The sequence below is a fragment of the Actinoplanes sp. NPDC019969 genome (assembly GCF_055562375.1).
Genome location: NZ_JBVHFK010000004.1, coordinates 452,124 through 567,466, shown reverse-complemented (window position 1 = coordinate 567,466; position 115,343 = coordinate 452,124). Strand labels below are relative to the sequence as shown.

General features: G+C 71.6%; 94 protein-coding genes and 2 pseudogenes (2 of these 96 cut by a window edge). 59 read left to right on the top strand and 37 right to left on the bottom strand.

The genetic code is table 11. From position 1 onward, the window contains the following. Together ACZ3II_RS15970 and ACZ3II_RS15965 are read right to left on the bottom strand one after the other, a co-directional pair. Window positions 1-362 carry the start of a phytoene desaturase family protein gene (locus ACZ3II_RS15970; protein ID WP_465518384.1) on the bottom strand. 1,192 nt of this gene lie to the left of the window's left edge, so 362 of the gene's 1,554 nt are visible here — the first part of the coding sequence; it begins with the start codon at window positions 360-362; its stop codon lies beyond the left edge, outside the window. Window positions 363-373: 11 nt separating this feature from the next. After that, complete coding sequence (locus tag ACZ3II_RS15965; protein ID WP_465518415.1) at window positions 374-1,177, bottom strand: YhjD/YihY/BrkB family envelope integrity protein; 804 nt, start codon at window positions 1,175-1,177, stop codon at window positions 374-376. Between the two features lie 117 nt (window positions 1,178-1,294). Here ACZ3II_RS15965 and dxr point away from each other — a divergent pair, with 117 nt between their 5' ends. From dxr to ispG, 3 genes are read left to right on the top strand one after another with little or no spacing between them, the layout of a single operon-like run. Next, a complete protein-coding gene (dxr, locus tag ACZ3II_RS15960) occupies window positions 1,295-2,488 on the top strand; it encodes a 1-deoxy-D-xylulose-5-phosphate reductoisomerase (protein WP_465518383.1) in 1,194 nt (397 codons plus the stop codon). Then, window positions 2,488-3,747 carry a M50 family metallopeptidase gene (locus tag ACZ3II_RS15955; protein WP_465518382.1) on the top strand — a complete coding sequence of 420 codons (1,260 nt, stop codon included), beginning with the start codon at window positions 2,488-2,490 and terminating at the stop codon, window positions 3,745-3,747. The genes dxr and ACZ3II_RS15955 overlap by 1 nt, the downstream gene beginning before the upstream one ends. 7 nt (window positions 3,748-3,754) lie before the next feature. Beyond that, window positions 3,755-4,927 carry a flavodoxin-dependent (E)-4-hydroxy-3-methylbut-2-enyl-diphosphate synthase gene (gene ispG / locus ACZ3II_RS15950; RefSeq protein WP_465518381.1) on the top strand — a complete coding sequence of 391 codons (1,173 nt, stop codon included), beginning with the start codon at window positions 3,755-3,757 and terminating at the stop codon, window positions 4,925-4,927. Here ispG and ACZ3II_RS15945 read toward each other — a convergent pair. Next, window positions 4,924-5,763, bottom strand: a complete 840-nt coding sequence (locus ACZ3II_RS15945) for a GNAT family N-acetyltransferase (protein ID WP_465518380.1) — start codon at window positions 5,761-5,763, stop codon at window positions 4,924-4,926. The genes ispG and ACZ3II_RS15945 overlap by 4 nt on opposite strands. A gap of 132 nt (window positions 5,764-5,895) precedes the next feature. Between ACZ3II_RS15945 and ACZ3II_RS15940 the strand changes: the two genes are divergently transcribed. Further along, entirely contained in the window at window positions 5,896-6,489 is a 594-nt protein-coding gene (locus ACZ3II_RS15940; protein ID WP_465518379.1) for a PadR family transcriptional regulator, read from the top strand. Between the two features lie 101 nt (window positions 6,490-6,590). Then, window positions 6,591-8,552, top strand: coding sequence for a hybrid sensor histidine kinase/response regulator (locus ACZ3II_RS15935; RefSeq protein WP_465518378.1), 1,962 nt, complete (start codon window positions 6,591-6,593; stop codon window positions 8,550-8,552). Window positions 8,553-8,680: 128 nt separating this feature from the next. Here ACZ3II_RS15935 and ACZ3II_RS15930 read toward each other — a convergent pair whose 3' ends face one another. The 7 genes from ACZ3II_RS15930 to ACZ3II_RS15900 all read right to left on the bottom strand — a co-directional run bounded on the left by ACZ3II_RS15930 (window position 8,681) and on the right by ACZ3II_RS15900 (window position 15,027). After that, window positions 8,681-9,082, bottom strand: coding sequence for a hypothetical protein (locus tag ACZ3II_RS15930; RefSeq protein ID WP_465518377.1), 402 nt, complete (start codon window positions 9,080-9,082; stop codon window positions 8,681-8,683). A 208-nt stretch (window positions 9,083-9,290) separates the two neighbouring features. After that, entirely contained in the window at window positions 9,291-10,271 is a 981-nt protein-coding gene (locus ACZ3II_RS15925) for an LLM class F420-dependent oxidoreductase (RefSeq protein WP_465518376.1), read from the bottom strand. A gap of 531 nt (window positions 10,272-10,802) precedes the next feature. After that, entirely contained in the window at window positions 10,803-11,870 is a 1,068-nt protein-coding gene (locus ACZ3II_RS15920; protein WP_465518375.1) for an ABC transporter permease, read from the bottom strand. Further along, on the bottom strand, window positions 11,867-12,760 hold the full coding sequence (locus ACZ3II_RS15915; protein ID WP_465518374.1) for an ABC transporter ATP-binding protein: 894 nt from the start codon (window positions 12,758-12,760) through the stop codon (window positions 11,867-11,869). The genes ACZ3II_RS15920 and ACZ3II_RS15915 overlap by 4 nt, the downstream gene beginning before the upstream one ends. A gap of 67 nt (window positions 12,761-12,827) precedes the next feature. Further along, entirely contained in the window at window positions 12,828-13,472 is a 645-nt protein-coding gene (locus ACZ3II_RS15910) for a response regulator (RefSeq protein WP_465518373.1), read from the bottom strand. Further along, window positions 13,469-14,683: a sensor histidine kinase gene (locus ACZ3II_RS15905; protein ID WP_465518372.1), complete on the bottom strand. Its 1,215-nt coding sequence runs from the start codon at window positions 14,681-14,683 to the stop codon at window positions 13,469-13,471. The genes ACZ3II_RS15910 and ACZ3II_RS15905 overlap by 4 nt, the downstream gene beginning before the upstream one ends. A 17-nt stretch (window positions 14,684-14,700) precedes the next feature. Further along, window positions 14,701-15,027 carry a MerR family transcriptional regulator gene (locus tag ACZ3II_RS15900; protein ID WP_465518371.1) on the bottom strand — a complete coding sequence of 109 codons (327 nt, stop codon included), beginning with the start codon at window positions 15,025-15,027 and terminating at the stop codon, window positions 14,701-14,703. A 554-nt stretch (window positions 15,028-15,581) separates the two neighbouring features. Here ACZ3II_RS15900 and ACZ3II_RS15895 point away from each other — a divergent pair. The 7 genes from ACZ3II_RS15895 (at window position 15,582) to ACZ3II_RS15865 (ending at window position 25,802) form a co-directional block, all read left to right on the top strand. Further along, window positions 15,582-17,078 carry an amino acid permease gene (locus ACZ3II_RS15895; RefSeq protein ID WP_465518370.1) on the top strand — a complete coding sequence of 499 codons (1,497 nt, stop codon included), beginning with the start codon at window positions 15,582-15,584 and terminating at the stop codon, window positions 17,076-17,078. 13 nt (window positions 17,079-17,091) lie between these two features. Then, window positions 17,092-18,438 (top strand): glutamine synthetase family protein, encoded by a 1,347-nt coding sequence (locus tag ACZ3II_RS15890; protein ID WP_465518369.1) that lies wholly within the window; start codon window positions 17,092-17,094, stop codon window positions 18,436-18,438. An 18-nt stretch (window positions 18,439-18,456) separates the two neighbouring features. After that, the gene (locus tag ACZ3II_RS15885) at window positions 18,457-19,818 is read left to right on the top strand and encodes an aldehyde dehydrogenase family protein (RefSeq protein WP_465518368.1); all 1,362 of its coding nucleotides are present in this window, start codon (window positions 18,457-18,459) and stop codon (window positions 19,816-19,818) included. Next, complete coding sequence (locus ACZ3II_RS15880; protein ID WP_465518367.1) at window positions 19,819-20,583, top strand: 3-oxoacyl-ACP reductase; 765 nt, start codon at window positions 19,819-19,821, stop codon at window positions 20,581-20,583. 170 nt (window positions 20,584-20,753) lie between these two features. Continuing rightward, complete coding sequence (locus ACZ3II_RS15875) at window positions 20,754-21,449, top strand: gamma-glutamyl-gamma-aminobutyrate hydrolase family protein (protein WP_465518366.1); 696 nt, start codon at window positions 20,754-20,756, stop codon at window positions 21,447-21,449. Between the two features lie 3 nt (window positions 21,450-21,452). Next, window positions 21,453-22,190 (top strand): gamma-glutamyl-gamma-aminobutyrate hydrolase family protein, encoded by a 738-nt coding sequence (locus tag ACZ3II_RS15870; protein ID WP_465518365.1) that lies wholly within the window; start codon window positions 21,453-21,455, stop codon window positions 22,188-22,190. Window positions 22,191-22,259: 69 nt separating this feature from the next. Next, the gene (locus ACZ3II_RS15865; RefSeq protein WP_465518364.1) at window positions 22,260-25,802 is read left to right on the top strand and encodes a SpoIIE family protein phosphatase; all 3,543 of its coding nucleotides are present in this window, start codon (window positions 22,260-22,262) and stop codon (window positions 25,800-25,802) included. On the opposite strand, the gene ACZ3II_RS15860 is transcribed toward ACZ3II_RS15865, so the two are convergent. Continuing rightward, window positions 25,789-26,103 carry an STAS domain-containing protein gene (locus ACZ3II_RS15860; RefSeq protein ID WP_465518363.1) on the bottom strand — a complete coding sequence of 105 codons (315 nt, stop codon included), beginning with the start codon at window positions 26,101-26,103 and terminating at the stop codon, window positions 25,789-25,791. The genes ACZ3II_RS15865 and ACZ3II_RS15860 overlap by 14 nt on opposite strands. Before the next feature lie 79 nt (window positions 26,104-26,182). Here ACZ3II_RS15860 and map point away from each other — a divergent pair, with 79 nt between their 5' ends. Further along, window positions 26,183-27,040: a type I methionyl aminopeptidase gene (gene map, locus ACZ3II_RS15855; protein ID WP_465518362.1), complete on the top strand. Its 858-nt coding sequence runs from the start codon at window positions 26,183-26,185 to the stop codon at window positions 27,038-27,040. A 3-nt stretch (window positions 27,041-27,043) separates the two neighbouring features. On the opposite strand, the gene ACZ3II_RS15850 is transcribed toward map, so the two are convergent. From ACZ3II_RS15850 to ACZ3II_RS15840, 3 genes are read right to left on the bottom strand one after another with little or no spacing between them, the layout of a single operon-like run. After that, complete coding sequence (locus ACZ3II_RS15850; RefSeq protein ID WP_465518361.1) at window positions 27,044-27,751, bottom strand: nucleotidyltransferase domain-containing protein; 708 nt, start codon at window positions 27,749-27,751, stop codon at window positions 27,044-27,046. 40 nt (window positions 27,752-27,791) lie between these two features. Next, window positions 27,792-28,220 carry a ferritin-like domain-containing protein gene (locus tag ACZ3II_RS15845; RefSeq protein WP_465518360.1) on the bottom strand — a complete coding sequence of 143 codons (429 nt, stop codon included), beginning with the start codon at window positions 28,218-28,220 and terminating at the stop codon, window positions 27,792-27,794. A gap of 17 nt (window positions 28,221-28,237) precedes the next feature. Then, window positions 28,238-28,708, bottom strand: a complete 471-nt coding sequence (locus ACZ3II_RS15840) for a hypothetical protein (protein ID WP_465518359.1) — start codon at window positions 28,706-28,708, stop codon at window positions 28,238-28,240. A gap of 121 nt (window positions 28,709-28,829) precedes the next feature. Here ACZ3II_RS15840 and rimP point away from each other — a divergent pair, with 121 nt between their 5' ends. The 11 genes and pseudogenes from rimP to truB all read left to right on the top strand — a co-directional run bounded on the left by rimP (window position 28,830) and on the right by truB (window position 40,266). Continuing rightward, window positions 28,830-29,456, top strand: coding sequence for a ribosome maturation factor RimP (rimP, locus tag ACZ3II_RS15835; protein WP_465518358.1), 627 nt, complete (start codon window positions 28,830-28,832; stop codon window positions 29,454-29,456). Continuing rightward, on the top strand, window positions 29,453-30,472 hold the full coding sequence (gene nusA / locus ACZ3II_RS15830; protein ID WP_465518357.1) for a transcription termination factor NusA: 1,020 nt from the start codon (window positions 29,453-29,455) through the stop codon (window positions 30,470-30,472). The genes rimP and nusA overlap by 4 nt, the downstream gene beginning before the upstream one ends. After that, window positions 30,450-30,836: a YlxR family protein gene (locus tag ACZ3II_RS15825; protein ID WP_465518414.1), complete on the top strand. Its 387-nt coding sequence runs from the start codon at window positions 30,450-30,452 to the stop codon at window positions 30,834-30,836. Before nusA ends, ACZ3II_RS15825 begins: the two co-directional genes overlap by 23 nt. A gap of 106 nt (window positions 30,837-30,942) precedes the next feature. Further along, window positions 30,943-31,093 (top strand): annotated as a pseudogene (locus ACZ3II_RS15820) (translation initiation factor IF-2 N-terminal domain-containing protein); the annotation flags it as partial. An 89-nt stretch (window positions 31,094-31,182) separates the two neighbouring features. Further along, window positions 31,183-34,035 (top strand): annotated as a pseudogene (gene infB, locus ACZ3II_RS15815) (translation initiation factor IF-2); the annotation flags it as partial. Between the two features lie 154 nt (window positions 34,036-34,189). Continuing rightward, on the top strand, window positions 34,190-35,209 hold the full coding sequence (locus ACZ3II_RS15810; protein ID WP_465518356.1) for a TRM11 family SAM-dependent methyltransferase: 1,020 nt from the start codon (window positions 34,190-34,192) through the stop codon (window positions 35,207-35,209). A gap of 33 nt (window positions 35,210-35,242) precedes the next feature. Beyond that, the gene (locus tag ACZ3II_RS15805; RefSeq protein WP_465518355.1) at window positions 35,243-35,536 is read left to right on the top strand and encodes a DUF503 domain-containing protein; all 294 of its coding nucleotides are present in this window, start codon (window positions 35,243-35,245) and stop codon (window positions 35,534-35,536) included. A 73-nt stretch (window positions 35,537-35,609) separates the two neighbouring features. Continuing rightward, window positions 35,610-36,074, top strand: coding sequence for a 30S ribosome-binding factor RbfA (rbfA, locus tag ACZ3II_RS15800; RefSeq protein WP_465518354.1), 465 nt, complete (start codon window positions 35,610-35,612; stop codon window positions 36,072-36,074). Beyond that, a complete protein-coding gene (locus ACZ3II_RS15795; RefSeq protein WP_465518353.1) occupies window positions 36,071-37,078 on the top strand; it encodes a DHH family phosphoesterase in 1,008 nt (335 codons plus the stop codon). Before rbfA ends, ACZ3II_RS15795 begins: the two co-directional genes overlap by 4 nt. Before the next feature lie 507 nt (window positions 37,079-37,585). Further along, window positions 37,586-38,902, top strand: coding sequence for an MATE family efflux transporter (locus tag ACZ3II_RS15790; protein ID WP_465518352.1), 1,317 nt, complete (start codon window positions 37,586-37,588; stop codon window positions 38,900-38,902). A gap of 482 nt (window positions 38,903-39,384) precedes the next feature. Continuing rightward, entirely contained in the window at window positions 39,385-40,266 is an 882-nt protein-coding gene (gene truB, locus ACZ3II_RS15785; RefSeq protein ID WP_465518351.1) for a tRNA pseudouridine(55) synthase TruB, read from the top strand. Window positions 40,267-40,963: 697 nt separating this feature from the next. On the opposite strand, the gene ACZ3II_RS15780 is transcribed toward truB, so the two are convergent. Both ACZ3II_RS15780 and ACZ3II_RS15775 read right to left on the bottom strand, forming a co-directional pair. Further along, window positions 40,964-41,365 carry a response regulator gene (locus tag ACZ3II_RS15780; RefSeq protein ID WP_465518350.1) on the bottom strand — a complete coding sequence of 134 codons (402 nt, stop codon included), beginning with the start codon at window positions 41,363-41,365 and terminating at the stop codon, window positions 40,964-40,966. After that, on the bottom strand, window positions 41,362-44,235 hold the full coding sequence (locus tag ACZ3II_RS15775) for a hybrid sensor histidine kinase/response regulator (RefSeq protein WP_465518349.1): 2,874 nt from the start codon (window positions 44,233-44,235) through the stop codon (window positions 41,362-41,364). Before ACZ3II_RS15775 ends, ACZ3II_RS15780 begins: the two co-directional genes overlap by 4 nt. A 77-nt stretch (window positions 44,236-44,312) precedes the next feature. On the opposite strand from ACZ3II_RS15775, the gene ACZ3II_RS15770 reads away from it, so the two are divergent. The 5 genes from ACZ3II_RS15770 (at window position 44,313) to dapB (ending at window position 50,304) form a co-directional block, all read left to right on the top strand. Further along, window positions 44,313-45,245, top strand: a complete 933-nt coding sequence (locus ACZ3II_RS15770) for a bifunctional riboflavin kinase/FAD synthetase (protein ID WP_465518348.1) — start codon at window positions 44,313-44,315, stop codon at window positions 45,243-45,245. 114 nt (window positions 45,246-45,359) lie between these two features. Next, on the top strand, window positions 45,360-45,629 hold the full coding sequence (rpsO, locus tag ACZ3II_RS15765; RefSeq protein WP_465518347.1) for a 30S ribosomal protein S15: 270 nt from the start codon (window positions 45,360-45,362) through the stop codon (window positions 45,627-45,629). A 195-nt stretch (window positions 45,630-45,824) separates the two neighbouring features. Then, window positions 45,825-48,152 carry a polyribonucleotide nucleotidyltransferase gene (locus tag ACZ3II_RS15760; RefSeq protein WP_465518346.1) on the top strand — a complete coding sequence of 776 codons (2,328 nt, stop codon included), beginning with the start codon at window positions 45,825-45,827 and terminating at the stop codon, window positions 48,150-48,152. Next, entirely contained in the window at window positions 48,153-49,481 is a 1,329-nt protein-coding gene (locus ACZ3II_RS15755; RefSeq protein ID WP_465518345.1) for a M16 family metallopeptidase, read from the top strand. A 64-nt stretch (window positions 49,482-49,545) separates the two neighbouring features. Then, window positions 49,546-50,304, top strand: coding sequence for a 4-hydroxy-tetrahydrodipicolinate reductase (gene dapB / locus ACZ3II_RS15750; protein ID WP_465518344.1), 759 nt, complete (start codon window positions 49,546-49,548; stop codon window positions 50,302-50,304). A 61-nt stretch (window positions 50,305-50,365) separates the two neighbouring features. Here dapB and ACZ3II_RS15745 read toward each other — a convergent pair whose 3' ends face one another. Continuing rightward, window positions 50,366-50,926 (bottom strand): GNAT family N-acetyltransferase, encoded by a 561-nt coding sequence (locus ACZ3II_RS15745; protein WP_465518343.1) that lies wholly within the window; start codon window positions 50,924-50,926, stop codon window positions 50,366-50,368. Window positions 50,927-50,968: 42 nt separating this feature from the next. Between ACZ3II_RS15745 and ACZ3II_RS15740 the strand changes: the two genes are divergently transcribed. The 5 genes from ACZ3II_RS15740 (at window position 50,969) to ACZ3II_RS15720 (ending at window position 57,013) form a co-directional block, all read left to right on the top strand. Then, window positions 50,969-52,195, top strand: a complete 1,227-nt coding sequence (locus tag ACZ3II_RS15740) for a winged helix-turn-helix domain-containing protein (protein WP_465518342.1) — start codon at window positions 50,969-50,971, stop codon at window positions 52,193-52,195. A gap of 5 nt (window positions 52,196-52,200) precedes the next feature. Continuing rightward, on the top strand, window positions 52,201-52,740 hold the full coding sequence (locus ACZ3II_RS15735) for a DUF2752 domain-containing protein (RefSeq protein ID WP_465518341.1): 540 nt from the start codon (window positions 52,201-52,203) through the stop codon (window positions 52,738-52,740). 26 nt (window positions 52,741-52,766) lie between these two features. Continuing rightward, window positions 52,767-53,660 carry a 4-hydroxy-tetrahydrodipicolinate synthase gene (gene dapA, locus ACZ3II_RS15730; RefSeq protein WP_465518340.1) on the top strand — a complete coding sequence of 298 codons (894 nt, stop codon included), beginning with the start codon at window positions 52,767-52,769 and terminating at the stop codon, window positions 53,658-53,660. 13 nt (window positions 53,661-53,673) lie between these two features. Further along, window positions 53,674-55,362 (top strand): ribonuclease J, encoded by a 1,689-nt coding sequence (locus ACZ3II_RS15725; RefSeq protein WP_465518339.1) that lies wholly within the window; start codon window positions 53,674-53,676, stop codon window positions 55,360-55,362. Between the two features lie 88 nt (window positions 55,363-55,450). Beyond that, the gene (locus tag ACZ3II_RS15720) at window positions 55,451-57,013 is read left to right on the top strand and encodes a S1 family peptidase (protein WP_465518338.1); all 1,563 of its coding nucleotides are present in this window, start codon (window positions 55,451-55,453) and stop codon (window positions 57,011-57,013) included. A gap of 24 nt (window positions 57,014-57,037) precedes the next feature. On the opposite strand, the gene ACZ3II_RS15715 is transcribed toward ACZ3II_RS15720, so the two are convergent. Further along, on the bottom strand, window positions 57,038-57,463 hold the full coding sequence (locus tag ACZ3II_RS15715) for a YbjN domain-containing protein (protein WP_465518337.1): 426 nt from the start codon (window positions 57,461-57,463) through the stop codon (window positions 57,038-57,040). Window positions 57,464-57,549: 86 nt separating this feature from the next. On the opposite strand from ACZ3II_RS15715, the gene ACZ3II_RS15710 reads away from it, so the two are divergent. After that, a complete protein-coding gene (locus ACZ3II_RS15710) occupies window positions 57,550-60,075 on the top strand; it encodes an FtsK/SpoIIIE family DNA translocase (protein ID WP_465518336.1) in 2,526 nt (841 codons plus the stop codon). Between the two features lie 5 nt (window positions 60,076-60,080). Here ACZ3II_RS15710 and ACZ3II_RS15705 read toward each other — a convergent pair whose 3' ends face one another. From ACZ3II_RS15705 to ACZ3II_RS15695, 3 genes are read right to left on the bottom strand one after another with little or no spacing between them, the layout of a single operon-like run. Next, a complete protein-coding gene (locus tag ACZ3II_RS15705) occupies window positions 60,081-60,533 on the bottom strand; it encodes a DUF3291 domain-containing protein (protein ID WP_465518335.1) in 453 nt (150 codons plus the stop codon). 31 nt (window positions 60,534-60,564) lie between these two features. After that, window positions 60,565-61,212 (bottom strand): helix-turn-helix transcriptional regulator, encoded by a 648-nt coding sequence (locus ACZ3II_RS15700; protein ID WP_465518334.1) that lies wholly within the window; start codon window positions 61,210-61,212, stop codon window positions 60,565-60,567. After that, window positions 61,209-62,444 (bottom strand): glycosyltransferase 87 family protein, encoded by a 1,236-nt coding sequence (locus tag ACZ3II_RS15695; RefSeq protein WP_465518333.1) that lies wholly within the window; start codon window positions 62,442-62,444, stop codon window positions 61,209-61,211. The genes ACZ3II_RS15700 and ACZ3II_RS15695 overlap by 4 nt, the downstream gene beginning before the upstream one ends. 141 nt (window positions 62,445-62,585) lie before the next feature. Between ACZ3II_RS15695 and rimO the strand changes: the two genes are divergently transcribed. The 6 genes from rimO to pspM all read left to right on the top strand — a co-directional run bounded on the left by rimO (window position 62,586) and on the right by pspM (window position 67,607). Further along, complete coding sequence (rimO, locus tag ACZ3II_RS15690) at window positions 62,586-64,049, top strand: 30S ribosomal protein S12 methylthiotransferase RimO (RefSeq protein WP_465518332.1); 1,464 nt, start codon at window positions 62,586-62,588, stop codon at window positions 64,047-64,049. Continuing rightward, the gene (gene pgsA / locus ACZ3II_RS15685; RefSeq protein WP_465518331.1) at window positions 64,046-64,633 is read left to right on the top strand and encodes a CDP-diacylglycerol--glycerol-3-phosphate 3-phosphatidyltransferase; all 588 of its coding nucleotides are present in this window, start codon (window positions 64,046-64,048) and stop codon (window positions 64,631-64,633) included. Before rimO ends, pgsA begins: the two co-directional genes overlap by 4 nt. A gap of 44 nt (window positions 64,634-64,677) precedes the next feature. Further along, a complete protein-coding gene (locus ACZ3II_RS15680; RefSeq protein WP_465518330.1) occupies window positions 64,678-65,169 on the top strand; it encodes a CinA family protein in 492 nt (163 codons plus the stop codon). A 159-nt stretch (window positions 65,170-65,328) separates the two neighbouring features. Further along, a complete protein-coding gene (locus tag ACZ3II_RS15675; RefSeq protein WP_465518329.1) occupies window positions 65,329-65,709 on the top strand; it encodes a helix-turn-helix domain-containing protein in 381 nt (126 codons plus the stop codon). A 225-nt stretch (window positions 65,710-65,934) separates the two neighbouring features. After that, window positions 65,935-66,795 (top strand): PspA/IM30 family protein, encoded by an 861-nt coding sequence (locus tag ACZ3II_RS15670; RefSeq protein WP_465518328.1) that lies wholly within the window; start codon window positions 65,935-65,937, stop codon window positions 66,793-66,795. Continuing rightward, window positions 66,792-67,607 carry a phage shock envelope stress response protein PspM gene (pspM, locus tag ACZ3II_RS15665; protein ID WP_465518413.1) on the top strand — a complete coding sequence of 272 codons (816 nt, stop codon included), beginning with the start codon at window positions 66,792-66,794 and terminating at the stop codon, window positions 67,605-67,607. The genes ACZ3II_RS15670 and pspM overlap by 4 nt, the downstream gene beginning before the upstream one ends. A gap of 170 nt (window positions 67,608-67,777) precedes the next feature. Here the strand turns inward: pspM and ACZ3II_RS15660 are convergent, their stop codons facing one another. Continuing rightward, on the bottom strand, window positions 67,778-68,575 hold the full coding sequence (locus ACZ3II_RS15660; RefSeq protein WP_465518327.1) for a DNA-formamidopyrimidine glycosylase family protein: 798 nt from the start codon (window positions 68,573-68,575) through the stop codon (window positions 67,778-67,780). 450 nt (window positions 68,576-69,025) lie between these two features. Further along, window positions 69,026-69,814: an SAM hydrolase/SAM-dependent halogenase family protein gene (locus ACZ3II_RS15655; RefSeq protein ID WP_465518326.1), complete on the bottom strand. Its 789-nt coding sequence runs from the start codon at window positions 69,812-69,814 to the stop codon at window positions 69,026-69,028. Between the two features lie 73 nt (window positions 69,815-69,887). Between ACZ3II_RS15655 and ACZ3II_RS15650 the strand changes: the two genes are divergently transcribed. Beyond that, window positions 69,888-70,817, top strand: coding sequence for an LLM class F420-dependent oxidoreductase (locus ACZ3II_RS15650; RefSeq protein WP_465518325.1), 930 nt, complete (start codon window positions 69,888-69,890; stop codon window positions 70,815-70,817). A gap of 40 nt (window positions 70,818-70,857) precedes the next feature. Here ACZ3II_RS15650 and ACZ3II_RS15645 read toward each other — a convergent pair whose 3' ends face one another. After that, window positions 70,858-75,396, bottom strand: coding sequence for an ATP-dependent helicase (locus ACZ3II_RS15645; protein ID WP_465518412.1), 4,539 nt, complete (start codon window positions 75,394-75,396; stop codon window positions 70,858-70,860). A gap of 239 nt (window positions 75,397-75,635) precedes the next feature. On the opposite strand from ACZ3II_RS15645, the gene ACZ3II_RS15640 reads away from it, so the two are divergent. Next, window positions 75,636-78,233, top strand: coding sequence for a serine/threonine-protein kinase (locus ACZ3II_RS15640; protein WP_465518324.1), 2,598 nt, complete (start codon window positions 75,636-75,638; stop codon window positions 78,231-78,233). A gap of 11 nt (window positions 78,234-78,244) precedes the next feature. Here ACZ3II_RS15640 and leuE read toward each other — a convergent pair whose 3' ends face one another. Together leuE and ACZ3II_RS15630 are read right to left on the bottom strand one after the other, a co-directional pair. Beyond that, complete coding sequence (leuE, locus tag ACZ3II_RS15635) at window positions 78,245-78,898, bottom strand: leucine efflux protein LeuE (RefSeq protein WP_465518323.1); 654 nt, start codon at window positions 78,896-78,898, stop codon at window positions 78,245-78,247. 25 nt (window positions 78,899-78,923) lie between these two features. After that, the gene (locus tag ACZ3II_RS15630; protein ID WP_465518322.1) at window positions 78,924-80,162 is read right to left on the bottom strand and encodes a bifunctional pyridoxamine 5'-phosphate oxidase family protein/GNAT family N-acetyltransferase; all 1,239 of its coding nucleotides are present in this window, start codon (window positions 80,160-80,162) and stop codon (window positions 78,924-78,926) included. A gap of 63 nt (window positions 80,163-80,225) precedes the next feature. Here ACZ3II_RS15630 and ACZ3II_RS15625 point away from each other — a divergent pair, with 63 nt between their 5' ends. The 6 genes from ACZ3II_RS15625 (at window position 80,226) to rny (ending at window position 88,038) form a co-directional block, all read left to right on the top strand. Continuing rightward, complete coding sequence (locus ACZ3II_RS15625) at window positions 80,226-81,572, top strand: aminotransferase class I/II-fold pyridoxal phosphate-dependent enzyme (RefSeq protein WP_465518321.1); 1,347 nt, start codon at window positions 80,226-80,228, stop codon at window positions 81,570-81,572. A 41-nt stretch (window positions 81,573-81,613) separates the two neighbouring features. Continuing rightward, window positions 81,614-82,276, top strand: a complete 663-nt coding sequence (locus tag ACZ3II_RS15620) for a UdgX family uracil-DNA binding protein (RefSeq protein ID WP_465518320.1) — start codon at window positions 81,614-81,616, stop codon at window positions 82,274-82,276. Between the two features lie 35 nt (window positions 82,277-82,311). Beyond that, on the top strand, window positions 82,312-82,512 hold the full coding sequence (locus ACZ3II_RS15615; protein WP_465518319.1) for a DUF3046 domain-containing protein: 201 nt from the start codon (window positions 82,312-82,314) through the stop codon (window positions 82,510-82,512). Between the two features lie 196 nt (window positions 82,513-82,708). Continuing rightward, window positions 82,709-83,761: a recombinase RecA gene (recA, locus tag ACZ3II_RS15610; RefSeq protein ID WP_465518318.1), complete on the top strand. Its 1,053-nt coding sequence runs from the start codon at window positions 82,709-82,711 to the stop codon at window positions 83,759-83,761. Window positions 83,762-83,775: 14 nt separating this feature from the next. Continuing rightward, window positions 83,776-84,534, top strand: a complete 759-nt coding sequence (locus ACZ3II_RS15605) for a regulatory protein RecX (protein ID WP_465518317.1) — start codon at window positions 83,776-83,778, stop codon at window positions 84,532-84,534. A gap of 1,776 nt (window positions 84,535-86,310) precedes the next feature. Continuing rightward, window positions 86,311-88,038, top strand: a complete 1,728-nt coding sequence (rny, locus tag ACZ3II_RS15600; RefSeq protein WP_465518316.1) for a ribonuclease Y — start codon at window positions 86,311-86,313, stop codon at window positions 88,036-88,038. A 7-nt stretch (window positions 88,039-88,045) separates the two neighbouring features. Here the strand turns inward: rny and ACZ3II_RS15595 are convergent, their stop codons facing one another. The 4 genes from ACZ3II_RS15595 to ACZ3II_RS15580 all read right to left on the bottom strand — a co-directional run bounded on the left by ACZ3II_RS15595 (window position 88,046) and on the right by ACZ3II_RS15580 (window position 91,363). After that, the gene (locus tag ACZ3II_RS15595; protein WP_465518315.1) at window positions 88,046-88,900 is read right to left on the bottom strand and encodes an amino acid ABC transporter permease; all 855 of its coding nucleotides are present in this window, start codon (window positions 88,898-88,900) and stop codon (window positions 88,046-88,048) included. Continuing rightward, a complete protein-coding gene (locus ACZ3II_RS15590; RefSeq protein WP_465518314.1) occupies window positions 88,897-89,553 on the bottom strand; it encodes an amino acid ABC transporter permease in 657 nt (218 codons plus the stop codon). The genes ACZ3II_RS15595 and ACZ3II_RS15590 overlap by 4 nt, the downstream gene beginning before the upstream one ends. A gap of 69 nt (window positions 89,554-89,622) precedes the next feature. Beyond that, on the bottom strand, window positions 89,623-90,564 hold the full coding sequence (locus ACZ3II_RS15585) for a glutamate ABC transporter substrate-binding protein (RefSeq protein ID WP_465518313.1): 942 nt from the start codon (window positions 90,562-90,564) through the stop codon (window positions 89,623-89,625). 55 nt (window positions 90,565-90,619) lie between these two features. Then, window positions 90,620-91,363 (bottom strand): amino acid ABC transporter ATP-binding protein, encoded by a 744-nt coding sequence (locus ACZ3II_RS15580; protein WP_465518312.1) that lies wholly within the window; start codon window positions 91,361-91,363, stop codon window positions 90,620-90,622. A gap of 138 nt (window positions 91,364-91,501) precedes the next feature. On the opposite strand from ACZ3II_RS15580, the gene ACZ3II_RS15575 reads away from it, so the two are divergent. Genes ACZ3II_RS15575 through ACZ3II_RS15560 form a run of 4 tightly spaced genes read left to right on the top strand, consistent with a single transcriptional unit; the run spans window position 91,502 to window position 95,800 of the window. Then, window positions 91,502-91,966, top strand: a complete 465-nt coding sequence (locus ACZ3II_RS15575) for a hypothetical protein (protein WP_465518311.1) — start codon at window positions 91,502-91,504, stop codon at window positions 91,964-91,966. A gap of 23 nt (window positions 91,967-91,989) precedes the next feature. Beyond that, complete coding sequence (miaB, locus tag ACZ3II_RS15570) at window positions 91,990-93,477, top strand: tRNA (N6-isopentenyl adenosine(37)-C2)-methylthiotransferase MiaB (protein ID WP_465518310.1); 1,488 nt, start codon at window positions 91,990-91,992, stop codon at window positions 93,475-93,477. 23 nt (window positions 93,478-93,500) lie between these two features. After that, on the top strand, window positions 93,501-95,309 hold the full coding sequence (locus ACZ3II_RS15565) for an NAD-binding protein (protein ID WP_465518309.1): 1,809 nt from the start codon (window positions 93,501-93,503) through the stop codon (window positions 95,307-95,309). Then, window positions 95,306-95,800 (top strand): hypothetical protein, encoded by a 495-nt coding sequence (locus tag ACZ3II_RS15560; RefSeq protein ID WP_465518308.1) that lies wholly within the window; start codon window positions 95,306-95,308, stop codon window positions 95,798-95,800. The genes ACZ3II_RS15565 and ACZ3II_RS15560 overlap by 4 nt, the downstream gene beginning before the upstream one ends. On the opposite strand, the gene ACZ3II_RS15555 is transcribed toward ACZ3II_RS15560, so the two are convergent. Then, entirely contained in the window at window positions 95,737-96,729 is a 993-nt protein-coding gene (locus tag ACZ3II_RS15555) for an SCO2521 family protein (protein WP_465518307.1), read from the bottom strand. The genes ACZ3II_RS15560 and ACZ3II_RS15555 overlap by 64 nt on opposite strands. Window positions 96,730-96,954: 225 nt before the next feature. Between ACZ3II_RS15555 and ACZ3II_RS15550 the strand changes: the two genes are divergently transcribed. Together ACZ3II_RS15550 and ACZ3II_RS15545 are read left to right on the top strand one after the other, a co-directional pair. Then, window positions 96,955-97,929 carry an FAD-dependent oxidoreductase gene (locus ACZ3II_RS15550; RefSeq protein ID WP_465518306.1) on the top strand — a complete coding sequence of 325 codons (975 nt, stop codon included), beginning with the start codon at window positions 96,955-96,957 and terminating at the stop codon, window positions 97,927-97,929. Between the two features lie 88 nt (window positions 97,930-98,017). Then, window positions 98,018-102,235, top strand: a complete 4,218-nt coding sequence (locus ACZ3II_RS15545) for a HEAT repeat domain-containing protein (RefSeq protein WP_465518305.1) — start codon at window positions 98,018-98,020, stop codon at window positions 102,233-102,235. 31 nt (window positions 102,236-102,266) lie between these two features. Here the strand turns inward: ACZ3II_RS15545 and ACZ3II_RS15540 are convergent, their stop codons facing one another. The 4 genes from ACZ3II_RS15540 to ACZ3II_RS15525 form a co-directional block, all read right to left on the bottom strand. Next, the gene (locus ACZ3II_RS15540; RefSeq protein WP_465518304.1) at window positions 102,267-103,229 is read right to left on the bottom strand and encodes an SCO2522 family protein; all 963 of its coding nucleotides are present in this window, start codon (window positions 103,227-103,229) and stop codon (window positions 102,267-102,269) included. Further along, window positions 103,226-104,170: an SCO2523 family variant P-loop protein gene (locus ACZ3II_RS15535; RefSeq protein ID WP_465518303.1), complete on the bottom strand. Its 945-nt coding sequence runs from the start codon at window positions 104,168-104,170 to the stop codon at window positions 103,226-103,228. The genes ACZ3II_RS15540 and ACZ3II_RS15535 overlap by 4 nt, the downstream gene beginning before the upstream one ends. Beyond that, window positions 104,171-106,078, bottom strand: coding sequence for an SCO2524 family protein (locus ACZ3II_RS15530; protein ID WP_465518411.1), 1,908 nt, complete (start codon window positions 106,076-106,078; stop codon window positions 104,171-104,173). 355 nt (window positions 106,079-106,433) lie between these two features. Further along, a complete protein-coding gene (locus tag ACZ3II_RS15525) occupies window positions 106,434-107,642 on the bottom strand; it encodes a DUF349 domain-containing protein (protein ID WP_465518302.1) in 1,209 nt (402 codons plus the stop codon). 180 nt (window positions 107,643-107,822) lie between these two features. Between ACZ3II_RS15525 and miaA the strand changes: the two genes are divergently transcribed. Next, window positions 107,823-108,728: a tRNA (adenosine(37)-N6)-dimethylallyltransferase MiaA gene (gene miaA / locus ACZ3II_RS15520; protein ID WP_465518301.1), complete on the top strand. Its 906-nt coding sequence runs from the start codon at window positions 107,823-107,825 to the stop codon at window positions 108,726-108,728. Between the two features lie 7 nt (window positions 108,729-108,735). After that, window positions 108,736-109,581: a diaminopimelate epimerase gene (gene dapF, locus ACZ3II_RS15515; RefSeq protein WP_465518300.1), complete on the top strand. Its 846-nt coding sequence runs from the start codon at window positions 108,736-108,738 to the stop codon at window positions 109,579-109,581. Between the two features lie 41 nt (window positions 109,582-109,622). Here the strand turns inward: dapF and ACZ3II_RS15510 are convergent, their stop codons facing one another. Next, window positions 109,623-111,083: an NAD-dependent malic enzyme gene (locus tag ACZ3II_RS15510; RefSeq protein ID WP_465518299.1), complete on the bottom strand. Its 1,461-nt coding sequence runs from the start codon at window positions 111,081-111,083 to the stop codon at window positions 109,623-109,625. Window positions 111,084-111,188: 105 nt separating this feature from the next. On the opposite strand from ACZ3II_RS15510, the gene hflX reads away from it, so the two are divergent. Further along, window positions 111,189-112,649, top strand: a complete 1,461-nt coding sequence (hflX, locus tag ACZ3II_RS15505) for a GTPase HflX (protein WP_465518298.1) — start codon at window positions 111,189-111,191, stop codon at window positions 112,647-112,649. 150 nt (window positions 112,650-112,799) lie between these two features. After that, window positions 112,800-114,671, top strand: coding sequence for a hypothetical protein (locus ACZ3II_RS15500; RefSeq protein ID WP_465518297.1), 1,872 nt, complete (start codon window positions 112,800-112,802; stop codon window positions 114,669-114,671). A 56-nt stretch (window positions 114,672-114,727) separates the two neighbouring features. Here ACZ3II_RS15500 and lexA read toward each other — a convergent pair whose 3' ends face one another. Continuing rightward, window positions 114,728-115,343, bottom strand: the 3' portion of a protein-coding gene (gene lexA, locus ACZ3II_RS15495) for a transcriptional repressor LexA (protein ID WP_465518296.1). It continues 161 nt past the right edge of the window; the window shows 616 of its 777 coding nt (coding positions 162-777); the start codon falls outside the window, past its right edge; the stop codon is at window positions 114,728-114,730.

Here is a 115,343-nt window from a genome sequence, read left to right as displayed (position 1 = left end):
GCGTCCCGCTCGTCCAGCTGGCGGCGGTTGGCGTCGCCGTCGGAACCGAACAGAAGGTGCGGCGAGCCGGCGCCGATGCCCGGCAGGAAGTAGTGCGGGTCGCGGCGCAGCGTCGGGATCCGCACGTCGAGGGTCCGCAACAGCTCCGGTGGCATCAGGCCGAGCAGGTAGGAGCCGGTGGACTGGCCCAGCCCCGGCACCCGGGCGAACGGCCGCTCGGTGCGGGTGGCGCCGCCGAGCACCGGCGCGGCCTCCAGCACGACGACGTCGAGCCCGGCACGGGCGAGCAGGATCGCAGAGACCAGGGCGTTGTGGCCGGCCCCGATGATCACCACATCGGCACGGCCCGGGATGGGGGTCATGGTTCCGGAGGCTACCCGCCGGCTACGACATCCCGGCGCGGCGAGACCCCGTGGGCCGCCGCGAAACCGGTCAGCAGCACCACATGGAACAGGTAGAGCCACAGGCCGACCGCCACCACCGCGCCGATCTCGGTGAACCCGCCGAACGGCACCCCCAGATCCAGCGGCAGCGAGCAGAACAGCACGAAACCGTGCAGGAAACCGGCCAGGTTCGCGGCCGTGAACGAGCCGATCAGCACGGTCGCCAGCCGGTCCGGGCGGCCCGGCGCGACGTACCGGAACACCCAGATCACCACCGGGGTCAGCACCAGCCACGTGGCCAGGAACGACAGCACCACGCCCAGCGCCGACCACCAGCCGCCGCGCAGCCACAGCGCGCTCGTGGTGGGCAGCGCCAGGAACAGGGCCAGCAGCAGGGCGGGCGCGGCGGCCAGCACCGGCAGCCAGAGCAGCCGGCCGCGCCAGCCGACCAGCTTCTCGCCGGGACGGCTCAGCGAGGCGAAGGCGCGGCGCAGGCCCTCCCCGTACAGCGTCGCGGGAAGCAGACTCGCCAGCGCGAGCATCGGGGTGAGCGCGAGGCCCGCATCGATCAGTGCGGCGAGCGCGCGTGGCGCGCCGATCTCGTCCGGCAGAGCGGCGATGGTACGGCCCACCAGGTCCCGTACCCGGTCATCGCCCACCGCCAGCCCGGTCAGCCAGATCGCCAGCAACGCCACCGGAACCACCGCGATCCCGGCGTAGAACGTGATCGCGGCCGCGTGCAACGCGAGGTCCTTGCCTCGCAGCGGCCGGAGGACGGTGGTGACCGAAGGCATGCGCACCGATGGCTTGTACCCGTTCGGGGAGCGTTGTCCACCAGCGGGTGATCGAAGTCCTGATGCCGGGAGAAGGCTGACCGCCGGGAGGGTGCGGGCGTCCGGGAAGATGAGGGGATGCGCGACCTCGTCTTGCTCGGCTCCACCGGGTCCATCGGCACCCAGGCCATCGACATCGTCCGCCGCAACCCGGACCGGTTCCGGGTGGTGGCCCTGGGCGCGGGCGGCGGCAACGTCGAGCTGCTCGCCGCGCAGGCCCTGGAGCTGAACGTCGAGGTGGTCGGCGTCGCCCGGGCCTCGGTCACCCAGGACCTGCAGCTCGCCTTCTACGCCGAGGCGCAGAAACGCGGCTGGGCCACCGGCGACTTCAAACTGCCCAAGATCGTGGCGGGGCCGGACGCGATGACCGAGCTGGCCCGCTGGCCCTGCGACGTGGTGCTGAACGGCGTCGTCGGCAGCCTCGGCCTGGCGCCCACCCTGGCGGCGCTCGAGTCCGGCCGGATCCTCGCCCTGGCCAACAAGGAGTCCCTGGTCGCCGGTGGGCCGCTGGTCCGGCGGATCGCCAAGGAGGGACAGATCGTCCCGGTCGACTCGGAGCACTCGGCGCTGGCCCAGTGCCTGCGCGGCGGGACCGCCGCCGAGGTGCGCCGGCTGGTCCTCACCGCGAGCGGCGGGGCGTTCCGCGGCCGGCGGCGCGAGGAGCTGGCGAACGTGACCCCGGAGGAGGCGCTCAAGCACCCCACCTGGGACATGGGACCGGTCGTCACGATCAACTCGGCCACCATGGTCAACAAGGCGCTCGAGGTGATCGAGGCGCACGAGCTGTTCGGGGTGGCGTACGACGACATCGAGGTGATGGTCCACCCCCAGTCCGTGCTGCACTCCCTGGTCGAGTTCGCCGACGGGTCGACCCTGGCCCAGGCCAGCCCGCCGGACATGCGGTTGCCGATCGCGCTGGCCCTGGCCTGGCCGGAGCGGGTGCCGCGGGCCGCCGCCGCGGTCGACTGGACGCAGGCGCACAACTGGGAGCTGCGGCCGCTGGACTCCGGCGCCTTCCCTGCCGTCCGGCTGGCCAAGGAGGCGGGCCGGGCCGGCCGTTGCCGCCCGGCCATCTTCAACGCGGCGAACGAGGAGTGTGTGGCCGCGTTCGTCTCCGGTCGGCTACCGTTCTTGGGCATCGTCGACACTCTGGAACGAGTGCTGGCGGCGGCCCCGGACTTCGCGGAGCCGGGTACCGTCGATGACGTGCTTGCCGCGGAGGCGTGGGCGCGTGCCCAGGCACAGCGGACGATCGAGGCTGAAGGAGCCTGATGCTTTTCTGGCTTGGTGCGGGCGCCTTCGCGCTGACCATTCTGATCTCGGTGAGTTTGCACGAGCTGGGCCACATGCTCACCGGCAAGCGCTTCGGCATGAAGGTCACACAGTATTTCGTCGGTTTCGGCCCGACGGTCTTCTCGTTCAAGCGCGGCGAGACGGAATACGGTCTGAAGCTCATCCCGCTCGGCGGTTTCTGCAAGATCGTCGGGATGACGCCGCAGGACGACGACGTCGCCCCCGAGGACCAGCACCGCGCCATGTGGCGGTTCCCGGTCTGGAAACGGACGATCGTGATGGGCGCCGGCTCGGCCGCGCACTTCGCGCTCGCGCTGGTCGGCGCCTGGGTGATGGCCTGGAGCATCGGCCTGCCCAACATCAGCCTGCCGCAGTCCGCGGAGGAGCAGCGGGCCGCCCCGGCGATGATCTACGTGGGCGACTGCATCAAGACCGCGCTCACCGACACCGCCGCCGAGTGCAAGCCCGGGCAGGGCAGCGCCGTTGAGGCCCCGGCGAAAGCGGCCGGCCTGCAGACCGGTGACGTGATCACCAGGGTGGGCGGCACCGCGGTCGCCAACTACGGCGAGTTCACCGACGCCATCCGGGCGGCTCCGGCCGGCCCCACCCCCTTCGAGTACACGCGTAAGGGCCAGACCGGCTCGGCGACCGTCCAGCTCGTCACCGCCGAACGGCGTCCGCTGGATGACCCGGACGGCGCGATCTCGAAGGTCTCCGTCGCCGGTGTGAGCTGGGAGACGGACCAGCCACCCGTCGTCGAATACAGTCTGCTCGGCGCGATCCCGGCGTCCGGCGAGTTCAACTGGTACCTGGTGGAGAACTCGGCGAAGGCGATGGCCCGGATCCCGGAGAAGATCCCGGCCCTGTGGAATTCGATCACCGGTGACGAGCGCGACCCGGACACCCCGATCAGCGTCGTCGGGGCCAGCCGGATCGGCGGCGAGGCCATCGAGAAGGGCGTGCCCGAGGTCTTCTGGCAGGTCTTCATCTCGCTGAACGTGTTCATCGGCCTGTTCAACCTGCTGCCCCTGCTGCCGGTCGACGGCGGGCACATCGCCATCGCCTGGTTCGAAGCAGTTCGCTCGTGGCTCTACAAGCGTTTCCGCCGGCCTGATCCGGGCCGGGTGGACTACTACAAGCTGATGCCTGTGACGTACGCAGTCATCCTCATCGGTGGTGCGTTCACCCTGCTGACCGTGACCGCCGACATCATCAACCCCATTACGATCTTCAAGTGAGTGAGATGTGACTGCGATCAGTCTGGGAATGCCGGCCGTCCCCCCGCCGCCCCTGGCCCCGCGCCGGCAGAGCCGCCAGATCAACGTCGGTGGAGTGCTGGTCGGCGGCGGCGCCCCGGTCAGCGTTCAGTCGATGACCACCACCCTCACCTCGGACGTCAATGCCACGCTGCAGCAGATCGCTGAGCTGACCGCGTCCGGCTGTCAGATCGTCCGGGTCGCCGTGCCGTCCCAGGACGACGTCGAGGCGCTGCCCGCGATCGCCAAGAAGTCGCAGATCCCGGTGATCGCCGACATCCACTTCCAGCCGAAGTACGTGTTCGCCGCGATCGACGCCGGCTGCGCGGCGGTCCGGGTCAACCCGGGCAACATCCGGCAGTTCGACGACAAGGTCAAGGAGATCGCGAAGGCGGCCTCCGCGGCCGGCACCCCGATCCGGATCGGCGTGAACGCCGGCTCGCTGGACAAGCGGCTGCTGGAGAAATACGGCAAGGCCACCGCCGAGGCGCTGGTCGAGTCGGCGCTCTGGGAGTGCTCGCTGTTCGAGGAGCACGGCTTCCGGGACATCAAGATCTCGGTGAAGCACAACGACCCGGTCGTGATGATCCGGGCGTACCGGCAGCTCGCCGAGCAGTGCGACTACCCGCTGCACCTCGGCGTCACCGAGGCCGGCCCGGCGTTCCAGGGCACCATCAAGAGCGCTGTCGCGTTCGGCGCCCTGCTCGCCGAGGGCATCGGCGACACCATCCGGGTCTCGCTGTCCGCCCCGCCGGTCGAGGAGATCAAGGTCGGCAACCAGATCCTGGAGTCGCTGGGTCTGCGCGAGCGCGGCCTGGAGATCGTGTCGTGCCCGTCCTGCGGCCGCGCCCAGGTGGACGTCTACACGCTGGCCGAGCAGGTCACCGCGGCGCTGGACGGGTTCCCGGTTCCGCTGCGGGTGGCCGTCATGGGCTGCGTGGTGAACGGTCCGGGCGAGGCCCGTGAGGCCGACCTCGGTGTCGCCTCCGGCAACGGCAAGGGCCAGATCTTCGTCAAGGGCAAGGTCATCAAGACGGTGCCCGAGTCGATCATCGTGGAGACGCTGGTCGAGGAGGCGCTGCGCCTCGCCGACGAGATGGGCGCCGACCTACCCGACGAGCTGCGCGAGCTGCTCCCCGGCCCGACCGTGACGGTCCACTAGAAGAGCACTGTCGCGAACGAGCCCGCCGAGACGAAGCCACAGCGCGCGTAGACTCGGCGGGCCGCCGTGTTGTAGTCGTTGACGTAGAGACTGACGGTCGGGGCGACCCGCCGCAGCGCGTCCGCCACCACCGCCGCCATCGCGCCCGTGGCCAGGCCGCTGCCCCGATAGTCCGGGTGCACCCAGACGCCTTGCACCTGCGTGGTCCGCCGGGTCACGATCGCCAGTTCGGCCTTGAAGACGACCAGGTCGCCGTCGAACTTCGCGTAGGCGCGTTTCGCTTTCACCAGCTCGGCGATCCGCCGCCGGTAACCCCGCCCGCCGTCGTCCTGCAGCGGCGAGACCCCGACCTCCTCGGTGTACATCGCCACCGCGGCCGGGAAGAGCTGATCGACCTCGGCGGGGCGGACCAGGCGTACCGCGGTGTCCTGCCGCACCAGCGCGTCGCGGTTGGTGACCAGCAGCGGCTGATGTGGCCGCACGTCGCGGGCCGGCCCCCAGTTGCCGCCGAGCCGGTCCCACAGGTCGAGCACCGCCTCGGAGCGGCCGATGATCGACGAACAGATCCGCGGCTCGGCCCCGAGCAGGTCGGCGAAGGCCGCGGTGGCCGGGGGAGTGGCGCCGACCGGCACCAGATGGGCCCCGGACCAGATGATCGACTCGATGTGGCGTCCGGGCTCGTACCCGTAGATCCGCCCGTCGGAACGCCACCAGTTCAGGCCGTGTGCGGCCACCCGCTCCGCGATCTGGGCGCCCGCGTAGGGATCGGCGTCGAGGATCCGCTCGACGACCGCGCGCTCGGGCTCCCCGAGCTGGCGAATGGGCACCGTCAACACAGGTACCAGATTGCCAGATGAGCGCGCTTCGACACGTACCGCGACCCGGGTATCCCGAAAACCCTTGCAGCCGACACGTTGCCGATATATCGTCTAACTATCGACGAAAGAACGGAGAAGATCATGAGGCACATGCACGGAGGACGCGGACACGACTGGATCGGCGAGGCGCGCCGGCGCGGCTTCAACTTCCCGCCCGGTTTCCCCTTCGGCCCCGGCGGTCCTGGCGGCCCCGGTTTCCCGCCGCCCGATTTCGGCGGCCGCCCCGGCCATCGGCGCGGCGGGCGCGGCAGCCGGCAGAACGTCCGGCCCGCCATCCTGGCGCTGCTCCTGGAGCGCCCGATGCACGGCTACGAGATGATCCAGGAGCTCGACTCCCGCACCGGCGGCGTCTGGCGCCCGAGCCCCGGCTCGGTCTACCCGACCCTCCAGCTGCTGGAGGACGAGGGCCTGATCGAGGTGACCGCCGAGGGTGGCCGCAAGAGCTACCGGCTCACCGAGGACGGCCGGCCCGAGGCCGAGACCGCGGCGCAGAATCCGCCGTGGAGCCAGATCGGCGCCGACACGATGTCCCAGGTGCAGGACTTCCGCGATGCGGCGGTCGGCATCATGGGGGCGCTCAAGCAGGTCGGTTTCAGCGGCACTCCCGAGCAGCGGCAGAAAGCGCTCGAGGTGCTCAACGAGACACGGCGCAAGCTCTACGCCATCCTCGCCGAAAGCGAATGACGGCCCACCCGTTGTCCGTGAATCCGCCGCCCCGGCGCCGATCCACGTCCTAGGCTCGGCACTGGTCCTGATGCCGACTGCGACCTGGTGAGGTGCGGGGGTTGAGCGAGCCGTCCGACACCGTGGTGATCGGCCTGCTGGAAGCCGCGCCGGACGCCATCATCGCGATCCGGCCCGACGGCTCGATCGTGGTGGTCAACGCGCAGACCGTCCGGATGTTCGGTTACGAACGCGACGAGCTGCTCGGCCGCTCCATCGAGCTGCTCGTTCCCGAGCGGTTCCGCGGTCACCACCCCGGTCACCGCCGGGACTACCAGCGCGACCCGCAGCCCCGGCCGATGGGCGCCGGTGTACCGCTGGCCGCCCGGCGCAAGGACGGCAGCGAGTTCCCCGCCGAGATCAGCCTGTCCGCGCTGGAGTCCGGCGGCCTGGTGGTCGCCGCGGTCCGCGACGTCAGCGACCGGGTCCGCCGCGAGGCGAAGTTCCGTGGGCTGCTCGAGGCCGCGCCGGACGCCATCGTCGGCGTCGCGGCCAACGGCCGGATCACCCTGGTCAACGCCCAGGCGGAACGCCTCTTCGGCTATCCGCGCAGCGAACTGCTGGGCGAGCCGATCGAGGTGCTCGTCCCCGACTCGGCCCGGGCCGGGCATCCCGGCAAACGCGACCGCTACTTCGCCGACCCCCGCCCCCGGCCGATGGGGTCCGGCCGCCCGCTCGCCGCCCGGCGCAAGGACGGCACCGAGTTCCCCGCCGAGATCAGCCTGTCCGCGCTGGAGACGGAGGACGGCCTGATCGTCTCCGCCGCCATCCGCGACGTCACCGAACGCATCGAGGCCCAGGCCGAACGGCAACGCCTGGAAGCCGCCGCCGAACGCGAACGCCTCGAGGCCCAGCTGCACCAGGCCCGCCGGCTGGAGAGCCTGGGACAGCTGGCCGGCGGGGTCGCGCACGACTTCAACAACCTGCTCGCCGTGATGCTGAACTACACCGGCTTCGTGGCCGACCAGATCCAGGACGCGGCCGACGCCGAACCGGACGGCGCCTGGCCGCAGGCCGCCCGGGACCTGCAACAGGTGCTGCGGGCCGGGCAGCGGGCCACCGAACTCACCCACCAGCTGCTCGCCTTCGGCCGCCGCGAGGTCGTCCGGCCCCGGGTGCTCGACCTGAACGTGGTGATCCGCGAGGTCGAGCAGCTTCTCCTGCGCACCCTCGGCGAGCACATCCGCCTGCACACCGACCTCGAGCCGCGACTCTGGCCGGTCCGGGCCGACCCCGGCCAGATCGAACAGGTCCTGGTCAACCTCGCCGTCAACGCCCGCGACGCGATGCCCGGCGGCGGCACCCTCACCGTCCACACCGGCAATCACACCCTCGGCGCCCGGGAGGCCGCGGAGCTGCATCCACCGGCGCCGCCCGGCCGCTACGTGCGGCTGCGCGTCGCCGACACCGGCACCGGGATCCCGCCCGAGGTGCTGGAACGGGTCTTCGAACCGTTCTTCACCACCAAGGCCGCCGGCGAGGGCACCGGGCTGGGCCTGGCCACCGTCTACGGCATCGTCGCCCAGGCCGGCGGCCACTCCTCCCTGCAGTCCGCGGTCGGCGCCGGCACCACCTTCACCGCCCTGCTGCCGGTCACCGACGAGACCCCGGCCGCCCCCGCCGCGCCGCCCGCGCCCGCCCAGCTCCAGCGCGGCGGCGAGACCATCCTGGTCGTCGAGGACGAGGCCGCCCTGCGCGAGGTCACCGAACGCATCCTGACCCGCAACGGCTACCAGGTGGTCAGTGCGGGCGGCGGCCCCGAAGCCCTCACCCTCGCCGAGGACCCCGCCCTGCACCTCGACCTGCTGCTCACCGACGTGATCATGCCGCACATGCACGGCCAGCAACTGGCCGACCGGATCCGCCGCGTCCGCCCCAGCCTGCCGGTCGTCTACATGTCCGGTTACGCCCAGCCGTTCATCACCGGCGAGGGCACCCTGGACGCCAACACCATCCTGATCACGAAGCCTTTCACCCAGCACGAGCTGCTGGAACGCCTTCGCGAGGCGTTGGACCGGATCTGAAACCCTTTTCCGGTACGGGCCACGCGCGGTCCCGTGGCACCCCGCTGCTGCGGCAGGCGTTCCCTCACCACCGCCGCCGGGTGCTACTCATGCATGCCCCTCGCGGTCACCCCGGGGTCGTTCGCGCGTCAGGGGGTGACTCGGTCAAGCTCATGCCCGGTGACATCCGATAGATCTTGGGCGATCCGCACCGGCGTCTCCTGCTCAAGATCGACGAGGCGCGCGATCTTGGGGGTGCGCCGCCGGATTGCCGGAGCCGGGCGCACAGGTATGGGCGCTCCGTCGATCTTGCGCATCGGGCTCCGGCGTCCGGTGCCCAAGATCGGCACGGCGTTCGTTCCACGGGTTCGTGAACTGTCGTCGTGATGCTGACCGCGCCAGTCGAGTGCTGGACCGGTCATCCTCGACAACCGCGAGCCGAACTCGCTCCGAATGGCGAATCGTTCGCGGTTGCGAAGGTCGAACCGCTCGACGACCAGGACTGCGAACTCGCAGGACCACTCATCGCGCGACGTGGCAACGCTCTGCAACGTGACGTTCCTTCGCGACGTGGCGCCGCTCGGGCCTGGCCACACCTCCACGACGCGGCACAGCTCCGCGAGGTGGCCGCCTCCGCAATGGGCGTTGCTCCGCGACGTGGCACCAATCAGCGGCACGGTACCCGTTCCGCCCGGATGTGCGGCGCGAAACCAGAGCTCTGAGGTGGTCCCCGCTCTACGGTGTGGGGCGGGCGGGAGACTACCGCCCCAGGCCTCCGATCAGATCGAGCAGTGCCGGGAGGCCGCCACGCTCCAGCTCGGGCGTCGGAGTCAGGGCCATGATCGGGACGGTGACACCGGCGTCGGCGTAGGCCTGCACCCGGGCGCGGCACTCCGCCGGCGAGCCGTGCACGATCAGTTCGTCGACCAGGCTGTCCGGGATCGCGGCGAGCGCGCCCTTGCGGTCGCCGGCCTGCCACGCCTGCCACATCGGGGCGAGGATCTCCTCACGGCCGAGCCAGCGGTGGAACGCGGCATAGGCCGGAACGGTCAGGTAGGCGGTGATCATGCGGCGGCCGACCGTACGCGCGTAGGCGGCGTCCTCGGTGGGGATCACGAAGATCCGGGCGGCCACGTCGAAACCGGCCTGCGCCTCCTTGGTCTCGGCCAGCGCGGTGGCGACATCCGAGGCGGCGAGCCAGTTGAGGATCACCCCGTCCGCCTCGGCGGCGGCCAGCCGCAGCATGCCGGGACGCAACGCGGCCAGCATGATCCGCGGCGGGACGGCAGGTGGGCGCTCCAGCCGGAACCGGCGCACCTCGAACGTCGTGAACTTCTCGCTCACCTGCTCACCGGCGAGCGCGGCCCGCAGGAAGCGGAGAACGTCCCGGCTGCGGGCGAACGGCTGCTCGAAGTCGACGGCGTTCCAATCGCCGACCACCACCGGGGAGGACGCGCCGATGCCGAGCTGGAACCGGCCGGGCGCGGCCTCGGCGAGCGCGGCCGCGGTCATCGCCAGAAGGCCGGGCCCGCGGGTGAACACCGGGGCGATCGCGGTGCCGAGCCGCAGCCGCGGCTCCCAGGCGGCGGCCAGCGTCAGCGGGGTGAACCCGTCGGTGCCGTTCACCTCGGCCGACCAGGCGTCGGTGAAACCCGCGTCGGCCAGCGCCGAGAAGACTGCGGCGTGCTCGGAGAGCGGAACGCCGCCGAACGGCACGGTCATGCCCCATCGCATCGACATGCCCATGATCCTGCCGTCCCCGGCGGCACGATGTCCACCGCCTCGCCGATCCCTGTGGACAACCCGGCCCTGTGGACAACCCGGCACACCTGCCGCAACCCGGCGTAGCGTCCCAGCCCTGCTCCGGGACCGGGCGGTTGGGCTTGGATTGTCCGGCCGGCCCATCGCAGGATCAAGCGGCTGCTCGTGGGTGCTGTCTCGGACCGTTGGAGACAGCACCCACGACCAGCCGGAAGACCCTCGGCTGTTTCTCATGGCTGTCTCGACGGGCGGGAGACAGCCATGAGAACCAGCCGCACAAGATCCACCGCCGATCGGGCGAGCTCGTGGCACTCGGGGTGGGTGGCCACCGGTGGGACGGGCTGTGCGTGGCGGCCACCTCAGGATCAGGAGCGCGGTCGGGCTGCAGGAAGGACTTCGGGTGGCGGCTTGCGAGGTGAGTGGTGGTCACGGGCGTGGGCTTGTCCCGTACCCCGGAAAGGGGTGAGCGCGGCCCGGCGGAATCGCCGGACCGCGCGGGGGAGCCGGTGGTCAGCTGACCGTCGTGGGGTTTCGCCAGGCGGTGGCGAAGGAGGTGCGGCCGTTGGTGCGCAGCAGTGAGCCCTCGTAGATGCGTGCCCCCGCGATCAACGTGACCACGCTGGTGAGGAGGAGCAGGGCGAGGGCGACGAACGGCTCCCAGGCGGCGGCTTCGCCGTTGAAGAGGCGGACGGGCATGGCGACCGGGGCGGAGAACGGGATGTAGGACAGGATCGTCATCGCTGTCTGGTTCGACTGCAGGGTGAGGACCAGGAAGAACGGGGCCATCACGACGAGTTGCAGCGGCGCCGAGGTGCCGTTGATGTCCTCCACCCGGGCGGCGAGGGCGCCGACGCCGGCCCAGAGGGTGGCCAGCATCAGGAAACCGATCATGAAGAACGGCAGGAACCAGCCGATCGCCGGGAGCAGGGCGTCGATCAGGGGGGAGCCGGCGCCGCCGACCCGCATGCCGATCATGGCGACGATGGCGATCAGGGCGAGTTGGCCGAAGGCGAGCAGCGTCATGGCGAAGACCTTGCCGACCAGCAGGGCCCGGACCGGGACGCTGGAGACCAGGATCTCGACGATGCGGGTCTGCTTCTCCTCGACGACGCTCTGCGCGATCTGCACGCCGAACAGCAGCGTGGTGAAGAAGAAGAGCATGGACAGGACGAACGGTACGAGGAAACGTGCGGCCTGGTCGACCACGTCCGGTTCGAGGAAGTCGACCGGGGGCGAGGTGCTGAGCGCGGCGACCACGTCCTGTGGCGCCTCGTCCAGGGCGAGGACCCGCGGGCCGTCGATCACCGCGGCCGTGACCTCCTCGTCGCGGACGAGTTGTTCGGCGGCGGCCCGGTCGGCGACGGTGCGGACTTCCAGGCCGGCCTTCTCGAGGGCGGCGACGTGGGTGGCGCCGACCGCGGCGACCTTGGTGGGCCCGCTTTCCATCAGCGCCGGCAGGACCACCCCGAGGGCGCTGAACAGGAGCAGGAACACCGTGCTGAACAGGAAGGTCTTGTCGCGGAGCTTGACCCGGATCTCCCGGCCGGCGACCAGTTTGGCGGCTTGGAACGTGGTCACTGGATGACCTCCCGGAAGATCTCGGCGAGCGAGGGGCGGACGGGGGCGAAGGCGCGGACCGGGCCGCGGGTGAGGGCGGCGCGCAGGACGGACTGTTCGTCGGTGTCCGGGTCCAGGTCGAAGACGGCGCGGGGGCCGTCGAGTTCGATCAGGGTGACGCCGGGCTGGTCGCGTACCCAGCCGGCGTCGGTGTCCACCTCGAGGGTGAAGCGGGGCAGCGTGTAGCGGCTGCGGAGCCGGTCGCGGGAGCCGGCCGCGCGGATCGTCCCGTCCGCGATGATCACCAGGTCGTCGCAGAGGCGTTCGACCAGGTCGAGCTGGTGGCTGGAGAAGAGCACGGCGGCGCCGGCGCGGGCCCGTTCGCGGAGCACCGCGAGGACGTTGTCGACGGCGAGCGGGTCGAGGCCGGAGAACGGCTCGTCGAGGACCAGCAACTCCGGGTCGTGGACCAGGGCGGCGGCGATCTGGGCGCGTTGCTGGTTGCCCAGGGACAGTTTCTCCACCAGGTCGCCGGCGCGTTCGCTCAGTTCGAGCCGTTCCAGCAGGGCGGTGGTGCGGTTGCGGGCGTCGGTGTGGCTGAGCCCGTGGAGCCGTCCGAGGTAGACGATCTGCTCGCCGACGGTCATCTTCGGGTACAGGCCGCGTTCCTCGGGCATGTAGCCGAACCGCTGCCGGTGTTCGCGGGTCACCGGGGCGCCGTTCCAGGTCACCGTCCCGGTGTCGGCGGCGAGCACGCCGAGGACGATCCGCATGGTGGTGGTCTTGCCGGCGCCGTTCGCGCCGACGAAGCCGGTGAGGCGCCCGGGGTCCACGGTGAACGAGACGTCCTTGAGGACGTGGCGTTCGCCGAAGGACCGGTTCACGGCATCGACGTTCAGGACGGGGTTCATGACCATGACGCTAGACGCGGGTCGATGCCGTGTCGTCCGGCTGCGGGAGGTCCTCCGCAAGGAGGACCTAAGTGCGGGGACGTACGACCCCGAGCTCGTACGCCATGACCACGGCCTGGGTCCGGTCGCGGGCGCCGATCTTCATCAGTACCCGGCTGACGTGTGTCTTCACCGTCGTCTCGCCGAGGCGCAGGGTGGCCGCGATCTCCGCGTTGGTGGCCCCGCCCGCGAGGAGGACCAGCACCTCGTGCTCGCGCGGGGTGAGCTGGTCGAGGCGCACACCGGCGGCCGCGGGCGCGGTGAACGTGGAGATGACCCGCCGGGTGACGGCCGGCGCGAGCAGCGCCTCCCCGGCGGCGACGACCCGGATCGCCTCGGTCAGCGCCTCCGGGGTGCCGTTCTTGAGCAGGAATCCGCTGGCCCCGGCGCGGAGCGCGTCGAACAGGTAGTCGTCCCGGTCGAAGGTGGTCAGGATCAGCACCGACGGCCCGCATTCCGCGGCGATCCGGCGGGTGGCGTCGAGGCCGTTCATGCCGGGCATCTCGACGTCCATCAGCACCACGTCGGGCCGTAGGCGCAGCGCCATGTCGACGGCCTGGACGCCGTCGGCAGCCTCGCCGGCCACGGTGATGTCGTCCTCCATCTCGAGGATGACCCGGAACCCGGTCCGCACCAACTGGTGGTCGTCGGCGAGCAGCACGCTGATGCTCACGCGGCGACTCCCGCCGGGTAGGGGAGGCGGGCCCGGACCCGGTACCCGCCGCCCGGCTGGTTGCCGTGTTCGAGGGCGCCGTCGTGCACGGTGACCCGTTCCCGCATGCCGACGAGGCCCATCCCGCCGCCGGTCGCGGGGCCGCCCCGGCCGTCGTCGCTCACGTCGAGCTCGAGTTCGCCGCTGAGGTAGCGGACCCGGACGTCGAGTTCCCGGGCGTGGGCGTGTTTGAGGGTGTTGGTCACCGCCTCCTGGACGATCCGGTAGGCGGCCAGCGACAGCGATTCGGGCAGCGGCACCGGATCACCGTAGACGGCGTAGCGGACGGTCAATCCGGCCTCCCGGGCCCGGTCGGTGATCTCCGGGAGCCGGTCGATGCCGGCCGGCGTGGCCTGTTCCTCGACCGCGTCGCCGGCGCGCAGCGCGCCCAGCATCCGCCGGAGTTCGGCGACGGCGGTCCGGGCGCCCTCCTCGATCGCGGCGAGCGCGGTCCGGGCGCGGGCCGGGTCCTTGTCGAGGGCGCGGCGGCTGGCGGAGGCCTGGATGCCCATCACCGACACGTGGTGGGCGACGACGTCGTGCAGTTCCCGGGCGATCCGCACCCGCTCCCGGAAGACGGCCTGGTCGGAGGCGAGGGCGTGGGCGGCCGTCAGCTCGGCGGTCTGGGTGACGAGCGCGTCGTGGCGGCGGGCGTTCTGCCACACCGCGTCGCCCATCAGGTAGCAGAACGCGAAGAAGGCGGCGTTCACCACCAGCGAGTTGAAGGCGATGGAGGCCCGTTCGGCGGCGCTGTCGAACCGCCCGCCGAACAGGATGAAGGTGACGGCGAGCCAGGCGAACATCGTGACGACGATGCCGATCCGCAGGTAGCGGGAGCGGCGCCGGTTCCGGCCCCAGGCGCCCAGGGCGTAGATCGCGGCGAACAGGGCCCCGGAGGTGACCTGCTGTTCCTGGGAGCCGCGGAACTGGCCGCCGATGTAGGCCACGGCGATCACGACGGCGACCACGTCGGGGTGGCTGCGGCGGAACATCAGCGGCAGGGTGGTCGCGAGCACCCAGCAGATCTGTTCCGGGAGGGCGGCGGCGTACTCGGTTTCGAGTATCCCGGCGCCGCGGGCGAGGAAGAGGTTGACGACCGCGAGCGCGGCCACCGCCAGTCCGATCCCGAGGTCGGTACGCCGTTGCCGGGCGTCGAGGGTCACCGATGCCATGGGGTGACCATCGCACGTCAGTCGCGGCGTGTCTGTGTCGGGATGCTGGCGTCCTGGTCGGCGGTGATCTTGCCGCCGAGTTGGCGGATGCGGTGGTGGGCGGCTTCCAGGCGGTCCTCGAGGGTGACGATGCGGCAGGCGGCGGCGAGCAGGAAGCCCTCGTCGAGCAGCACCCGGACCCGGGCGGCCAGGTCGAGCTGGTGGCGGGAGTACCGGCGGTGGCCGCCTGACGAGCGTTCCGGCTCGATCAGGCCGGTGCCGTCGAGGCTGCGGAGGAAGGCCGCTGTCACACCGATGGTCTCGGCGGCACGGCCCATGCTGAAAACCGGACTGTCGCGGTCCATGCGGTACATCAAGACATAGTCCAGGGCCCCGGCGGGTAACCGGGGCCCTGGATTTTCAATTCTTGTGCCGGTCTTCGCCGGCGCAGGTGGTCGACCAGCTGCGTGCCGCTAGCTGTCGACCGGAGTGATGGGCATCGGCTGCGATCACCTCATGTCGGGCCGGGGACGTCTTGATTACGCGTTGCTGCGGTATCTCGTCCTCCTCCTCCAACTAAGCGACAGTGCCAGTTGCGTTGCCGGCCGTGGCCGACTCATCAAATGTAGGCCGGTCCCCGGCAGATTTCTAGAGTCGCCGCTGTAGATTTTTTCCGGCAAAAGTCTGACTGACCTGCGGGAACGCTGGACGGAGAAGGCGGCGGCGCGGGGCGGGCGCTGTGCCGAGAGAGAGGTGACCGCGCCCCGCGCCGCCGACCCGGAGGGAGGCCCGGATGCCGTCGAGAGTCCCATCGGCGCCGGGCGCGCGGCAACGCAATTAACGCTACGCATTGACTGCCGTAACACAGTGGAGCAAAGATCATCGCATCAGTGGCTCAGGTCACACAGGAGGTGCGTTGATGAGTACCGACGAAGAACGACTCGCTCAACTCGGATACAAACAGGAACTCCACCGCCGGTTGTCCGGCTTCTCCAACTTCGCCGTCTCCTTCTCGATCATCTCGATCCTGGCCGGGGCGATCACCTCGTACGGCATCGCGATGAAGGCCGGCGGCCCGGTCGCGATCACCCTGGGCTGGCTGTTCGTCGGCATCATGGTGACCTTCGTGGCCATGGCCATGGCCGAGGTCTGCTCCGCCTATCCGACCGCGGGCGCCCTCTACTGGTGGGCGGCCGCACTGGCCAAGAAGAACAAACCCGCGTGGGCCTGGTTCATCGGCTGGTTCAACTTCCTCGGCGAGGTGGCGGTCACCGCTGCCATCGACTTCGGCGCGGCCATCACCACCGCGGCGTTCCTCAGCCTCACCTTCGGGCTGGAGGTGACGACCCTCGCCACGTTCCTGATCTTCCTGGTGATCATCGTCGTGCACGGGTTGCTGAACACCTTCGGCGTCAACCTGGTGCGGGTGCTCTCCGACGTGAGCGCGTGGTGGCACCTGGTCGGCGTCGCGGTGATCGTCGGGATCCTGGTGGTCGTACCGGACCAGCACAAACCCATCGCCGAGGTGTTCACCGAGGTCTACAACGCGACCGGGTTCACCTTCGCCGGGGCGGGGGTGTACGCGGTGCTCATGGGCCTGCTGATGGCGCAGTACACGTACACCGGGTATGACGCCTCCGCGCACGTCGCCGAGGAGACCCATGACGCCGCCAACGCCGCGCCCCGGGGCATCGTGATGTCGGTGGTGGTCTCGGTGGTCGCCGGGTTCGTCCTGCTGGTCGCGATCACCTGGTCCATCAAGGACTACGAGGGCGCTCTCGGCACCGATCTGGGCCTGCCGCCGGCCCAGATCTTCATCGACGCGGTCGGGCACGACCTGGGCGTCTTCCTGCTCTTCATCTGCATGGTCGCGCAGTGGTTCTGCGGCATGGCCTCGGTCACCGCGAACTCCCGGATGTCGTACGCCTTCGCCCGCGACGACGCGATCCCCGGTTCGCGGCTCTGGAAGAAGGTCAACCCCCGTACCGGTACGCCCACCAACTCCATCTGGCTGTGCGTGACCCTCTCCACGATCCTGGTCCTGCCGTCGCTCTGGAACACCGTGGCGTACGCCGCCGCCACCTCGATCGCGGTGATCGGCCTCTACATCGCCTACGTGGGCCCGGTTCTGCTGCGCCGGCTCAACCCGGACTTCCAGCCCGGCCCGTGGAATCTCGGGAAATGGAGTGCCCCGATCGGCTGGATCGCGATCGTCTGGGTAGGTGTCATCTGCGTCCTCTTCGTGCTCCCGCCGGCTTCTCCGATCACCGCGGAGACCTTCAACTACACGATCGTCGCGGTGGCGGTGGTGCTCGGCGCGGCAGCGATCTGGTGGTTCGCGAGCGCCCGGAAGTGGTTCACCGGGCCGAAGCAGAACCTCCTGGAGAAGGCCGCCCACGGCGAGCCCACCGACTGATAGGACTGACGACATGGATCTCGAGGAGCTCGACGTATCCGTCGACAACGGCGGCATCGACACGGTGCTGCTGGCCCTGACCGACATGCAGGGCCGTCTGCAGGGCAAACGGCTGCACGGACGGTATTTCCTGGACGAGGTGGTGTCCGGTGGCAGCGAGGGATGCAACTACCTGCTCGCCGTCGACGTGGACATGAACACCGTCGACGGGTACGAGATGTCCTCCTGGTCCACCGGCTACGGCGACTTCGTGATGAAGCCGGACTTCAGCACGCTGCGCCGGGTCCCGTGGCAGCCCGGCACCGCGCTGGTGCTGGCCGACCTGCTGGACACGTCCGGGCAGCCGGTGCCGGCCTCACCCCGGCAGATCCTGCGCCGCCAGCTGGACCGGCTGGCGGCGCACGGGCTGACCGCGTTCGCCGGGACCGAGCTGGAGTTCGTCCTCTACCGGGACAGTTACGAGGCGGCGTTCACCAAGGGCTACCGCGATCTGACGCCGGCCAACCAGTACAACGTGGACTACTCGCTGCTCGGCACCGCCCGGGTGGAGCCGCTGCTGCGCCGGATCCGCAACGAGATGTACGGCGCCGGCCTGCTCCCGGAGAGCGCCAAGGGGGAGTGCAACCTCGGTCAGCACGAGATCGCCTTCCGGTACGCCGACGCGCTCACCGCCGCCGACAACCACGTTATCTACAAGAACGGGGCGAAGGAGATCGCCGCGCAGGAGGGCATGGCGCTCACCTTCATGGCCAAGCCCAACGAGCGCGAGGGCAACTCCTGCCACATCCACTTCTCGCTGCGGGACGAGAACGGCAGGTCCGCCATGCTCGGCGACGGGCCGGCCCATCTCAGCGAGACCGGGCAGCGGGTGCTGGCCGGGCTGCTGGCCACGATGCGCGAGTTCAGCCTGCTGTTCGCGCCGAACATCAACTCGTACAAGCGGTACCAGCCGGGCTCGTTCGCACCGACCGCGCTGCGCTGGGGCGTCGACAACCGGACGTGCGCGCTGCGGATCGCCGGGCACGGGCAGGGCATGCGGGTGGAGAACCGGGTGCCGGGCGGCGACGTGAACCCGTACCTGGCGATCGCCGCGCTGGTCGCCGGGGCGCTGCACGGCATCGAGAACGAGCTGACGCTGGAGGACGAGTTCCGCGGCAACGCCTACCACGACGAGACGGCCGGGCGGGTGCCCGGGACACTGCGGGAGGCGCACGACCTGTGGGCGGCCAGCGAGATCGGGGCGGCGGCGTTCGGGGCGGACGTGGTGGCCCACTACGCCAACATGGCACGGGTGGAAATGGCCGCCTACGACGCCGTGGTCACCGACTGGGAGCTGCGACGCGGCTTCGAGCGCCTCTGAGTGTGTGAGGATCTCGGCGTGGGGACGACAGACGTGATCAACCCGGCGACGGGGGCGGTCTTCACGACCGTACCGTCGCTGGGCCTGGATGAGACCGATGCGGCGATCGACCGTGCGGCGAAGGCCTTCGGTGAGTGGCGCCGGGTGACGCCCGGTGACCGGGCGCGGCTGCTGCGCCGGTTCGCCACGGTGGTCGAGGAGAAGCTGGAGGAGCTGGCACTTCTCGAGGTACGCAACGCCGGTCACACGATCGGCAACGCGCGCTGGGAGGCGGGCAACGTCCGGGATGTCCTGAACTACTACGCGGGCGCCCCGGAACGCCTCTCCGGCCGGCAGATCCCGGTGGCCGGCGGCGTCGACGTGACCTTCCACGAGCCGCTCGGCGTGGTCGGGATCATCGTGCCGTGGAACTTCCCGATGCCGATCGCCGGCTGGGGGTTCGCCCCGGCGCTCGCGGCCGGCAACACCGTGGTGCTGAAACCGGCCGAGCTGACCCCGCTGACCGCGATCCGCCTCGGCGAGCTGGCCCTCGAAGCGGGCCTGCCGGAGAACGTGTTCCAGGTGCTGCCGGGCAAGGGCAGCGTGGTGGGTCAGCGGTTCGTCACCCATCCGGCGGTGCGCAAGGTCTGCTTCACCGGCTCCACGGCGGTCGGCAAGTCGATCATGGCGGGCTGTGCCGACCAGGTGAAACGGGTGACCCTGGAGCTGGGCGGCAAGAGCGCCAACATCATCTTCGCGGATTCCGACCTTTCGGTTGCGGCTGCCGCCGCGCCCGGCGCGGTCTTCGACAATGCGGGCCAGGACTGTTGCGCCAGGTCACGGTTGTTGGTCGAGGCTTCGGTGTACGACGAGTTCCTCGCCCTTCTCGAACCGGCCGTCAAGAAGTTCCGGGTATTGGACCCTTCCAGTGATTCGTCCGAGATGGGCCCGCTGATCTCGTCCGGTCAGCGTGACGCCGTCGCCTCCTATGTGGACGGGGCTGACGTGGCGTTCCGGGGTGAGGCTCCGGACGGGGGCGGCTGGTGGTTCCCGCCGACGGTGTTGCTGGCCCGTGAGGCGTCCGACCGGCACTGGCGTGAGGAGATCTTCGGCCCGGTGGTGAGCGTGCTGCCGTTCCGGGACGAGGAGGAAGCCATCCGGCTCGCCAACGACACCGAATACGGGTTGTCGGGCTCGATCTGGACCCGGGACGTGGGCCGGGCGCTGCGCGTCTCGCGGGCCGTGGAGACCGGCGCGCTCAGCGTCAACAGCAACTCCTCGGTGCGCTACTGGACCCCGTTCGGTGGCATGAAACAGTCCGGCCTCGGGCGCGAGCTGGGACCGGACGCACTGCTGTCCTTCACGGACGTGAAGAACGTGTTCCTGGCTACGGGAGATTAAGTGGATCGTTTGCAGGACCGGGTCGCCGTGATCACCGGCGCCGGTAGCGGTATCGGATTGGCGACGGCCCGGCGGTTCGCCGCCGAGGGCGCCCTCGTGGTGGCCGTGGACATCTCGGAGGACGCCGGCAAGGCCGTCGCCGAGGAGGTCGGCGGCGAGTTCGTGGCCTGCGACGTCAGCGACGAGGAGCAGGTCAAGGCGCTCTTCGACGGGGTCGCGCAGCGGCACGGCCGGGTCGACATCGCCTTCAACAACGCCGGCATCTCGCCGCCGGACGACGACTCGATCCTGGTCACCGGCCTGGACGCGTGGGAGCGCGTGCTCAAGGTCAACACCACGAGCGTCTTCTTCTGCTGCAAGTACGCGATCCCGCACATGCAGCGGCAGGGCAAGGGCTCGATCATCAACACCGCGTCGTTCGTCGCCCTGCTCGGCGCCGCGACCTCGCAGATCGCCTACACCGCCAGCAAGGGCGGCGTGCTGGCGATGACCCGGGAGCTGGGCGTCCAGTTCGCCCGGGAGGGCATCCGGATCAACGCGCTCTGCCCCGGCCCGGTGGCCACCCCGCTGCTGATGGAGTTGTTCGCCAAGGACCCGGAGCGGGCCGCCCGCCGGCTGGTGCACGTGCCGATGGGCCGGTTCGCCGAACCCGCGGAGATCGCCGCCGCGGTGGCGTTCCTGGCCAGCGACGACGCGTCGTTCATGACGGCCTCGCAGTTCGTCGTCGACGGCGGCATCACCGGAGCGTATGTAACTCCGCTGTGAAGGTTTACGAACCCGCTACGGTGGGGATGGAACCTCATACGCCCAGTTCAACAAGGTGTGTGGGGTCGAATCCCCGCCCGTTCGGTCGAGTCCCCGCGCGGGTGGGACAGAAGGGCCCGTGACGCGGCGCCGGTTCTCCGGCGCCGCGCGCCTGTGACTACGGTGGTGCGATGCGTCCGATCATCGGCATAACGTCCTATGTGCTTCCTGCCACGTGGGGCGTCTGGACCGATCTGCCCAGCGCGCTGGTGCCGCACGACTACGCCGAGGCGGTGCGGCTGGCCGGTGGCCGGGCGGTGCTGCTGCCGCCGGACGACCTCGACGCCGACGTGCTGCGGCGGCTGGACGGCCTGGTGCTCTCCGGCGGTCCGGACCTCGAGCCGTCGCTGTACGGCCAGCGGCCCGGCCCGTGGACCGTGACCCACCCCGAGCGGGACGCCGCCGAGCTGCTGCTGCTCCGCGCGGCCCTGGACCGCGACATGCCGGTGCTCGCCGTGTGCCGTGGCATGCAGCTGCTCACCGTCGCGGCCGGCGGCGCCCTGCACCAGCACCTGCCGGACGTGCTCGGCCACGAGAAGCACCGGCCGGCCCCGGGGGTGTACGGCTCCCAGTCGGCCGGGTTCGCGCCCGGCAGCCGGATCGCCGCCCTGATGGGTGACGACACGACCATCAACTGCTTCCACCACCAGGGCGTCGCCGATCCCGGCTCGCTGACGGTGACCGGATGGGCCTCCGACGGCCTGCCCGAGGCGGTCGAGGATCCGCGGCGGCGGTTCGTGCTCGGGGTGCAGTGGCACCCCGAGGTGGGCCGTGACCGCCGGCTCTTCGGCGCCCTGGTGGCGGCGGCGACCGAAGGAGATCCCTGAGACATGCGCAGACCGCTGATCGGCCTGACCGCCTACGCCGAACAGGTGCGGTACGGCCGTAACGACCTGATGGCCGGAATGCTCCCGATGACCTACGTGAAGGCGGTGCACGCCGTCGGTGGCCGGGCCGTCCTGATCACCCCCGACGACCCGGGCACCGACGTGATCGAGTCGCTCGACGGGATCGTGTTCTGCGGGGGCGGGGACATCGATCCGGCGAACTGGGGCGCCCCGCCGCACCCCGCCACCGAGGTGGACAAGGTCCGCGACATCTCCGAGCTGATGCTGATGCGCGCCGCCCTGGCGGCCGGCCTGCCGATGCTCGGCGTCTGCCGGGGCATGCAGCTGATGGCCGTGGCCACCGGTGGCTCGCTGCACCAGCACCTGCCCGACCTGGTCGGCCACGAAGGGCACCGGGCCGCCACCGGCACCGACCCGCTCGCCGCCGGCGCCTCCGACTACGGCAGGCACGACGTGGTCGTCGAGAACGACTCGCTGGCGCACCGGCTGTTCGGCCGCTCCCTCACGGTGAACTCGTTCCACCATCAGGCGGTCGCCGATCCGGGTGAGTTCCTCCCGGTCGGCTGGTGCCCGGACGACCGGGTGGTGGAGATCGTCGAGCACCCCGGCCAGCCGTTCGCGCTGGGCGTGCAGTGGCACCCCGAGCGCACCTCCGACCTGCGGTCGTTCGCCGCGCTGGTGGAGGCTGCGGTGCGCGGCCGGGCGGTCGCGGCGGCCTGACGTTCCGGGCGCTGCCGCTCGCGCGGTGTTACCGTGCCTGGCGGATCCCGGTGACTTCAGGAGGCACGCATGGGCGCCCTGCCGAGGCGGCTGAGCAACGCCTTCGCGAGGGGCGGCGAGATGGGCGCCCGGATGTCCGCCCTGGACTGGTCCGGCACCCCGGTCGGGGATCCGTCCTCGTGGCCGCGCGAGCTGGTCGACGCGGTCGCCACGCTGCTGGCCTCACGAGCCCAGATCGCCCTGTTCTGGGGCCCGGAGTACGTGACGTTCTACAACGACACCTACGCCGAGGTGATCGGCGGCAAACATCCCGGCTTCCTGGGGCGCCCGGGCCGGGAGCTGTGGGGCGAGATCTGGGACGTGCTGCACGAGCTGTTCGACGGGGTGATCGGCAACGACCGGTCGTTCTACGCCCGGGACCACCTGTTCATGATCGAGCGGTACGGGTTCCTCGAGGAGACCTACTTCGACATCTCGTACGACCCGGTCCGTTCGGACTCCGGGGTGCCCACCGGGGTGCTGTGCCTGGTCAGCGAGACGACCGGGCGGGTGCTCGGCGAGCGCCGGGTGCGGGCCCTCAGCGCCCTGGGCCGGCGCCTGGCCGGCTCGCCCGACGAGATCGCGCTCGCCGCCGACGCCTCCGCCGTGCTCACCGGTGACGCCGAGGACGTGCCGTTCGCCGCGCTGATCCTGGACGACCCCGACCCGCACCCGGCGATCCGGGCGGTGATCACCTCCGGGCGGCCGGGCCGGATCCCGCTGGCCGAGGTGAGCCGGCCGGTCCCGTCGGCCGCGGACGAGGCGCTGGTCCTGCCGGTCCGGGCGGGCGCCGACACGGCCGGGGCGCTGGTCCTCGGGGTCAGCCGGTACCTCGCCCTGGACGACGCCTACCGGGACTTCCTCGACCTCGCGGCGGCCCAGATCGCGCGGGCGCTGGCCAACCTCCGGGCGTACGAGCAGGAGCGCCGCCGGGCCGCCGAGCTGGCCGTGCTGGACCAGGCCAAGACCAACTTCTTCTCGAACGTGAGCCACGAGTTCCGTACCCCGCTGACCTTGATCCTCGGTCCGCTGGAGGACCTCCTCGACGACCCGGCGGTGGCCGGGCCGCTGCACGACCGCCTGGTCCCGGTGCACCGCAACGGGTTGCGCCTGCTCAAACTGGTCAACACGGTGCTGGACTTCTCCCGGATGGAGTCCGGCCGGGCCCGCGCCGTCTACCGGCCCACCGACCTGGCCGGGCACACCGCCCGGCTGGCGCAGACGTTCCGGCCGGCCATCGAGCGGGCCGGGCTGACCCTCGCCCTGGACACCCCGCCGCTCGCCGAGCCGGTCCACGTCGACCATGAGCTGTGGGAGAAGATCGTCTTCAACCTGCTCTCCAACGCGGTGAAGTTCACCCGGGAGGGCGGCATCGAGGTGTGCGTCCGGTCCGCCGAGGGAGGGGCCGAGCTGATCGTCCGGGACACCGGCGTCGGCATCCCCGAGGAGGAGCAGAGCAGGCTCTTCGACCGGTTCCACCGGGTCACCGGGGCCTGGTCACGCAGTCACGAGGGCACCGGGATCGGGCTGGCGCTGGTCCGCGAGCTGGCTGGGCTGCACGGCGGCTCGGTCGTGGTGCGCAGCCGGCCGGGGCAGGGCAGCGAGTTCACCGTGCGCATCCCGTACGGGACCGCTCATCTCCCGGCCGCCCGGGTCAGCGACGATGCGGCGCCGCCCGGCGACCCGGTCGAACCGCGGCTGTGGGTGGACGAGGCGACCTGGTGGGCCGGCGACGGGCCGGACCTGCCGCAGCCGGTGCCCGGGGCGCGCGGCGGGCGGATCCTGTTCGCCGACGACAACGCCGACCTGCGGGAGCACGTGTCCCGGCTGCTACGGCCGTACTGGCAGGTGGCGGCCGCGGTGGACGGGGTGGCGGCTCTCGAGCTCGCCCGGGAGCAGCAGTTCGACCTGGTGCTCACCGACGTGATGATGCCCCGGCTGGACGGGTTCGGCCTGATCGCCGCGCTGCGGGCGGACCCGCGTACCCGCGATGTCCCGATCGTGGTGCTCTCCGCCCGGGCCGGCGAGGAGGCGGCCGTCGAGGGTCTCGCCGCCGGCGCCGACGACTACCTGGTCAAGCCGTTCTCCACCCGGGAGCTGATCGCCCGGGTCCGGGCCAACCTGGAGCTCGGCCAGCTGCGCCGGGAGATCGTCAGCCGGCTGCGCGGGCTGGCCGACGCCGCGGTCGCCCTGAACGCGGTCCCGACCACCGGCGAGGTGCTCGACGTCGCGGCCCGGCACGTGCAGGCCATGACGTCAGCCGGACGGGTGGTGCTGACCACGCCGGAGGGACGGGCCGAACGCGACGGCGGCGCGCCCGCCTCGGCGCCGCCGGACGTGACGCTGCCGCTGCCGGACACCAGCGGGCCACCGCTGGGCGAGCTGCTCGTCTGGTCCGGCTCCGGCGAGCCGGCCGATCCGGCGGTGCTCACCCAGCTGGCCCGGCTGATCGGGCTGCGGCTGGCCAACGCCCGGCTCTACGAGACCGAGCACCGGATCGCGTCCACCCTGCAGCACAGCCTGCTGCCGCAGACCCTGCCGCGGGTGCCGGGCGCCATCGTGGCCGGGCGGTACGTGCCGGGCAGCAGCGAGGCCCGGGTCGGCGGCGACTGGTACGACGTGATCGCCGGCCCGGACGGCGAGTTGTTCCTGGTCATCGGCGACGTGGTCGGCAAGGGCGTGCAGGCCGCCGCGGGGATGGGCCAGCTGCGCAACGCGCTCCGGGCGTACCTGCTGGAGGGCTTCGACTGCGGCACCGCGCTGAGCCGCCTGAACCGGCTCGTCGACACGCTGGGGCGGCGGCAGTTCGCGACGGTCCTCTGCGTCGGGTTCGACCCGCGCACCCGCCGGGTGTGGTTCTCCTCGGCCGGGCACCCGTCGCCGGTGCTGTGCCCGCCGGGCGAGCTGGGCACCTTCCTGTACGACACCGCGCTCGGCCCGCCGATCGGGGCGCTCGCCTCGGTCAGCTATCCGACCCGGGAGACCTGGCTGACCGCCGGCACCCGGCTGCTGCTCTACACCGACGGGCTGATCGAGGACCGCCGGCAGGGCATCGACGACGGTCTCGCCGAACTGACCGTGGACGTCGCGAAACCCACCGAGCACGTCGACGACCTGCTGGACACGCTGCTGGCCAAGGCGCTCCGGCGGACCCGCCGCGACGACATCGCCCTGGTCGCCCTGGAGGTCACCGAGCCGCGCGAGTTCGTGCTGCGGCTGCCCGCCGACCCGGGCCGGCTGACCGCGCTGCGCCGCCGGCTGGAGGACTTCCTGACCGCCCACGGTGTCGCCGAGGCCGACGCCTTCGACCTGGTGATGGCGGTCTCCGAGGCGGCCGCCAACGCGATCGAGCACCCGGTCGACCCGGCCGAGCCGGTGATCACCGTGACGGCGTCCTGGCAGCCGGACGCGGTGCTGGTGACCGTCCGCGACACCGGCAACTGGCGGCCCGCCACCGAGCCGGGCTTCCGCGGCCGCGGCCTCGCACTGATCGGCGCGCTCACCGAGCTGTCGGTGCACCGCTCCCCGGCGGGCACCGAGGTGACCCTGCGGCGGCCGCTCAGCCCGCCGTGAGCCAGGGCTGGGAGCCCAGCCCGGAGATGTCCAGGACCCGCTGCACCCGCTCCGACGGCAGCACCTCGAGCGTGCCCGGGTAGTGCTCGGCCAGGCGGACCAGGGTGTGGATGGCGGCCGAGTCGAAGAAGGTGACCGCCCGCAGATCCACGGTGGCGGCCCGGGCCGTGCCCGGCGTGGCGACCCGGAAGAGATCCCCGGCGGTCGCCATGTCGACCTCGCCGGTCACCGTCACGGTGACGCGGTCGCCGTCGACCTCGCCCACCGCGGAGAAGTCCGGGTCCGCACCCTCTTGATCCACCAGAACACGATTTCACAGGGGTGCGGGAGCGGCAAGGACGGGGCCGGTCGGCGCTCCCACGGGTGGTTAGGCTGGGGTCATGACCGTACGTGCCCCTCTCGTGCCGGGTAAGCAATCGCCTTGGCGGCCGGTCCCCGCGCACATCGTCCGTCCCGAATACGTCGGCAAGAAGAGCCCGAAGCAGTGGCACGGCTCCCACGTGCAGACCGCCGAGACGATCGAGAAGATGCGGATCGCCGGCCGGATCGCCGCGCAGGCCACCCAGCTCGCCGGCGAACACTGCAAACCCGGCGTCACCACCGACGAGATCGACCGGGTGGTGCACGAGTTCCTGCTCGACCACGACGCGTACCCGTCGACCCTCGGTTACAAGGGTTTCCCGAAATCCTGCTGCACGTCCCTCAACGAGGTGATCTGCCACGGCATCCCGGACTCCACAGTGCTGGAGGACGGCGACATCATCAATGTGGACGTCACCGCGTACCTGAACGGCGTCCACGGCGACACCGACGCCACGTTCTGCGTGGGCGAGGTCAGCGAGGAGGCCCGCCTGCTGGTGGAGCGCACCCACGAGGCGATGATGCGGGGCATCCGCGCGGTCGCCCCGGGCCGCCCGGTCAACGCGATCGGCCGGGTCATCTCGGCGTACGCGCGGCGGTTCGGCTACGGCGTCGTCGAGGACTTCACCGGCCACGGCATCGGCGAGGCGTTCCACTCCGGGCTCTACATCCCGCACTACGACAAGCCCGACCTCAAGATCGTGATGGAGCCGGGCATGACGTTCACCATCGAGCCGATGATCACCCTGGGCACCCACGACTACGAGATCTGGAAGGACGGCTGGACCGTCGTCACCAAGGACCGCAAGTGGACCGCCCAGTTCGAGCACACCCTCGTGGTGACCGACGACGGTTACGAGATCCTGACCCTGCCCTAGGTCCTAGTCGAACAGCGCGCCCAGCCGGCCGTCCACCGGGCGGCCGCGGGCGGCCAGCTCCTCCGCCTGATATTTCAGGATCGCGCCGAGCTCCTGCATGTCGGCCGCGGCCACCCCGGTGTGCTTGACCGCGTCGACGGCGCTGCGGAAATGGGTGTGCGTCAGCAGGCCGGCGACCAGGGCGGTGTGCAGGCGGGCCTGGGCCATCAGGATCAGGGCGGCGTCGGTGTCGTACCACTGGGCGAGCCGGGCCGCCCGGGTGTGCGCGCCGCCGGCGATCGCCCAGTTGTGCCGGGCAAGGCCGGTGAACTCCATCGGCCGGGCCTCGGAGAGCAGGCTGAGGTGCGCCTCCCGCCGGTCCTTGAACCAGTCCTCCGGGTCGTGCAGCGGGAACGTGGTGATGAACGCGTCGGCCAGCAGCGGCCAGTTCGGCGTCAGCGACCGGGCCTGGCCCAGCCCTTCCTCGGCGTGCACGACCCGCAGGTCGACCGGGATGCCGTCGACCCTGCGCTGGGTCGGTTTCGGCCCGGTCCGCGGCCGGTAGGTGACCACGATCACGTTCACGTCGCTGCTGTCGGTGTCGTCGCCGTGCGCCATCGAGCCGCACAGCCCGACCGCCTTGACCTCGGCCGGCCAGCGTTCCCGGACGGCGTCGCGCAGCCGGATCGCGAGTGAGCCGCGGGGCGTGGAGGCGTCGAGGTCGGCGATCACGCCCTCATTCTCCGCTATTCACGTCCCCGGGCGATCCCGTTCACGTCCCCGGGCGTCCGGGAAAAGCGAGGGTGAGGGGTACGACCTCCGCGATCCGCCGCCACCGAGTCGCACGAACTGCGGAGTCGGTCAAATGCGACAGGGCGTCGAGGCGCTCCGCGTTCTCGGTGACCGGCAGCAGCGCCCGCCACGCCTGGGCCACCCCGTCCTCCACGTGGATCGCCAGATCCAGCGCTGTCGACCGGTCGGTGACCTCGAACGGCAGCGCGTACGCCGCGGGCGCCGCCGGCACCCCGGCTTTCAGCGCGTCCAGCCGGGCCACCAGGTCGTCACGCCGGGCCCGGTGCTCCTGCTCGGCGGCGCGGGCCCGGGACACCTCGTCGGAGCCGGTCAGGTGCACGCCGATCACGCCGTACGCATAGATGGCCGCCTCCTCGGCGGCGAGGGCGGCGGCGAGTTGTTCGCTCACGCCGGAACCCTAACCGGTCAGCGCAGCCCCTCGGCATGCGTGGCACGGCAGGCGGCGATCGAACCGGTCAGCCCGGCCCGCGCGGCCGGGGCCGCCTTGCAGGCCGCGACCGCCGTCTTCTGCGCCGCCAGCTCCGCCTTACGCAGCGTGGCCACGGTCTCCGCGGCGCCGGCGCCGGCCGAGGCGGACGGGACGGCCGACGGCGGTGTCGTGCCGATCACCTTCGCCAGCTCGGCGGCGTGCGAGCGGTGGTCCTCGGCCATCGGGGTGAGCCGGGCGGCCAGGGCGGGTTGCGCGAGAATCGCCCTGGCGTACGCCGCGGCCAGCGCGAGCGCCTCGTCGAGCAGCGGTTGCAAGGGGTCCGGGGCCGGCTCGGGGGCCGGCCCGTCGTCGAGGAGGCCGCAGCCGGCCAGCGCGGCCGAGCCGGCCGCCGCCGCACCCAGGAAGACCCGCCGTGAGTGATTGCGCACCCGGCCAGTCAACACCATTCGGAGCGGCGCTGCTCCGCCCCGCCCACCGGCACGTTACGCTCTGCGTCAGCCGCGGGGCCGCACTCTGCCCGGCGGCATATAGTCGTTCCTGCGAGAAGCTAGCGAGAGGTCGAGCCCGATGACGCAGCGTGGTCGCGCCGGGGCCCGGCCCGGTGGTCACCCCGGCACCCGGCGTAACCGGCCGGAGCCGGAGAGCCGGACCCCAGCCCAGCCCCGTGTCGATCTGAGCGCCGCCCGCGCCCGGATCCGTGAGGTGGTCGAGCCGGTGGTCACCAAGGCCGGTTACGACCTGGAGGACCTGCACCTGTCCCGAGCCGGCCGCCGGTTCGTGGTCCGGGTGCTGGTCGACACCGACGGCGGTGTGGGCCTGGATGACGTGGCGGCGGTCTCCCGGGAGATCTCCGAGGCGCTCGACGCGGCCGAGGAGGCCGGCGGCGAGCTGCTCGCGGGGGAATATCAGCTGGAGGTCGGCTCGCCCGGGGTGGACCGGCCGCTGACCGAGCCCCGGCACTGGCGCCGCAACACCGGCCGGCTGGTCGAGGTCGGCGGCGTGGTCGGCCGGGTGATCTCCACCAGTGACACGGGAGTGGTGCTGGACGTCGACGGGACCACCCGTGAGCTGGCATGGGACGGACTCGGGGCGGGCAAGGTCCAGATCGAGTTCAAGCGCATGGACGAAGCCGACTTCGGTGACGAGACCGAGGACGACGAAGAAGACGACGACGAAGGGGAGGGCGGGGAATGAACATCGACCTCGCGGCGCTGCGCGCCCTGGAGCGCGAGCGGGAGATCCCGTTCGAGACCATCATCGCGGCCATCGAGACCGCTCTGCTGACCGCCTACCGGCACACCGAGGGCGCCGAGAGCCACGCCAGGGTGGAGATCGACCGCAAGAGTGGCGTCGCCTCGGTGCTGGCGCAGGAGTTCGACGCGGACGGCACGATGGTGCGCGAGTGGGACGACACCCCGCACGACTTCGGCCGGATCGCGGCGATGACCGCCAAGCAGGTGATCCTCCAGCGCTTGCGGGAGGCCACCGACGAGCAGCACTTCGGGGAGTACGCGGGCCGCGACGGCGACCTGGTCACCGGTGTGGTGCAGGCCGACGCCGCCCGCGCCGAGAAGAACATCGTGACCGTCGACCTGGGCAAGCTGGAGGCGGTGCTGCCGCAGTCCGAGCAGGTCCCGGGGGAGGCGCCGTACCAGCACGGCACCCGGATCCGCTGCATCGTGGTGCACGTGGCCAAGGGTTTCCGCGGCCCGCAGATCACCCTGTCCCGGTCGCACCCCGCCCTGGTGAAGAAACTCTTCGCCCTCGAGGTGCCGGAGATCGCCGACGGGACCGTGGAGATCGCCGCGATCGCCCGTGAGGCAGGTCACCGGACGAAGATCGCGGTGCGTTCGGCTGTCGCGGGCGTGAATGCGAAGGGCGCCTGTATCGGCCCGATGGGCCAGCGTGTCCGGGCCGTCATGAGCGAGCTGCACGGCGAGAAGATCGACATCATCGACTGGTCGGAGGACCCGGCCAAGTTCGTCGGCAACGCGTTGTCCCCGGCCAAGGCGCTGCGGGTCGAAGTGGTGGACCTGGCCAGCCGGACGGCCCGGGTTACCGTGCCGGATTTCCAGCTCTCGCTGGCGATCGGCCGGGAGGGTCAGAACGCTCGTCTCGCCGCCCGGCTCACCGGCTGGCGCATCGACATCCGGCCGGACAGCGAGCCCGCCGGGATCTCGGACCGTGATGCGGCAGAGGCGGGGAACTGACCGGATACGCGTCCGGCGCGATCGAGGGGTAGACTTGGACTCGGTCGGCCCGACGCGAACCTGTGTCGGATGCCGCAACCGCGCGCCGGCCGACTCATTGCTGCGGTTCGTCGCGGCAGAGACGGAGGATGGCCTCCGGCTTCTGCCCGATCCAAAGCGCCGGCTGCCGGGCCGGGGAGCACATCTGCATCCCGATCCGGCCTGCTTCGCACAGGCAGAGCGGCGTCGCGCCTTCGGGCGTGCGTTGCGTCTCACTGGACTTGCTAACCCCGAGCTGCTTGCGGAGCACATCCGCACGGTCTCCGTGCCGTGTGGAACCACCGATGACGGGACGCTGTCGCCCCGTCACGACTTAGCAAGGTAGGACGACCCAGATGAGCACACGATGAAGTCCCTGAAATGACCAGGCTTCTAGTGCACGAGTGAGGTCTGTGCGGGTGCGCTCGCACGACCTCGAAGTGAGGAGTGCAGTGCCAGGAAAGGCCCGCGTACACGAGCTCGCCAAAGAGCTCGGGGTCGACAGCAAGACCGTTCTCGCCACTCTCAAGGAGATGGGCGAGTTCGTGAAGTCCGCATCCAGCACCGTCGAGGCCCCGGTGGCCCGGCGGCTTCGGGGTGCCCTGGAGCAGGGTGGCGCCATTCCGGCGTCGCCGTCGGCTCCGGCGTCCAGCGCTCCCGCCCCCTCGGGCGGCCCGAGCGCCTCTCCCTCCCCCCGTCCGGGTCCGCCGATGGGCCGGCCGCAGCCGCCCCGCCGTCCGGGGCCGCCGCAGGGTGGAGCACCCACCAGTACTCCTACGTCCCCGGCGCCTTCGCCCGGCCCGTTCGTGCGGCCGAAGCCTCCGGTTCCCGGCCGTCCGGGTCCGGTTCCCGGCCCGGTCGCCAAGCCGGCCAGCGCGCACGACATCGAGGTGGCGGCCGCCGAGGCGCGCGCCTCGGCGCTGAAGGCGGAGCAGGAGGCCGCGGTCAAGGCCGCGCAGGCCGCCCGCACCCGTGACGCCGAGCGCAAGCAGGGCTCGCCGGACAGTGGCACCCCGCGTGGCCCGCGTCCGCCGGGTCCCGGCAACATCCCGCCGCGTCCGGGTTCCCCGGCCGCGCGCACCGCGGCCCCGGGTGCTCCCGGTGGTCCCCGTCCCGGCCCCGGCGGCGGTTCTCCGCGTCCGCCCGCGCGTGGTCCGGGCAACAACCCGTTCGGTGTCTCCGGCGGCGGCGCCCCGCGTCCCTCGCCGGCCTCGATGCCGCGTCCGAACCAGCCGGGCATGCCGCCCCGGCCGAGCCCTGCCTCGATGCCGCCGCGGCCCAGCCCCGCTTCGATGCCCTCGCAGCGTCCCGCCGGTCCCGGCGGTGGCCGTGGCGGCCCCGGTGGCGGCGCAGGCCGTCCCGGTGGTCCGGGCGGTGGCCGTGGCGGCCCCGGTGGCGGCGGTTTCCGTCCCGGTGGCGGCGGCGGCGCCGGTGGCGGCTTCCGTCCCGGTGGCGGCGGTGGCGCCGGCGGTGGCTTCCGTCCCGGTGGCGGTGGCGGCGCCGGTGGTGGCGGTTACCGGGGTGGCCCCGGTGGCGGCACCGGCGGCCCGGTGGGCGCCGGCGCTCCCGGTCGTCCCGGTGGCGGCGGTCCCGGTGGTCGTGGCCGTGGCGGTGGCGCGGCGGGTGCCTTCGGGCGTCCCGGCGGCCGGCCGACCCGTGGCCGCAAGTCGAAGAAGCAGAGGCGTCAGGAGTTCGACAACCTGTCCGCTCCGCAGATGAGCTCCGGTGCTCCTCGCGGTAACGGCCAGGAGATCCGGATGTCCCGCGGCGCGTCGCTCTCCGACTTCGCCGACAAGATCAACGCGAACCCGGGCTCGCTCGTCCAGGAGATGTTCAACCTGGGCGAGATGGTCACCGCCACGCAGTCGGTGTCCGACGACACCCTGCTGCTGCTCGGTGAGCACCTGGGCTTCAACGTCGTGATCGTCAGCCCGGAGGACGAGGACCGCGAGCTGCTCGCGCAGTTCGACATCGACCTCGACGCCGAGATCGCCGAGGACCGTCTGGTGACGCGTCCGCCGGTGGTGACCGTCATGGGTCACGTCGACCACGGTAAGACGAAGCTGCTCGACGCGATCCGCAAGACCAACGTGGTCGCCGGCGAGGCGGGTGGCATCACCCAGCACATCGGCGCCTACCAGGTCGTCGTCCCCCACCAGGGGGAGGACCGGGCGATCACCTTCATCGACACCCCGGGTCACGAGGCGTTCACCGCCATGCGTGCCCGTGGCGCCAAGGTCACCGACATCGTGATCCTGGTGGTCGCGGCCGACGACGGCGTCATGCCGCAGACGGTCGAGGCGCTCAACCACGCCAAGGCGGCCGACGTGCCGATCGTGGTCGCGGTGAACAAGGTCGACAAGCCGGACGCCAACCCGGACAAGGTCCGGCAGCAGCTGACGGACTACGGCCTGCTCGCCGAGGAGTACGGCGGCGAGACGATGTTCGTCAACGTCGCGGCCAAGCCCGGCATCGGCATCGACGACCTCCTCGAGGCCGTCCTGCTGACCGCCGACGCGGCGCTCGAGCTGACCGCCCCGATCGACGGCCCCGCCCAGGGTGTCGCGGTCGAGGCGCACCTGGACAAGGGTCGCGGCGCCGTGGCCACCGTCCTGGTGCAGAAGGGCACGCTGCGTGCCGGTGACTCGATCGTGGCGGGTGGCGCGCACGGCCGCGTCCGGGCCATGCTCGACGAGAACGGCAACCAGGTCGCCGAGGCCGGTCCGGCCCGTCCGGTCCTGGTGCTCGGTCTGACCTCGGTGCCCAGCGCCGGCGACACGTTCCTCGCCGCTGAGGACGACCGCACGGTCCGGCAGATCGCCGAGCAGCGGCAGGCTCGCCGTCGCGCGGCGACCTTCGCGAACTCGCGCCGCCCGAAGTCGCTCGACGAGATGATGCGGGACATCAAGGAGGGCGAGAAGGCTTCGCTCACCCTGGTCATCAAGGGCGACGGCTCCGGTTCGGTCGAGGCCCTCGAAGAGGCGCTGTTCAAGATCGAGATCCCGGACGAGATCCAGCTCAAGGTCATCCACCGCGGCGTCGGTGCGATCACCGAGAGCGACGTCAACCTGGCGTCGGCCTCGTCGGAGCAGACCGCGACGATCATCGGCTTCAACGTCCGGGCCTCGAACAAGGTCAAGGAGATGGCCGACCGCGCCGGCGTGGAGATCCGCTACTACAGCGTGATCTACCAGGCCATCGAGGAGATCGAGGCGGCGCTCAAGGGCCTGCTCAAGCCGGAGTACGAGGAGGTCGAGCTGGGCACCGCGGAGATCCGCGAGGTCTTCCGCTCGTCCAAGATCGGTCTCATCGCCGGTTGTGTGGTGCGGTCGGGTCTCCTCCGCCGCAACGCGAAGGCTCGCATCATCCGCGAGGGCACGGTCGTGGCGGACAACGTCTCGATCAGCTCCCTCAAGCGGTTCAAGGACGACGCGACCGAGGTCCGCGAGGGCTTCGAGTGTGGTCTGACGCTCCAGGGCTATGGTTCGCCGCAGGTCGGCGACATCATCGAGACCTGGGAGATGCGCGAGAAGCCGCGGGCGTAAGCTCCGTGATTTCCAGCGGCCCCGGTGCTTCCGAGCACCGGGGCCGCTGCCCTTTTGCCAGCGTGTGGCTTTCGGGCGCGCTACGCGGCCGAAGTCCACACGCTCTCGGGCCCCGGCCGCCGGTGGACACTGCCGGTGCTGGGAGGATGGCGGCATGTCCCGCTATGCCATGCTGCTCGCGCCCTCCGCCAACCGCGTCTACGCCGACCAGGCGTCCCGCATCGCCCAGGCGGAGCTGGCCGCGTTCGGGCCGGTGCTGTCGTCGGGGCTGGCCGACATCGAGGTGACCCGGCTCGGCGGCGTGGAGTACCTGACGTTCACCGGTGCGCTCAGCGAGCGCGACATCGCGTACCTCTCGAATCTCTCCGCGGCCTACGCCCTCTTCGAGCGGGCCGACGAGGAACTGCTGCGCCCGCTCGCGCTCGATCCGCTCGCCGTCTACGACAGTGACCTGATCACCATCCCGAAGTACGCGGGAAAGACCAACGAGCAGTTCACCAAGCTGGTGCTGAACCTCACCGTGCTCGCCTCCGCCTCCGCGGACCGGATGCTGGACCACGACCTCGCCGTCCTGGACCCGCTCTGCGGCCGCGGCACCACGCTCAACCAGGCGCTGATGTACGGGTACGACGCCATCGGTGTGGAGATCGACGGCACCGACCTCGAGGCGTACAAGCTCTTCCTGCAGACCTGGCTCAAGATCAAGCGGCTGAAGCACACGTCCGAGATGGTGCCGATGCGGGCCAACGGGCGGAAGACGAGGCGGCTGGAGGTGCGGCTCGCCCCCACCAAGGACGACTTCAAGGCGGGCGCGCAGACCGTGGCCGTGATCCAGGGCGACACCACCGACCTGGACGGGCTGCTCGGCCGGAACCTCGCCGACGTCATCGTCGCCGACCTGCCGTACGGCGTCGCGCACGGCAGCCACGACGGTTCCGGCCGGATCACCCGGAGCCCTCTCGACCTGCTGGAGCGAGCCGTGCCCGAGTGGCTGCCGCGGCTGCGCCCGGGCGGTGCGATCGGCCTGTCCTGGAACGTCAAGGTGGCCGGCCGCGAGCAGGCCGAGGACATCCTGCTGGCCAACGGGCTCGAGCTGGTCGAGCACCTGCCGCTGGCGCACCGGGTGGACCAGGGCATCGAGCGTGATGTGCTGGTGGCGCGCAAATCCGGCTGACCGCGGGGCGCGACGGGCGTACCCTGCTCGCTGATGTATACCGAGACCGCAGTCTTCGACCTGCTCCTGCCCGGTGACTCGCAGTCGCTGAAGCAGAAGCGTTCCTACGTCCGGCCGATCATCGCGATGCTGAAGAAGTTCGAGGTCAGCGTCGGCGAGGTGGGATTCCACGACCTGCATGGCCGCGCTCAGATCGGGGTAGCCGTGGTGGCGGCCGAGCCCGCACAGGCGCGGGCCGTCGTCGACACCTGTGAGAACCAGGTGGCCGGCCGTCCCGAGATCGAGCTGCTCTCCGTCAAGCGACGGCTGTACGGCGACGACGATTGAGCGCTAGGTAGGCTTCAGCAGTTAAGGGCGGGGGCGGTACGACCCGCGGGATACACAGTCGGAGGTGGGCGATATGTCTGACCCAGCCAAGACGCGCCGGCACGCGGAGCGGATCAAGGAGCTGGTGGCCCGGCTGGTGCGGGAGATCAAGGATCCCCGCCTCGGCATGGTGACGTTCACGGACGCCCGGATCACCGGAGACCTGCGCGAGGCCACGGTCTTCTACACCGTTCTCGGTGACACCACCGAGCAGGCCTCGACCGCGGCGGCCCTGGAGAGCGCCAAGGGGATGCTGCGCAGCCGGGTCGGGCACGCGCTCGGCCTGCGGCACTCGCCGAGCCTGACGTTCGTGCTCGACAACGTGCAGACCCACGTCAAGGAGATCGACGACCTGCTCGCGCAGGCGCGGCACAAGGACCAGGAGGTCCAGCGTCTCGCGGCCGGCGCCAAGTACGCCGGCGACCCCGACCCGTACAAGGTCGAGGAAGACGACGAGGACGAGACCGAGACGGTCGGAGCCCGCGAGGACAACGGGTGACCCTGTCCGGCCCGACCGCCGAGCAGTGGGCGGCCGCGGTCGAGGCGGTCCGCTCGACCGGGGCCGACGACGAGATCCAGCTCATCTGCCACGTGAACCCGGACGGGGACGCGCTCGGCAGCATGCTGGGTTTCGGGCTCGGCCTGCGGCGCCTGGGATTCACCCGGGTGCGGGCGACGTTCCCCGGCGACTTCGTGGTGCCCGAGCCGTACCGTAAGCTTCCCGGCTCTGATCTGCTGGAACCGGAGGCGTTCAGCGAACCGCGCCTGGTGATCGTCTTCGATGTGGCGAGTGAGTCGCGCCTCGGTGCGCTCGCCGGCCGCGTCGCGGCCGCGCCGGTCAGCGTGGTGCTCGACCATCACGCGTCGAACACCGGCTTCGGCGGCGTCCGGCTCGTCGACCCGCACGCGGCCGCCACCTCCGTGGTCGCCGACGGGCTGCTCAGCCGTCTCGAGGTGCCGCTGGACGCGGAGATCGCCGAGTGCTTCTACATCGCTCTGGCGACCGACACCGGGTCGTTCAAGTTCGACATGACCACGGTATCGGTTCATGAGCTGGCCGCGCGGCTGATCGCCACCGGGATCCGCCCGGGGGAGATCTCCCGGCGGATCTTCGACAGCAAGCCGTTCGGGGCGATGAAGCTGACCGGCGAGGTGATCGGGCGGGCGGTGCTGGACGAGACGGCCGCCGGTGGGCGCGGCATGGTCTGGACCTACGCCACACTCGCCGACCTGGAACGGCACGGGCAGCCGCCGTACGTCCTGGACGCCCTCATCGACCCGGTGCGCTCGGTGGCCGAGGCGGACGTGTCGATGGTGGTGAAACAGGTCGCCGCCGGCGAATGGTCGGTGTCACTGCGCAGCAAGGGCGCGGTCGACGTGAGCGGCGTCGCGGTGGCTCAGGGCGGCGGCGGGCACCGGCTGGCCGCCGGATTCACCGGGTACGGGGAGGTCGCCGACGTGGTGGCCACGGTGCGTCGGCTACTTGACGAACACCTGAACTGAGAACTGTTCGCCCTGCTGAGCGGGGGTCACCTGAACGGGTGGCCCCCGCTTTTGCTGTCCCGGATCGCGGGAACCAGCCCTGCGGGCCGCGGGCTGAACGTTAGTTTGGGGGCTGAACGGTGATTTGGTTTCGCGCGGCCGCCACCGACGCGCCAACCGTGAGACCTCGAGCCACCCGGGCCCACCGGCCCGGGCCGTGTCGACCGCGCCAGAAGCCCCGGCGATCCCGGGCCGGCCGGTGACCCTCGCTCGACCGTCGGGCGCCCCGTGCCACGGTGCGCCCACCCTCGCAACCGCGCCTCTCGCTGCGGCATGCCCCAATCGTTGGAAGGAACCACCTGATGGCCGCCAAGCCGAAGCCGAAGCCCGTCGACGACGCCGCTGAGCAGGCCCGCCGCGCCCTCCAGACGTCGCTGGACACGCGTCAGTAAACCCTGTTCTAGGGGGCCACTGTAAGTAAGAAGCATCATTGTGGCCCTTACCCGTGGGCGGGCATCATGAGAAACCATGAGCCCGCCTGCCGTGCAGCCGACCGCGACCGCCCGCCGGATCGCCGGTCTGGCCCTCCCAGCGCTCGTGGTGCTCGCCGCCGAGCCGCTCTACGTTCTGGTCGACACCGCTGTGGTCGGCCATCTCGGGTCCGTGCCGCTCGCCGCCGTCGCCGTCGGTGGGACGGTGATGTCGTTCGCCGTCTGGTTCGGCACCCTGATGGCGTACGGGAGCACCGGCCGCGCCGCCCGCCGCTTCGGCGCCGGTGACCGGGCCGCCGCCGTCGCCGAAGGAGTCCAGGCGTCCTGGCTCGCGATCACCGCCGGGGTCGTCCTCGCGGTGCTCGGCGTGACGTTCGCCTCCCCACTCGCCGGCCTGCTCGCCGGTGACCCGCGCACCGCCGAAGCCGCTGCCGGATGGCTCCGGATCGCCGCCCTCGGCGCGCCAGGCCTGCTGCTCGCCGCCGCCGGGAACGGCTGGATGCGCGGCGTCCAGGACACCCGCCGCCCACTGTGGATCGTGCTCGGCGCCAACGTGCTCTCCGCGATCCTCTGCCCGGTGCTCGTCTACTCCGCCGGCCTCGGCCTGACCGGCTCCGCCATCGCCAACGTCACCGCCCAGACCATCGGCGGGACGTTGTTCCTGCTCGCGCTGGTCCGCGAGACCCGGGCGCTGCGCCCCGACCCGCAGATCATCGTCCAGCAGCTCGTCCTCGGCCGCGACCTGCTGATCCGCGGCGCCGCCTTCCAGGCCTGCTTCCTCTCCGCGACCGCTGTGGCATCCCGCTTCGGCATCGCCGCCGTCGGCGCCCACCAGATCGCGCTGCAACTCTGGTTCTTCGCCGCACTGGCCCTCGACGCCGTCGCGATCGCCGCGCAGTCCATGGTCGGGGCCGCCCTCGGCGCCGGCAACACCGCCGAGGCCCGCGACGTCGCCCGCCGCGTCACCCTGGCCGGCGGGGTCGCCGCCGTGCTGTTCGCCGCCCTCGCCGCTGCCGGGTCCTCAGCCGTCCCCGGCTGGTTCACCCCGGACGAGTCGGTGCACGCCCAGGCCGCGGTGATCTGGCCCTGGTTCGTCGGGTTGCTTCCGTTCGCCGGGATCGTCTACGCCCTGGACGGTGTGCTGATCGGGGCGGGGGACGTCGCCTTTCTGCGGACCCTGACCATTCTTTCGGCGCTGGTCTGTTTTCTGCCGGTGATCTGGCTGTCGTATGCCTTCGACTGGGGGCTCGCGGGGGTGTGGGCGGGGTTGGGTCTGTTCACGGTGGCGCGGTTTGCGGGGTTGACGTGGCGGTGGCGTTCTCCGCACTGGTTGGTTCCGGGCGCGACCCGCTGACGACCAGCCAAGCACGATCCATTGCGAACCGGTGGGATTTGGCCGTGAGCTGTGATCTTGTGCGCCCCGTTCCGGCGGTTCCTGCTCAAGATCGGTAGAGGCCGCGATCTTGGGCAGGGCGCATCGGTTTCCCGGTGCCGAGTGCACATGGAGAGCCGAGTCCTCGATCTTGTGCGTTGGCTCCCGGTGTCAGGTCCACAAGATCGACGCTTCGCTCCTGGGTTTGTGCTTCGAACGTCGGGGCCTCGGCTTCATCAACCGGACAAGCCGGGCTATTCGGTTGCCGGGCGGAGCGGACCCGGCGGTGGTTGGACGGTGACTCACTCGACGGTGGGAGCGGCCGGGTGGATGCTGGGAAGTGGCCAGGGCGCATGGGGCGCCGGAGTTCGTGGAGAGCTGAGCCAAGCGGGCCGCGGATGGAGAGAACGGAGACCGGCCGGGTGGCTGGGGGAGCCGGGCGCGGGTGGAAATAGGGTAGGTGGGTGAACACGGACGGACTGATCGTGGTGGACAAACCGGCCGGGATGACGTCGCATGACGTCGTTGCCCGGATTCGGCGGCTGGCGAAGACCCGGCGGGTGGGGCACGGGGGCACGCTGGACCCGATGGCCACCGGCGTCCTGATCATCGGTGTGAACCGGGCGACGCGGCTGCTGACGTACGTGATCGGCTCGGAGAAGAGCTACACCGCGACGATCCGGCTCGGTCAGTCCACGATCACCGACGACGCCGAGGGTGAGGTGACCGCGACTACTCCGGCGGGCGCGGTGACCGAGGAGGCGATCCGGTCCGGTCTGGCGGTGCAGACCGGTGAGATCGATCAGGTGCCCAGTGCGGTGAGCGCGATCAAGATCAATGGCGAGCGGGCCTACAAGCGGGTCCGTGAGGGGGAGACCGTCGAGATCCCGGCCCGCCGGGTGACCGTGCACCGCCTCGACGTCCTGGACATCCGCCGCCAGGAGAACACGATCGACGTGGACATCGACGTCACCTGCTCCTCCGGCACGTACATCCGCGCCATCGCCCGCGACCTCGGCACCACGCTGGGTGTGGGTGGCCACTTGACGGCTCTCCGCCGTACCGCGGTCGGCAACATGACCCTCGACACCGCCTCCACCCTCGCCGACCTGGAGGAACGCGCCCCCGACGTGATCGGCCTGCCGCTCGCGGAAGCCGCCCGCCGATCGTTCCCGCAGCGCACCGCCACCGACGACGAGACCCGCATCCTCCGTCACGGCGGCCCGCTCGCCGCCGCCGGGATCGACGGCCCCTACGCGGTCTTCGACCCGTCCGGCGAGGTCCTGGCCATCGTCAGCGAACGCGCCGGCCGCGCCCGCGCCGAGATCGTCCTCGCGCCGGCCTGACCCGGCGAGGCGTCCCTGCCGCGGCTTTCGGTCTCCGGTTTCTCCCACCCCGCTTCGGTACGTTCGCCGAGCTGCTCGATGAATCCACCGGCAAAGGCGCTGCCTCCGCCGTCCAACGAAAGAACGTTCGGTCTACCCCACCCCGGACGATCCACTCCGCACGAGACGACCGGGCCTCAGCCGCCGCGCCGACCGCGTGCCACCGCGTCGGCCGTATGGGTTGGGGCTGACCGTCAGGAATGGGGCGGCTGACGGCGTGGGATTGGGCTGACTGTTAAGAATCGGGCCGACCGCATGGGGTTGGGCTGACCGCGGGAGATTGGGCCGACCCTGGGGCTGGATCGACGGTGCGGGGTTTTGTCGAGTGTATGAGGCTGGACCGACCGCCTGGAGCGGGCTGACCGTGGAGAGCCGAGCCGACCGGGTAGGGCCGAGCCGACCGGGAGGCGCTGGCCTGACCGCGCGCCCTCGAGCCGACCGGGTCGATCGGCTGGCGGCGGATCTTGTGCGGCTGGTCGTCATGGCTGTCTCCCGCTCGGGGAGACAGCCATGAGAACCAGCTGAGGTCTTCCGGCTGGTCGTCAGTGCTGTCTCCGCCACCTCGAGACAGCACTGACGGCCAGCCGGATACGGCCGGGGTTCGGGTGCTCCCTGACGGATTGTCGCGCGGGCGAACGGGAGGGATCCGGTTCGGTGGTCAGGGTTCGGTGGGGAGGTGGCGGGCGACGGTGGCGACCAGGTCGGCGGCGGCGTACGGCTTGTCCAGGAAATCGTCGCAGCCGGCCTCGAAAGCGGCCTTCTGATCCTGGGGCAGGACGCTGGCGGTGACCGCGACCACGGGGGGTTTCGGGGTGGGGGAGTCGGCGGCGGCGAGTTCGCGGGCGAGGGTCAGGCCGTTGCCGTCGGGCAGGTTCAGGTCGAGCAGGATCAGGTCGACCTCGGTGTCGGCCAGGCGTTCGCGGGCGGCGGAGAGGGTGGCGGCGTCGATCAGTTCGGCGTTGCGGACGGCGGCGATGTCGGCTCTGGCCAGGACGGCTTTGACCAGCATGCGGTTAAGTTCCTCGTCTTCGACCAGGAGGATGCGGTGGGGGGCGCTCACGGGTGGTTCCTCCGGTCTGGGGTCTCGGACGGCGGCACGGCCCGGCGCAGCTTGATGGTCAGCGGCGGCCGCGCCTCAGCGCTGTCGTCCGTGCCGGCGCCGGGCTCGATAGGGCGACCGGTCTCGAGAGACGGCCCGGGCTCACGAGGCGGGCCGCCGGGTGAAGGGCTCGGGGGTTCAGGGAGGTGCATGCCGCTGCCGCCTTCCATGGGAAACGTGGAACCCGATGACGCCCCAGGACGGCCACCGGCGGCGCGCGACGGGCCGGCGGGTGCGGCTTCCGGCGTACCCAGAAGGGAACCGGTGAGGCCACGCCGGGCCGTGGGGTGGGCGCTCAACCGTGGGGGAAGGTGTTCCGTGCCGCCGGAGATGGCTTCCGCGACGGCGCCGCCCGCCATGGCCGTCGCGATGAGTGGCGTGGTGTGGCCGGTGGCGAGTGCCGCCCCGCTGAGCCCGAGGACCGGTGTCTGCCGGCCGGCGGAGATCTCGGTGAGGAGGCTGAACCCGTCCTCCTCGGGGGTCTGCATGTCGCAGACGATGAGGTCGAAGTTCTCGCTGCGGGACAGGGCCAGCCCGTCCCGGGCGTCGGCGCAGGCGACCACGTCGGCGCCGCCCGCGCGCAGGCCTTCGGAGATGGCTTCGCGGACGGCGTCGTCGTGGTCGACGAGCAGCACGCGCGGGGCGGAGCGGGCGGCGATGGCGTTGGCCAGGGCGCTGAGCAGGGCCGGCTGGTGGACGGGTTTGACGAACCAGTCGTGGGCGCCGAGGGCGAGCCCGGTGGGCGCCTCGTCGAGGATGCTGGCGAAGAAGACCGGGATGCCGGCCAGCCGGTGGTCGGCCTTGAAGCGCCGGATCACCTCGTAGCCGTCGATGCCGGGCAGGGTGACGTCGAGGACTACCGCGTCGGGGCGGTGTTCGCGGGCCAGGGCGAGGCCGCTCTCGCCGGTGCCGGCCACGTCGACGCGGTAGCCGGCGTTGCCGAGCTGGGTGCGCATCAGTTCGGCGGACTGCGGGTCGTCCTCGATGAGCAGGACGTACGGCCCGGCGCCGGACCCGGCGGTGGCGGGCACGACGGCGGCGGCCGGCAGTTCGACGGTGAACTCGCTGCCCTGCCCGGGTTCCGAGGTCAGGGTGACGGTGCCGTGGTGGGCGTCGACCAGCCGCCGGGTCAGGGCGAGCCCGAGGCCGGTGCCGGAGTGCCGCCGTTCCGGGTCGCCGGCCTGCTGGAATTCTTCGAAGACGCGTTCCAGGTCGTCGGTGGCGATGCCGACGCCGGTGTCGGCGACGACGATCTGGACGCGGTCGCCGGCGGCGCGGGCGGTGACGGTGATCCGGCCCCGTTCGGGCGTGAACTTGACCGCGTTGGAGAGCAGGTTCTCGATGATCTGCCGGAACCGGAGCCGGTCGGCGAGCACGGTGACCGGGGCGAGATCGGCCCGGACCGCGAGCTGTTTGCCGGTGAACAGCGGGGCGAGCGAGGTGAGCAGGTCGTCGATGGCGGTGTCGACGCGGACCGGGGCGGGCCGCAGCTCCATCCGGCCGGCTTCCACCTTGACCATGTCCAGGATGTCGTTGATCAGGCTGAGCAGGTGCCGGCCACTGCTGTGCACGTGGTCGACCCACTCGGCGGGGACCCGCCGGCGGTCGCCGTCCGGCTCCTCGAGCCGCATCAGGTCGCTGAAGCCGATGATGGCGTTGAGGGGGGTGCGCAGTTCGTGGCTCATCGCGGCGAGGAAGTTGCTCTTCGCCTGACCGGCCAGGGTCAGCGCGGCCACCGAGGCGCTGAGCTCGGCAGTGATCGCCTGCCGCCCGGCGAGGACCCCGGCGTGGCCGCCGAGGTCGGCGAGCAGCCGCAGGTCGTCCTCGCTGAACAGGTTGCGGTGCCGGTTGAACAGCAGCACCGCGCCTTCCACGTCGGGTGGCACCCGCATCGGCAGCACGCGCACGAAGTCGTCGGCGAGCCCGGCGCCGAAGTGCCCGACCAGGGCGGGCCCGCCGTCGCGCAGCCGGGTCGGGACCGGGCGCCGGGCGAGGGGGGCCAGGTCGGCGTCGATCGGGCCGGTGGCGGCGGGGAGTCCCGGGCCGGAGTAGGCGATCCGGGTCAGCGCGCCGCCGTCGCCGTGCAGCAGGACGGCGACCGCGTCGGCTCCGGTCTGGGCGCGCATGATCTCGGCGTACGTCTGCCAGACCTGTTCCGGCGAGTCGGCCGGCGCGCGCAGCAGCCGTTCGGTGACCGACCGCGCCGCGGTCGCCGAGAACAGCCGCCGCAGCCACCGTGGCGGCTGGAAGGCGATCAGGTAGCCGAGCGCGCTGATCAGGGCGAGGACCAGGCTGACCGCGCTGCCGCCGACGCGCAGCATGATCGTGATGCCGAAGGTGAAGGTGGCGCCGGACGCGATCATCAGACGGGCCCGGTTGGCGCCGGTGCGCCCGCGCGCCTCCCGGAGGATCAGCACCGCGGCGATGATCTCGAAGGAGCTGAAATACGCCACCGCGGCGAGCAGCGCCCAGCCGGGCAGGGGCCGGGGCAGGAACGCCACCGGGCCGAGTGTCACGGCGTACCCGATCAGGGCGGCCGGGAACAGGGCGCGCGGCACCGAACGGAGCCGCCCGACGAGGCGGAGCGTGAGGTACGGCTGGGCGAGCACCGCCGCCGCGCTGATCGCGTTTGCCCACCGGGGGAGCGTGCCGTCGTTGGCGATCCGCAGCATGTCCAGGCAGAACGCCAGCATCAGCGGGGCGAAGAGCAGGGTGACGTCACGTCGCAGCGGATCGCGGCGGCGCAGGTACGCCAGGAGCGCGCGCACGAAGAGCACCGCGAAGGTGACCTCCGCAGCGAGCAGAACGAGGCGGGTCCACTCGACGCTCATTTCGCGATTTATCGTAGCCAAGCGGGCGTGGCGGAAGGGGCGATACCCGGCCGCCCAGGGATCGATACGCTAGGCGCATGCAGCGATGGCGGGGGTTCGAATCGGTTCCGTCCGGTTGGGGCCGGTCAGTGGTGACGATCGGCGTCTTCGACGGCGTGCACCGCGGTCACCAGGCGATCATCGGGCACGCCGTGAAGCGTGCCCGTGACCTGGGGCTGCAGTCGGTGGTGATGACCTTCGACCCGCACCCGGCCGAGGTGGTGCGGCCCGGCTCGCACCCGGCCGTGCTCACCGAGCCGGTCCGCAAGGCCGAGCTGATCGAGGCGCTCGGCGTGGACGCGCTGTGCGTGGTGCCGTTCACCCCGGCCTTCTCCCAGCTGACGCCGGACGAGTTCGTGCACGACGCGCTGGTCGAGTCGCTGCACACCGCGGCGGTGGTGGTCGGCGACAACTTCCGGTTCGGGCACAAGGCCACCGGTGACGTGGCGATGCTCGAGTCGCTCGGGCGGACGTTCGGTTTCACCGTCGAGGGGGCGCCGCTGGTCTCCGAGGACGGGCTGGTGTTCTCCTCCACGTACATCCGCAGTTGTGTCGACGCCGGGGACGTGCGGGCCGCGACCGCCGCGCTCGGCCGCCCGCACCAGCTCACCGGGGTGGTGGTCCGCGGTGACCAGCGCGGGCGCGAGCTCGGCTACCCGACGGCCAACCTGATGGCGCACCGCTACGCGGCGGTGCCGGCCGACGGCATCTACGCCGCCTGGTTCACCCGCGGCGGGGAGCTGGGCGTGCGCCGGCCGGCCAGCGTTTCGATCGGCACCAATCCCACGTTCTCCGGGCGGGAGCGCCGGATCGAGGCCTACGTGCTCGATTTCGAGGGCGACCTGTACGGCGAACGGGTCAGCCTCGACTTCGTCGGCCACCTTCGTGAGCAGCGCAAATACGACGCGATCAAGCCGCTGATCGCGCAGATCCGGGCCGACGTCGAAGAGACCCGGATGTTGCTGGGCTGACCCCCTGGTAGGGTTGAAACGTCGTTGGAATATCCGACACCGGTCCCGCCTGCCTGCCCGACGCCGCGGGTCGCGGGGTAACCGTGCAATCGGCAACACAGAAGTCCGGAGAATATGGCGCTCGATCAAGAGACCAAGAACAAGATCATGGGCGAGTACGCGACCAAGGACGGCGACACCGGTTCGCCCGAGGTTCAGGTCGCGATGCTCACCAAGCGGATCGCCGATCTGACCGAGCACCTCAAGCAGCACAAGCACGACCACCACAGCCGTCGTGGTCTGCTCCTGCTGGTCGGTCAGCGCCGCCGCCTGCTGAACTACGTTCAGAAGAAGGACATCGCCCGCTACCGGACGCTCATCGAGCGCCTCGGCCTGCGCCGCTAGTTTCACCCCCGGGGGAGTGACCAACTCCCCCGGGACGCACCACTGACACCCCACGGACCCGCGCGGATCACACCCGTCAGCACCGGTCCTCGGTAGTGGTTCCCAGGTGACTGCCCTGGGCACTTCGATCGAAGACCGGCTCGACTGAACCGCGCTGTCGACCGCCGGGTCCTCGACGAAGGAGTACCGCACTTCATGACAGAGCAGAACAACGCTCTCGGCAACAAGATCAGCACGGCCGTCATCGACAACGGATCGTTCGGCACCCGTGAGATCGTCTTCTCCACCGGCCGCCTCGCTCAGCAGGCCGCCGGCTCGGTGATCGTCCAGCTCGGCGACACCACCGTCCTCTCCGCGACGACCGCCAGCAAGCAGCCGAAGGACCACTTCGACTTCTTCCCGCTGACCGTCGACGTCGAGGAGCGGATGTACGCCGCGGGCCGCATCCCCGGCTCGTTCTTCCGGCGTGAGGGCCGTCCGTCCGAGGACGCCATCCTCACCTGCCGCCTGATCGACCGGCCGCTGCGCCCGTCGTTCACCAAGGGCCTGCGCAACGAGGTCCAGGTCGTCGAGACCGTCCTCGCGCTCGACCCCGCCCACCCGTACGACGTCGTCGCGATGAACGCCGCCTCGATGTCGACCAAGCTCTCCGGCCTGCCGTTCAGCGGCCCGGTCGGCTCCACTCGGGTCGCGCACGTCGAGGGCCAGTGGATCGCCTTCCCGACCCTCGAGGAGCTCGAGCGCGCCACGTTCGACATGGTCGTGGCCGGTCGCGTCACCGCCGAGGGCGACGTCGCGATCATGATGGTCGAGGCCGAGGCCACCCCGCACGCGATCAAGCTGATCTCGGCCGGCGCCACCGCCCCGACCGAGGAGATCGTCGCCAGCGGCCTGGAGGCCGCGAAGCCGGCGATCAAGGAGCTGTGCCGCGCGCAGAGCGAGCTGGCCGACGTCGCCGCCAAGCCGGTCGCCGAGTTCCCGGTCTTCCTGGACTACCAGGACGACGTGCTGGCCGCGGTTTCCGAGGCGGTTCGCGCCGAGGTCGCCGAGGCGCTGAAGATCGCCGGCAAGCAGGAGCGCGAGGAGTCCCTCGACCTGGTCAAGGCGAAGGCGCACGAGCTGCTCGACGAGCGGTTCGAGGGCCGGGAGAAGGAGATCAGCGCGGCGTTCCGCTCGATCACCAAGTCCGAGGTGCGCCAGCGCGTGCTGCGCGAGCAGGTCCGCATCGACGGCCGTGGCCCGCGTGACATCCGCCCGCTGACCGCCCTGACGGGCGTTCTGCCCCGGGTGCACGGCTCGGCGCTGTTCGAGCGCGGCGAGACCCAGATCCTGGGTGTCACCACGCTGAACATGCTGCGCCTGGAGCAGTCGCTGGACACTCTCGCCCCCGAGAAGACCAAGCGCTACATGCACAACTACAACTTCCCGCCGTACTCGACCGGTGAGACCGGCCGGGTCGGTTCGCCGAAGCGCCGCGAGATCGGCCACGGCGCGCTGGCGGAGCGGGCCCTGGTGCCGGTGCTGCCGTCGCGCGAGGAGTTCCCGTACGCGATCCGCCAGGTCTCCGAGGCCCTCGGCTCGAACGGCTCCACCTCGATGGGTTCGGTCTGCGCCTCGACGCTGGCCCTGCTCAGCGCCGGTGTGCCGCTGAAGGCGCCGGTCGCCGGCATCGCCATGGGCCTGATCTCCGACGAGGTCGACGGCAAGACGCAGTACGTCGCGCTGACCGACATCCTGGGCGCCGAGGACGCGTTCGGCGACATGGACTTCAAGGTCGCCGGCACCAGTGAGTTCGTCACCGCCCTGCAGCTGGACACCAAGCTCGACGGCATCCCGTCGGACGTGCTGGCCGGCGCGCTGCAGCAGGCGCACGAGGCCCGCGCCACGATCCTCGCCGTGATGACGGCCGCGATCGAGGGCCCGGCCGCGATGAGCGAGCACGCCCCGCGGGTCACCACCGTGAAGATCCCGGTCGACAAGATCGGCATGGTGATCGGCCCGAAGGGCCAGACCATCAACGCGATCCAGGACGAGACCGGCGCCGACATCTCCATCGAGGACGACGGCACCATCTACGTCGGCGCGACCAACGGCCCGGCCGCCGAGGCCGCCGTCGAGCGGATCAACGCGATCGCCAACCCGACCCTGCCGAAGGTCGGCGACAAGTTCCTCGGCACCGTGGTGAAGACGGCCGCGTTCGGCGCGTTCATCTCGCTGCTGCCCGGCCGCGACGGCCTGCTGCACATCTCCAAGGTGGGCGACGGCAAGCGGGTCGACAAGGTCGAGGACTTCCTCAACGTCGGCGACAAGGTCGAGGTGTCCATCGCGGACATCGACGCCCGCGGCAAGATCTACCTGGACAAGGTCCGCCCGGAGGGCGAGGAGGCTCCGGCCGCCGCTCCCGCCGAGGCTTCGGCCGAGGGTCGTCCGGAGCGCGCTCCCCGCGAGGACCGCGGCCCGCGTGAGGGTGGCGGCGAGCCCCGCCGTCGCCGGTCGCGCCCGGCCGGCGAGCGCCGCGACTAAGTGACAGAGCGAAGCGAGCACGGGCCGGCCTCACGGCCGGCCCGTGTCGTTACCAGGACCCTGCAGGACGGCGTGAAGAAGACCGTCCTGCCCAGTGGCCTGCGCGTGGTCACCGAGGCGATCCCGACCACCCGCAGCGCCGCGCTCGGCATCTGGGTCGGTATCGGTTCCCGGGACGAGACGCCGGCCCTGCACGGCGCGTCGCACTTCCTGGAGCACCTGCTCTTCAAGGGGACCCACAAGCGCACCGCCCTGGACATCTCCTCGCAGATCGAGGCGGTCGGCGGCGAGACCAACGCCTTCACCACGAAGGAGTACACCTGCTACTACGCGCGGGTGCTCGACGCGGACCTGCCGCTCGCGGTGGACGTGCTGGTGGACGCGGTGGCCGACTCGATCCTCGACCCGGCGGACGTGGAGACCGAGCGCGGGGTGATCCTCGAAGAGATCGCCATGCACGAGGACGAGCCCGGCGACGAGGTGCACGACGTCTTCGCCGAGGCGATCTACGGCGACCAGCCGCTCGGCCGGCTCATCTCCGGCACCCCCGAGTCGATCACGCCGATGACCCGGGACCAGATCAACCGGTTCTACCGCCGCCGGTACACCGCCCCGGAGATCGTGGTCGCGGCCGCCGGGAACCTGGACCACGCCGCGGTGGTGCGGCTGGTGCGCAAGGCCCTGGCCGGCACCCCGCTGGACACCGGCCCGGCGGAGCCGGCGCTGCCGCGTCCCGCCGACAAGCGGATCCGCGTGCGCAAGGCCCACGACGTCGTCCTGCACCGCGACACCGAGCAGGCGCACATCGTGCTGGGCGGCCCCGGGATCGGCCGGCACGACGAGCGCCGGTTCGCCCTCGGCGTGCTCAACAACGTGCTCGGCGGCGGCATGTCGAGCCGGCTGTTCCAGGAGATCCGGGAGAAGCGCGGCCTGGCGTACTCGGTCTACTCCTACGCCGGGCACTACGCCGACAGCGGCCTGTTCGCTGTCTACGCCGGCTGTGCCCCGGCCAAGTCCCGTGAGGTCCTCGAGCTGATCCGGGCCGAACTCGGCCTGGTCGCCGGGAAGGGCATCACGCCGGAGGAGCTGACCCGGGGCAAGGGCATGGCCAAGGGCTCGTACGTGCTGGGCCTGGAGGACACCGGGTCCCGGATGAGCCGGCTGGCCAAGTCCGAGCTGCTGCACGGCGACCTGATGGGCGTCGACGAGCTGCTCGCCCGGGTGGACGCGGTCACCGTCGACGAGGTGAACGCGGTCGCCGCGGATCTGCTCGCCCGGCCGTTGTCGCTCGCCGTGGTGGGCCCGTTCAACGACGAGTTACCCGTGTGACGGCGGCCGGTGTTCCGGGAGGTAGGCCTCCGGGAGCACCGGCCCCGTACGTTAGGTTGACGGTGTGACTGATGCGCTTGAACCCATCCGTGTCGGAGTCCTCGGCGCCCGTGGCCGCATGGGCCTGGAGGTCTGCAAGGCGGTCGACGCCGCCGCCGATCTCACCCTGGTCTCCATGATCGACGCGGGGGAACCGCTGTTCAACGCGTCCGACGCGGGTGCCCAGGTGCTCGTCGACTTCACCAACCCCGACGTGGTGATGGAGAACCTGCGCTGGGCGATCGAGCAGGGCATCAGCGTGGTGGTCGGCACCTCCGGCTTCACCGAGGAGCGGCACGAGCAGATCCGCGGCTGGCTCGCGGGCAAGCCCGGCGTCGGCGTGCTGATCGCGCCGAACTTCGGCATCGGCGCCATCCTGATGATGCAGTTCGCCGCCCGCGCGGCCCGCTACTTCGACTCGGTGGAGATCATCGAGCAGCACCACCCGCGCAAGCTGGACGCCCCGAGCGGCACCTCGATGCACACCGCCCGGCTGATCGCCGAGGCCCGGGCCGCCGCCAACTGCCCGCCGATGCCGGACGCCACCAAGGAGGAGCTGGCCGGCGCCCGCGGCACCGACCTGGGCGGCGTGCGGGTCCACTCGATCCGGGCCGCCGGTCTCGTCGCCCACCAGGAGGTGCTGTTCGGCGCCACCGGCGAGACGCTGACCATCCGGCACGACTCGCTGGACCGGTCCTCGTTCATGCCGGGCGTGCTGCTCGGCGTGCGCAACGTGCGCAGCCGCCCGGGCCTGACCATCGGCCTGGACGCCCTGCTGGACTAGGCGGTTTGCGGTGTGTTGACTTCGGGCGCGCTACGCGGCCGAAATCAACACACCGGATCTGTCACTCGCCCACCGCGACATGCAGCCGGATCTGGGGTACGAGCAGGTCGTCCACATCGAGGGCGCGGCTCGCCCCGTCCGGCTCCCAGCCGGTCGAGCCGAGGAACTTCCGCATCACGCTGTCGGCGTCGTAGACCCAGGCGACCGCGGTCCGGAACCCGTCGTCGCGCCAGTTGTCGACGGCGGCCGCCAGCAGCCGGCTGCCGTGCCCACGGCGGCCCCAGCGCGGCTCGATGAGCAGGTCGGTGACCGCGGCGACGTCGTCGGCGAGGGGTTTCTCCTCGGGCGCCAGGGCCTGCTCGTCGGCCGGCCCGGACGCGGCGAACCCGACCACGTGCGCCGCACTCTCCCCCTGCTCGACGGCGATCAGAACGCGGTGCCGGGCGGACGGCGGGGCGATGATCGCCTCGGTCCAGCCGCGGGCCAGATAGTCCTCGTCGAGCGAGGCCAGCACGTGCGGCGGGAACATCCGCCGGTAGGCGGTCCGCCAGGTGGTGAGCTGGACGCGGGCGATCTCCGCCGCGTCCTCGGGACGGGCGGGACGAACGAAGCCGAGAGCCATGGCGGCAACTTTGTCACACCCCACCGCTAACCTCTCTTCTCGATGGCCGTGTCCGAATCTCTCTCCGTCTCCCAGGCCCGCCGGATCACGCTGGCGGCCCAGGGCTTCACCGACCCCCGACCCGGTGGCGCCACCGATCTGCGTCACCTGCGCCGCGTGCTGCGCCGCCTGCACCTGATCCAGATGGATTCGGTCAACGTGTTGCAGCGCGCCCACTTCATGCCGCTCTACAGCCGGCTCGGCCCCTATCCGGCCGGCCTGCTCGAGCGCGCCGCCTATCGCAAGCCCCGCGAGCTGTTCGAGTTCTGGGGTCACGAGGCCTCGCTGATCCGCGCCGATCTGCAGCCGCTGTTCCGCTGGCGGATGGCCCGAGCCCACGAGCTGGCCTGGGGCAACATGCGCCGGATCGCGGTCGAGCAGCCCGAGCTGGTCGCCTGGGTGCTCGACGAGGTGCGCGAGCGCGGCCCGATCACCGCGGCCGAGATCGAGCACGACGCCCCGCAGAGCAAGGACCACTGGGGGTGGAACTGGTCGGTCGTCAAGCAGGCCCTGGAGTGGTTGTTCTACTCCGGCCAGGTGACCGCCGCCGAGCGCACCTCGTCCTTCGCCCGGCGTTACGACCTGCCCGAGCGGGTCCTGCCGGCGGCGGTGCTGGCCGCGCCGACCCCGGAGCCGGCGGACGCGTTCCGGGCCCTGGTGGAGCTGTCCGCCCGCGCGCTCGGGGTGGCCGCCGAGGCCGAGCTGCGGGATTATTTCCGGCTCCCGCTCCAGCCGCTGCGCACCGCGATCGCCGAGCTGGCCGAGGCCGGGGTGCTGCGCCCGGTGACGGTCCCGGGGTGGAGATCGGCGTGGCTGCACCACGAGGCCCGCCTGCCCCGCCGGGTGGACGCGGCCACCCTGATCAGCCCGTTCGATCCGCTGATCTGGGAGCGGGCCCGCACCGAGCGCCTGTTCGGCATGACCTACCGCATCGAGATCTACGTGCCGAAACCCCAGCGGCTGTACGGGTATTACGTGCTCCCCTTCCTGATGGGCGAGCGGTTCGCGGCCCGGGTGGATCTCAAGGCCGAGCGGCGCTCCGGTGAGTTGCAGATCCCGGCCGCCTGGCTGGAGGCGGGCGCCGACCCGGAGGAGACGGCCACGGCGCTCGCGGCCGAGCTGTGGCGTCTCGCCGGCTGGCTGGGCCTGGACACGATCGCGGCCCCCGAGGGCGGCGACCTGGCGGTCCCGCTGGCGAGCGCGCTGAAAAGCCTCCCGGGTGTACCGTGACCGCCATGAGCACTGCCGAGCTGCCCGTCTGGCTGGCCGACCGGCCGGTCGAGGGCCCGCCGGTGCCCCCGGAGTGGTTCACCTATCCGCAGCCCGCGCCGGACCGGCTGACCCGCCTGGCCGACCGGCTCGCGGCGCGGTCCCCGGTGTGGCTGGCCCCGCTCGCCGTGCTGACCTGTGCCGGTGCCGCGATCGGTTACACGCTGGCCACCGACCCGACCACCGCGAGCGCCGGTGACGCCCCGTCCTGCCTGCTCAAATACCTGACCGGGTTCGTCTGCCCGGGGTGCGGCGGCACCCGGGCGGCCTGGTTCCTGCTGCACGGCGACCTGCCCGACGCGGCCCGGCACCACCTGCTGTTCGTCTTCGCGGTGCCCTTCCTCATCTATATGTATGCGGCCTGGGCCGGCCGCAAGGTCTTCAAGTGGCGGTTGCCGGAGCTCTCGATCCGTCCGTCCGTCATGATCGCGTTCCTGGCGGTCTGGGGTGTCTGGAGCATCTTGCGCAACCTCCCCTGGGCCCCGTTCACCGCTTTCTACGTGTGACGGGTGCGTCCGATAGGTTGTCAGGTATGACGCACGACCCGCGGCCCTTCGGACGGCTGCTGACCGCCATGGTGACCCCGTTCACCCCGGACGGTTCCCTGGACCTGGAGGGCGCCGCCCGGCTGGCCGCCCACCTCGTCGACGAGCAGCGCAACGACGCCCTCGTGATCAGCGGTACCACCGGTGAGTCCCCCACCACCACCGACGCGGAGAAGGAGTCCCTGCTCCGCGCCGTGATCGAAGCCGTCGGGGACCGGGCGAAGGTGCTGGCGGGCGTCGGCACCAACAACACCGCCCACACCATCGAGCTGGCGCACGCCGCGGAGAAGGCGGGGGCGCACGGCCTGCTGGTCGTCACGCCGTACTACAGCAAGCCCCCGCAGGCGGGCATCGAGCGGCACTTCCGCACGGTCGCCGACGCCACCGGCCTGCCGGTCATGGTCTATGACATCCCGCACCGGGCCGGCACGGCGATCACCACCGAGACCATGCTGCGGATCGCCGATCACGAGCGGATCGTCGCGGTCAAGGACGCCAAGGGCGACCTGGTCGCCAGCTCGCAGGTGCTGGCCCGGACCGATCTGGCCTACTACTCCGGCGACGACGCGGCCACCCTGCCGCTGCTCGCCGTCGGCGGGGTCGGCCTCGTCGGCACGTCGACGCACTTCACCGGTGTGCCGGCCAAGCAGATGATCGAGGCGTGGGAGCGCGGCGACACGACGGCCGCGCTGACCCTGCATCGCACCGCTCTACCCCTGTTCACCGGCATCTTCCGGACGCAGGGGGTCATGCTGGTGAAAGCCGGCCTGAACGCGCTGGGCCTGCCCGCCGGGCAGGTCCGCGCACCGCTGGTCGACGCCAGCGCCGAGGAACTGAACCAATTGCGCCAGGACGCCGCCGCGGCCGGCATCGTGCTCTGACAGGAAGAGGCGAATGACTAACGCTCACGTGGAGCTGGGTCCGCCGCCGCCGCTGCCGGAGGGCGCCCTGCGCGTCATCCCGCTCGGCGGGCTCGGCGCCATCGGCCGCAACATGACGGTCTTCGAGTACGACGGCAAGCTTCTCGTCGTCGACTGCGGGGTGCTGTTCCCCGACGTCGAGCAACCGGGCGTGGACCTGATCCTGCCCGACTTCGCGCCGATCCTGGACCGGCTCGAGGACGTGCAGGCCATCGTGCTGACCCACGGGCACGAGGACCACATCGGCGCGGTGCCCTATCTTCTCGCCCACAAGCCGGACATCCCGCTGGTCGGCTCGGAGTTCACCCTCGCGCTGGTCGAGGCGAAACTGGCCGAGCGGCGTCTCGACCCGTACACCCTCACCGTCCGGGAGGGCGGTGTGGAGCGGCTCGGGCCGTTCGAGTGCGAGTTCTTCGCCGTCAACCACTCGATCCCGGACGCGCTGGCCGTCGCCGTGCGGACCCCCGCCGGCCTGGTTCTGCACACCGGCGACTTCAAGATGGACCAGGTGCCGCTGGACGGCCGGATCACCGACCTGGCCGGGTTCGCCCGGCTCGGGGCGGAGGGTGTCGACCTGCTGCTGTCCGACTCCACCAACGCCGAGGTGCCCGGCTTTGTCACCCCGGAGCGCGATATCGGCCCGGTGCTCAGCTCGATCTTCGGCAAGGCCCGCGGCCGGATCATCGTGGCCAGTTTCGCCTCGCACGTGCACCGCGTGCAGCAGGTGATGGACGCCGCCTGGGAATACGAGCGCAAGGTCGCCCTGATCGGCCGGTCCATGGTCCGGAACATGGGCATCGCCCGTGACCTGGGCCTGCTGCGCATCCCGGACGGCCTGCTGGTCGGTCTGGACGAGGCCACCCACCTGCCGCCGGACGAGATCGTCTTCATGTCCACCGGCTCGCAGGGCGAGCCGATGAGCGCCCTGGGCCGGATGTCCACCGGTGACCACCGGCACATCACCATCGAGTCGGGCGACACCGTCGTGCTGGCCAGCTCGCTGGTGCCGGGCAACGAGACCTCGGTCTACCGGGTGATCAACCAGCTCTCCCGGGCCGGCGCCACGGTGATCCACAAGGAGACGGCGAAGGTGCACGTCTCCGGCCACGCCCCGGCCGGCGAGCTGCGGTACCTGCTCAACGTGACCCGGCCCAGCAACCTGATGCCGGTGCACGGCGAGTGGCGGCACCTGCGGGCGCACGCCCAGCTCGGCATCGAGACCGGGGTGGCGCCGGACCGGGTGGTGCTCTGCGAGGACGGCGACGTCGTCGACCTGGTGGAGGGCCACGCCCGGGTGGTCGGCCGGGTCAAGAGCCGGTATGTGTACGTGGACGGCCTGGCCGTCGGCGACGTCAGCGAGTCGCTGCTCACCGAGCGCCGGATCCTCGGCGACGGCGGGTTCATCGCGGCCACCGTGGTGATCGACTCGGTCACCGGCAAGGTCGTCGGCGAGCCGGTCATCTCGGCGAAGGGCTTCTCCGAGGACCCGGAGGCGTTCAATCCGGTCGTCCCGCTGCTGACCGCGGCCCTGCACCGCTCGGCCGAGGACGGCATCACCGACACCCACCAGTTGCAGCAGGTGGTCCGCCGGACGGTGGGCCGCTGGGTCAACGACGCCTACCGCCGCCGGCCGATGATCGTGCCGACCGTGGTTGAAGTCTGACACTTTTTGAACTGATTCCGGTCGTCCACGCGTACTCCCTGGCACCGGTGCCGCCCCCACGGCACCCGTGTCGGAGGGAGTGCTCCAGATGCAGCGCAGACCGATCGCCGTGGCGGCGGTTGTAGCGGTGGCGGGTGCGGCGGCGGTCGCCTTCACCCTGCCGTCGCTGGCCGGAACCGAGGAGAAGAGCGGATCGCGGGCCGCGAGCGACACCCCGGGGGACCTGTCCCCGCAGTTGCTCGCCGCGATGAAACGCGACCTCGGTCTCGACGGTGAACAGGCGGCCACGCGGTTGGCCCGCTCGGAGTGGGCGGGTGGCGTCTCGGCGACCCTGGCGGCCCAGACCGGCGAGGACTTCGGCGGGGCCTGGCTGGCGTCCGACGGCACCACGCTCAAGGTGGCGGTGACCGATTCCGGCGCCGCGCCGGCGGTGAAGGCCGCCGGCGCCGTCCCGGTTCTGGTCAAGCACAGCGAGGCCGAGCTGGACGCGGCGAAGACCAGGCTGGACACGGCAGCGGCCAAGGCCGGCGAGCTGACCGGCTGGTACGTGGACGTGGCCGCCAACAAGGTGGTCGTGGTCGCCGAGCCGGGCGGTAAGGCGAAGGCGCTGGCACTGGCCAAGAAGGCCGGCCTGGCCTCCGACGCGGTCACCGTGAAGATCAGCGACGCGCAGCCGAAGCCGCTGTTCGACGTGCGCGGCGCCGACCCGTACTTCATCAACGTCGGCGGCGGGCAGGCCCGCTGCTCGATCGGCTTCTCGGTGACCACCGGCTTCGTCACCGCCGGGCACTGCGGCGAGGAGGGGACCCGTACCACCGGGTTCAACAACCAGGCCCAGGGCACCGTGGAGTTCTCGGTCTTCCCGGGCGAGGCCGACATGGGCTTCGTCGCGGTGAACGGCGACTGGACGCCGCGCGCGGTGGTCAACGACTTCCAGGGCAACGAGCTGCCGGTGGCCGGCAACACCGAGGCCCCGGTCGGCGCGGCGATCTGCCGGTCCGGTTCCACCACCGGCACGTTCTGCGGCACGATCCTGGCCAAGAACCAGACGGTCCGGTACCCGGAGGGCGCGGTCACCGGCCTCACCCGGACCGACGTCTGCGCCGAGGGCGGCGACTCCGGCGGCCCGTGGCTCTCCGGTGACCAGGCCCAGGGCATGACCTCGGGCGGCTCCGGCGACTGCACGGCCGGTGGCGAGACCTTCTTCCAGCCGATCAACGAGGTCCTGGCGGCGCAGAACCTGACCCTGGTGACCAGCGCCGGCAACGGCAACGGTGGCGGCCAGGCGACCACGCCGCCGTCGTCCGCCCCGCCGGCCGAGGATGGCGGGCAGGCGACCGCGTGCGACGCCCTGCCGGTCCAGCGTGACGGCACGATGAGCCGGGCCGGCCAGGCGCAGGCCCAGCCGAACGGCGGCGCCTACCGGGCCCGGGCCGGCACCCACACCGCCTGCCTGGACGCTCCGGCCGGCGCGGACTTCGACCTGCTGCTGCAGAAGCAGAACAACCGGGGTCAGTTCCGTACCGTGGCCCGCTCGACCGGCGCCGGCGACAAGACGCTGAGCTTCACCGGCCGCGCCGGCACCTACCGTTACGTGGTCGTGGCCACGGCCGGCACCGGCGCGTACAGCCTGGGCTTCAACGTCCAGTAGCCCGGACGCGACTGATCGGGGTCCTCACGCGGTGCGTGGGGGCCCCGATTTCAGTTCGCCCAGGGCCTCGCCGAGCCGGCACCCGGTCGCCACGCCGCACAGGATCACCTGGTCCAGCTGCTCGACGGTGGCGCCGTGCTCCCAGTCGGTGGTCACCTCGCCGACGACGATGGCCTGGCCGTCGTCGGTGACCTGGACGTAGGCCTTGGGCCAGAGCTGGTCGCGGTTCCACGCGTTGCAGAACTCGTAGAGCCGGGCGATGTCGTCGACGGAGAAGACGTGTTGCATCATCGCCCGGACCTGGAGGATCTCCTGCCGCTCGCCGAGCCGGAAGAAGTAGATGAGATTGCCCTGGAAGTTGCCGGCGATGTCGCCGTCGGCATCGACGAAGTAGGCGAACCCTCGTCCGTCCAGCGCGGCTTTGATCAAGTCATTGCTGAGAGGCTGCACCTTACGATGGTAAATGCCGGGAAAGTGAAAAGCAGTCGCGGTGCGCCTTCTCGGCGGAACGGTCTCACACCGCTACCGTGACATCCATGGCGGGCCGTACTCCTCCGGCGGGCCGGAGCCGCGCCGCGTCCACTACCAAGGGCGCGGCGGTCAGCCGTGCCCGGCAACCGGCGGCTCGCAAGAGCACCGGCGCCAAGGCGGCCGCGCGCAAGCCCGCAGCCAAACGTCCAGCCGTCCGCAAGGCGGCCCCTCCGGCGATCGGTCCCGGTGTCACCCGGGGCATCGGCGCGCTCTGGCTGGGTCTGGCCGGCAGCGTCGGCTGGCTGGCCCGCGGCGCCGGCCGGCAGGCCGCCTCGGCCCGCGGCATCGCGCCCGAGCATCGGCGCGACGGGGCCGGGCTGTTCCTGCTCGGCGCCGCCATCCTGATCGCGGTCGCGGTCTGGGCGGGCAGCGCCGGCCCGGTCGGCGACTGGGTGGCCGACACGGTCCGGCTGTTCCTCGGCACCCTGGCGGTGCCGTTGCCGCTGCTGATGTTCTACGGCGCGATCCGGCTGATGCGCCAGCCCGCCGACCCCGAGCACCGCGGGCGCAGCCTGGTCGGCTGGTCGACGATCATCGTGGCCACCGGCGCGCTGCTGCACATCTCCGGCCCGGAGACCGACAACCCCACCGTCGACCAGGCGGGCGGACTGCTCGGATTCGGCGTCGGCGGCCTGCTGGAGCGGGCGGTGACCGCCTGGGTGGCCGTACCGCTGCTGCTCCTGCTCTTCGCCTTCGGTCTCCTGGTGATCACCGCGACGCCGATCGCCAAGATCCCGGAGCGGGTGGCGCTCCTGCTGGACCTGGTGTCCGGCCGCTCCGGACGGCACCAGCCGCCCGCGGCGCCGCCGCTCGCGGACGAGGGCGACGAGGACGAGGAGGAGGCCCCGGCGCCGCGCCGCCCGTCCCCGCGCCGCCGGCCCGCCGCGGCCGTCCCGCCGGTCGTCCCCCTGGCCGAGGAGCCGCCGGACGACTTCGACGAGGAGATCATCCTGCACGACACGGTGGCCCTGCCGAAGCTGCCGAAGACCCGGAGGAAGCCGGCGCCCGAGCACTCGCCGGCGCCGCCGGTCCGGGCCGAGCAGCTGGAGATCCCGGCGGCCATCGACGGCTACCGCCTGCCGCCGCCGAACATCCTGGCCACCGGCGCCCCGCCGAAGGCCCGCAGCCGCGCCAACGACGAGATCATGGCGGCGCTGTCCGGCGTGTTCGAGCAGTTCAACGTGGACGCGGTGGTCACCGGCTTCACGCGCGGACCGACCGTCACGCGGTACGAGGTGGAGATCGGTCCCGGCACCAAGGTGGAGCGGATCACCCAGCTCTCCCGCAACATCGCCTACGCGGTGAAGTCGCCGGACGTGCGGATCCTCAGCCCGATCCCGGGCAAGAGCGCGGTCGGCGTGGAGATCCCCAACACCGACCCGGAGAACGTGTCGCTCGGTGACGTGCTGCGCTCCCAGATGGCCCTGAACGACCGGCATCCGATGGTGGCGGCGCTCGGCAAGGACATCGAGGGCGGCTTCGTCGTCGCGAACCTGGCGAAGATGCCGCACATCCTGATCGCCGGCGCCACCGGCGCGGGCAAGAGCTCCTGCCTCAACTCGCTGCTGGTGTCGCTGCTGACCAGGGCCACCCCCGATCAGGTGCGCCTCCTCCTGGTCGACCCCAAGCGGGTGGAGATGACCGCGTACGAGGGGATCCCGCACCTCGTCACGCCGATCATCACCAACCCGAAGAAGGCCGCGGACGCCCTGGAGTGGGTGGTCCGCGAGATGGACATGCGGTACGACGACCTCGCCGCGAACGGGGTCCGGCACATCGACGACTTCAACCGCAAGGTCCGCAGCGGCGAGATCACCGCGCCGCCGGGCAGCGAGCGGGAGATGAAGCCGTACCCCTATCTTCTGGTGATCATCGACGAGCTGGCCGACCTGATGATGGTCGCCCCGCGCGACGTCGAGGACTCGGTCGTCCGGATCACCCAGCTGGCCCGGGCCGCCGGCATCCACCTGGTGCTCGCCACCCAGCGCCCGTCGGTCGACGTGGTCACCGGCCTGATCAAGGCGAACGTGCCGTCCCGTCTCGCCTTCGCCACCAGCTCGCTCGCCGACTCCCGGGTCATCCTGGACCAGCCCGGCGCGGAGAAGCTGCTGGGCCGCGGCGACGGTCTCTTCCTGCCGATGGGCGCCTCGAAACCGACCCGGATCCAGGGCGCCTGGGTGGACGAGAAAGAGATCGCCGCGGTCGTCAAGTTCTGCAAGGACCAGCGGGAGCCGGAGTTCCGCGAGGACGTCACCGAGGCGCCGCCCAGCAAGAAGAAGGACATCGACGAGGAGATCGGCGACGATCTCGCGCTGTTGATCCAGGCCATCGAGCTGGTGGTGACCAGCCAGTTCGGCTCCACCTCGATGCTCCAGCGCAAGCTGCGCGTCGGGTTCGCGAAGGCGGGCCGGCTGATGGACCTGATGGAGACCCGCGGCATCGTCGGGCCGTCCGAGGGCTCGAAGGCGCGGGACGTGCTGATCAAGCCGGACGAGCTGGAGGAGTCCCTCGCGGCGCTGCGGGTCGACTGAGAACCTCAGACCCTGACAGGTGCGGGGTACGGCTGACGAAAGGTGAACGCCTCCGGCCCGGGGCCGCCCGTGCCGAGCCGGTGCAGCCGCTGCAGACCCTCCGGGACGTCCGGTCGGTGGCCGGCCTCCACCCACCACAGCACCATCGCCGAGCCGCCGGGCCGGAACCAGTCCCGGCGGCGGCGCAGGTAGTCGAGGTGGCCGGATTGGTAGACGTACGCCCGCAGGTGTTCCAGGGACTCCCAGACCGACATCGTGGCGATCAGGTTCGGGTCGCGGGGGCCGGGCACCGTGGACGGGTCGAAGTCCTCCTCCTTGAGCCGCCACACGAAGCCGTCGGAGCGGTCGGCGAGGGCGTTCATCAGGTCGAGGCCGGTGACGAACTCGGCGTTCGTCGGGTCTTCCAGCGGGGCTCGGAGGTGGGCGATGTTCATCTGGGCCAGGTGGAAGTCGCTCATGGCCTCACTCCACCAGCCCGGCCCTCTTAAGTCAATCAGATTTGTTTTTAGAGAGTGTGACACAGCAGCGACCCGGCGCCGGATCCATCCGGGCGGTCCAGCCCGACCCCTCGACCAGTCCGGTGATCAGCTCCAGGTTCATCCCGCAGATCAGCGGCGGGAACTGCTCCGCGAGCCGGTGGAAGGGGCAGTTGCGCAGCTCGATCCGCTCCGGCCCGGGAACCGGCGCGTAGCCCTGCCCGGCGAGCGCCTCGGCCGGACCGGCGCCGTCGTCGCGGCTCTGCCGGCCCTGCTCCCGGGCCACCCGGTAGAGGGCCTGCTCGGCGCCGGCCCGCTCGACCGCCTCGGCCAGCACCTCGGCCGCGCCCCGGTAGGAACGCGGCGGCACGCTGACCGTGTGCTCCCGGGGCGCGAGCCGGTACAGCTTGGCGGGCCGGCCGGCACCCGGCCCGGTGCGGCCCGAACGGCGGGCGTACGACACCTCGAGCAACCCGGCGTCCACCAGCTTGTCCAGGTGGAACGCGGCCAGTGTGCGGCCCACCCCGAGGGCGTCGGCCACCTCGTCGCGCCCCACCGGCGCCGGCCCCGCCGCGGCCACCGCGCGGTACGCCGATCGCCGCACCCCGTCGGTGAGTGCGGCGACCACGTCGAGATCGTTCAGATCGTCGGCACTCGTCATCCGGTAATCGTATTGCCAACCGGCTTTAGCGCTAGAGCGTCCGCCTGCTCCGTGGCGGGTGGCGCCGGCTCCGGCCCGGCCGGGTCGCCGCGCAGCAGCTCCCGGACCACGAGCAGCAGGGCGGCGGCCATGGCGAGCGACAGCACGCGCAGGTCCACCGGCCGGGGCTGATGGAAGCCCTGCAGGTAGGGCACGTAACACAGGAGCGAAGCTGCCTGCGCCAGAACCGGGACCGGCCACAGCCGGGGCACCCAGAACGCCGCCACCACCGTCAGCACGTCCGCCTGGATGAAGTACCGCTCGTGCATGCCGGGCAGCAGGAACGGCACCAGCAGACTGGACGCGGTGGCGGTCAGCACGATCCGGGCCGGGGTCAGCGTCCCGCCCCGGATCAGCGCGATGTAGGCCAGCAGCAGCGCGGCGGCGGCCGCGAACAGGACGCCGGTCTGGCGGAACACGGCGAGGTCGGCGGCGGCCGGGTTGAGGAACGCGTGGATCGTCGGCGCGTTCAGGTTGAGCCGGTGGTACTGCCCGCTCTGCTTCGCGTAGACCAGCATCAGCTCGGTGAACGGCCGCCCGCACAGCCAGGCCGGCACGGCCAGGCCCACGTACACCGCCGGGAGGGCCAGCAGATGACGCAGTTTCACCCGGCCGGCCAGAAGGAGCACGATCAGCACCGGGAAAACGAAGATCGCTTGCAACTTGAATGCGACGGCCAGCCCGAAGAACGTCATCGCGACCCAGGGGCGGTCCCGCAGAACGTAATACAACCCGGCCATGGTGAATGCGCTGTAGATCGTGTCGCACTGGCCCCAGAAAGCGCCGTTGAGCACCACTGTCGGCAGCAGCAGCACCACGATTCCGGCGAGCATGGTGATCCGCCGATCCGGCCACCGCAGGCCGACGAGGCGCGCGGCGTAGACGGCGAGCACCACGTCGAAGATCATCGACAGGCCTTTGACCAGCGTCAGCAGGGAAATCGGCGTATGTGCCTGCAGCCAGCTGAGCCCGGTGAGCAGGTAAAGGTAAGGAACGTTGTAGTTGGCGAAATTGTCGCCCATAGCCAAGAAGAATCCATGGCTCGCGATGTATTCGCCCCACGGCCGGATGAACGCCGTGAAATCCCGGGTGGCGAGATCCAGACCGACGAATCTGATCATGGCGGCGACGATGATCAACGCCCCGAGGAGAAGGTGATCGGGTTTCGCCGCCCGCATCTGGAATCTCGTCACGATCGTGGGATTTTAGTGTCTCGATGTCCGATTGACCGTCCCTTGCGCGGGCGATTGGCACCTTAGGGGGAGGCGGGGTGGCCGGTGGCTACCGGCCGTGCGGTGGAAGGAGCACCCCTCCCAGCCCGGTAACCTTGCAGGGTGTCTGCATCTCCCCCTTCCCGCCGTGTAGCCCTGCTCACGCTCGGCTGTGCCCGCAACGAGGTCGACTCGGAAGAGTTGGCCGCCCGTCTCGACGCCGGCGGCTGGGAGGTCGGCACCGACGCCGAGGGCGCCGACGTGGTCGTCGTCAACACCTGCGGCTTCGTCGAGAAGGCGAAGCAGGACTCGATCGACACCCTGCTCGCCGCAGCCGACACCGGGGCCAAGGTGGTCGCCGCCGGTTGCATGGCCGAGCGGTACGGCAAGGAGCTCGCCGACAACCTCCCCGAGGCGAACGCGGTCCTCGGCTTCGACGACTACACCGACATCACCGACCGGCTGGAGAGCGTGCTGCGTGGCGAGGACCACATCTCGCACGTGCCCCGCGACCGGCGCGAGCTGCTCCCGATCACCCCGGTCGAGCGGCACGCGAGCAAGATCGTGGTGCCCGGCCACGCCACCGTCGACGAGCACACCCCCGCCCACCTGCGCAAGGTGCTGCGCCGCCGGCTCGACGACAGCCCGGTGGCCTCGCTCAAGCTGGCCAGCGGGTGCGACCGTCGCTGCGCGTTCTGCGCGATCCCGGCGTTCCGGGGCGCCTTCGTCTCCCGCGACCCGCAGGAGCTGCTCGCCGAGGCGGAGTGGCTGGCCAGGTCCGGCGTCCGTGAGCTGGTCCTGGTCAGCGAGAACAGCACGTCGTACGGGAAGGATCTGGGCGACCCGCGCCTGCTGGAGAAGCTGCTGCCGCAGCTGGCCGCCGTCGACGGCATCGTCCGGGTCCGGGCCAGCTACCTCCAGCCCGCCGAGACCCGTCCCGGCCTGGTCGAGGCGATCGCCACCACGCCCGGTGTCGCCGCCTACTTCGACCTGTCGTTCCAGCACTCCAGCGAGCCGGTGCTGCGGCGGATGCGCCGCTTCGGATCCACCGAGCGCTTCCTCGAGCTGCTGGCGTCCGCGCGCAAGCTGGCCCCCTGGGCCGGTGCCCGGAGCAACTTCATCGTCGGCTTCCCCGGCGAGACCAAGCAGGACGTGGACGAGCTGGTCCGCTTCCTCACCGAGGCGAACCTCGACGCCATCGGCGTCTTCGACTACAGCGACGAGGACGGCACGGAGGCGGCGGGCCTGTCCGGCAAGCTCAGCGAGGCGACCGTCAAGCGGCGGTACGACCAGGTCGTCGCCCTCGCCGAGGAGCTGTGCAACCAGCGCGCCGAGGACCGCATCGGCAACACCGTCGAGGTGCTGGTCGACACCGTCGACGGCGACGAGGTCGAGGGCCGCGCCGAGCACCAGGCCCCCGAGGTGGACGGCTCCACCACGCTCGTCAGCGGCGCCGCGACCGAAGGCGTCGACCTGTCCGTGCTGCGCCCCGGCGACCTGGTCCGCGCCCGGGTCACCGGCACCGAGGGCGTGGACCTGATCGCGGTCCCGGTGGAGATGATCTCGGCAGCCCCGGTGAAGCGGTGACCAACGAGCCGGTGCCCGCGCCGCGCGTGGTGTCGCTCTACAACGCGGCCAACGCGCTCACCGTGGTCCGGATCGTGCTCGTCCCGGTCTTCCTGGCCCTCGTCGTCGTCTCGGAGATGAACGACCCGGACTGGCGGATCGCGGCGTGCCTGGCCTTCTGCGTCGCCTCGGCGACCGACTTCGCGGACGGCTGGATCGCCCGCCGGTGGCATCTGGTCACCTCGTTCGGCAAGGTGGCCGACCCGATCGCGGACAAGGCGCTGACCGGGACGGCCCTGGTGCTGCTCTCGGCGTACGGTCCGCTGCCCTGGTGGGTGACCGGCGCCATCCTGATCCGCGAGTGGGGGGTCACCGCCCTGCGGTTCTGGGTGATCCGATACGGCATCATCCCCGCCTCGCGAGGTGGCAAGCTCAAGACCGGCCTGCAGACCGTCGCGATCGCGTGGTACCTCTGGCCCGTCCCGGAGCCGTTCCATCTGGTCGGGGTGGTGCTGATGGGCGCCGCCCTGGTGGTGACGGTGGTTACCGGGGCCGATTACGTGGTACACGCGCTGAGGCTGCGGCGGGACGCCCACCGCGGCTGACCCATGATCGGCGCGCGGCGTACGGACCTTGATCGGAGACCCTGATGGACATGTCGGTGGCCGCGGCGGCGGCCGTGCACGCACTCGTCGAACGTCACGAGACGCTGGCGACCGCGGAGTCGCTGACCGGTGGTCTGGTAGCCGCGACGATCGTCGAGATCCCCGGGGTGAGCGCGGTCTACCGGGGCGGGATGGTGGTCTACGCCACCGAGCTCAAGGGGCGGCTGGCCGGCGTGCCGGAGGCCCTGCTGGCCGAGCGCGGCCCGGTCGACGGTGACGTGGCCGCCGCCCTCGCCGAAGGCGCCCGCGACCGCTGCGGTGCGGACTGGGGCGTCGCCACCACCGGCGTCGCCGGCCCGGAGCCGCAGGACGGCAAGCCGGTGGGCCTGGTCTATGTCGCGGTCGCCGGCCCGTCCGGCACCGAGGCGCGGGAACTGCAACTCGCCGGAAACCGGGAGGCCATCCGCACCGAAAGTGTGACGGCCGTCCTGCAATTGCTGACGGACTCTCTCCGCGCTCTGCCGGTCAAGGTCTGAGCTGGGAATACTTCCGATCGTGCGCCCGTTGTCCGGTTCGGTCACGGGCCGGGCGGCCGATTGATTCGGCGGGGCGGGATGTCGGCACGGCTCGGGCCAGGTACGGTTGCGGGAAGCCTCCGGCTTCAGCCGGCGGCCCCGCCCGCAGGAGGAGGTGCCATGGTCCTGCTACGCCGCGTTATCGGCGACGCACTTCGTGCGCGCCGGCAGGGGCAGCACCGCACGCTGCGCGAGGTGTCGACCGCCGCGAACGTCAGCCTGGGATATCTGTCCGAGATCGAGCGTGGCCAGAAGGAAGCGTCCAGCGAGCTGCTCGCGGCCATCTGCGACGCGCTCGGCGCCCGGCTCTCCGAGTTGCTCAGCGAGGTCAGCAACACGCTGGCCCTGGCGGAGAACATGGAGGGTGTCGTGCTGGTCCCGATCGAGGATCAGGCGGCCACCGCGGGGGACGTCTCCGTCTCGGTGCGCCAGGATTCGCCGCTGAAGGCCACCCTGCACGCCACCCGCAAGGCCAAGCGAGACATCGTCTACGCCGCTTGATCATGAAAGCTTCCGGGCCGGACCGTTCCCAGGGAACGGTCCGGCCCGTTTCATGTATCGCTCTGATTACTCAGGGGGGCGTAGCCTCGATGCCGGGGGAAGACCCTGAGATCCCCCGGAGTGCCCGTGACGCCGGTGGCGTCCGGCTGTCACGATGGGTTTCGCGTTACCGATGAAAACCACGGTGACGCGTCCGGTAGAGCGACATTGAGGGGACACCACGAGATGGCGAATCCGTTCGTCAAGGGCTGGCACTACATGATGGCGCTCTTCGGCGCGAAGATCGATGAGTACGCCGACCCGAAGGTCCAGATCCAGCAGGCCATCGAGGACGCCCAGCGTCAGCACCAGGCTCTCGTGCAGCAGGCCGCGGCGGTCATCGGCAACCAGCGTCAGCTCGAGATGAAGCTGTCCCGCCAGATGTCCGAGGTCGAGAAGCTGCAGGGCATGGCCCGCCAGGCCCTGGTCCTCGCCGACCGTGCCCGGGCCGCCGGCGACGAGTCCGAGGCGCAGAAGTACGAGTCGACCGCGCAGACGCTGGCCACCCAGCTGGTCTCCGGCGAGCAGTCGATGGAGGATCTGAAGACCCTCCACGACCAGGCGCTCGCCGCCGCCGGCCAGGCCCGCAAAGCCGTCGAGAACAACGCGATGGTGCTCCAGCAGCGCATCGCCGAGCGGTCCCGCCTGCTCAGCCAGCTCGAGCAGGCCAAGATGCAGGAGACCGTCGCCAAGTCGCTGGAGTCGATGTCGGAGCTCGCCGCGCCGGGCAACACGCCGTCGCTCGACCAGGTGCGCGACAAGATCGAGCAGCGCTACGCGAACGCCATGGGCCGTGCCGAGCTGGCCTCCAACTCGGTCGAGGGCCGCATGCTCGAGGTCCAGAAATCCAGTCTGGACCTGGCCGGCTCGTCCCGGCTGGAGCAGATCCGGGCCAGCATGGCCGGGGAGAAACTGGGCGGCGCCACCGAGCGGCCGGCTGTCGAGCAGCCCGCCACCCCGGCCGCTGACCCGGCCGGCGTGGCCCGGCTCGACGAGATCCGCGCCAGCCTCAACCAGAAGCGGGGCGACACCAGCGCCGCGGGCTGACATCGCAGGCGACGAGGAGAGGATCGACGGTGGACGAGCGGGCCAAGTATTTCCGGCGGCTCAAGCGGCTGCGGGGTTCGGCGCGGCGGTGGAGCGTGCTGGGCGGCGGCCTGACCGCGGCCGCCGCGGTCCTCACGCCCTATGCGGGCATCGGTCTCGCCGACGCGGCCTGGGCGGCCGCGGCCGGCGGGTCCGCGGTGCTCGCCTGGTGGCGCTGGAGCGACCACCGGGAGCTCGCCGCCACCCCCGCGCCGCCGCCCAGCCTCCCCGAGGACCGGCTCACCAAGGCCCTCGAGCGTTTCCCCACCGGGCAGGCCGTGGTGCGGGAGGTCCGCCGCCAGCGCAACCGTTACGTGCTGCGCGGCTCCGCGATCGCCGACGCGTGGGACCGGCTGGAGCGGGCATCGACCGCGATGGCCGGGCTCGCCGGCCGCCTCACCGGCACCGGCGAGGCCGCCCTGCTGGAGGCGGCGACCGCCGAGCGGTGGCTGCGCGACCTGGGCCAGCGGGTGGCGAGCGTGGAGAAGGCGATGCCGTTCGGCCCGGCCGGCCGCCGCGAGCCGCTGGCCGAGTCGCACGCCGGGCTCACCGAGCAGTTCATCGAGGGCGTCACGGCATATGAGGACCTCGTCGTCGCCGCGGCCAGTTACGTCGCGGAGGACGGGCATCCCATCGCCGACGTCCGGCATCCCGGCCACACCAGCCTGCTCGACGCCACGGACCAGTTGCGGGGTCTCGCGGAGGCCCTCGCCGAGCTGCGGGCCGCGGAGGTCCGGGTGCCGCCGCAGTCACCGTCTGCCGCGGCCGGCTGACCCTCCGGTCCACTCGACGTCCCGTGCCTCGCGGCGGCCCGGGCAGGCTTCCCCTCCCTGCCGTCCCGCGGGAGCGGGCCATGCGTGGTCACCCCCGGCTGGTTCTCCGGGCTGTCTCGGCGGGGTTGAGACACCCCTGAGAGCCAGCCGGACGAACCCGTGGCAACGGGTCAGCGGGCCGCGGGCTCCGGCTGGCAGCGCGGACACCAGTAGGTGACCCGTTCGTCCTGCTCGGCCTTGCGGATGGCCGTGCCGCATCGGCGGCACGGCTGAGCGCGTCTGCCGTACACATAACTGGTCTGGCCCTTGCGCAGCGAACCGGTGGTGGTCTGCGTCCAGCGGCCCCGGTTGGACGCCACCAGCTTCTGCGCCATCTCGACGGTGCCGGTGAGATCCGGCACGTCGGCGACCGGCGTCCACGGCCACAGGCCGCGCAGGAAGAGCGTCTCCGCCTTGTAGAGGTTGCCCACCCCCGCGAGGTTCCGCTGGTCGAGCAGGGCCTCGGCGATGCTGGCCGACGGCTTGGCCGTGATCCGGCGGACCGCCTCGGCCGGATCCCAGTCGGCGCCGAGCAGATCCGGGCCGAGATGGCCGACCAGAGAGTCCTCCGCGGACGTGGGGATCAGTGTCACCTCGTGCAGGTGGTAGCCGACGGCCACCGACCGGGCGGTCCGCAGCACCACCCGGATCAGGTGGGCGGGGCGGGCGGTCCAGCGTTCCCCGGGGGCGTACGCGCGCCAGGCGCCCTCCATCCGCAGATGCGAGTGCAGGGTGTGCGAGGGCCTGCCGTCCCGGGTGAGCCGCAGCAGCAGATGCTTGCCCCGGCTCGCGGACTCGGCGACCGCCCAGCCGGCGAGATCGGTGGTGGCCAGCCGCGGCACCCGGAAATCCGAGCCGGTCAGAACCTCCCCGGTCAGAGCCTTCTCCAGCACGCGGGCGGTGTTCCAGACGGTGTCCCCTTCCGGCATGCCTCCATTCTGCCGGTTCATGACACGATCCGCCGGTTCGCGCCCCGTTCGCCCTGTCCACGCGCGGCGGGGCGTCCCCGTGGACGTGGGTGTCTGTCCTCCCGGACTCGGCGCGACCGTGGTGACCCCGCCGGACCGAGGCCCACTGGCCGTAGCCCGCGGCATCCGGTCATTGATCCGGCTACGGCGGACCACGGTGCCGAGCGGGTCTGTCCGGCTGGTTGTGGTGGCTGTCTCAACAGCGCCAAGACGGCCATGAGAGCCAGCCGGGGGTGACCGTAAGGGGCATGCACGGGCCGCACCCGTGGGACGGTCGTGAGGAGACGCCTGCCGGGGTGACCGCAAGGGGCATGCACGGGCCACACCCGCGGGACGGTCGTAAGGGGACGCCTGCCGGGGCCGCCGCGAGGCAGGGGACTTCGCGGGGCCCGTACCGGATGAGGGTTTGATTCAGCGTGCTGTGATGCGGACCGTGTCGCCGGGGACGACGGAGAGCAGCACCACGGCGCGGCCGTTGTTGACGGCGATCGCGACGCGCCCGGCGGAGTCGGGGAAGACCAGCAGCTCGCCCACGCCCACGTCGGCGAACGTGGTGCCGCGGCGGGCCCGGACGTTCCCGTTGACCAGGAGTTCGGAGCCGATCCCGGACAGCGTGGACGCCTCCGCCGCCAACTGCACGTTGCCGAAACGGTCGACGGTCAGCACCTCCGCCTCGATCCAGCCGTCGCCGACGGTGACCATCGGGTCGGGCAGGCGGATCAGGGTCGCCGGATCGACCGCCGGGCCTGCCTCCGCGGGCGCCGCGCCGGCCGCCAGCCGGGCCGCCGCCGGGGCGAACACGTCACGGCCGTGGAAGGTCCGGGCGACGTCGCCGAGCCGCCAGTCCTCGTTGTCCAGCTCGTGCGCCGCCGTGATGCCGCCGAGCGCCTCGGCCGCCCAGATCAGCAGGCCGTTGTCCGGGCCGACGAGCAGGCCGTTCGGCGTGGTGAGCACGACGCCGCGGCGGGCGGTGCCGACGCCGGGGTCGACGACCGCGAGATGCACCGAGGCCGGCAGGAAGGGGGCGGTCTGCGCCAGGACGGCGGCGCCGCGGCTGACGTCGGCCGGCGGGACATGATGCGTGACGTCGATCACTCGAACATCGGGCGCGACGCGGGCGATCGACCCATGGCAGGCGGCGACGAAGCCGTCGAAAGTGCCGTAATCGGTGGTGAAACTGATCCATCCATAACCGGCCATGGTGGTCAACGTTACTGCCTGTTGTTGGTCGATGTGGGGCGGGCGCGCCGGAGTGGCGTGGCAGTGTTGATCCATGCGTCTCGTGATCTTCACCGAACCCCAGCAGGGCGCCACCCACGACGATCTCCTGCGGGTCGCCAAGGCCGCCGAGGACGGCGGATACGACGGGTTCTTCCGCTCCGACCACTACCTCAAGATGGGCGGAGTGTCCGGTCTGCCCGGCCCGACCGACGCGTGGATCACACTGGCCGCGCTGGCCGTCCAGACCTCGCGGATCCGGCTCGGCACCCTCGTCAGCTCGGCCACCTTCCGGCTGCCCGGCCCGCTCGCGATCGCGGTGGCCCAGGTCGACGCGATGAGCGGTGGCCGGATCGAGTTCGGCCTCGGCGGCGGCTGGTTCGAGGAGGAGCACACGGCGTACGGCATCCCGTTCCCGGCGCTCGGCGAGCGGTTCGACCGTCTCGAGGAGCAGCTGGAGATCATCACCGGGCTGTGGGAGACCCCTGCCGGTTCGACCTACGACTTCGACGGCAAGCACTACCGGATCAGCGATTCGCCCGCGCTGCCCAAGCCGGTGCAGTCGCCCCGCCCGCCGGTGATCGTCGGCGGCCACGGCAAGAAGCGCACGCCGTACCTGGCGGCCCGTTACGCCACCGAGTTCAACGTCCCGTTCTCCAAGATCGAGGACATCCCGGCACAGTTCGACCGGGTCCGTGCCGCCTCCGACGCGCTCGGCCGCGCCGAGCACCCGGCCTTCTCCGCCGCCGCCGTCCTCTGCGTGGGCCGCGACGACGCCGAGGTCCGCCGCCGCGCCGCCGCGATCGGCCGCGAACCCGAGGAGATGCGCGCCAACGGCGGCGTCGTCGGCACCCCGGCCGAGGCGGTGGACATCATCCGCCGGTACGCCGAGGCCGGCGCCTCCCGCCTGTTCCTGCAGGTCCTCGACCTGTCCGACATCGACCACGTCAACCTGGTCGCCTCCGAGGTCGTGCCGCAGCTCTGACCCGGCCGCCCGCCCTCGCCGCCTCGTCGGGCGGCGAGGGTCAGGCACGGAGGCGCAGACCACGGGGCGTCGTACGGAAACCGGCCGCTGTCAACGCGTCCCGCAGCGGCGACGCGTGCACCGACTCACCGTCGGCGCGTTCCACCGACAGGGGGCCGAGCGCGCCCGATCGGACCGCCCCCGCGAGTCCGTGTGCCGCCCGCCCGAGCGCCTCGGTGTCGTCCACGAACGACAGCAGGGTCCGCCCGCCGCGTTCCACGTAGAGCGCCAGATCGCCACCGGACAGCACCACCAGGGCGCCCGCTTTGCGGCCGGCCCGGTGACCGGCCTTGGCGGTCGGCTCGCCGTCACCACTGTCCACGATGCGTTCCGGCCAGGGGAGCGCCGCACCGTACGGGTTGGCCGGATCCGTCGCCGCCAGCACCACCGCCGGTGCGCCGCCGCGCCGCTCCTCGTCGGGCTCGGTCAGCGCCCGCAGCCGGTCGACCGCCCCCGGCACCGCGAACTGGGCCGCGCCGAGACCCTCGACGAAATAGCCACGCCGCGCCGCCCCGCGTTCCTCCAGCGCCGCCAGAACCGGGTAGACCGCTGCGAACCCGCCGCTCACCCCCTCCGCCACGGCCGCGCCGCGGGTCACCACACCGTGCCGCTCCAGCAGCACGTCGGCGACGGCCGCGGCCCGCCGGGTCGGGTCCGGATCCCGCTCGGGCAGACGTGACCAGCGGCCCGCCATGTTCGGCGGCCCGCCGCGAGCCGGCAGGTTCGGGCGGCCGGGGCGCCGATAGCGGGCGCGGGCCGGCGCGGCTTTCGCCCGGTGCGCGCCGCTGCCGCCGAGCAGGGCCCGCAGCGGCGCGAACGTGTCGTTGGTCAGATGCCCGGCCCACACCAGGTCCCACACGGCAGCGGCGAGCCCGGTGTCGTCGGTCGAGCCGACCCGGTCCGAGAGCGAACGGAAGAACAGGGCCTGCCCGTCCTCCAGCACCGCGAGCACACTCTGGTGCAGCGGGGTCGCGGCGAAATCCTCGTCCGGCGGAGGCAGCAGGAGCGGGGCGCTCTCCGCATAGGCCAGCGTCACCCAGCCGTCCCCACCGGTGATCGAACCCGAGCCGGCCCACAGCACCTCGCCGGCGGCACACAGCTCGTCCAGCTGGGGTGGCGTGTAGTCGGCGACCCGGGCCGGCAGCACCAGCCGCTCCCACGCCGAGGCCGGCACCGCCACCCCCTGCACCTGCTCGATCGCGGCGGCGAGCGCGTCGATCCCGCGGGCGTTGCCGCCCACCTGCTGCCAGCGGGGCAGGAAGGTGGCCAGCACCCGGGGCGGCACCGGCTCGATCTCCCGGCGCAGCGCCGCCAGCGACCGCCGCCGCAGCATCCGCAGCACCTCGGCGTCGCACCACTCGGTGCCCGCGCCGCCGGGGGAGAACTCGCCGGACGTGACCCGGCCGGTCGCGCTGAGGCGTTTGAGCGCCTGCTCGACCACGAAGACGCCGAGGCCGAACCGGGCCGCACAGGTCGCCGCCGCGAACGGCCCGTGCGTCCGGGCGAACCGGGCGACCAGGTCACCGAGCGGATCGGCGACCGGCTCGAGATAGGCCTCGGGAACGCCGACCGGCAGCGCCACGCCGAGCGCGTCCCGATAGCGGCCGGCGTCCTCGATGCCGATCCAGCGGTCCTGCCCGGCCACCCGGACCCGGATCGCCCGGCGCGCCGCCGCGAGCGCCTCCACCCACTCCTCCGGGACGCCGCGCACGGCCAGCTCGTCGGCGGACAGGTCGCCGAGGAGCCGGAGCAGCTCGGCCGCGTCCTCCGCGTCCCGCGGCGTCCGCTGCGTGGTGAGCCACTGCAACTGCGCCTCGGTCTCGGTCACCACCTCCGGATCGAGCAGCTCCCGCAGGTCGACCCGGCCGAGCAGCTCGCCGAGCAACGTCGAGTCCAGGGTCAGCGCGGCCGCCCGCCGCTCGGCCAGTGGCGCGTCGCCCTCGTAGAGGAACGCCCCCACGTAACCGAAGAGCAGCGACCGGGCGAACGGCGACGGCCGTGCCGTCTCCGCCTCGACCAGCCGCACCTTGCGGCCGGAGATCTCCCGCATCAGGCCGGCCAGGCCGGGCACGTCGAACACGTCCTGCAGGCACTCGCGGGCCGCCTCCAGAGTGACCGGGAAGTCGGCGAACTCGCGGGCCACCTCCAGCAGCTGCGCCGAGCGCTGCCGCTGCTGCCAGAGCGGCTGCCGGCGGCGTGGATCACGGCGGGGCAGCAGCAGCGAGCGGGCGGCGCACTCGCGGAACCGGGACGCGAACAGCGCCGACGTGCCGACCGTCTCCTCGACCAGCTGAGCGATCTCCTCCGGGTCGAAGGCGATCAGCTCGGCGCCGGGCGGCTCGTCGGCGGTGTCCGGCAGGCGCACCACGATGCCGTCGTCGGAGGGCATCACCTGGCCGTCCACCCCGAACCGCTCGCTGAGCCGCCGGCCGATGGCGAGGGCCCACGGCGCGTTGACCCGGGCGCCCAGCACACAGTGCACGGTCATCCGCCAGTCACCCAGCTCGTCGCGGAACCGCTCGACCACGATGGTCCGGTCGTCGGGCAGATGCCGGGTCGACTCCCGCTGCTCGCGCAGGTAGGAGATCAGGTTGCCGGCCGCCCACTCGTCCAGCCCGGACTCGCGCAGCGCTGCCGTGGCGGCCTCGTCGCCGGCCTTGGCCAGCCCGCGCAGCCGGGCGCCGATGGCCCGCCCCAGCTCGATCGGCCGGCCCGGCGAATCCCCTTTCCAGAACGGCATCCGCGCGGGAGCGCCCGGCGCGGGGGAGACCAGCACCCGATCGGGCGTGATGTCCTCGATCCGCCAGGAGGTCGAGCCGAGCAGGAAGACGTCACCGACGCGGGACTCGTAGACCATCTCCTCGTCGAGCTCGCCGACCCGGGAGGCCCGCTCGGAACCGGCGAGGAAGACCCCGAACGTCCCCCGGTCCGGGATGGTGCCGCCGCTGGTCACCGCCAGGCGCTGGGCGCCGGGGCGGCCGGTGAGCAGGTCGGTGGCCCGGTCCCAGACCAGGCGCGGGCGCAGCTCGGCGAACGCGGTCGACGGATAGCGCCCGGACAGCATGTCGAGCACCGCGTGCAGCGCCGACGACGGCAGCTCGGCGAACGGGGCGGCCCGGCGGACCAGGGCGGCCAGATCGTCCACCTGCCACTCGTCGAGGGCCACCATCGCGACGATCTGCTGGGCGAGCACGTCGAGCGGATTGCGGGGATAGCGCAGCTCCTCGATCGCGCCGTCGCCCATCCGCTCCGCCACCACGGCACAGGACAGCAGGTCACCGCGATGCTTCGGGAAGACGACGCCCCGGGAGACCGCGCCGACCTGGTGCCCGGCCCGGCCGATGCGCTGCAGCCCCGCCGCGACCGACGGCGGCGCCTCGATCTGCACCACCAGATCGACCGCGCCCATGTCGATGCCGAGCTCCAGGCTGGAGGTCGCCACCACCGCCGGGAGCAGCCCGGACTTCAGCGCCTCCTCGATCTGTTTGCGCTCCTCACGGGAGACGCTGCCGTGATGGGCTCGGGCCACCACCGGCGGCGCGCCCCGGGTGCCGCCGGCCTGCGCCATGATCTCCGCGGGCGTCCGGCCGCCGGTGACCGCCTGGGCGAGACTCGGGTCGGCGCGCTCGGCGGACAGCTCGTTGAGGCGGGCACAGAGCCGCTCGGATCCGCGCCGGGAATTGGTGAACACGATCGTCGACCGATGCGCCTCGATCAGGTCGAGAACCCGCTCCTCGACCGCCGGCCAGATCGACGGCGTGTGCCGGCCCGCCCCCGGATCGTCCTGATCGGGATCCGGCCGCTCGTCGAGCCGGGTCATGTCCTCCACCGGGACCTCGACCGTGACCTCGATCGTCTTGGCGCTGCGCGGCTGCACGATCTCCACATCGCGGGCGCCGCCCAGGAACCGGGCGGTCTCGTCGATCGGCCGCACCGTCGCGGACAGGCCGACCCGTTGCGCCGGTGTCTCCAGCAGCGCGTCCAGCCGCTCCAGGGAGAGGGCCAGGTGTGCGCCCCGCTTGGTGGCCGCGACGGCGTGCACCTCGTCGATGATCACCGTCTGGACGGCCCGCAGCGACTCCCGGGCCGCCGACGTGAGCAGCAGGAACAACGACTCCGGCGTGGTGATCAGGATGTCCGGTGGGGTCCGGGTGAAGCCGCGCCGCTCGTCCGCCGGGGTGTCGCCGGTGCGCATGCCGACGGTGATGTCCGGCGGGGGCAGGCCCAGCCGCCCGGCGGCCTGGCGGATGCCGGTCAGCGGCGCGCGCAGGTTGCGCTCCACATCGACCGCCAGCGCCTTCAGCGGGCTCACATAGAGCACCCGGCACCGCTGCCGGGGCTCCTCGGGCAGCGGCTCACGGGCCAGCCGGTCGAGCGACCAGAGGAACGCCGCCAGCGTCTTGCCGGACCCGGTGGGCGCCACCACCAGGGCATTGCGGCCCGCGCCGATCGCCCGCCACGCCCCGGTCTGAGCGGCGGTGGGCGCGGCGAAGGCGGCCGTGAACCACTCACGTGTGGCTGGACCGAACTTCTCGAGCACCTCTCGCACGCCTCACATCCTGCCTCGCGGGTATGACAAAAACCGGGGCCCGGGCGCGGCGGCCCACCAAGATTTTCCGGCCGCCCACGGTTCCCCGTCTTCAACCCCTGCGGCGTACGGGGTGAGTTCGGTGAAGCGATCTCGCGTCGTACGAGCCGCACGCGGGGACCGGGTGATCGTCGTTTCTTGGGCGGTCTGTGCGTGATTATCCTGATACCCGACGTGATGGGTGGGTGCCGATGGCGGTCAGGCAGATGCTCGTCGCCGGTCGGTACCGTCTCCTGGAACCGGTCGGCGCGGGTGGGATGGGCCGGGTCTGGCTGGCCCGGGACGAGATGCTGCACCGCGACGTGGCCGTCAAGGAGATCATTCCGCCGGACTGGATGACCGACGCGGAACAGGATCGTCTCCGGGAGCGGACGCTTCGCGAGGCCCGCAGCGCCGCCCGGCTGAACCATCCCAACGTTGTCCGGATCTACGACGTGGTGCACGCCGACGGCCTCTCCTGGATCGTCATGGAATATGTCCCGTCCCGGTCGCTCCACCAGGTCCTGCACGACCAGGGGCCGTACGATCCGGCGATCGCCGCCCGGATCGGCCTGGCCGTCCTGGACGCGCTCGACGCCGCGCACCAGGCCGGGGTCCTGCACCGCGACATCAAGCCGCACAACGTTCTGATCGGAACCGACGGGCGGGTGGTGCTGACCGATTTCGGTCTGGCCACGTTCGTGGACGACGGCTCCGTGACGGCTCCGGGGCTGATCGTCGGCTCACCGCAGTACGTCTCCCCGGAACGGGCCCGGGAAGGCGCCTCCACCGTCGAATCCGACCTCTGGTCGCTGGGGGCGACGCTGTACGCCGCGGTCGAGGGCCGGTCCCCGTACGCCCGGGAGACAGCGATGGCGACCCTCGCCGCCCTCGCCACCGAGCCGCCCGACCCGCCGCTCCGGGCCGGGCCGCTGACCCCGGTCCTCGACGGTCTGCTGCGCTACGAGCCGGCCGCCCGCCTGACGGTTCCCGAGATCGAACGCCGCCTCCACATGATCGTGTACGCCGGCGCGCCGGAGGCCCCGGTCCCGGGCGGGCGCCGGGACCGTGCCCGCCGATCCGCCGGCGACGCCCCGGAACCGGATGTGCTGCCGGTGGCGTCCGGCGGCTCGGGGGTCGGCGTCCCCGCGGACGACGCGGGGCTGCGGCGGCGCAGGCACGCGGCGCCACCAGGGGTGACCCGGCGGGGACCGGCTGCCGCGGCCGTCCGTCCGTCGCCCCGCTCCCAGGCGAGACCTGCCCCGCCGCAGCCCCGGCCGGTCCGGGCCGGGGAACCGCCGGCGGTGACGCCGCAGCCGCCCGGCAACCGTGCCGTGTCGCCGGTGGTGCCCGCGCCACGTTCGCCGTCGGGCGCCGTCGTCAGTGGTTCTCGCTCGCCCGGAACGGACGCTCCACCACCTGTGGACCGTGACGCGCCGGACGAGAGCCGGCCGTCGGCCGGCCGCACCGCCGAACCGGCGCCGGCCGCTCCGTCCGGTGCGCCTGAGGCTTCCGTTCTGGCCGGTCCCGCCGGGGCTGTCGTTCCGGCTGATCCACCCGAAGGGAAGCCGGAGACCGCATCCGCTCCGGCTGAATCCGCCGCGACGAGGCCGCCAGCCGGTCCTGTTCCGGCTGGACCGGTGGAGGCGAGGCCGCAGAGCGGATCAGCCGAACGGGAACCGATGGGCGGGCCGCCCCTGGCCGCTGCCATCACCGACCCGATCGTGGCGGATCCGGCCGAACCGGAGACCACCCCGCTGCCCCCGCCGCCCGGTCAGGCCCTCGTGCTCGCCACCCCGGCCGCCTCCACCGGGACGGCGCGGCGGCTGCGGGTCCGGGTGACCCAGGCCCGTCTCGCCGTCACGGCCCTGGTTCTGCTGCTCGCCACGGGCAGCCTGCTGACGGGTTACGTCGCGGAACTGAACGAGCCCCGGCCGCAGGTCTTCTTCCCGTCGGCGGGGGCGCCGTCCACCGCCGTACCCTCGCAGCTCTCACCGGCACCGGGAGCGCCGCTGCCCACCGGCATGCCCGGCTTCTCGGCGGGGCATGGTGGAGAACCCGCGGGACCCGGCCCGGCCGCATCATCCGGCCCCGGCCCCGGGCAGATCCCGCCAGGCCCGTCCGGCGCCGGCCCGAACTCGCCGATCCCGTCCGCGGCCGGATCAGCCCTGTTCCTACCGGGTCCGTCGGCGGGCGGATCGGCGCCGGGGCCGTCCGCGTCCGTGCCGGCGACCGTCGAGCGCAAGCCGTTCTCGCCGGCGCTCTGCGACAGCGCACCGCCCCCCGGCCTGCCTGTCACCCCGCAGAAGGGCGCGGCCCGTGGCGTCAACGGATGGACGTTGCAGGCCGGCTGGTCCTACTTCACCGACGGAACCGGTTTCCACATCGCCGTACCCGACGGGTGGACGTACCAGCGGGCCGGTGCCACCTACTGCTTCCGGAGCCCGCGCAACACCAGGGTGATGAGCCTGGACACCGGACGGGATCCCGGCGCCGATCCGCTGGCGGCGACCCAGGCCGAGGCCCGCCGCCTCGCGGGCGCGCGGAGCCTGCCCGGTTACGCCCTGGTCGGTGTCGTCCCGGTGCCGTTGCTGCACAGGGCGGCCGACTGGGAGTTCCGGTACCGCTCGGCGGCCGGGGCGGCTCGGCACTCCGGGATCCGCTGGTTCGTCCTCGACGGCCGCGGTTATGCGCTGGGCTGGAGCACGCCGGAGAAGACCTGGGCCGCTGATCTCGTCAAGATCCAGTTGATTCGCGGGACCTTTTACACCGACCGGACCCCGCCGGCCCCGCGCCTGGGCCGCCGCTGATCACCGTCGCCTCAACCGACGCTGGCGGTCGCCAGCTTGACGCCGAAGCCCACGAACAGCGCGCCGACCGCGGTGGTCGCCCCGGTCGCGAGCCGGCGCCGCTGCCGGAACTGGCCGGCGAGATAGCGGCCACCGAAGATCAGCGCCGTGAGGTAGAGGCCGCTGAAGAACTGCACCACCGCGCCGAGGATCAGGAACGACAGCGCGGGATGCGGATAGCCGGGCTCGACGAACTGGATGAAGAACGAGACGAAGAACAGGATCGCCTTCGGATTGAGCAGGCTGATCACCGCGGCACGCCGGAACGGCCGCTGCAGGCCGGCCGCCGGCTCCTCCGCGACCGTGACGGCGGGCTCGGCACGGCTCCGCCACCGTTTCCCGGCGCTGCGGATGATGTTGACGCCCACCCAGCCCAGGTAGGCGGCGCCGGCGTATTTCAGCACCAGGAACAGCGCGGGATAGGTGCTCAGCAACGAGGCGACACCGGTCGCGGAGAGGATCATCAGCACGGCGTCGCCCAGGAAGACGCCGGCGGCCGCCTGGTAGCCGGCACGGATGCCCCGCTGTGCGCCGACCGAGAGCACGAAGATCGAGTTCGGCCCGGGGAGCAGGATGATGGCGACGACGCCGAGGACGTACGTCCAGAAGTCGGTGATGCCCAGCATCGGTCAATCTTTCTCGAAACGCGGGTCAGCCCGCTGCCAATCGGTCCCGGAGGCGTTGCGCTGCGGCCGGCCACTCGTCCACGGTCATGGCGAACAGCACGGTGTCGCGCCAGGTGCCGTCCGGCCGCCGGCGCTGGCGGCGGATCATACCGTCCCGGCTGGCGCCCAGACGTGCGATGGCCCGCTGGGAGCGCTCGTTGCGAACGTCCGTGTACCAGAACACGCGCTCGGCGCCGAGCACGTCGAACGCCCTCTCCAGCAGCAACAGCTTGGCCTCGGTGTTCACCCCGGTCCGCCACCATCGGCGGCCGACCATCGTGTGGCCGATGCCGACGGCGCGCAGGGTGACGTCGATGTCGTGATAGGTGGTCATCCCGATCACCGTGCCGGTGGTGGGGTCGACCTGGGCCCATGCCGAACGCTGGCCCAGCCACTGGCCGCGCAGCACCCCGGCGACGTCCTCGGCCAGCTCGTCGGCGGTCCGTGGCCGGGGGAACGGGATGTGCCGCCAGACCTCCTCGTCGTCGAGCGCCTCGAAGAGCGCCGGCACATGACCGGGGGTGAGCGGCTCCAGCCGCACGTGACGGCCCTCCAGGAGGACCGGTGTCTGCCACGGCGAGGGGGAACCCGGAAGGTACGGCGGGGGCGCGGCCGCGACACCCGGCGCGGTCTCCGGCGGCCCGGTGACCACGCGCAGCGGGAGGACGCCGGCCCAGTGCGGCTGGTCCAGGTCCTCCGGATCGTCGTTGACGCCGCCGGACCGGGCCCGCACCGACACCTCCTCCAGCGGGAGCGCGAGCACGGTGGTCTGGGCGAGCTCCTGCCGGGTGGGTGGCCGGCTGTCCGCCGCCCGGCCCGGACCCACCTTCTCGGTCAGGGCGGTCAGCACCCGGAGCTTCTCCGCCTCCTCGGTGACCGGGCGCGCGGTGCCGTGGATGACCACGGAGCGATAGTTGGCGCTGTGGCTGAACTGGGACCGGGCATAGACCAGGCCGTCGAGCACGGTCACGGACACGCACACCGGAACGCCCGCACCGCGTGCCGCCAGCCCGAGCCGTGAGCCGGTGGAGCCGTGCAGATAAAGCGTGCCGTCCACCCGGACGTGCAGATTCGGCAGGACGCGGGGCTCGCCGTCGACGACGAAACCCACCGCGCAGTCATACGCCTCGTCGAGGATGGCATGGGCCGGCTCGCGGTCGTAGCTCATGCGTGCGCGGGTGCGGTGGGGGATCGTCCGCGGGGTGGGGGTGTAGAGATCGGTCATCGGATCCTCCCCGGTCGGGGTTTCGGCTTGCTTCGGTGGCTGTACTAGTACACAATCTTCACTGTGGCAGAACAGTATCAGGTCAACGGCGAGAACGCCGCCGAGATTTCGGCCAGCATCGAAGCGGGCGTGGTCCGGGGCGACTGGGTGGCCGGGGCGGCGCTGCCGCCGGTGCGCGTCCTCGCGGGCGCTCTGCACGTCAGCCCCGCGACGGTCGCCAAGGCCTATCAGGAGCTGCGGCAGCGCGGCGTGATCGAGACCGAGGGCCGGCGGGGCACCCGGGTCCGGTCCCGTCCCGCGGTGACCGGTCCACGGTCCGCCCTGCGCACGCCGATCCCGGCCGGCCTGCGTGACCTCTCCACCGGCGAGCCGGACCCGCATCTGCTGCCGTCCCTGGCACCGGCCCTGGCCGCCGTCGCGTCCCGCTTCGGGCAGCCCCACGGATATGCGTCCGCCTCCACCATGCCCGAGCTGTCCGACGCGGCCCGCCCTCGGCTGCTCGGCGAGGGCGTGCCGGTCGACGGGGCGGAGATCGTGGTCACCGGGGGCGCGCTCGACTCGATCGAGCGGGTGCTCGGCGCCCACCTGCGCCCGGGTGACGCGGTCGCGATCGAGGATCCGGGCTGGGCGGCTCTGATCGATCTGCTGGCCGCCCTGGGCCTGCGGGCCGTGCCGGTGGCGGTCGACGAGGAGGGACCCGATCCGGAGGCGCTGGCGGCCGCGCTGCGCTCCGGGGCCCGTGCCGTCGTGGTCACCGTCCGCGCGCAGAACCCGACCGGCGCCGCGGTGAGCGCGGACCGTGCCGAGCGGCTGCGCGGGCTGCTGCGTGGCCATCCCGGGGTCGTGGTCATCGAGGACGATCACGCCGCCGAGCTGGCCGATCGCCCGCCGCACTGTATCGGCCCGGTGACCGGCTCCTGGGCCTTCGTGCGGTCCGCCTCGAAACCTTTCGGCCCGGACCTGCGCATCGCGGTGCTCGCCGGCGACGAGACCACCGTCGCCCGGGTGGCCGGGCGGATGCGGATCGGCGCCGGCTGGGTCTCCACCGTCCTGCAGCGGATGCTGCTGTGGCTGTGGCAGGACCCCGCGACGACCGACCAGGTGACCCGGGCCCGCGAGACCTACGGGCGGGCGCGTCGCCGCCTGCGCGATGCCCTTCGCGCGGAAGGTGTCGAGGCTCACGGCGACACCGGCATCAACGTCTGGGTGCCGGTGCCGGACGAGACCCGGGTGGTCACCGGCCTCCGCGATCGGGGGTACGCGGTCGCTCCCGGCACCTACTTCCGCCTGGAGTCCCCACCGGGGATCCGCGTCACGATCAGCTCGCTGGGCCACCGGGAGATCGACGACCTGGCCGGAGCGATCGCGGCCGCCGTCCGTCCCGCGGGAGCCGCCGCCCCGATGAGGTGACCGGGCCGGTTCTTGTCGGTGGGTAGGGGTAGAACGTTCCCATGCCAAGGACGGAAGCGCCGGTGGGCGCGCAGCAGTGGGTACCTCCGCACGCCCGGAGCATCGACGAGTTGAAGTCGGCGGCGGCGGACTGTCACGGCTGCGAGCTCCACGAGAACGCGACCCAGACCGTGTTCGGCCGCGGCGCCCCGGACGCGCGGATCGTCTTCGTCGGTGAGCAGCCCGGTGACGTCGAGGACCAGCACGGCCTGCCGTTCGTGGGCCCGGCCGGCCGGTTGCTCCGGACCGCCGTCGACGACGCCGGCATCAACCCCGCTGAGTTGTACATCACCAATGCCGTGAAGCACTTCCGGTTCGTCCAGCGGGGCGCCCGGCGCATCCACCAGACCCCGGAGACGACCCACATCACCGCCTGCCGGCCCTGGGTCGTCTCCGAGTTCGCGTTGCTCAAGCCGGAGCTGGTGGTCATCCTCGGCGCCACCGCGGGCAAGGCGCTGCTCGGTCCGTCGTTCCGGGTGACCCGGTCGCGCGGCCAGCTCATGCCGTGGCCCGCGTCGGCCCAGCATCCGGAGGACTTCCCGGTGGCGCAGATCCAGGCGCTGGCCACCATCCACCCGTCGGCGGTGCTGCGGGCCGACGATCGGGAGACGGCCTATCGCGGGCTCGTCGACGATCTCCGGATCGCGGCGGCCGCTGTCGCCTGAGGGGTGACGATCCCGCCCGTGGGTATCCTTCGCCGGTGCGGCTGACAGACTTCTGGGAACGGTTGGAACAGAGCTTCGGCTCCGCGTACGCCCGCAGCATCGCGGCCGATCACGCCTTCACGGCGCTCGGCGGGCGGACGATCGACGAAGCCATCGCTCAGGGTGTCGACACCGCCACGATCTGGCGCGCGGTGGTCGCGACGTACCCCGATCGGGTGCCGTCGCGGCTGCGCTGAGCAGGGATTAGAACATCCGTTCTGGCGTGTCGGTCGATAGTCGTACAGGTGTTCGGCTATTGTCCACGGCGGCTCGGTCATCCACAGCACACGACGGGGCGGAGGATTTTTGTCATACCCACCGCCTACCGTGTCGACCGTGGTGAACAAAAGCTCGTCCGCGAAGAACGCGAAGTCGAATACAGGGGTGGCGGGAATGGCTGCAGGAGCACCTGATCGGGAGAAAGCGCTCGAACTGGCGCTGGCACAGATCGACAAGCAGTTCGGCAAGGGTTCGTGCATGCGGCTCGGGGAGCGGCCGGTCGTCCAGACCGCTGTCATCCCGACCAGCTCCATCGCCCTCGACGTGGCGCTCGGTGTCGGTGGCCTGCCGCGTGGCCGCGTCATCGAGGTCTACGGCCCGGAGTCGAGCGGTAAGACCACGGTCGCCCTGCACGCCGTGGCCAACGCGCAGAAGGCCGGCGGCATCGCCGCCTTCATCGACGCCGAGCACGCTCTCGACCCGGAGTACGCGCGGGCGCTCGGTGTCGACACCGACGCCCTGCTGGTGTCCCAGCCGGACACCGGTGAGCAGGCTCTGGAGATCGCGGACATGCTGATCCGCTCCGGCGCTCTGGACATCATCGTCATCGACTCGGTGGCCGCCCTCGTGCCGCGTGCCGAGATCGAGGGTGAGATGGGCGACAGTCACGTCGGCCTCCAGGCCCGGCTGATGAGCCAGGCCCTCCGGAAGATCACCGGCATTCTGAACAACTCCGGCACCACCGCGATCTTCATCAACCAGCTCCGCGAGAAGATCGGCGTCATGTTCGGCTCGCCGGAGACCACGACCGGTGGCCGCGCGCTGAAGTTCTACGCGTCGGTCCGTCTGGACGTCCGGCGCATCGAGAGCCTGAAGGACGGCACCGACGTCATCGGTAACCGGACCCGGGTCAAGGTCGTCAAGAACAAGGTGGCCGCGCCGTTCAAGCAGGCCGAGTTCGACATCATGTACGGCAAGGGCATCTCCCGGGAGGGCTCGCTCATCGACGTCGGTGTCGAGCAGGGCTTCATCCGCAAGTCCGGCGCCTGGTACACGTATGACGGCGACCAGCTCGGCCAGGGCAAGGAGAAGGCCCGGGAGTTCCTCAAGGAGAACCCCGACGTCGCCGCCGAGATCGAGAAGAAGATCCTGGAGAAGCTCGGTGTCGGGCAGGTTGTGAACAGCGACGCGACCGGCGGGCCCGAGCTGCCGCCCGTCGACTTCTGATCCGGTAATCCGCGATGGCGGGACGACGCGGTGCACGGTCCGGGCGCGGATGGGATGCCATCCCGCCCCGGACCGGCGCCGGCATGTCACCTGACGACGAGTCCGGAGAGCCGCGGCGAGGCGCCGGGCGCCGGGGCCGTCGTGGCGCCTCCGGCCCGGGGTGGCCGTCCGCTGCGGGTCCCGAGGGCCCGGGCGGGCCCGGCGAGCCTCGCAGCGGAGACAACAGCGGGCCACCGCGCAGCGAGTCGGAGGTGGCCCGGGAGATCTGTCTGCGCCAGCTGGCGGTCCGGCCGCGGACCCGCGCCGAGCTCGCGAAGGTTCTGCAGCGCAAGGAGATCTCCGAAGAGGTGATCGCCGAGGTCCTCGACCGCTACGACGAGGTCGGGATCATCGACGACGCGGCGTTCGCCCGGGCATGGGTCTCCAGCCGGCATCACGGCCGGGGCCTGGCGCGACGAGCCCTCGCCAACGAGCTGCGCCAGCGTGGCGTCGATGCCGAGGTGGCCGACGAGGCTCTCGAAGCCGTCGACGACGAGGCGGAGGCCACGGCGGCGCGGGCGCTGGTCGACCGCAAGCTCCGGACGGCGACGGGTTCGCCCGATGCGGTCTTCCGGCGGCTGGTCGCGATGCTCGCCCGCAAGGGTTATCCGGCGGGCATCGCCATCCGGGCGGTGAAGGACGCGCTGGCGGCACGCGATGCTGAGGCCGCCGAGTTCGCCGACGCGATCGATGCCGACGCCCTGGCCGACGAGGCGACCGACCTGCAGTCCTGAGACCGGGCGATCTTCCGCAGCAGACGCGCGGCGGCGTGCTGTCCGGTCACCGGTGATGAGACGGCTGATCGTTGGCAGGGCTGTGGTGGGACCGTCGGGTGGCCGGTCGCCCGGTTCGGGTGAGCCTGGCCGGTGGATGGTGTCGGGCGGCTGCTGATTCCGGTGAGGCTGGGTACGCCGTACCGATGAGAGAGATGTGCCGCGTCGACCAAGGGTCCGCGGCGTTGGCGCCGGCTGACCCGTCCTCCGCCGATATAGTTCTGATGTGAGGATTGCTCCTCTAGTCGGTATTCGGAGGGATATCACGCGACGGGGGCAGGGCGAGGGCGGCTGATACGCTCAGTGACTACGGCTCGTGGTCACGCTCCGTGTCGTGGGCTCGGGTGTGCCGCGGTGATGGTGATTGCCGAGGATGTGCCGGTGACGGAGCGGTGTGATCGCACGGTACGTCTGGAATTGTCCTGTGGGATCGTGAGCAGGACGTAAGCATCCCTGTGCCGTACGTCCTATCCGCTGCCGAATCATGAGTCCTTGACCGAAGTGGTGCTCGCGACCTAGCCTCGCGTTACACAAGGTTTGCTCGACCATCGTATGCAACAGGCACAACATAGATCGCATTACATTACGGCATCACTTGGGCGCTTTTCGGTCCAGGAGAGGCTTCCGTCGGCCGCTGACCGCGCGGCGGACGGCGCGACATACCGGCGGTCAACCCCACAACTCCACACACTCCTGATTCGAGCGGCTGATCGTCGGCTCGCCGATGGGCTTCCGGTACGGCCGGGGGAAGGTCGAATGGGTTTCGAGCGGTGATGTCCGCCCGGGACGTCGATCATTTCCACGGACGGTGACGGTGGTCTCGGTCGGTGAGAGGGCTCGAGGCTACGCAGGGGAATGCCGTCCGGGTCGCCGCATGGTGATCTTCGGGTGGTGTTGCCCTCGTCGGCGATTCCGGACGGGTGTTCCGAGTGTCTTCGGAACGTTCGGGAAGCGGCACGGCCTCGATCCGTCATCAGGTCCGGTCAGCGCGAGGCGGCAGCAAGATCCAGTCACCTTTCCGCCGATGCGGACCGGAAGCGGGCCGGGAGATCCGATCGCCGAGGCGGCCAGCCCCGGCGAACGATCCACCGAGAAGCGGAAGGCGGGCAGCCGGAGGGCGAAAGGCAGCAGCCGGAAACCCGAGCGCGGAAGGCAGCAGCCGGAAACCTGGGGGCGAAGGCGGCAGCCGGGCCCAAGGGCAAGCGGCAGCCGGAGACCGAGGGCCGGAGGCGGCAGCCGAAGGGCGAAGGCGGCAGCCGGAAACCCGAGGACCGAAAGCGGCAGCCGAAGGGGGAAGGCAGCAGCCGGAAACCCGAGGGCGGAAAGCAGCGGCCAGAGACTCGAGGGCAACAGCCGACAGGTGACAGCCGGAAGGTTGGAACCCGAAGCCGATCCCGACGGCCGCTACCCGAGGTCACCACTGGACAAGGCGGTGACCAGCCGGAACCGCCCCTCCGCGACCGCTGCGAACGGCCGGGCCGAGCGTGGGAATCCGCGATCAGCCCGCGGTGTCTGCCCCACCAGGTGGATGCCCGGACCGGGGTGGATGCCCGGACCAGGCGGATGCGCCGGCCCACCGGTGTCGTTCGGACGGAGACTGGAAGGTCGGGGTGGCCGAAGGCGGAGCGCGTACTCCCCGGGCCGGTGCCGCCCGCGGTCTGCTGCCTTGGTCGGGCATCCCGCAGAGATGCCCGCGCGCGTGTGCACCGCGCCGGCGGCGAAGGGAGACGCGGCGAGATGACCACCCCGCTGGACTGGGTGCTCGTGATTGCGATCATCGTGCTCGGCGCGTCGGTGATAGGCGGGATGGTTCTCGGGGCGCGTGCGCTGCGGCAGCTGCGCGCCGACCGGCAGGACGCCCAGGACCGCCAGGACCAGGCCGTCGGTGACGCCCAGGCCAAGGTCGCGGACGCCAACGCCAAAGCCGCTTCGGTACGCGCGGAGGCCGCCGCCGCCAAGGCCGAGGCGAGTGCCGCCCGCGCCGAGGCCCGCCGGGTTCTGGAGACCGCGCACAGCGAGGCCGACACCATCCTGGAACACGCTCACCGGCAGGCCGAGGCGGACGCCGAGCAGGTCCGGGCCGCCGCCCGCCGTTCCGGTGAACGCGAGATCGCCCTGCTCAACGCCACGGTGAAGGAGCAAGCCGCCGAGGTGGAGCGCCGCGCCGCCCGGATCGACGAGCGGGAGCGTCTGCACGGCGAGGAGGTGGAGCGCCTGGTCGAGCGGGAGCGCCGCCTGGCCGCCCTGGAGACCGAGCTGGCGAAACGGGAGTCGGCCCTGAAGAGCCGCGAGGCGGAGGTCGAGGCGGCGGAGAACACGAAGCGCCGGGAGCTGGAGCGGATCGCCGGGCTGACCGCGGACACCGCGAGGGGCGAGCTGATCGAGGCGATCGAGGGGCAGGCGAAGCGGGAGGCCGCGATCCTGGTCCGGGACATCGAGACGGACGCGCGGAACACCGCCGACACCCGGGCCCGGCACATCGTGGTGGACGCGATCCAGCGGATCGCGAGTGAGCAGACCGCGGAGAGCGTGGTCAGCGTGCTGCATCTGCCGAGCGACGAGATGAAGGGCCGGATCATCGGCCGTGAGGGCCGCAACATCCGGGCGTTCGAGTCGACCACCGGCGTCAACCTGATCATCGACGACACCCCGGAGGCGGTGCTGCTGTCCTGCTTCGACCCGGTGCGCCGGGAGGTGGGCCGGCTGACCCTGGAGAAGCTGGTGCTGGACGGGCGGATCCACCCGCACCGGATCGAGGAGGTCTTCGACAGCGCCAAGAACGAGGTGGAGCGGCTCTGTGACCGGGCGGCCGAGGAGGCCCTGGTCGATGTGGGCATCACCAGCATCCACCCGGAGATGGCGAAGCTGCTGGGCCGCCTGCGGTACCGCACGAGTTACGGGCAGAACGTGCTGAAGCACCTGGTGGAGACCGCGCACATCGCCGGGATCATGGCCGCCGAGCTGGGCCTGGACGTGCCGACGATGAAGCGGGCCGCGTTCCTGCACGACATCGGCAAGGCGCTCACCCACGAGGTGGAGGGCAGTCACGCTCTGATCGGCGCGGATCTCGCCCGGAAGTACGGCGAGCACGAGGACATCGTCCACGCGATCGAGGCGCACCACAACGAGGTGCCGCCGCAGACCATCGAGGCCGTGCTGACGCAGGCGTCGGACGCGTGTTCCGGGGGGCGGCCGGGGGCCCGGCGGGAGAGCTTGGAGGCGTACGTCAAAAGGCTCGAACGCATCGAGGAGATCGCCGGTGGCAAGACCGGGGTGGAGAAGGTCTTCGCGATGCAGGCCGGGCGCGAGATCCGGGTGATGGTGCGGCCGGACGACATCGACGACATCGGCGCCGCGGTCCTGGCCCGTGATGTGGCGAAGCAGATCGAGGAGGAGCTGACCTACCCGGGCCAGATCCGGGTCACCGTGGTACGTGAGTCCAGGGTGACGGAGCTGGCCCGGTGACGGAGCATCAGATCTGACGGGTCGCGTCGGTCAGCGGCAGAGCCTTGGCCTTCGCCTTGGGCAGGCGGGTCAGCCGCCGCTGCAGCCACCAGGCGAGGAACGACAGCGCGCCGCAGAGGGTGAGATAGATGGCCCCGACGACGAGGTACGCCGGAACGTAGGGGAGCCCGAACGCGAGCCGCCCGCCGATCGTCTTGCCGACGGTCAGCAGCTCCGGGTAGGTGATGATGAAGCCGAGCGCGGTGTCCTTGAGCAGGACCACGAGCTGGCTGACGATGGCCGGCAGCATGGCCCGGAACGCCTGCGGCAGCAGGATCAGCCGGACCACCTGGTTCTTGCGCATACCGACGGCGTACGCGGCCTCGGACTGCCCCTTGGCCACGGCGTTGATGCCGGCCCGGAAGATCTCCGCGAGCACCGACCCGTTGTACAGGGTGAGGCCGATGACCAGCGCCCACATCTTGTCGATCGGCCAGCCGTACTGCAGGGGCACGTAGTAGCCGAAGAAGATCAGGATGAGCAGCGGGATGGCCCGGAACAGCTCGACCACGAAGGTCGACGGCGCGCGCAGGGCGGCGTGGTCGCTGAGCCGGCCGGCGGCGAAGACCGAGCCGAACAGCAGCGCGAGCACTGTCGCGATGCCGGCCGCCTTGAGGGTGAACCAGACGCCGTTGACCAGTTCCATCTGCACGGCTTTGAACTTGAACTGGGCCCAGCGGCGTTCCTCGAACTGCCCGGTCTCCCAGAACCGGTAGATCACGAACGCGATCAGGCCGACGATCGCGAGGGTGGCGACCACCCCGATGATCAGGTTGCGGCGCCGGGCCTTGGGGCCGGGCAGGTCGTACAGCACCGAGGTCATCGCGCCACCCGCCACTTGCGTTCGAGGGCCCGCTGCAGGAACACCAGCGGGGTGATCAGGATCAGGAAGCCGATGGTGATCCACAGCAGGACGTAGAACTGGGGTTCACCACGCTCGGCCATGTACGCCGGGATCGCGCCCGCCTCCAGCACCGAGAAGCCGGCCGCGACGGTGGTGTTCTTCAGCATCGCGACCTCGACGCTGACCAGCGGCGGCACCATCGCGCGCAGCGCCTGCGGCAGCACGATCTGGCTGAGCACCTGGTAGAAGCTCATGCCCAGGGCCCGCGCCGCCTCGGCCTGGCCGGGGGCGACGGTGTTGATGCCGGAGCGGACCACCTCGCAGATGAACGCCGCCGTGTAGACCGTCAGGGCGGTGAAGGCCGCTTGCGGATAGTCCAGGTTGACGTCCAGCTTCGGGACCGCGAACACCAGGAACGCGAAGACCAGCGTCAGCGGGGTGTTGCGCACGATGTTGACGTACGTGGCGCCGAACCAGCGCAGCGCCGGGATCGGCGAGACCCGGAACGCGCCGAGCAGGACGCCGAGCGTCAGGCTGCCCACCGCGCTGATCAGGAACAGCTGCACCGTCATGGTGAAGCCTTCACGGAACAGTTGCCAGTTGTCCGTGAGTACGCTGAAGAATTCCGTCATGCCCGTCCTTCAACTGGACCGGCCGGCGCCGGGTGGCGGACCACCCGACGCCGGCCGGAACGACGTCGATCAGTAGCGCTCGAGGGTCGGCGGGGTGGCCGGCGAGCCGGACTTGCCCAGCGTGCCGTCGTAGATCTTCTGCCAGGTGCCGTCCTTGAAGCCGGCCTCCAGCTTGTCGTTGACGAAGTCGCGGAACGCCTTGTCGTCACGCGGCAGGCCGATGCCGTACTTCTCGGTGCTGAACGGCTGGCCGACGACCTTCAGGTCGCTCGGGCTCTGCGCGGCGTAGCCCTTGAGGATCGCGTCGTCGGTGGTGACGGCGTCGACCTTCTTGTCGAGCAGCTGCGAGACGCACTCGGAGTAGGTCTTGAACTCGACGATGTTCTCCGGCTCGGTCAGCTTCTCGTCGCGGACCCGCTGGATCGGCGTGGAGCCGGTGGCGGAGCAGACCTTCTTGCCCTTGAGGGTGTCCTTGCCGGTGATCGCGGTCTCGTCCTTGCGGACCAGCAGGTCCTGGCCGGCCACGAAGTACGGCCCGGCGAACGAGACGTCGGCCTTGCGCTTGTCGGTGATCGAGTAGGTGCCGACGTAGTAGTCGATCTCCCCACCCTTGATCGCGGTCTCCCGGTTGGCGGACGGGATCTCCTTGTACTCGATCTTGGCCGGGTCGATGCCCAGCTTCGACGCGATGTACTGCGCGGTCTCGATGTCGAAGCCGCAGCGGGTGCCGGCGGTGTCCTTGTAGCCCAGGTTCGGCTGGTCGAACTTGACGCCGATGACGACCTTGCCGGCGTTCTTGATCTTGTCGAAGGTCGGGCTGCCGGCGACCGCGGCGGCGGTGTCGGCGGTGAAGGTGGTGCCCGAGCTCTTACAGGTGTCGCCGGCGGCCGGCGCCGCGCCGCTGGCGCCGCCGTCCCCGCTCGGGGTGGGCGTGCCCTCCTGGCCGCAGGCGGACAGGCCGAACGTGAGAGCCGCGGCGGTGGCCAGTACGGCTACGCGAGTGAATCGCATATCTCTACTCCTTCTGGGATCAGGCCCGCCGTCGTGGGGCGGGCCCGCGAGGCGCTCAGTGCGTGAGGATCTTGGAGAGGAAGTCCTTGGCCCGGTCGCTGCGCGGGTTGGCGAAGAACTCCTCCGGTGCGGCCTGCTCGACGAGTTGACCGTCGGCCATGAAGACCACCCGGTCGGCCGCGTGCTTGGCGAAACCCATCTCGTGGGTGACGACCACCATGGTCATGCCCTCGCGGGCGAGCGAGGTCATCACGTCCAGCACCTCGCCGACCATCTCCGGGTCGAGCGCGCTGGTGGGCTCGTCGAAGAGCAGCGCCTTGGGCTGCATGGCGAGCGCCCGCGCGATGGCGACGCGCTGCTGCTGACCGCCGGACAGCTGGGCCGGGTACTTCTCGGCCTGGTTGGCGATGCCGACCCGCTCGAGCAGCGCCATGGCCCGGTCACGGACCTCGGCGGGCTTCTGCTTGAGCACCTTGACCGGCCCGAGCATCACGTTCTGCAGGATGCTCTTGTGCGCGAAGAGGTTGAACGACTGGAACACCATGCCGACCTCGCTGCGCAGCTTGGCCAGACCCCGGCCCTCGGCCGGCAGCTTCTGTCCGTCGAAGGTGATGGTGCCGGAGTCGATCGGCTCCAGCCGGTTGATGGCGCGGCACAGGGTGGACTTGCCGGACCCGGAGGGCCCGATCACCACCACCACCTCGCCACGCGCGACGGACAGGTCCACGTCCTGCAGCACGTGCAAGGGGCCGAACCACTTGTTGACGTTCTCAAGGACGATGAGAGCCTCGCCTGTCACCCCTGGTCCATCCGCTCGTTGTCGGTTCACTCGAATGGACACACCCTAGGGGCAGGTCCGTATCGGATTGTGTCGAGAATGGTCACGGAGCGATAACGCGTGACCTGCGCGGAGGGAGAGGTCCACACCATGGAGTTCATGGCTGACGGCCCGTGGAACTGGTGTGCCGCCGAACGGATCGATCCCGATCGAGTGCGCGGCGCTCTGGCCGGGGCTCTCGAGCGCCCGGTGCACGACCTGGTTCCCGGCGCCGCTCTGCTCTGCGATGTCTATCACGTCGGAGGAGACTTCCCCACCCTTATCGACGTCTACGTGACACCGTCCGGCGTCGCCGAGGAGACCATCGCGAGCGCGGTGGCGGTCCGGTTGCGGTCCGCGGTGCTGCTGCCCGACGACACCCTCAACCCTTCGCGGTACGTGCTGGCGGAGCCCGACGGGACGCTGCGGGCCGTGCACGTCGAGGAGGTGGAGACCGACGACGGCCCGGAACGCCGGCACGTCCGGCCCTGCACCGGCGCCGACCCGGCCTGTGCCGCCCGGGCCGGCTGCGACCGCTCGCGCTGGAAACCCGACCCGACACCGGGGCGGTCCGCCGCGGCCTGAGGCGGGTAGCCTGGTCAATTGCCATGACTACCGAGATGCAGGGCGCCGCTCGCACCTATGATGTGCGCACGTACGGCTGCCAGATGAACGTGCACGACAGCGAGCGGATCTCCGGCCTGATGGAGGACGCCGGCTATGTGCGCGCCGCTGACGCCGACGCCGCTGACGTGGTCGTCTTCAACACCTGCGCGGTCCGGGAGAACGCCGACAACCGCCTCTACGGCAACCTCGGCCACCTGCGCCCGACGAAGCTGAAGAACCCCGGCATGCAGATCGCGGTCGGCGGCTGCCTCGCCCAGAAGGACAAGGGCGACATCGTCAAGAAGGCGCCCTGGGTCGACGTCGTCTTCGGCACCCACAACATCGGCTCGCTGCCGGCGATGCTGGAACGCGCCCGGCACAACGAGGAGGCCCAGGTCGAGATCCTCGAGTCGCTCGAGGTCTTCCCCTCCACGCTGCCGACCAAGCGCGAGTCGTCGTACGCGGGCTGGGTCTCCATCTCGGTGGGCTGCAACAACACCTGCACCTTCTGCATCGTCCCGAGCCTGCGCGGCAAGGAGAAGGACCGCCGTCCCGGCGACATCCTGTCCGAGGTCCGGGCCCTGGTCGCCGAGGGCGTCCTGGAGGTGACCCTGCTCGGGCAGAACGTGAACTCCTACGGCGTCGAGTTCGGCGACAAGCTGGCCTTCGGCAAGCTGCTGCGCGCCTGCGGCGAGGTGGAGGGCCTGGAGCGGGTCCGGTTCACCAGCCCGCACCCGAAGGACTTCACCGACGACGTGATCGCCGCGATGGCCGAGACGCCGAACGTCTGCCACTCGCTGCACATGCCGCTGCAGTCCGGCTCCGACCGGGTGCTCAAGGCCATGCGCCGCAGCTACCGCCAGGAGAAATACCTGGGCATCATCGAGAAGGTCCGGGCCGCGATGCCGGACGCCGCGATCACCACCGACATCATCGTCGGCTTCCCCGGCGAGACCGAGGAGGACTTCGAGCAGACCCTCGAGGTGGTCCGGCGGGCCCGGTTCTCCAGCGCCTTCACCTTCCAGTACTCGAAGCGGCCCGGAACTCCCGCCGCGACCATGGACGACCAGTTGCCCAAGGCGGTCGTCCAGGCGCGGTACGAGCGTCTGATCGCCACCCTCGAGGACATCACCTGGGCGGAGAACAAGAAGCTCGTCGGGGAGAAGGTCGAGGTTCTGGTCGCGGTCGGCGAGGGCCGCAAGGACGAGCGGACCGGCCGGATGAGCGGGCGGGCCCGCGACGGCCGTCTGGTGCACTTCTCGACGGGTGGCCTGGCCCCCCGTCCGGGTGACATCGTCGAGACCGTCATCACGTACGCCGCTCCGCACCACCTGAACGCCGACGGTGACCCGCTCAGCCACCGGCGGACCCGCGCGGGCGATGTGTGGGAGTCCGGCCGTACCCCCAAGCTCAAAGGGGTTTCGCTCGGCCTGCCGAGCATCGGCGTCCCCGCCCCGCTGCCGCCCGCCACGGAGGGCTGCGCGCTGTAAAAGAGGTGTGCCATCGTGGATCGATGGCCACCTTTCCCCGCGCGCCGCTGTCCCTGCGCGACGATTCGGGTCAGCCCGCGGTCACCGTCACGCGGGCCCTGTTCGCGCTGGCCGGCGTGCTGGCGCTGGTGCTGGGCGTGATCGGCCTGGATCAATACCTGGCGGCTCAGGGCGTCACCGACCGGGATCCGCTGAACCTGCTCTACGGCACGCTGCAGCTCTTCGTCCTCGGCTCGGATCCGCTGGAGGGCGGCACCGAGTTCCCGCCCGCCCTGCAGGTGGCCCGGTTCGTCGCGCCGATCGTCACGCTGTACGCGTTCGCCGAGGCCGCCCGCCTCCTGCTGGCCGCGGAGATGCGCCGGCTGCGGGCCCGCCGGTCGCGCGGGCACGTGGTGGTCTGCGGCGACTCGTCGGTCGCCCGGACCCTGGCGCACCGGCTGCACGTGCGCGGCGAGCGGGTGGTGGTGGTCCGCGGCCGGCCGATCGGCCCGCTGGAGCTGCGCCGCCGTGGTCTGCTCGGGGTGAACGGCGACGCCCGCGACCCGGACGTGCTGCGCGGCGCCGGTGTCCCGCGCGCCGCCCTGCTCTACGCGTGCGCGGATACCAGCGCGGCCAATCTGGAGATCGCCGCGGCGGCCGCCCGGATGGCGCTGCCCCGCAACGACATCGGGATCTACGCGCAGATCCACGAGGCGGACTGGGCGCTGACCCTGCAGGCCCGGCGGCTCGGTGTGCCGTACGTGCCGGGTCAGCGGCTGGACTTCTTCCACCTGGACCAGCTGGCCGTGCACGTCCTGCTGGACCAGCAGCCGCTGCCGGACCGGCCCGGCCGGGTGCCCCGGATCCTGGTCACCGGCGACTCCTCGCTGGTGCAGTCGCTGATCGTGGAGATCGCCCGGCACTGGCGGCTGCGGCGGTCCACGCCGGAGCAGCGGGTCGCCGTCGACCTGGTCTCCCGGGACGCGACCCGGCTGCGGGACCGGCTCGTCCGCCGGCACGCGGTGGTGCTCGACGGCTGCCGGGTGAACGCCTACGAGACCGACGTGACCGCTCTGCTCGACGATCCCGGCCGGGCCGGTTACGACCGGGCGTTCCTGTGCTTCGACGACGACCGGGAGGGCCTGGAGCTGGCGTTGCGCGAGCACCGGCTGTGGGGCCGGGTCTCCGGCGACATCGTCGTGGTGGTGGACGCGCTCGCCTCGATCACCGAGGCGTTCAGCCGCCACCAGCGCGAACAGCCCCTGCTGGACCCGATCGACGGCCGGGTGAAGCTGTTCTCGGCGGTCGCGGCCGGCTGCGATCCGGAGCTGATCGCCGAGGATCTGTCCGAGCGGCTGGGCCGGCTGATCCACGAGCGGTTCGTCGACGACTGCCTGCGCCGCGGCGCCGAGCTGGGCAGCGCTCCCGCCCTGCGGCCGTGGTCCGAGCTGAGCGGGGAGCTGCGCCGCTCGAACCGCCTGCAGGCCGGCGACTTCGGGACGAAACTCCACATGGCCGGGTGCGCCGTCGTCCCCGCCGACGGCGCGGACGACGACTTCTCCTTCACCGAGGCGGAAGTGGAGATGCTGGCCCGGCGCGAGCAGGAGCGGTGGTCGGCGTCGGCGCGCGGCGACGGCTGGGTGCACGGCCCGGAGCGTGACGCGGTACGCCGTGAGTCCCCCGATCTGGTCCCCTGGGAGGAACTCGGGCCGGAGGGACGTGCCAAATGTCGCGCCGCGGTGCTGGAGATTCCGCAGATCCTGCGGGACGCCGGGTTCCGGGTGGTACGCCTGACGGACACTGGAGGGAGCCGGGCGATGAACCCGGCAGGACGACGGCGGGAGCCTCTGTGACGACGATCGGCATCACCGGCCACATCCGGCTGCGGCCGCCCACTCCGCGGCTGGTTCGCGCGGAGCTGATCCGCCTGCTCGCCGCGCATCCACGCCCGCACGGCGTCACCTGCCTGGCCGAGGGGTCCGACCGGCTGTTCGCCGAGGCGATCCAGGCTTGCGGCGGCACGTTCGACGTGGTCCTGCCGGTGCCCGCGGACCTGCCCGATCCGGAGTCCGATCCGTCGTTGCGTGCTCTGCTCGCCGCCGCCCGTGACATCACCCGGGTGACCGAGCCGGGCCCGCCCGAGGCTTCCTACGAGGCTGCCAGCAGCCTGGTGGTGGAGCGCTGTGACCTGCTGATCGCCGTCTGGGACGGCACGTCCGCCGGGGTGCGCGGCGGCACCGCGGAGACGGTGGCCTGGGCCCGTGCCCTGGGCCGGCCGGTTCAGGTGGTCTGGCCGGCCGGCGCCCGGCGCGGCGCGACGGTGGCGCCCGTCCCGGTCGGCTGATCCCCGCAGCCGCCCGCCGAGCGCAGCATCGTCAGCGCGCTCATGGTGAGCTGGTCGCGGACCCGCGTCACGGACGCCTCCCACTGCCGGGAGAAACCCGGCCGGTGCTCCAGTGCCTGCCACACCGGCGCCAGGTGGTCGGCGACGCGGGCGGCGGGCATCCAGAGGTGCAGCAGGTGGTCCACCGCGGGCTGCAGGCGCGCGATCTTCTGGGCCCGGCTGCGATGGCTGGTCAGGGTGGTGTCGAGCAGGCTCACCAGGGTGGTCAGGAGCCAGTCGTGCAGCGCCAGGTCCTCGCAGAGCGCGACCACCGAGGCCAGGTCGTCACCGGGGGTGGTGATGTGCAGGGTGCGGAACTCGTCGGAGTCCATGGTGTAGGTGCCGGACATCTCGCTCTGGTCCAGCTCGGCCACCCAGCGCAGCCGGACCCGCGGGGCGCGGACGGCGGGCCGGTGGTCCAGCAGCGACGAGCGCTGCACGGTGTCCAGCATCCGGCCGGCGACCGCGCCGACGTCCAGTGCCGGGCTGCCCTCGGCCGGGTTGAGCACGCCCTCGACCAGGGCGGGCTGGCGGAACCGGCCGATCGTCTCGATCCGCCCCGGGTTCGCGAGATAGTGCGACCAGGCCAGGCGGCGGGTGGTCGAGGAGGCGGTGACCCGGGCGTACGACGAGCCCTGGGCGACGTGCCCGCCGACGATGGTGGCGTGCGAGACGACGGTGCCGACGGCGCGGGTGCGGCTGCCGGACAGCGTCGGCAGGGGACAGTCGACGCCGTGCAGCTGGTCGGGGGAGAGGGCGTAGGCGATCGGGCGGTCGGACAGCCGGACCCGTTCGCCCATCACGAGGTCGAGGATCTCGGCGGTGCGTTCCCGGGACAGCGGTGTCGAGTGCTGCAGGAGTCCGGTCTGGACTTCCCCGAAGGCCAACATGATTCCTCCGCGAACGGCGATGGTACGCCGGGGCAGGCGGCCGTCGGTTCCATCCTGACGGTCCGGGACCCGGCGGGGCAAACGCGGAGCAGACGAGGACCCGGTCGGGCGCGATTCCGCGGAAGGGAGCATAAGCGCTGGCCATCGCAGGCGGTGGGAGGGTCAGCCGGTGGGGCGAAATTTGGGCAGTACCCGCGCGGCGGAGTAACCATCTAATGTCATGGAGTGACCTATACGAACGTCGATGCCATCGTGGTCGGCGCCGGCGTCTGTGGCCTCACCACCGCACTGTGTCTGGCGTGGCGCGGCGTGCAGGTGACCGTCGTCGCCCGTGACTTCCCACCGGCCACCAGCTCGTGTGCGGCCGGCGCCATGTGGGGGCCGTTCATGGTCAGCCACGCCGACGCGGAACGGTGGGCCCGGGAGTCCCTGGCGGTCTTCCGGGAGCTGGCCGCCGACCCGGCGTCCGGGGTCACGATGGTGCGCGGGATCGAGGCCGCCCGCGAGGAGATCCGCCCGCACTCCTGGCTGCGTCACACCGGCGATCTGGAGGTCTGCGCGATGCCGCAGCTCCCGGACGGGTTCCGGTCCGGCTGGCGGTACACCACGGCGGCCACCGACATGCCGGTGTACTCGCGCTATCTGCTGGAGCGCCTGCGGGACGCCGGCGGCCGGATCGAGCGGACCGCGATCCGGTCGCTGCGGGATCTGTACGGCCGGGCCCGGGTGATCGTGAACTGCAGCGGCGGCGGCGCCCGCACCCTGGCGGCCGACGACGGGGTCCGCCCGATGCGCGGCCGGATCGTGGTGGTCGAGAACCCCGGCATCAAGGAGTTCTTCGCCGAGTACGGCGAGGCCCCGGACCTCACCTACTTCATCCCGCACGGCGACCAGGTGGTGCTGGGCAGCACCCTGGAGCCGCCGGGGGAGCCGCAGCGCCCGGTCCACGAGGTGGTCGACGGCATCATCGCCCGGTGCGCGGTGATCAAACCGGACCTGGCCGGCGCCCGGGTGCTCGAGTCCCGCGCCGGGTACCGGCCGATGCGCCGCCGGATCCGGGTGGAACCGGCCGTCGTGGACGGTCAGCTGGTGATCCACAACTACGGGCACGGCGGTGGCGGGGTGACCGTCTCCTGGGGATGCGCTCACGAGGTCACGGCGCTGCTGGAGGAGCACGCCGTGTGGTCCAGGGTGGCATGACGGGCGCATCGACGGCCGTGACGGTCCCCGAAGCTGGCGCAGGCGGCATACGCTGGACTCGCGTGTGCTCCGCCGAGGGGGGAAGCGGTTGACCAGAGCGTACATCTCCGCCACGTTCGAGGATCTCCGGGAATGCCGGGCCGCGGTCCAGTCCGCCCTGTCGCAGCTGGAGATGAACTATCGGACGATGGAGGTGTACGTCGCCGAGGGCCGCGCCCCGCTGGAGCGCTGCCTGGAGGACGTCGCCGGGTGCGACCTCTACATCGGCATCTTCGCCTGGCGATACGGCTACCGCCCGCCCGGCCACACCAAGTCGATCACCCACCTGGAGTACGAGCACGCCGTCCACCTCGGCAAGCACTGCCTGATCTTCCTGCTCGACGAGGAGGCGCTGTGGCCGGTGAAATACGTGGACCGGGGCGCCGACGCGGCCGCCGTGGCCGACCTGCGCAAGACCGTCGCCCGTGATCACCTGTGCAGCTTCTTCACCAACGACGAGAATCTGGCCCTCCAGGTCGTCGCCGCCGTCACCCGGTACCTCTCGCACACCGTGCCGGAGCCGGCGCTGCCACCCGGCCCGGTGCCCGGCGAGGGTCTCAGCGACTCCTCCCGCGAGCGCTACTTCGAACGGCTCCGCCAGCAGTACGGCGACCTCGACCTGGACGCCCTCTCCGAGAACCAGCCCGACGGGTACGCCCGCGCCCAGCTCTCCTCGGTCTTCGTGGAGCCGTACGTCCGTGCCGAGCAGCCGCCGGAGCTGCCCCGCCCGCTGCGGCACGAGCTGGACGCCACGGTCCGGGGCCGGGCGCCCCTGGCCGAGGACCCGGAGGTGGCCGACCTGGTGCGCTTCTACACGGCCTACCAGAACCGGCCCCTGCAGCTGGTCCTGGACGTGCTGCCCGGCCCGGAGCAGCAGCGGTTCGTGTTGCTCGGCGAGCCCGGCTCGGGCAAGTCGGCGGTGGTCCGCTACCTCGCGCTCGCGCTGACCTGGGAGCGCCCCGACGACCGGCTCCGGCATCTCGCCGGGCACCTGCCGATCCTCGTCGAGGTGCGGCTCTACGCGGCGGCGTACACCTCCGGCGAATGCCGCACCTTCCCGGACTACCTGGCCCGCCGCGCCGACACCGACGGTTACCAGCAGGAGCCGGACTCGCTGCGCAACCACCTGAGCCGCAACGAGCCGGCCGTGGTGATCTTCGACGGGCTGGACGAGATCCTCGACGCGCGGGTCCGTGACGACATCGCCGGCCAGATCGCCGCGTTCGCCGGGACCTTCCCCCGGGCCCGGATCATCGTCACCTCCCGCCTCGCCGAATACCAGCGCCGCATCCTCAGCGGCGCCGGTTTCGCCCACTACACGCTGCAGGACTTCGACTCCCGGCACACCTCGGAGTTCCTGGACCGCTGGTTCCGCCTGGCCCAGCCGGACCGGCCGATCGAGGCGGCCCGCCGCCGGGACCTGGTCGGCGCCGCGATCCGGCAGTCCCGCGAGCTGACCGAGCTGGCCGGCAACCCGATGCTGCTGAGCATCCTGGCCATCATCGGCCAGCACCGGATGCTGCCGAAACACCGCTGGCAGCTCTACAACCAGGCGGCCAACGCGCTGGTCGAGCGGTGGGACAACATCCGGCACCTGGACGACCGGGCGCCCGGCGCGGCGTTCGTGGACGCCGAGGACAAGCGGGAGGTGCTGCGCCAGCTCGCCTACGCGATGCAGTTCGGGCTGGACGGGCTGAGCGCCGGTTACGTCGGCCGGGAGCAGCTGAAACGACGGCTCGCCGACTATCTGGAGGATCACTACAACCTGCGGACCATCGCCGCTGTCGAGGCCGCCGTCGTGGTGATCGGCCAGCTCCGCGAGCGCAGCTTCATCCTCAGCCGGTACACCGACGGCGGGTACGGCTTCGTGCACCGCACCTTCCTGGAGTTCTTCTGCGCCTGGGCGATCGTCCGCAAGGTGCAGCACACCAGCGAGTGGTCGTTCGAGCGGGTGATCCAGCTCTTCCAGGAGCGCTGGCACGACCCGGCGTGGCGGGAGGTGCTGCGGCTGGTGGCCGGCGAGCTGCACGCCCCGCTGGCAGCCGACCTGGTCCGGTTCCTGGTCACCGGCGCCTACCCGGAGTGGCCGTCGCGGACCGCCGCCGAGGACCCGCCCCCGCCGCCGTGGAACGTCGCGCTCGCCGTGCAGTGCCTGGCCGTGATCCGCCCGCTGAGCCAGACCGGCCGGGTCGTGGAGCTGACCCTCCAGCACGTCATCAAGGTGATCGACTACTGTGGCCGCGCCCAGGACCCGGCGGCGATCGCCCTGCTCGGTGAGGAGATCCTGCCCGCGGTCGAGGCGATCGGCCCGCAGTGGCCGGCCCGGCAGGCCCGGACCTACCTCACGTGGTACGCCGAGTACGGCTGCCGTCTGGTGGTGAACCCCGCGGCGTCGTACGCGGCCCGGGTGGCCGCCATGATGGCGGGCCAGGAGGACCGCATCGACGAGGTGCTCACCGACCTGATGGACACCGCCGACGACGTCCGGGTGGTGTGCGCGGCGCTGGCCGGCCTGGGCGAGCTGGTCCGCCGCTCCTCCCGCGGGGAGTACCGGATCGACGTCACCCTGGCGAAACGCCGCCTGATCGAGACGGCGAGCGGTGACCGGGCCGATCCCCGCGCGGTGGTCCGGCTGGCCGCGGCCCGGGCGCTCGGCGCCGTCGCCGGCACCGACCCGGAGATCCACGCGGTTCTGCTGCAGATGGTGCTGAAGGAGAGCTTCGCCGACGCCCGGCTGGCCGCGGTGCAGGCCCTCGGCGATCGTTTCCACGCCGACCGGGAGACCGACGAGGTGCTGCTCGGGTTGCTCCACGAGACCAGGCACGCCGCGGTCCGGGTGGCCGCGGTCCAGGTCCTCACCCGGGACCGGCAGATCCGCACCCCGGTGGAGAGCGCGCTGCTCACCGCCGTCCGGGAGGACGACGACGCCGAGGTGGTCGAGCTTGCGGCCCGGGCCCTGCTGCCCCGCCGGGCGGTCGCCGAGCAGGTGCGCCGGGTGCTGGCCGAGCGGCTCGGCGACGACCCGGCGGGCGGGGTGCGCCGGGCCGCGGTCCGCCTGCTCGGGCAGTTCGGGCACGAGCCGGAGCTGGTCGACCGGGTTCGGCACGACCCGGACGGCGCGGTGGTCCGGGAGGCCGCCGGGGTGCTCGGCGCCCGCCCCGACGGGCCGTACGCCCGGCTCTGCGGCGCCCTGGTGGACCGGCTGGAGAGCGAGGCCGACGAGGTGGTCCGGCTGGTCGTCGTGCGGATGCTCGACGAGGTGTGCCGCACCGACCGGCGTACCGATCAGGTCCTCGCCGTGGCCGCCCAGCACGACACCGCCCCGTCGGTGCGCCTGGCCGCCGCCGAGGCGCTCAGCGGCCGTTCGCCCGGTGACCGGGCGCGCGCGGTGTTCGGCCACATCGTCACGCACGACTCGTCCGCGCAGGTCCGGCTGGTCGCCGTGCAGGCGCTCAGCCGGGACCGGGACCTGGCCGCCACGGCGATCCTGGCCCGGGTCCCGATGGTGGACACCGACATGCGGGTCCGGGCCGCCGCGACCCGTGGCCTGGCCGGCCGCGATCTCGACGAGACGGTCGGCCAGCGGCTGGTCGAGCTTACCGCGGCCCGGCACCACCCGCAGATCCGGCTGGCCGCGGTGGAGGCGCTCGAGGAGAGCCGGCCCCGCGGGATCGACCTGGCCGCCGTCTTCCAGGACCGCACCACCACCGACACCGTGGGGGAGGTGTTCGCCGCCGCCGCGGTGGCCGCGCTCGCGCATTCCGGTGGCGCGGCGGAGCTGTGGCCGATCATCGCCGCGCGGGCCGCCGACGACCCCAATCCGCAGGTCCGGTCGGCGGCGGTGGCGCTGCTCGCCTCGGCCGCCGGGTTCGCCGGGGCGCAGGAGATCATCCGGGACCGGTTGCGCCGCGACGGCGAGACCGAGGTGGTGGTCGCGGCCGCCCAGGCGGGTCTGGCGCTGGGCATGGAGGAGGTGCCGCGCCTGCTCATCCCGCGGCTGGACGACGCGGACGCCCCGCTGCGGTGCACGATCATCCGGCTGCTCGCCGCCCGGCTGGCCGCCGACGAGGAGGGCCGGTCCGCGGTGCTGCGGCAGGCGCGGACGGAGAACCGGGAGGTGCGCCGGGCGGCGGTGGAGGCGCTCACCGTGGTGGCCGACCTGCCGGAGGTCCGCGAGGTGCTGGCCGAGCGGATCAACGACGCCGACCATTTCGTACGGGCCACCGCCAAGCGTCTGCTCGGCGGGCGTCCGGGAGACCCGGCCTGAGCCCGGCCCCCGGCGGGCCCAGGGTGGTGGGTCAGTCGCTGATGAAGAGGTACTCGGTGCGTTCCAGGATGTCCTTGGGCAGGTCGATGCCCTCGGCCCGGCTCCGGGTGAGCACCTGGTTCATCACCTTCTCGGCGATCGGCACCTGGCCGAGGACGACCCGGGTGGCCACCTCGGTCTCGATGAACCGGCTGCCCATGATGGAGAAGGTGCGGTACGCGGTGAACGGGGTGGCCCGCTCGTTGACCTGGATCACGGCGGGCAGCTCGGACCAGTCGGCGGGCAGGGTGGCCGGCATCCGGACCGGCTCGATGACCTGACGGTCCTTGTGGCGCAGCACGCCGAGCCGCAGCAGCTGCCAGACCGCCGCGAGGTAGGCGCAGGACCAGATGTTGTCCTCGTCCCACAGCTCCACGTCGACGAAGATCGAGTGCCGGTTCACCGCGTTCTGCAGGGCGGGCCGCCAGCGGTTGGCGGACATCGCCAGCGGGCTCTCCAGGACCGACGAGTTCTGCCCGTTGGAGAGCCATCCGGTCTCCATGAGCGGTGGGCGGCTGCCGTTGGCCCCGGGGATCGGCTCGGCGACCAGCTGGTCGCGGACCAGCCGGGCCAGATCGATGTCGCCGGCCTTGGCGCAGGCCGACTCCCGGGCCAGGTAGTCGATGGCCAGCCCGTTCTCGGCGGCGGACTCGAGAACCATCTCGATCAGGTCGGCCGGGGTGCCGAGCTGGCTGAAGTAGTCGTCGATCAGGAAGCAGGTGGAGATCCGCGGGCGGCTCTTGCCGTGCCGGTCGGCGCCGATGTCCCGGGCCGCGCCGACCCAGCGGGCGACCCGTTTGAAGTACGCGTCGAGGTGCTTGCGCCCGAGCGCGAAGTCCTCCATGTAGAGGTGGCCCACCTCCAGCGACAGGTGGGAGAAGGGGACCGACTGGGGAGCATCCCCGGCGCTCTTCTCACGGAAGGTGACCAACGGCTGGGCTGTGATCGTCGTCATAGTGTCTCCCAGGCCTTCTGCTCCACGATGCGGCCGGCCAGATCGTTGAAGGCGTCACGCGTCTTCGGGTTCGCGATGCCGTCCGCCACCTCGCTGTCCGTAATCAACTGCTCCTGCCATTGCAGCATGGGATCGAGGGGCACGGAGCCCAACAGGCGACTGCGCCCGACGTGGTGATCGCCGGCCAGCTTGTTCAGCCGCTCGTTGCTGTCGTGCAGCCAGATGCCCTGCTTGGCGCTCAGCCCCCGCTGGGTCTCGGTCGCCGGATCGATGATGGCGGTCCGCACGAAACGCAGATTGTCCATGAACTCCTCGGGGTCGTGGCCGAACTTCTCGGCGCTCTCCCGAAGGCCCCGCGGCCCGGCGACCAGGTTGCCGGCGGCCACCACGTGCTGCCGGGTCCAGCGGTGGAAGACCAGCCACCGGCTGGTGACGTTGCGCATGGCCGGCGCCGCGGTCACCCGCAGGGCCAGCTCGACCGCCAGGTTGCGGCCCGCGCTGAGGTCCACCAGGCAGAGGCTGAACTCGGCGTTCAGCTTGAGGAACAGGTCGAGGCACTGGTCCACCAGAGCCTGCCGCTTGACGCTGACCGCGTCGCCGCCCACGTCGACGAAGTCGCCGCCGCCGACGTCGCCGGGGAGCAGGATCAGACGCCCCGCGCCGGGCGGGCGGTGCCGGACGGCCGGCCGGTCGGTCTCCGACCAGATGTCGATCTTGGCGGGTTGGTAGACGGTCCGCTGCAGGTAGCTGTGCATGCCGGTGCCGTCGGTGATGCCGTTCTCGGCGCGTTCGATGCCGAAGATCGCGCCGGCCGTCGGCGACCCGAAGTCGAAGTCGAGGTAGCAGACGTCATTGCCCTGCAGGGCGCTCCGGTACAGCAGGTTGCTGCTGGTCACCGAGCGTCCGGTGCCGCCCTTGTCGGACGCGGCGAAGATGAACATCTAGAACCCCGTGCCGTCCGTCCGGCGGACCGCGTCGAGTCCGTCGAGGTCGTGGAGGATGCTGGTGGCGAGGGCCCCGGCGGAACCCGGGCGGATCGCGATGATCCTGCGCGCCCGCTCTAATCTGCTCCGGATGTTGGTCAAGGCGTCCTTCACTTTGGGGCTGGCTTCCGTGGAACCCCGCATGAGCTCCATGTCGAACAGGTGCTCCGCCTCGTAGAGCAGGTCGTAACTGCGGATCACCAGACGATCGTTGACGAGCGGCTCCCGGCTGAGCAGGTTCGCGGTGCTGACCAGTCCCTGCACCACACGCTCGGTGTAGTACCAGGAGGGCTCCTTGTGGTCGGTGAGCCCCTCGAAGACGTGGGACGGCTGATCCCAGAGGTTGAGGTGGGCGGGCCCGCTCAGGCGCCGCCGCACCAGGTGATCCCAGATCCGGTCGGCGAGCCGGGTCAGGATGGCGCGCTGCTCCACATCGGTGAGCAGGCCGGCGATCACGATCGCGCGCTGCAGCAGCAGCGAGGCGAACTCGGTGACCAGCCAGACCGGCTGGACCTCGTCCTCGTCCACCGCGGCGTCCGGTAGGCCCTGGTCCCGCTCGAGCGGGACCAGCAGGCCGGGGGCGTGCAGCCGGATCCCGGAGTCGCCCTCCCGGGACTGCCGGGTCACCCGGCCCTCGTTGGCCAGGTCGGCGAGGACCGTGCCGATCCGGGCGAGCAGGTTGTCCGCGCCCCGGCGGCGTTCCAGGTCCTTGACCACGATGGAGGTCACCAGAAGGGTGTAGTACTCGCTGCGCAGCCGGTCGGTGGTCTGCCAGGGCGGGTCCTCCAACGGCCACACCTGCCCGTCGCCGAAGGTGGCGACGGTCGACCAGTAGCTGAGGGTCAGGTCCCAGCGCAGCTGCAGGGCACGGGACAGCCGCTGCTGCTCCTCGTTGAGCAGGCCCAGCACACGGGTCCGCTCGGAGAAGAGGTCGGCGATGGCGTCGACAGCGACCACGGTGAAGTACAGGTACGGCTTGTTCTCGGCGATGCCGGGGGGCTGCGCGCCGATCTCGTCGTAGGTCTCCTGGCCGACGTCGTCGGGCGCCGCCGGGTCCGGCTTCTTCTGCTCCAGCGTGACCTCGGGGGCGTCCCGCACGATGCTCCAGGACCAGCCGCACTCGAAGAGGCGGTTGCCGCTCTCCAGCTCCTTGGTCTGCCCCGACCCGATGAGCACCTCGCCGAACGACGCGATGGTCTCCTGGAGGGCGTCCCGGAACCGCCGGACCACCGTCTTGGTCGGCTCGCCGGTGCGGTTCAGTGTGCGGAGCAGGACCTGGCCCGGGTCGTCCTCGGGCTCGAAGACGTGGGTGGAGAAGCTGCGCAACAGTCCGACCATGGCGGCGGTGAGCCGGGCGCTGGCCAGCCGCTCCAGCCGCCGCAGCTCGCGCCGGCGCTCCTCGCGGGCGACCGCCTGCCGGAAGATCCGGACGAAACCGATGGTGGCCAGGGACAGGGTCACCGAGATGGCGTACGAGTCGACGATGTCGCGGTTGCGCTGCTCCTCGGTGAGGATCTCGCCGTCGCTCAGGGTGGTGTAGTAGCTGCCGCCGGAGAACACCGGCCGCCCGGTGTCCGGCTCGCAGTACCGGGAGAAGTACTGCGTGGCGACCCGGACCAGCTCCATCGGGATGGTCTTCTCGTCGCCCAGCGGCCGCAGCGCCTCCAGCATGCTCTCCACCGTGGTGTCCGGCCGGTCCAGGCCGAAACTGGGGATCTGGGTGGCGGGCAGCAGCACGCACAGCAACTGCTCCGCGTCACTGATCGAGTTCGACCCGTCCCGGCCGCCCCAGTGCCACTCGCCGTCCCGCCAGCACGAACGGGCCGTCGCTCGCCAGATCTCGAGCAGATGCTCGCGCGGTTCCATCCTCACCGGTGCGCACCACCATCTCCGCTGACAACAGGGCAAAACCGAAGGCCGGCCGCAGAGCTGAGGCGGCAACTCCCCGCGGTCGGCGCTGATGGCCGACAAACCGGCCGACGAACCCATGATGGCGCATCAGTCAAGCAAACGACCGAACGGGCACGACCGGATCGCGTGATGCACAGAATGAGACAGAGCCGTGATTTGGTCTCAAGATCATGTACTGATGGTGAATACCTGCCACTATCCGCAAAACGGACCAGATCTATGGCAAAGGGATTTCACCGGTACGGCGTACCCCCGGAAACGCCGAAGGCGGCGGCCCGCCGGGCCACCGCCTTCGTGTCGTGAACTCGCGTCAGTTGGCCTGCTCGGCCAAGGCGAGGAACTGCTTCTTCGAGGCGAGCGCCTGCTCGGCCTCCTTGATCCGCCGGGCGTCGCCGGCCGCCTTGGCCCGCTCCAGCCGCTGCTCGGCCTCGGCCACCTGCTCCCGCATCTGGCGCAGCAGCGGGTTGTCCTGCGGGCTGGTCTTGCGCCACGCCGAGTCCATCGCGACCCGGATCCGCTCCTCGGCGGCCCGCCAGCGGCGGTCCAGCGAGGCGGCGGCCTCCCGCGGCACCCGGCCGGCCTCGTGCCACGCGGCCTGCGCGTCCCGCAGCTTGTTCTGCGCGGCGCGCGCGTCCGCGTCCACGTCGACGGCCTCGAGCTCGGCCAGGATGGCCTGCTTCTTCTCCAGGTTGCCCTGGTACTCCGCGTCACGGGCGGAGAAGACCTCGCTGCGCCGGGTGAAGAACGCGTCCTGAGCGGCCCGGAAGCGTTCCCAGAGACGCTGCTCGGCCTCCTTGGCGGCGCGCGGCGCCGCCTTCCACTCGGTCATCAGGTCCTTGAGCCGGTTGGCAGTGCTCGACCACTCGGTCGACCCGGCCAGCGCCTCCGCCTCCTTGACCAGCTCCTCCTTGGCGGTCTGCGCCTGCTTGCGCTGGCCGTCGAGGGTGGCGAAGTGGGCGCCGCGGCGGCGGGTGAAACCGTCCCGGGCGGCGGCGAAACGCTTCCACAGCTCGCCGTCGGTCTTCTTGTCGACGCCGCGGATCGTCTTCCACTCGTCGAGGATCTCCTTGAGACGGTCGCCTGCCGTCTTCCACCCGGTGGCCTCGGCGGCGATCGTCTCCGCCTCCTCGACCAGGGCGGTCTTGCGGGCGAGCGCCTCGGTGCGGGCGACCTCGCGGGCCGCGCGGGCCTCGCCGGCCTTCTCCTCGGCCAGGGCGGCCAGTTTCTCCAGCCGGGTGCCGAGACCGTCGATGTCGCCGACCACGTGCGCCTCGTCCAGCGTCGTGCGCAGCCGCTTGACGCTGGTCAGCGAGTGGGCCGCGTCCGCCGCGCCCGACTTGAGGCGAGCCTCGACGAGGTCGACCTCGGTCACCAGGTCCTCGAATCGCCGGGCGAAGTGGGCCAGGCCCTCCTCGGGGGTGCCGGCCTGCCACGAGCCGACCACCCGGTCGCCCTCGGCGGTCTTCACGTACACGGTGCCGTCGGCATCCACGCGCCCGAAGGCCGTCCAGTCGTTCATGAGCTCATCCTCGTTCTTCCCGGCGTCACGGCCCGGCGTCGGGCCCGCGGCAACCGCCATAGCGCAGTCTGAATGCCAATCTCCACCGGCATTCTTTCTCGCGCATTGTCACAGGTCCAACCCGGTCAGGGGAAAGCTCCCGCTGACGACCGTGACGAAACGGTGTCCTACGGTTGGCCGGTGTCGTACCGGACAGGTCAGCGAGTCGTCACCGTCGTCGGCCCGACGGCGGCCGGCAAGTCCGCGCTGAGCATCGCGCTCGCCCAGGAGCTGGGCGGAGAGGTCGTCAACGCCGACTCCATGCAGCTCTATCGGGGCATGGACATCGGGACCGCCAAACTGACCCCGGCCGAGCGCGAGGGGATCCCGCACCATCTGCTCGACATCTGGGACGTCACCGAGCCCGCCGCGGTCGCCGAGTACCAGCGGCTGGCCCGCGCGGCCATCGACGGCATCCTCGCCCGGGGCCGGGTGCCGCTGCTGGTCGGCGGGTCCGGGCTGTACGTCCGGGCGGTCCTGGAGGACTTCGAGTTCCCCGGCACCGACCCGGCGATCCGTGCCCGGCTGGAGGAGGAGCTCGCCGTGGCCGGCCCGGCGGTCCTGCACACCAGGCTGCGCGACCGCGACCCGGACGCCGCCGAACGGATCCTGCCGTCCAACGGCCGCCGGATCGTCCGGGCGCTGGAGGTCATCGAGCTGACCGGGCAGCCGTTCACCGCGAGCCTGCCGGACCCGCGGCCGGTCTACCCGTCGGTGCAGATCGGCGTGGACCGGGAGACCGCCGCGCTGGACGAGCGGATCGGGCTGCGGGTCGACCTGATGTGGGCGGCCGGCCTGCTCGACGAGGTCCGGGGCCTGGACGGCCTGCGCGAGGGCCGGACCGCCGGCCGGGCGCTCGGCTACCAGCAGGCGCTGGCCCAGATCGACGGCCTGCTCACCGAGGAACAGGCGAAGGCGGACACCGTCCAGGGCACCCGCCGGTTCGTCCGCCGCCAGCGCTCGTGGTTCCGCCGCGACCCCTCGATCACCTGGCTGGACGGGGCGGACCCGAAGCTCGTGGCGGACGCTCTCGCGCTTGCGCGATGATTACCGGATGCGTTTCACCAAGGGTCATGGAACCGGCAACGACTTCGTCATCGTCGCGGATCCCGACGGCGAGCTGGAGCTGACGCCCGGCCTCGTCGCGGCGCTCTGCGACCGTCGCACGGGCATCGGCGGCGACGGCGTGATCCGGGTGGTGCGCAGCGCGAAACAGCCGGAGGCGGCCGGGCACGCCGGCGAGGCCGAGTGGTTCATGGACTACCGCAACAGCGACGGCTCGATCGCCGAGATGTGCGGCAACGGGCTGCGGGTCTTCGTCCGCTACCTGCTCACCCACGGCCTCGCCACGCCGGGCCCGGCGGGCCTGCCGGTGGCGACCCGGGCGGGCGTGCTGCGGACCGAGATCGGTGACGGCACGATCCGCACCCGGTTGACCACCCCGCGGGTGTACGCCGGAAGCACCGCCACCATCGGATCCCTGACCGTCCCCGGCGTCGCCGTCGACTGCGGGAACCCGCACCTGGTCTGCGGCCTGCACGACGGGGTCACGCTGGCCGCCCTCGACCTGACCCGGGCGCCGCTGCACGACCCCGCGGTCTTCCCGGCCGGGGTCAACGTCGAGTTCGTCGAGCCCGCCGAGCCGCTGCCCGGGGTCGACCGGCACGTCCGGATGCGGGTGCACGAGCGCGGCTCGGGCGAGACGCAGTCGTGCGGCACCGGCGCGCTGGCGGTCGGCGCGGTCACGTTGCGCGACGCCGGCCTGACCACCGGCTCCGTGGCGGTGGATGTGCTCGGCGGCCGGCTCGTGGTGACCTGCGCGGCCGACGGCTCCTGGTGGCTGGAGGGGCCGGCGGTGCTGGTCGCCGACGGCGACGTCGACCCCGCGGCGGTTCTCTGAGAAACGGGGGTACGGGCGTTCACCCGTACCCCCGCAAGCTCTTAGAAGGTCGTCTCCGGGGCCTGCTCCAGCTCGCTCTCCGGAACGGCGGCCGGGTTGGCCGGCGCCGGCGCCCCCTTGACCACCGCCCGGATCGCCGCCGCCACCGCCGGGGTCACCCGCGCGTCGAAGACACTCGGGATGATCACCGTCGGGTTGAGCTTGTCCTCACCGACCACGTCGGCGATCGCGCGGGCCGCGGCCAGGGCCATCTCCTCGGTGAACTCCTCGGCGCTGACGTCCAGCATGCCGCGGAAGACGCCGGGGAAGGCCAGCACGTTGTTGATCTGGTTGGGCTGGTCGGAGCGGCCGGTGGCGACCACCGCGGCGTGCTTGCGGGCCTCCCGCGGGTCCACCTCCGGGTCCGGGTTGGCCATCGCGAACACGATCGACTTCTCCGCCATCTTCGCGATGTCGTCGCCGGTCAGCAGGTTCGGCGCGGAGACGCCGATGAAGACGTCCGCGCCCACGATCGCGCCCGGCAGGTCACCGGAGTAGTTGTCCTTGTTGGTGTGGTCGGCCAGCCACTGCATCGACTCGTTGAGGTCGGGCATCCCGCGGTGCAGCGCGCCCTTCCGGTCGTACGCGATGATGTCGCCCACGCCCTGCCGCATCAGCAGCTTCATGATCGCCGTCCCGGCCGCGCCCGCGCCGGAGACCACCACCTTGACGTCCTGCATCCGCTTGCCGACCACCCGCAGCGCGTTGGTCAGCGCCGCCAGCACACAGATCGCGGTGCCGTGCTGGTCGTCGTGGAAGACCGGGATGTCCAGCAGCTCGCGCAGCCGCGCCTCGATCTCGAAGCACCGCGGCGCCGCGATGTCCTCCAGGTTGATGCCGCCGTAGGCCGGCGCGATCGCCTTCACGATCGCCACGATCTCGTCGGTGTCCTGCGTGTCCAGCACCACCGGCCAGGCGTCCACCCCGCCGAACCGCTTGAACAGCGCGGCCTTGCCCTCCATCACCGGCATCGCGGCGGCCGGGCCGATGTTGCCCAGGCCGAGCACCGCCGAGCCGTCGCTGACCACGGCGACCGTGTTGCGCTTGATGGTCAGGCGCCGGGCGTCCGCCGGGTTCTCCGCGATCGCCATGCAGACCCGGGCAACCCCGGGGGTGTACGCCCGGGACAGCTCGTCCCGGTTACGCAGCGCGACCTTCGACGACACCTCGATCTTGCCGCCCAGGTGCAGCAGGAAGGTCCGGTCGGAGACCTTGCGGACATCCACCCCGTCCTGGTCCTCGAGCTGCTTGACGACCTGGTCGGCGTGCGCGGCGTCGGCGGTGTCGCAGGTGAGGTCGACGATCACGTGGGTGGGGTCGGAGTCCACCACGTCCAGTGCCGTCACGATCGCGCCGGCCTCACCGACGCACGTGGTGAGCCTGCCGATGGACGAGGCGTCCGCGGTAACGGCTATACGGATCGTGATCGAGAATCCTGCGCTCGGCAGGCGGGTGGTCACCACGGGTTTCCCTCCGACGTTGGTGGGGTGAGCAGAAGGAATTGTCGCTCGCCCGGAATGTTCGATCCCTTCGCGGTGGTTACCCATGAGTTAGGCCCGCTTATCTGGATGCAACCGCCCGCACGACGTGCCACGATCGTGCGGAGGAGGTCACTTTTGCGAAACACGTACCAGACACCCGTCCTTGACGAGCCGGATCCCACGACCGGAGATCTGGAGCTCGAGGAGCGGCACTCGCTCAGGCGGGTGGCCGGTCTTTCCACCGAGCTGACCGACGTCACCGAGGTCGAGTACCGCCAGCTGCGACTTGAACGAGTCGTGCTGGTCGGAGTGTGGACCGAAGGAAGTGTGGAAGATGCTGACAATTCCCTGACCGAGCTGGCGGCGCTCGCCGAGACCGCCGGATCCCAGGTGCTGGAGGGACTCATCCAGCGCCGCAAGCAGCCCGACGCGGCCACCTTCATCGGCCGCGGCAAGGTCGACGAGCTGCGCGACGTGGTCATCATGACCGGCGCGGACACGGTCATCTGCGACGGCGAGCTGTCGCCGTCCCAGCTGCGCAACCTGGAGCAGCAGGTCAAGGTCAAGGTGGTCGACCGGACCGCCCTGATCCTCGACATCTTCGCCCAGCACGCCAAGAGCCGTGAGGGCAAGGCCCAGGTCGAGCTGGCCCAGCTGCAATACCTTCTGCCGCGACTGCGCGGCTGGGGCGAGTCGCTGTCCCGGCAGGGCGGTGGCGCCGGTGGCGGTTCGGGCGGCGGTGGCGTCGGCACGCGTGGTCCCGGTGAGACCAAGCTGGAGACCGACCGCCGGCGGATCAACACCCGCATCGCGAAACTGCGGCGCGAGATCAAGGCCATGAAGACGGTCCGGGAGACCAAGCGCTCCCGCCGCGTCGCCAACGGGATCCCGGCCGTGGCCATCGCCGGTTACACCAACGCCGGCAAGTCGAGCCTGCTCAACCGCCTGACCCAGGCGGGTGTGCTGGTGGAGAACGCGCTGTTCGCCACCCTCGACCCGACCACCCGGCGCACCGCCGCGGAGGACGGGCGGGAGTTCACCCTCTCCGACACCGTCGGTTTCGTCCGGCACCTGCCGCACCAGATCGTCGAGGCGTTCCGCTCGACCCTGGAGGAGGTGGCCCAGTCGGACCTGGTGGTGCACGTCGTCGACGGCGCCCACCCGGACCCGGAGGGTCAGGTCAGCGCGGTCCGCGAGGTGCTCGGCGAGGTCGGCGCCGACCGGCTGCCCGAGCTGCTGGTGATCAACAAGATGGACGCGGCCGACGAGGAGACCGTCCTCCGGCTGAAGCGGACCTGGCCGGACGCGGTCTTCGTGTCCGCCCGGTCCGGGGCCGGCATCGCCGAGCTGCACAAGGCGATCGCCGACCGGCTGCCGCGTCCCGCGGTCGAGCTGCGGGTCCTGATCCCGTACGACCGGGGTGACCTGGTCGCCCGGATCCACCGGTCCGGACAGGTGCTGCAGTCCCGGCATCTGGACGACGGCACCGAGCTGACGGTGCGTGTCGACGAGCAGTTCGCCGCGGAGCTGTCCGGCTTCCGGGCCTGATCCGCAACCGCTGCCGAAAAGGCCGCGTCCGGCCCCCTATGGGCTGGTCGCGGCCTTTCTCTATGGTTGGTGTGATCTACGGCGTGCCCAGCCCCGTGCTTTGATCCACACGTGATACCGGCACGGGACGTTGCGTGCGACACTGTGCGGATGCGGCGTCTCGTGTTTCCGACCATCGTGGCCATCGGTCTGGTATTGGTCGGCTCCTCCAGCGCGTCGGCTGACGACCCGACACCAGCGCCGACGGTGAGCGCGAAGGCGACGCCCGGCAAGAAGCTGTGCAAGATCGCCGACCCGGATCTGTCCGAGGTCTCCGGCCTGGTCGCGACCCGGACCGGCTTCGTCGTCGTCAACGACGGCAAGGAGGACAACAGCGGGGCGCGGGTCTACTTCCTGGACCGGCAGTGCAACGTCACCAAGAAGGTCAAGTTCGCCTCCGACCCGCGCGACCCGGAGGACATCGTCCTCTCGCCGGACGGCAAGACCCTGTGGATCGCCGACACCGGCGACAACAACGTCCGCAGCTCGCCGCCGAACCCGCGGCCGTCGGTCGTGCTCTGGAGCCTGCCGCTGGACGCCAAGGCGGACACCGAGGCGGTGCTCCACCGGCTGACCTATCCCAAGGGCGATTACCACGACGCCGAGGCGCTGATCTTCGACGGTGACGGCGTTCCGCTCATCGTGACGAAGGAGGTCGGCGGCCCGACCGGGATCTACAAGCCCACCGCCGCGCTGAAGAAGAACAACGAGACCGGTGTGCCGCTGAAGCGGGTCGGCGCGATCACCCTGCGGGCCACCGAGACGGCCGGTCATGCGTACGCGCGTCTCGGCAACAAGACGGTCACCGGCGGCGCGGTCACCCAGGGCCTGACCAAGGTGGTGCTGCGCACCTACACCGACGCGCTGGAGTGGGACGTCAGCGGCGGTGACGTGCTCGGCGCGCTGGCCAAGGAGCCGCGCACCACCGGCCTGCCCAACGAGACCCTCGGCGAGGCGATCGCCTACAGCCCCGACGGCAAGCTCTTCTACACCGTCTCCGACATGAGCGGTGTGACGAAGGAGGCCAACCACATCCGGGAGTACACGCCGGCCACCACGGTCGCGAAGATCTCGGAGAAGCAGGGCAACGGCGACACCGGCAGCGCGTGGTACCTCGACACCGACAACCTGGCCTACGCGATCGGCGGGGTCGGCGTGTTCGGCCTGATCCTGGTGGCCGCCGGCGTCTTCGGCATCGTGCGGTTCCGGCGGTCGCCGGCGGCGCTGGCCACGGACGACGGCGACGCCGCGCCCGGTGGGCTGAACGTGGACGATCCGGAGACCGAGCTGATCGGGGTCGGTGGGGCGCCGCAGCGGGGCGCCTCCTACGGCGCCGGGCGGCCGGGCGGTGGCGGCCCGGTCTACGGGGCGCAGTCCGGTCCGGGGCCGGGTGGACAGCAGCGTGGCAACGGCCCGGTCTACGCGGCGGGTGGCGGCAAGCCGGGCGCTCCCGGTGGCCCCGGCGGCCCTGGCGCGGGTAAGCCGGCTGCTCCCGGCGGTCCTGGGGCGGGCAGGCCCGCTGGTCCCGGTGGCGGCAAATCCGGTGGGCAGTACGGCAGGCCGTCCGGCCCGCAGCAGCCCGCACGGGGTCCGCAGCAGCCCGCACGAGGCCCGCAACAGCAGCCGCCGCGTGGCCCGCAGCAGGCTCCGCGCAATCCGCAGCAGCCACCGCGGGGTCCGCAGCCGCAGCCGGGCCGAGGTGGTCAGCAGGGCCCGCCGCCGGGCCGGGGCGGTCAGCAGGGTCCCCCGCCGGGTCGTGGCCCGCAGCAGCCCGCGCGTGGCCCGCAGCAGCAGCCCCGTAACCCGCAGCAGCCGCCGCGGGGTCCGCAGCAGCAGCCGGGCCGGGGTGGCCAGCAGGGCCCGCCGCCCGGTCGCGGCCCGCAGCAGGGCGGCGGGGTCTACGGCGGCCAGCAGCCGCCGTCCGGCCGTGGCCCGCAGCAGGGTGGCGGCGTCTACGGCGGAGGGCCGTCGGGCCGCCAGTGACATCCGGGTGAGGCCGGTTCCGCTTCGGCGGAACCGGCCTTTCTCGTCGCGGGACCTCAGACCCGGCGCAGCACCGCCACCACGCGGCCCATGATCGTCGCGTCGTCGCCGGGGATCGGGTCGAAGGCCGGGTTCGCCGGCATCAGCCAGACGTGCCCGTCCCGCTGGCGGTAGCTCTTCACGGTGGCCTCACCGTCGATCATCGCGGCCACGATGTCACCGGCCTCCGCGTTCGGCTGCTGGCGCACGACCACCCAGTCGCCGTTGCAGATCGCGGCGTCGATCATCGAGTCGCCCTTGACCTCGAGCATGAACACCTCGCCCTCGCCGACCAGCTCGCGCGGCAGCGGGAAGAAGTCCTCGACGGCCTGCTCGGCGAGGATCGGGCCACCGGCCGCGATCCGCCCGACCAGCGGCACGTAGGCGGGCTGCGGCCGGGCGGCCCGCATGTTCTCGTCGTCGACCAGCTCGCCGGGCGCACGGACGTCCACGGCCCGCGGGCGGTTCGGGTCACGGCGCAGGTAGCCCTTGGCCTCCAGGGCCTTCAACTGGTACGCCACGCTGGAGGGGGAGACCAGGCCAACCGCCTCGCCGATCTCGCGCACGCTCGGCGGGTAGCCGTAGCGCTCCACCCAGTCCCGGATGAACTCGAGAATGCGCCGCTGCCGCGCC

Bases quoted from the DNA above. Each gene is read 5' to 3' on its own strand.
- ACZ3II_RS15760 (WP_465518346.1), top strand. From the start codon at position 45,825: ATGACAGAGCAGAACAACGCTCTCGGCAACAAGATCAGCACGGCCGTC.
- ACZ3II_RS15770 (WP_465518348.1), top strand. From the start codon at position 44,313: ATGCAGCGATGGCGGGGGTTCGAATCGGTTCCGTCCGGTTGGGGCCGG.
- ACZ3II_RS15585 (WP_465518313.1), bottom strand. From the start codon at position 90,564: ATGCGATTCACTCGCGTAGCCGTACTGGCCACCGCCGCGGCTCTCACG.
- rbfA (WP_465518354.1), top strand. From the start codon at position 35,610: ATGTCTGACCCAGCCAAGACGCGCCGGCACGCGGAGCGGATCAAGGAG.
- ACZ3II_RS15895 (WP_465518370.1), top strand. From the start codon at position 15,582: ATGAGTACCGACGAAGAACGACTCGCTCAACTCGGATACAAACAGGAA.
- ACZ3II_RS15870 (WP_465518365.1), top strand. From the start codon at position 21,453: ATGCGCAGACCGCTGATCGGCCTGACCGCCTACGCCGAACAGGTGCGG.
- ACZ3II_RS15555 (WP_465518307.1), bottom strand. From the start codon at position 96,729: ATGTTGGCCTTCGGGGAAGTCCAGACCGGACTCCTGCAGCACTCGACA.
- ACZ3II_RS15710 (WP_465518336.1), top strand. From the start codon at position 57,550: ATGGCGGGCCGTACTCCTCCGGCGGGCCGGAGCCGCGCCGCGTCCACT.
- ACZ3II_RS15500 (WP_465518297.1), top strand. From the start codon at position 112,800: ATGCGGCGTCTCGTGTTTCCGACCATCGTGGCCATCGGTCTGGTATTG.
- ACZ3II_RS15745 (WP_465518343.1), bottom strand. From the start codon at position 50,926: ATGGCTCTCGGCTTCGTTCGTCCCGCCCGTCCCGAGGACGCGGCGGAG.
- hflX (WP_465518298.1), top strand. From the start codon at position 111,189: ATGCAACCGCCCGCACGACGTGCCACGATCGTGCGGAGGAGGTCACTT.
- ACZ3II_RS15735 (WP_465518341.1), top strand. From the start codon at position 52,201: ATGAGCACTGCCGAGCTGCCCGTCTGGCTGGCCGACCGGCCGGTCGAG.
- recA (WP_465518318.1), top strand. From the start codon at position 82,709: ATGGCTGCAGGAGCACCTGATCGGGAGAAAGCGCTCGAACTGGCGCTG.
- ACZ3II_RS15535 (WP_465518303.1), bottom strand. From the start codon at position 104,170: ATGTTCATCTTCGCCGCGTCCGACAAGGGCGGCACCGGACGCTCGGTG.
- ACZ3II_RS15650 (WP_465518325.1), top strand. From the start codon at position 69,888: ATGCGTCTCGTGATCTTCACCGAACCCCAGCAGGGCGCCACCCACGAC.
- ACZ3II_RS15590 (WP_465518314.1), bottom strand. From the start codon at position 89,553: ATGACGGAATTCTTCAGCGTACTCACGGACAACTGGCAACTGTTCCGT.
- ACZ3II_RS15675 (WP_465518329.1), top strand. From the start codon at position 65,329: ATGGTCCTGCTACGCCGCGTTATCGGCGACGCACTTCGTGCGCGCCGG.
- ACZ3II_RS15900 (WP_465518371.1), bottom strand. From the start codon at position 15,027: ATGGACCGCGACAGTCCGGTTTTCAGCATGGGCCGTGCCGCCGAGACC.
- ACZ3II_RS15810 (WP_465518356.1), top strand. From the start codon at position 34,190: ATGTCCCGCTATGCCATGCTGCTCGCGCCCTCCGCCAACCGCGTCTAC.
- ACZ3II_RS15720 (WP_465518338.1), top strand. From the start codon at position 55,451: ATGCAGCGCAGACCGATCGCCGTGGCGGCGGTTGTAGCGGTGGCGGGT.
- ACZ3II_RS15640 (WP_465518324.1), top strand. From the start codon at position 75,636: ATGGCGGTCAGGCAGATGCTCGTCGCCGGTCGGTACCGTCTCCTGGAA.
- ACZ3II_RS15660 (WP_465518327.1), bottom strand. From the start codon at position 68,575: ATGCCGGAAGGGGACACCGTCTGGAACACCGCCCGCGTGCTGGAGAAG.
- ACZ3II_RS15940 (WP_465518379.1), top strand. From the start codon at position 5,896: ATGCACGGAGGACGCGGACACGACTGGATCGGCGAGGCGCGCCGGCGC.
- nusA (WP_465518357.1), top strand. From the start codon at position 29,453: ATGAACATCGACCTCGCGGCGCTGCGCGCCCTGGAGCGCGAGCGGGAG.
- ACZ3II_RS15620 (WP_465518320.1), top strand. From the start codon at position 81,614: ATGCCAAGGACGGAAGCGCCGGTGGGCGCGCAGCAGTGGGTACCTCCG.
- rimP (WP_465518358.1), top strand. From the start codon at position 28,830: ATGACGCAGCGTGGTCGCGCCGGGGCCCGGCCCGGTGGTCACCCCGGC.
- ACZ3II_RS15630 (WP_465518322.1), bottom strand. From the start codon at position 80,162: ATGACCGATCTCTACACCCCCACCCCGCGGACGATCCCCCACCGCACC.
- ACZ3II_RS15700 (WP_465518334.1), bottom strand. From the start codon at position 61,212: ATGACGAGTGCCGACGATCTGAACGATCTCGACGTGGTCGCCGCACTC.
- ACZ3II_RS15725 (WP_465518339.1), top strand. From the start codon at position 53,674: ATGACTAACGCTCACGTGGAGCTGGGTCCGCCGCCGCCGCTGCCGGAG.
- ACZ3II_RS15805 (WP_465518355.1), top strand. From the start codon at position 35,243: ATGTATACCGAGACCGCAGTCTTCGACCTGCTCCTGCCCGGTGACTCG.
- dapA (WP_465518340.1), top strand. From the start codon at position 52,767: ATGACGCACGACCCGCGGCCCTTCGGACGGCTGCTGACCGCCATGGTG.
- miaB (WP_465518310.1), top strand. From the start codon at position 91,990: ATGACTACCGAGATGCAGGGCGCCGCTCGCACCTATGATGTGCGCACG.
- ACZ3II_RS15955 (WP_465518382.1), top strand. From the start codon at position 2,488: ATGCTTTTCTGGCTTGGTGCGGGCGCCTTCGCGCTGACCATTCTGATC.
- ACZ3II_RS15890 (WP_465518369.1), top strand. From the start codon at position 17,092: ATGGATCTCGAGGAGCTCGACGTATCCGTCGACAACGGCGGCATCGAC.
- ACZ3II_RS15575 (WP_465518311.1), top strand. From the start codon at position 91,502: ATGGCTGACGGCCCGTGGAACTGGTGTGCCGCCGAACGGATCGATCCC.
- ACZ3II_RS15825 (WP_465518414.1), top strand. From the start codon at position 30,450: ATGCGGCAGAGGCGGGGAACTGACCGGATACGCGTCCGGCGCGATCGA.
- rny (WP_465518316.1), top strand. From the start codon at position 86,311: ATGACCACCCCGCTGGACTGGGTGCTCGTGATTGCGATCATCGTGCTC.
- dapF (WP_465518300.1), top strand. From the start codon at position 108,736: ATGCGTTTCACCAAGGGTCATGGAACCGGCAACGACTTCGTCATCGTC.
- ACZ3II_RS15865 (WP_465518364.1), top strand. From the start codon at position 22,260: ATGGGCGCCCTGCCGAGGCGGCTGAGCAACGCCTTCGCGAGGGGCGGC.
- ACZ3II_RS15530 (WP_465518411.1), bottom strand. From the start codon at position 106,078: ATGGAACCGCGCGAGCATCTGCTCGAGATCTGGCGAGCGACGGCCCGT.
- ACZ3II_RS15775 (WP_465518349.1), bottom strand. From the start codon at position 44,235: ATGAGCGTCGAGTGGACCCGCCTCGTTCTGCTCGCTGCGGAGGTCACC.
- ACZ3II_RS15655 (WP_465518326.1), bottom strand. From the start codon at position 69,814: ATGGCCGGTTATGGATGGATCAGTTTCACCACCGATTACGGCACTTTC.
- rpsO (WP_465518347.1), top strand. From the start codon at position 45,360: ATGGCGCTCGATCAAGAGACCAAGAACAAGATCATGGGCGAGTACGCG.
- ACZ3II_RS15905 (WP_465518372.1), bottom strand. From the start codon at position 14,683: ATGGCATCGGTGACCCTCGACGCCCGGCAACGGCGTACCGACCTCGGG.
- ACZ3II_RS15605 (WP_465518317.1), top strand. From the start codon at position 83,776: ATGGCGGGACGACGCGGTGCACGGTCCGGGCGCGGATGGGATGCCATC.
- dxr (WP_465518383.1), top strand. From the start codon at position 1,295: ATGCGCGACCTCGTCTTGCTCGGCTCCACCGGGTCCATCGGCACCCAG.
- ACZ3II_RS15705 (WP_465518335.1), bottom strand. From the start codon at position 60,533: ATGAGCGACTTCCACCTGGCCCAGATGAACATCGCCCACCTCCGAGCC.
- ACZ3II_RS15595 (WP_465518315.1), bottom strand. From the start codon at position 88,900: ATGACCTCGGTGCTGTACGACCTGCCCGGCCCCAAGGCCCGGCGCCGC.
- ACZ3II_RS15965 (WP_465518415.1), bottom strand. From the start codon at position 1,177: ATGCCTTCGGTCACCACCGTCCTCCGGCCGCTGCGAGGCAAGGACCTC.
- ACZ3II_RS15790 (WP_465518352.1), top strand. From the start codon at position 37,586: ATGAGCCCGCCTGCCGTGCAGCCGACCGCGACCGCCCGCCGGATCGCC.
- ACZ3II_RS15565 (WP_465518309.1), top strand. From the start codon at position 93,501: ATGGCCACCTTTCCCCGCGCGCCGCTGTCCCTGCGCGACGATTCGGGT.
- ACZ3II_RS15540 (WP_465518304.1), bottom strand. From the start codon at position 103,229: ATGACGACGATCACAGCCCAGCCGTTGGTCACCTTCCGTGAGAAGAGC.
- ACZ3II_RS15670 (WP_465518328.1), top strand. From the start codon at position 65,935: ATGGCGAATCCGTTCGTCAAGGGCTGGCACTACATGATGGCGCTCTTC.
- map (WP_465518362.1), top strand. From the start codon at position 26,183: ATGACCGTACGTGCCCCTCTCGTGCCGGGTAAGCAATCGCCTTGGCGG.
- leuE (WP_465518323.1), bottom strand. From the start codon at position 78,898: ATGCTGGGCATCACCGACTTCTGGACGTACGTCCTCGGCGTCGTCGCC.
- ACZ3II_RS15915 (WP_465518374.1), bottom strand. From the start codon at position 12,760: ATGAACCCCGTCCTGAACGTCGATGCCGTGAACCGGTCCTTCGGCGAA.
- ACZ3II_RS15680 (WP_465518330.1), top strand. From the start codon at position 64,678: ATGGACATGTCGGTGGCCGCGGCGGCGGCCGTGCACGCACTCGTCGAA.
- ACZ3II_RS15840 (WP_465518359.1), bottom strand. From the start codon at position 28,708: ATGGTGTTGACTGGCCGGGTGCGCAATCACTCACGGCGGGTCTTCCTG.
- ACZ3II_RS15740 (WP_465518342.1), top strand. From the start codon at position 50,969: ATGGCCGTGTCCGAATCTCTCTCCGTCTCCCAGGCCCGCCGGATCACG.
- ACZ3II_RS15925 (WP_465518376.1), bottom strand. From the start codon at position 10,271: ATGTCGATGCGATGGGGCATGACCGTGCCGTTCGGCGGCGTTCCGCTC.
- ACZ3II_RS15875 (WP_465518366.1), top strand. From the start codon at position 20,754: ATGCGTCCGATCATCGGCATAACGTCCTATGTGCTTCCTGCCACGTGG.
- ACZ3II_RS15525 (WP_465518302.1), bottom strand. From the start codon at position 107,642: ATGAACGACTGGACGGCCTTCGGGCGCGTGGATGCCGACGGCACCGTG.